Source organism: Streptomyces sp. NPDC002784 (genome assembly GCF_053592135.1).
Genome location: NZ_JBSFVD010000006.1, coordinates 161,400 through 275,366 on the forward strand (window position 1 = coordinate 161,400; position 113,967 = coordinate 275,366).

General features: G+C 71.4%; 97 protein-coding genes, 3 tRNA genes and 1 pseudogene (1 of these 101 cut by a window edge). 30 read left to right on the top strand and 71 right to left on the bottom strand.

Annotation, left to right across the window (positions count from 1 at the left end; translation table 11 throughout):
* Window positions 1-281: 281 nt before the first annotated feature.
* Together ACWD1Z_RS14775 and ACWD1Z_RS14780 are read right to left on the bottom strand one after the other, a co-directional pair.
* Window positions 282-1,577 carry an MFS transporter gene (locus tag ACWD1Z_RS14775; protein WP_451118703.1) on the bottom strand — a complete coding sequence of 432 codons (1,296 nt, stop codon included), beginning with the start codon at window positions 1,575-1,577 and terminating at the stop codon, window positions 282-284.
* Complete coding sequence (locus ACWD1Z_RS14780; protein ID WP_451118705.1) at window positions 1,574-2,248, bottom strand: GntR family transcriptional regulator; 675 nt, start codon at window positions 2,246-2,248, stop codon at window positions 1,574-1,576. The genes ACWD1Z_RS14775 and ACWD1Z_RS14780 overlap by 4 nt, the downstream gene beginning before the upstream one ends.
* 200 nt (window positions 2,249-2,448) lie before the next feature.
* Between ACWD1Z_RS14780 and ACWD1Z_RS14785 the strand changes: the two genes are divergently transcribed.
* Both ACWD1Z_RS14785 and ACWD1Z_RS14790 read left to right on the top strand, forming a co-directional pair.
* Window positions 2,449-3,348 carry a D-alanyl-D-alanine carboxypeptidase family protein gene (locus ACWD1Z_RS14785; protein ID WP_389416695.1) on the top strand — a complete coding sequence of 300 codons (900 nt, stop codon included), beginning with the start codon at window positions 2,449-2,451 and terminating at the stop codon, window positions 3,346-3,348.
* Between the two features lie 21 nt (window positions 3,349-3,369).
* Window positions 3,370-4,308, top strand: coding sequence for a D-alanyl-D-alanine carboxypeptidase family protein (locus ACWD1Z_RS14790; RefSeq protein ID WP_451118707.1), 939 nt, complete (start codon window positions 3,370-3,372; stop codon window positions 4,306-4,308).
* A gap of 62 nt (window positions 4,309-4,370) precedes the next feature.
* Here the strand turns inward: ACWD1Z_RS14790 and ACWD1Z_RS14795 are convergent, their stop codons facing one another.
* Genes ACWD1Z_RS14795 through pdhA (ACWD1Z_RS14805) form a run of 3 tightly spaced genes read right to left on the bottom strand, consistent with a single transcriptional unit; the run spans window position 4,371 to window position 7,903 of the window.
* Window positions 4,371-5,762 carry a dihydrolipoamide acetyltransferase family protein gene (locus tag ACWD1Z_RS14795; RefSeq protein WP_451118709.1) on the bottom strand — a complete coding sequence of 464 codons (1,392 nt, stop codon included), beginning with the start codon at window positions 5,760-5,762 and terminating at the stop codon, window positions 4,371-4,373.
* Window positions 5,763-5,772: 10 nt separating this feature from the next.
* A complete protein-coding gene (locus ACWD1Z_RS14800) occupies window positions 5,773-6,750 on the bottom strand; it encodes an alpha-ketoacid dehydrogenase subunit beta (protein ID WP_389416692.1) in 978 nt (325 codons plus the stop codon).
* Between the two features lies 1 nt (window position 6,751).
* On the bottom strand, window positions 6,752-7,903 hold the full coding sequence (gene pdhA, locus ACWD1Z_RS14805) for a pyruvate dehydrogenase (acetyl-transferring) E1 component subunit alpha (protein ID WP_451118712.1): 1,152 nt from the start codon (window positions 7,901-7,903) through the stop codon (window positions 6,752-6,754).
* Between the two features lie 551 nt (window positions 7,904-8,454).
* Here pdhA (ACWD1Z_RS14805) and ACWD1Z_RS14810 point away from each other — a divergent pair.
* Complete coding sequence (locus tag ACWD1Z_RS14810; protein ID WP_451118713.1) at window positions 8,455-9,450, top strand: phosphotransferase; 996 nt, start codon at window positions 8,455-8,457, stop codon at window positions 9,448-9,450.
* 19 nt (window positions 9,451-9,469) lie between these two features.
* Here ACWD1Z_RS14810 and ACWD1Z_RS14815 read toward each other — a convergent pair whose 3' ends face one another.
* On the bottom strand, window positions 9,470-11,053 hold the full coding sequence (locus tag ACWD1Z_RS14815; RefSeq protein WP_451118715.1) for a protein kinase domain-containing protein: 1,584 nt from the start codon (window positions 11,051-11,053) through the stop codon (window positions 9,470-9,472).
* 343 nt (window positions 11,054-11,396) lie between these two features.
* Between ACWD1Z_RS14815 and ACWD1Z_RS14820 the strand changes: the two genes are divergently transcribed.
* The gene (locus ACWD1Z_RS14820) at window positions 11,397-13,007 is read left to right on the top strand and encodes a protein kinase domain-containing protein (protein WP_451118717.1); all 1,611 of its coding nucleotides are present in this window, start codon (window positions 11,397-11,399) and stop codon (window positions 13,005-13,007) included.
* A gap of 43 nt (window positions 13,008-13,050) precedes the next feature.
* On the opposite strand, the gene ACWD1Z_RS14825 is transcribed toward ACWD1Z_RS14820, so the two are convergent.
* Complete coding sequence (locus tag ACWD1Z_RS14825; RefSeq protein WP_389416688.1) at window positions 13,051-13,590, bottom strand: bacterial proteasome activator family protein; 540 nt, start codon at window positions 13,588-13,590, stop codon at window positions 13,051-13,053.
* 143 nt (window positions 13,591-13,733) lie between these two features.
* On the opposite strand from ACWD1Z_RS14825, the gene ACWD1Z_RS14830 reads away from it, so the two are divergent.
* Window positions 13,734-14,123 carry a hypothetical protein gene (locus ACWD1Z_RS14830; RefSeq protein ID WP_451118720.1) on the top strand — a complete coding sequence of 130 codons (390 nt, stop codon included), beginning with the start codon at window positions 13,734-13,736 and terminating at the stop codon, window positions 14,121-14,123.
* Window positions 14,124-14,190: 67 nt separating this feature from the next.
* On the opposite strand, the gene ACWD1Z_RS14835 is transcribed toward ACWD1Z_RS14830, so the two are convergent.
* Window positions 14,191-15,171 (bottom strand): NAD(P)H-quinone oxidoreductase, encoded by a 981-nt coding sequence (locus ACWD1Z_RS14835; protein WP_451118722.1) that lies wholly within the window; start codon window positions 15,169-15,171, stop codon window positions 14,191-14,193.
* Window positions 15,172-15,321: 150 nt separating this feature from the next.
* On the opposite strand from ACWD1Z_RS14835, the gene ACWD1Z_RS14840 reads away from it, so the two are divergent.
* Together ACWD1Z_RS14840 and ACWD1Z_RS14845 are read left to right on the top strand one after the other, a co-directional pair.
* Window positions 15,322-16,320, top strand: a complete 999-nt coding sequence (locus ACWD1Z_RS14840) for an ATP-binding cassette domain-containing protein (protein WP_451118724.1) — start codon at window positions 15,322-15,324, stop codon at window positions 16,318-16,320.
* On the top strand, window positions 16,317-17,165 hold the full coding sequence (locus tag ACWD1Z_RS14845; RefSeq protein WP_451118726.1) for an ABC transporter permease: 849 nt from the start codon (window positions 16,317-16,319) through the stop codon (window positions 17,163-17,165). Before ACWD1Z_RS14840 ends, ACWD1Z_RS14845 begins: the two co-directional genes overlap by 4 nt.
* Before the next feature lie 11 nt (window positions 17,166-17,176).
* Here the strand turns inward: ACWD1Z_RS14845 and ACWD1Z_RS14850 are convergent, their stop codons facing one another.
* Genes ACWD1Z_RS14850 through pdhA (ACWD1Z_RS14875) form a run of 6 tightly spaced genes read right to left on the bottom strand, consistent with a single transcriptional unit; the run spans window position 17,177 to window position 24,120 of the window.
* The gene (locus tag ACWD1Z_RS14850; protein ID WP_451118728.1) at window positions 17,177-18,283 is read right to left on the bottom strand and encodes a potassium channel family protein; all 1,107 of its coding nucleotides are present in this window, start codon (window positions 18,281-18,283) and stop codon (window positions 17,177-17,179) included.
* Window positions 18,271-19,626, bottom strand: coding sequence for a molybdopterin molybdotransferase MoeA (locus ACWD1Z_RS14855; protein WP_451118729.1), 1,356 nt, complete (start codon window positions 19,624-19,626; stop codon window positions 18,271-18,273). Before ACWD1Z_RS14855 ends, ACWD1Z_RS14850 begins: the two co-directional genes overlap by 13 nt.
* Window positions 19,623-20,534, bottom strand: a complete 912-nt coding sequence (locus ACWD1Z_RS14860; RefSeq protein ID WP_451118731.1) for an NTP transferase domain-containing protein — start codon at window positions 20,532-20,534, stop codon at window positions 19,623-19,625. The genes ACWD1Z_RS14855 and ACWD1Z_RS14860 overlap by 4 nt, the downstream gene beginning before the upstream one ends.
* Before the next feature lie 54 nt (window positions 20,535-20,588).
* The gene (locus tag ACWD1Z_RS14865; RefSeq protein ID WP_451118732.1) at window positions 20,589-21,989 is read right to left on the bottom strand and encodes a dihydrolipoamide acetyltransferase family protein; all 1,401 of its coding nucleotides are present in this window, start codon (window positions 21,987-21,989) and stop codon (window positions 20,589-20,591) included.
* The gene (locus tag ACWD1Z_RS14870; protein ID WP_451118733.1) at window positions 21,989-22,993 is read right to left on the bottom strand and encodes an alpha-ketoacid dehydrogenase subunit beta; all 1,005 of its coding nucleotides are present in this window, start codon (window positions 22,991-22,993) and stop codon (window positions 21,989-21,991) included. The genes ACWD1Z_RS14865 and ACWD1Z_RS14870 overlap by 1 nt, the downstream gene beginning before the upstream one ends.
* Window positions 22,990-24,120, bottom strand: coding sequence for a pyruvate dehydrogenase (acetyl-transferring) E1 component subunit alpha (gene pdhA, locus ACWD1Z_RS14875; RefSeq protein ID WP_451118735.1), 1,131 nt, complete (start codon window positions 24,118-24,120; stop codon window positions 22,990-22,992). Before pdhA (ACWD1Z_RS14875) ends, ACWD1Z_RS14870 begins: the two co-directional genes overlap by 4 nt.
* Window positions 24,121-24,310: 190 nt before the next feature.
* Between pdhA (ACWD1Z_RS14875) and ACWD1Z_RS14880 the strand changes: the two genes are divergently transcribed.
* Window positions 24,311-24,793 carry an Lrp/AsnC family transcriptional regulator gene (locus ACWD1Z_RS14880; protein ID WP_451118931.1) on the top strand — a complete coding sequence of 161 codons (483 nt, stop codon included), beginning with the start codon at window positions 24,311-24,313 and terminating at the stop codon, window positions 24,791-24,793.
* 1 nt (window position 24,794) lies between these two features.
* Here ACWD1Z_RS14880 and ACWD1Z_RS14885 read toward each other — a convergent pair whose 3' ends face one another.
* Both ACWD1Z_RS14885 and ACWD1Z_RS14890 read right to left on the bottom strand, forming a co-directional pair.
* Window positions 24,795-25,385 (bottom strand): TetR/AcrR family transcriptional regulator, encoded by a 591-nt coding sequence (locus tag ACWD1Z_RS14885; protein ID WP_451118736.1) that lies wholly within the window; start codon window positions 25,383-25,385, stop codon window positions 24,795-24,797.
* The gene (locus ACWD1Z_RS14890; protein ID WP_451118738.1) at window positions 25,382-26,902 is read right to left on the bottom strand and encodes a 3-hydroxyacyl-CoA dehydrogenase; all 1,521 of its coding nucleotides are present in this window, start codon (window positions 26,900-26,902) and stop codon (window positions 25,382-25,384) included. The genes ACWD1Z_RS14885 and ACWD1Z_RS14890 overlap by 4 nt, the downstream gene beginning before the upstream one ends.
* 159 nt (window positions 26,903-27,061) lie before the next feature.
* On the opposite strand from ACWD1Z_RS14890, the gene paaN reads away from it, so the two are divergent.
* On the top strand, window positions 27,062-28,753 hold the full coding sequence (gene paaN / locus ACWD1Z_RS14895) for a phenylacetic acid degradation protein PaaN (RefSeq protein WP_451118740.1): 1,692 nt from the start codon (window positions 27,062-27,064) through the stop codon (window positions 28,751-28,753).
* 73 nt (window positions 28,754-28,826) lie between these two features.
* On the opposite strand, the gene ACWD1Z_RS14900 is transcribed toward paaN, so the two are convergent.
* From ACWD1Z_RS14900 to ACWD1Z_RS14910, 3 genes are read right to left on the bottom strand one after another with little or no spacing between them, the layout of a single operon-like run.
* A complete protein-coding gene (locus ACWD1Z_RS14900) occupies window positions 28,827-29,576 on the bottom strand; it encodes a TrmH family RNA methyltransferase (protein WP_451118741.1) in 750 nt (249 codons plus the stop codon).
* Window positions 29,573-30,862 (bottom strand): HTTM domain-containing protein, encoded by a 1,290-nt coding sequence (locus ACWD1Z_RS14905; protein ID WP_451118743.1) that lies wholly within the window; start codon window positions 30,860-30,862, stop codon window positions 29,573-29,575. The genes ACWD1Z_RS14900 and ACWD1Z_RS14905 overlap by 4 nt, the downstream gene beginning before the upstream one ends.
* Window positions 30,859-31,566: a DUF5819 family protein gene (locus tag ACWD1Z_RS14910; protein ID WP_451118745.1), complete on the bottom strand. Its 708-nt coding sequence runs from the start codon at window positions 31,564-31,566 to the stop codon at window positions 30,859-30,861. The genes ACWD1Z_RS14905 and ACWD1Z_RS14910 overlap by 4 nt, the downstream gene beginning before the upstream one ends.
* Before the next feature lie 205 nt (window positions 31,567-31,771).
* On the opposite strand from ACWD1Z_RS14910, the gene ACWD1Z_RS14915 reads away from it, so the two are divergent.
* Window positions 31,772-32,905, top strand: a complete 1,134-nt coding sequence (locus ACWD1Z_RS14915; RefSeq protein WP_451118746.1) for an acyl-CoA dehydrogenase family protein — start codon at window positions 31,772-31,774, stop codon at window positions 32,903-32,905.
* A gap of 33 nt (window positions 32,906-32,938) precedes the next feature.
* Here the strand turns inward: ACWD1Z_RS14915 and ACWD1Z_RS14920 are convergent, their stop codons facing one another.
* The 23 genes from ACWD1Z_RS14920 to ACWD1Z_RS15030 form a co-directional block, all read right to left on the bottom strand.
* A complete protein-coding gene (locus ACWD1Z_RS14920; protein WP_451118933.1) occupies window positions 32,939-33,268 on the bottom strand; it encodes a rhodanese-like domain-containing protein in 330 nt (109 codons plus the stop codon).
* 21 nt (window positions 33,269-33,289) lie between these two features.
* Complete coding sequence (locus ACWD1Z_RS14925) at window positions 33,290-34,129, bottom strand: hypothetical protein (protein WP_451118748.1); 840 nt, start codon at window positions 34,127-34,129, stop codon at window positions 33,290-33,292.
* Window positions 34,130-34,200: 71 nt separating this feature from the next.
* Window positions 34,201-35,625: a DUF2252 domain-containing protein gene (locus tag ACWD1Z_RS14930; RefSeq protein WP_451118750.1), complete on the bottom strand. Its 1,425-nt coding sequence runs from the start codon at window positions 35,623-35,625 to the stop codon at window positions 34,201-34,203.
* 157 nt (window positions 35,626-35,782) lie between these two features.
* Entirely contained in the window at window positions 35,783-36,058 is a 276-nt protein-coding gene (locus ACWD1Z_RS14935; protein WP_451118752.1) for a hypothetical protein, read from the bottom strand.
* 233 nt (window positions 36,059-36,291) lie between these two features.
* Window positions 36,292-37,734: a 3-carboxy-cis,cis-muconate cycloisomerase gene (pcaB, locus tag ACWD1Z_RS14940; protein WP_451118754.1), complete on the bottom strand. Its 1,443-nt coding sequence runs from the start codon at window positions 37,732-37,734 to the stop codon at window positions 36,292-36,294.
* 83 nt (window positions 37,735-37,817) lie between these two features.
* On the bottom strand, window positions 37,818-39,770 hold the full coding sequence (locus ACWD1Z_RS14945; RefSeq protein WP_451118756.1) for an FAD/NAD(P)-binding protein: 1,953 nt from the start codon (window positions 39,768-39,770) through the stop codon (window positions 37,818-37,820).
* The gene (locus ACWD1Z_RS14950) at window positions 39,767-40,543 is read right to left on the bottom strand and encodes a 4'-phosphopantetheinyl transferase family protein (RefSeq protein WP_451118758.1); all 777 of its coding nucleotides are present in this window, start codon (window positions 40,541-40,543) and stop codon (window positions 39,767-39,769) included. Before ACWD1Z_RS14950 ends, ACWD1Z_RS14945 begins: the two co-directional genes overlap by 4 nt.
* Window positions 40,540-42,747 (bottom strand): anthranilate synthase component I, encoded by a 2,208-nt coding sequence (locus tag ACWD1Z_RS14955; protein WP_451118760.1) that lies wholly within the window; start codon window positions 42,745-42,747, stop codon window positions 40,540-40,542. The genes ACWD1Z_RS14950 and ACWD1Z_RS14955 overlap by 4 nt, the downstream gene beginning before the upstream one ends.
* Before the next feature lie 167 nt (window positions 42,748-42,914).
* A complete protein-coding gene (locus ACWD1Z_RS14960; protein WP_451118762.1) occupies window positions 42,915-44,522 on the bottom strand; it encodes an FAD-dependent monooxygenase in 1,608 nt (535 codons plus the stop codon).
* A gap of 5 nt (window positions 44,523-44,527) precedes the next feature.
* Window positions 44,528-46,075 (bottom strand): class I adenylate-forming enzyme family protein, encoded by a 1,548-nt coding sequence (locus tag ACWD1Z_RS14965; protein ID WP_451118764.1) that lies wholly within the window; start codon window positions 46,073-46,075, stop codon window positions 44,528-44,530.
* Complete coding sequence (locus ACWD1Z_RS14970) at window positions 46,075-46,332, bottom strand: phosphopantetheine-binding protein (RefSeq protein ID WP_451118766.1); 258 nt, start codon at window positions 46,330-46,332, stop codon at window positions 46,075-46,077. Before ACWD1Z_RS14970 ends, ACWD1Z_RS14965 begins: the two co-directional genes overlap by 1 nt.
* Before the next feature lie 91 nt (window positions 46,333-46,423).
* Window positions 46,424-48,685: an MMPL family transporter gene (locus tag ACWD1Z_RS14975; protein ID WP_451118768.1), complete on the bottom strand. Its 2,262-nt coding sequence runs from the start codon at window positions 48,683-48,685 to the stop codon at window positions 46,424-46,426.
* A 65-nt stretch (window positions 48,686-48,750) separates the two neighbouring features.
* Complete coding sequence (locus ACWD1Z_RS14980; protein ID WP_451118770.1) at window positions 48,751-49,749, bottom strand: transglutaminase domain-containing protein; 999 nt, start codon at window positions 49,747-49,749, stop codon at window positions 48,751-48,753.
* Window positions 49,746-51,308 carry a class I adenylate-forming enzyme family protein gene (locus ACWD1Z_RS14985; RefSeq protein ID WP_451118772.1) on the bottom strand — a complete coding sequence of 521 codons (1,563 nt, stop codon included), beginning with the start codon at window positions 51,306-51,308 and terminating at the stop codon, window positions 49,746-49,748. Before ACWD1Z_RS14985 ends, ACWD1Z_RS14980 begins: the two co-directional genes overlap by 4 nt.
* Entirely contained in the window at window positions 51,308-51,589 is a 282-nt protein-coding gene (locus tag ACWD1Z_RS14990) for a phosphopantetheine-binding protein (protein ID WP_451118774.1), read from the bottom strand. The genes ACWD1Z_RS14985 and ACWD1Z_RS14990 overlap by 1 nt, the downstream gene beginning before the upstream one ends.
* Window positions 51,590-51,651: 62 nt before the next feature.
* On the bottom strand, window positions 51,652-52,797 hold the full coding sequence (locus ACWD1Z_RS14995) for an SDR family oxidoreductase (RefSeq protein WP_451118775.1): 1,146 nt from the start codon (window positions 52,795-52,797) through the stop codon (window positions 51,652-51,654).
* A 171-nt stretch (window positions 52,798-52,968) separates the two neighbouring features.
* Window positions 52,969-53,862, bottom strand: a complete 894-nt coding sequence (locus tag ACWD1Z_RS15000) for an alpha/beta fold hydrolase (RefSeq protein ID WP_451118777.1) — start codon at window positions 53,860-53,862, stop codon at window positions 52,969-52,971.
* Between the two features lie 200 nt (window positions 53,863-54,062).
* Entirely contained in the window at window positions 54,063-56,609 is a 2,547-nt protein-coding gene (locus ACWD1Z_RS15005; RefSeq protein WP_451118779.1) for a BTAD domain-containing putative transcriptional regulator, read from the bottom strand.
* Entirely contained in the window at window positions 56,606-56,812 is a 207-nt protein-coding gene (locus tag ACWD1Z_RS15010) for a hypothetical protein (RefSeq protein ID WP_451118781.1), read from the bottom strand. The genes ACWD1Z_RS15005 and ACWD1Z_RS15010 overlap by 4 nt, the downstream gene beginning before the upstream one ends.
* Window positions 56,809-57,816, bottom strand: coding sequence for a helix-turn-helix domain-containing protein (locus ACWD1Z_RS15015; protein ID WP_451118783.1), 1,008 nt, complete (start codon window positions 57,814-57,816; stop codon window positions 56,809-56,811). Before ACWD1Z_RS15015 ends, ACWD1Z_RS15010 begins: the two co-directional genes overlap by 4 nt.
* A gap of 175 nt (window positions 57,817-57,991) precedes the next feature.
* Window positions 57,992-59,380: a class II 3-deoxy-7-phosphoheptulonate synthase gene (locus tag ACWD1Z_RS15020; protein WP_451118784.1), complete on the bottom strand. Its 1,389-nt coding sequence runs from the start codon at window positions 59,378-59,380 to the stop codon at window positions 57,992-57,994.
* Between the two features lie 549 nt (window positions 59,381-59,929).
* On the bottom strand, window positions 59,930-60,256 hold the full coding sequence (locus ACWD1Z_RS15025; RefSeq protein ID WP_451118786.1) for a LysR family transcriptional regulator: 327 nt from the start codon (window positions 60,254-60,256) through the stop codon (window positions 59,930-59,932).
* A 48-nt stretch (window positions 60,257-60,304) separates the two neighbouring features.
* Window positions 60,305-60,970: a ScbR family autoregulator-binding transcription factor gene (locus tag ACWD1Z_RS15030; protein WP_451118788.1), complete on the bottom strand. Its 666-nt coding sequence runs from the start codon at window positions 60,968-60,970 to the stop codon at window positions 60,305-60,307.
* A gap of 160 nt (window positions 60,971-61,130) precedes the next feature.
* Here ACWD1Z_RS15030 and ACWD1Z_RS15035 point away from each other — a divergent pair, with 160 nt between their 5' ends.
* A complete protein-coding gene (locus ACWD1Z_RS15035) occupies window positions 61,131-62,132 on the top strand; it encodes a ScbA/BarX family gamma-butyrolactone biosynthesis protein (protein ID WP_451118789.1) in 1,002 nt (333 codons plus the stop codon).
* Between the two features lie 533 nt (window positions 62,133-62,665).
* Here the strand turns inward: ACWD1Z_RS15035 and ACWD1Z_RS15040 are convergent.
* Window positions 62,666-63,430 carry an SDR family NAD(P)-dependent oxidoreductase gene (locus ACWD1Z_RS15040; protein WP_451118791.1) on the bottom strand — a complete coding sequence of 255 codons (765 nt, stop codon included), beginning with the start codon at window positions 63,428-63,430 and terminating at the stop codon, window positions 62,666-62,668.
* 180 nt (window positions 63,431-63,610) lie between these two features.
* Between ACWD1Z_RS15040 and ACWD1Z_RS15045 the strand changes: the two genes are divergently transcribed.
* On the top strand, window positions 63,611-64,597 hold the full coding sequence (locus ACWD1Z_RS15045) for an NAD-dependent epimerase/dehydratase family protein (RefSeq protein WP_451118793.1): 987 nt from the start codon (window positions 63,611-63,613) through the stop codon (window positions 64,595-64,597).
* Between the two features lie 307 nt (window positions 64,598-64,904).
* Entirely contained in the window at window positions 64,905-66,125 is a 1,221-nt protein-coding gene (locus tag ACWD1Z_RS15050; RefSeq protein WP_451118795.1) for a beta-ketoacyl-[acyl-carrier-protein] synthase family protein, read from the top strand.
* A gap of 81 nt (window positions 66,126-66,206) precedes the next feature.
* On the opposite strand, the gene ACWD1Z_RS15055 is transcribed toward ACWD1Z_RS15050, so the two are convergent.
* Window positions 66,207-66,293 (bottom strand) — tRNA-Leu (locus tag ACWD1Z_RS15055).
* A gap of 446 nt (window positions 66,294-66,739) precedes the next feature.
* Here ACWD1Z_RS15055 and ACWD1Z_RS15060 point away from each other — a divergent pair.
* The 6 genes from ACWD1Z_RS15060 to pknB all read left to right on the top strand — a co-directional run bounded on the left by ACWD1Z_RS15060 (window position 66,740) and on the right by pknB (window position 74,933).
* A complete protein-coding gene (locus ACWD1Z_RS15060; RefSeq protein WP_451118797.1) occupies window positions 66,740-67,600 on the top strand; it encodes an FhaA domain-containing protein in 861 nt (286 codons plus the stop codon).
* A gap of 10 nt (window positions 67,601-67,610) precedes the next feature.
* On the top strand, window positions 67,611-68,126 hold the full coding sequence (locus ACWD1Z_RS15065) for an FHA domain-containing protein FhaB/FipA (protein ID WP_250073558.1): 516 nt from the start codon (window positions 67,611-67,613) through the stop codon (window positions 68,124-68,126).
* 128 nt (window positions 68,127-68,254) lie between these two features.
* Window positions 68,255-69,808 carry a Stp1/IreP family PP2C-type Ser/Thr phosphatase gene (locus ACWD1Z_RS15070; RefSeq protein ID WP_451118799.1) on the top strand — a complete coding sequence of 518 codons (1,554 nt, stop codon included), beginning with the start codon at window positions 68,255-68,257 and terminating at the stop codon, window positions 69,806-69,808.
* 27 nt (window positions 69,809-69,835) lie between these two features.
* Window positions 69,836-71,275 carry an FtsW/RodA/SpoVE family cell cycle protein gene (locus ACWD1Z_RS15075; RefSeq protein WP_451118801.1) on the top strand — a complete coding sequence of 480 codons (1,440 nt, stop codon included), beginning with the start codon at window positions 69,836-69,838 and terminating at the stop codon, window positions 71,273-71,275.
* Entirely contained in the window at window positions 71,272-72,747 is a 1,476-nt protein-coding gene (locus ACWD1Z_RS15080) for a peptidoglycan D,D-transpeptidase FtsI family protein (protein WP_451118803.1), read from the top strand. The genes ACWD1Z_RS15075 and ACWD1Z_RS15080 overlap by 4 nt, the downstream gene beginning before the upstream one ends.
* A 170-nt stretch (window positions 72,748-72,917) precedes the next feature.
* A complete protein-coding gene (pknB, locus tag ACWD1Z_RS15085) occupies window positions 72,918-74,933 on the top strand; it encodes a Stk1 family PASTA domain-containing Ser/Thr kinase (protein ID WP_451118804.1) in 2,016 nt (671 codons plus the stop codon).
* Window positions 74,934-75,010: 77 nt separating this feature from the next.
* Here pknB and ACWD1Z_RS15090 read toward each other — a convergent pair whose 3' ends face one another.
* The 7 genes from ACWD1Z_RS15090 to ACWD1Z_RS15120 all read right to left on the bottom strand — a co-directional run bounded on the left by ACWD1Z_RS15090 (window position 75,011) and on the right by ACWD1Z_RS15120 (window position 79,842).
* Window positions 75,011-75,430 (bottom strand): hypothetical protein, encoded by a 420-nt coding sequence (locus ACWD1Z_RS15090; RefSeq protein WP_451118806.1) that lies wholly within the window; start codon window positions 75,428-75,430, stop codon window positions 75,011-75,013.
* Between the two features lie 308 nt (window positions 75,431-75,738).
* On the bottom strand, window positions 75,739-76,479 hold the full coding sequence (locus ACWD1Z_RS15095; protein WP_451118807.1) for a class E sortase: 741 nt from the start codon (window positions 76,477-76,479) through the stop codon (window positions 75,739-75,741).
* A 13-nt stretch (window positions 76,480-76,492) separates the two neighbouring features.
* Entirely contained in the window at window positions 76,493-77,524 is a 1,032-nt protein-coding gene (locus ACWD1Z_RS15100) for a class E sortase (RefSeq protein ID WP_451118809.1), read from the bottom strand.
* The gene (locus ACWD1Z_RS15105) at window positions 77,521-78,159 is read right to left on the bottom strand and encodes an aminodeoxychorismate/anthranilate synthase component II (RefSeq protein WP_451118810.1); all 639 of its coding nucleotides are present in this window, start codon (window positions 78,157-78,159) and stop codon (window positions 77,521-77,523) included. Before ACWD1Z_RS15105 ends, ACWD1Z_RS15100 begins: the two co-directional genes overlap by 4 nt.
* Entirely contained in the window at window positions 78,156-78,353 is a 198-nt protein-coding gene (locus ACWD1Z_RS15110; RefSeq protein ID WP_389417017.1) for a hypothetical protein, read from the bottom strand. Before ACWD1Z_RS15110 ends, ACWD1Z_RS15105 begins: the two co-directional genes overlap by 4 nt.
* 18 nt (window positions 78,354-78,371) lie before the next feature.
* Entirely contained in the window at window positions 78,372-79,043 is a 672-nt protein-coding gene (locus ACWD1Z_RS15115; protein WP_451118812.1) for a class E sortase, read from the bottom strand.
* A 19-nt stretch (window positions 79,044-79,062) separates the two neighbouring features.
* Window positions 79,063-79,842, bottom strand: coding sequence for a DUF881 domain-containing protein (locus ACWD1Z_RS15120; RefSeq protein WP_451118814.1), 780 nt, complete (start codon window positions 79,840-79,842; stop codon window positions 79,063-79,065).
* Window positions 79,843-79,983: 141 nt separating this feature from the next.
* Here ACWD1Z_RS15120 and crgA point away from each other — a divergent pair, with 141 nt between their 5' ends.
* Window positions 79,984-80,238: a cell division protein CrgA gene (gene crgA / locus ACWD1Z_RS15125; protein WP_269660472.1), complete on the top strand. Its 255-nt coding sequence runs from the start codon at window positions 79,984-79,986 to the stop codon at window positions 80,236-80,238.
* Window positions 80,239-80,516: 278 nt separating this feature from the next.
* On the opposite strand, the gene ACWD1Z_RS15130 is transcribed toward crgA, so the two are convergent.
* Window positions 80,517-81,404, bottom strand: a complete 888-nt coding sequence (locus tag ACWD1Z_RS15130; protein ID WP_451118816.1) for a rhomboid family intramembrane serine protease — start codon at window positions 81,402-81,404, stop codon at window positions 80,517-80,519.
* 87 nt (window positions 81,405-81,491) lie between these two features.
* The gene (locus ACWD1Z_RS15135; RefSeq protein WP_451118817.1) at window positions 81,492-82,019 is read right to left on the bottom strand and encodes a peptidylprolyl isomerase; all 528 of its coding nucleotides are present in this window, start codon (window positions 82,017-82,019) and stop codon (window positions 81,492-81,494) included.
* A 278-nt stretch (window positions 82,020-82,297) separates the two neighbouring features.
* On the opposite strand from ACWD1Z_RS15135, the gene ACWD1Z_RS15140 reads away from it, so the two are divergent.
* On the top strand, window positions 82,298-82,996 hold the full coding sequence (locus tag ACWD1Z_RS15140; protein ID WP_451118819.1) for a DUF5324 family protein: 699 nt from the start codon (window positions 82,298-82,300) through the stop codon (window positions 82,994-82,996).
* Between the two features lie 209 nt (window positions 82,997-83,205).
* Here the strand turns inward: ACWD1Z_RS15140 and ACWD1Z_RS15145 are convergent, their stop codons facing one another.
* The 3 genes from ACWD1Z_RS15145 to ACWD1Z_RS15155 are packed head-to-tail and all read right to left on the bottom strand — an operon-like array spanning window position 83,206 to window position 85,601.
* Window positions 83,206-83,619 (bottom strand): DUF2000 family protein, encoded by a 414-nt coding sequence (locus ACWD1Z_RS15145; RefSeq protein ID WP_451118821.1) that lies wholly within the window; start codon window positions 83,617-83,619, stop codon window positions 83,206-83,208.
* Window positions 83,619-84,233 (bottom strand): hypothetical protein, encoded by a 615-nt coding sequence (locus ACWD1Z_RS15150; protein ID WP_451118823.1) that lies wholly within the window; start codon window positions 84,231-84,233, stop codon window positions 83,619-83,621. The genes ACWD1Z_RS15145 and ACWD1Z_RS15150 overlap by 1 nt, the downstream gene beginning before the upstream one ends.
* Before the next feature lie 39 nt (window positions 84,234-84,272).
* A complete protein-coding gene (locus tag ACWD1Z_RS15155) occupies window positions 84,273-85,601 on the bottom strand; it encodes an ATP-grasp domain-containing protein (protein WP_451118825.1) in 1,329 nt (442 codons plus the stop codon).
* A 109-nt stretch (window positions 85,602-85,710) separates the two neighbouring features.
* On the opposite strand from ACWD1Z_RS15155, the gene ACWD1Z_RS15160 reads away from it, so the two are divergent.
* Entirely contained in the window at window positions 85,711-86,937 is a 1,227-nt protein-coding gene (locus tag ACWD1Z_RS15160) for an MDR family MFS transporter (protein WP_451118827.1), read from the top strand.
* A gap of 96 nt (window positions 86,938-87,033) precedes the next feature.
* On the opposite strand, the gene hisC is transcribed toward ACWD1Z_RS15160, so the two are convergent.
* The gene (gene hisC / locus ACWD1Z_RS15165; protein WP_451118829.1) at window positions 87,034-88,131 is read right to left on the bottom strand and encodes a histidinol-phosphate transaminase; all 1,098 of its coding nucleotides are present in this window, start codon (window positions 88,129-88,131) and stop codon (window positions 87,034-87,036) included.
* 321 nt (window positions 88,132-88,452) lie between these two features.
* Window positions 88,453-88,525: transfer RNA gene (locus ACWD1Z_RS15170), tRNA-Ala, on the bottom strand.
* Window positions 88,526-88,709: 184 nt separating this feature from the next.
* Here ACWD1Z_RS15170 and ACWD1Z_RS15175 point away from each other — a divergent pair.
* Entirely contained in the window at window positions 88,710-89,261 is a 552-nt protein-coding gene (locus ACWD1Z_RS15175; RefSeq protein ID WP_389416628.1) for a helix-turn-helix domain-containing protein, read from the top strand.
* Window positions 89,262-89,413: 152 nt separating this feature from the next.
* Window positions 89,414-90,697 carry a protein kinase domain-containing protein gene (locus ACWD1Z_RS15180; protein WP_451118831.1) on the top strand — a complete coding sequence of 428 codons (1,284 nt, stop codon included), beginning with the start codon at window positions 89,414-89,416 and terminating at the stop codon, window positions 90,695-90,697.
* A 231-nt stretch (window positions 90,698-90,928) separates the two neighbouring features.
* Here ACWD1Z_RS15180 and ACWD1Z_RS15185 read toward each other — a convergent pair whose 3' ends face one another.
* On the bottom strand, window positions 90,929-92,191 hold the full coding sequence (locus ACWD1Z_RS15185; protein ID WP_451118833.1) for a hypothetical protein: 1,263 nt from the start codon (window positions 92,189-92,191) through the stop codon (window positions 90,929-90,931).
* 178 nt (window positions 92,192-92,369) lie between these two features.
* Window positions 92,370-92,498: a DLW-39 family protein gene (locus ACWD1Z_RS15190; RefSeq protein WP_351638128.1), complete on the bottom strand. Its 129-nt coding sequence runs from the start codon at window positions 92,496-92,498 to the stop codon at window positions 92,370-92,372.
* Window positions 92,499-92,827: 329 nt separating this feature from the next.
* Here ACWD1Z_RS15190 and ACWD1Z_RS15195 point away from each other — a divergent pair, with 329 nt between their 5' ends.
* Window positions 92,828-93,232 carry a DUF6344 domain-containing protein gene (locus ACWD1Z_RS15195; RefSeq protein ID WP_451118835.1) on the top strand — a complete coding sequence of 135 codons (405 nt, stop codon included), beginning with the start codon at window positions 92,828-92,830 and terminating at the stop codon, window positions 93,230-93,232.
* Window positions 93,233-93,357: 125 nt separating this feature from the next.
* Window positions 93,358-94,131: pseudogene (locus ACWD1Z_RS15200) on the top strand (glycosyltransferase family 2 protein); the annotation flags it as partial.
* On the opposite strand, the gene ACWD1Z_RS15205 reads toward ACWD1Z_RS15200, so the two are convergent.
* Both ACWD1Z_RS15205 and ACWD1Z_RS15210 read right to left on the bottom strand, forming a co-directional pair.
* Window positions 94,116-94,310, bottom strand: coding sequence for a ferredoxin (locus tag ACWD1Z_RS15205; RefSeq protein ID WP_451118837.1), 195 nt, complete (start codon window positions 94,308-94,310; stop codon window positions 94,116-94,118). The pseudogene ACWD1Z_RS15200 and the gene ACWD1Z_RS15205 sit on opposite strands and share 16 nt — an antisense overlap.
* A 50-nt stretch (window positions 94,311-94,360) precedes the next feature.
* Window positions 94,361-95,575: an amidohydrolase family protein gene (locus ACWD1Z_RS15210; protein ID WP_389416622.1), complete on the bottom strand. Its 1,215-nt coding sequence runs from the start codon at window positions 95,573-95,575 to the stop codon at window positions 94,361-94,363.
* 425 nt (window positions 95,576-96,000) lie between these two features.
* Between ACWD1Z_RS15210 and ACWD1Z_RS15215 the strand changes: the two genes are divergently transcribed.
* Window positions 96,001-99,924 (top strand): nSTAND1 domain-containing NTPase, encoded by a 3,924-nt coding sequence (locus ACWD1Z_RS15215; RefSeq protein WP_451118841.1) that lies wholly within the window; start codon window positions 96,001-96,003, stop codon window positions 99,922-99,924.
* Between the two features lie 200 nt (window positions 99,925-100,124).
* Here ACWD1Z_RS15215 and ACWD1Z_RS15220 read toward each other — a convergent pair.
* From ACWD1Z_RS15220 to dnaA, 9 genes are all read right to left on the bottom strand, one after another.
* A tRNA-Ile gene (locus ACWD1Z_RS15220) sits at window positions 100,125-100,198 on the bottom strand.
* Window positions 100,199-100,309: 111 nt separating this feature from the next.
* Window positions 100,310-101,035: a DUF3566 domain-containing protein gene (locus ACWD1Z_RS15225; RefSeq protein WP_451118843.1), complete on the bottom strand. Its 726-nt coding sequence runs from the start codon at window positions 101,033-101,035 to the stop codon at window positions 100,310-100,312.
* Between the two features lie 17 nt (window positions 101,036-101,052).
* Window positions 101,053-103,647: a DNA gyrase subunit A gene (gene gyrA / locus ACWD1Z_RS15230; RefSeq protein WP_451118845.1), complete on the bottom strand. Its 2,595-nt coding sequence runs from the start codon at window positions 103,645-103,647 to the stop codon at window positions 101,053-101,055.
* A gap of 42 nt (window positions 103,648-103,689) precedes the next feature.
* Window positions 103,690-105,759: a DNA topoisomerase (ATP-hydrolyzing) subunit B gene (gyrB, locus tag ACWD1Z_RS15235; RefSeq protein ID WP_451118847.1), complete on the bottom strand. Its 2,070-nt coding sequence runs from the start codon at window positions 105,757-105,759 to the stop codon at window positions 103,690-103,692.
* 363 nt (window positions 105,760-106,122) lie between these two features.
* Window positions 106,123-106,674, bottom strand: coding sequence for a DUF721 domain-containing protein (locus ACWD1Z_RS15240; RefSeq protein WP_451118934.1), 552 nt, complete (start codon window positions 106,672-106,674; stop codon window positions 106,123-106,125).
* Between the two features lie 32 nt (window positions 106,675-106,706).
* The gene (gene recF, locus ACWD1Z_RS15245) at window positions 106,707-107,828 is read right to left on the bottom strand and encodes a DNA replication/repair protein RecF (RefSeq protein ID WP_451118849.1); all 1,122 of its coding nucleotides are present in this window, start codon (window positions 107,826-107,828) and stop codon (window positions 106,707-106,709) included.
* A 39-nt stretch (window positions 107,829-107,867) separates the two neighbouring features.
* Window positions 107,868-108,746 (bottom strand): phosphogluconate dehydrogenase (NAD(+)-dependent, decarboxylating), encoded by an 879-nt coding sequence (gene gnd / locus ACWD1Z_RS15250; protein ID WP_389416615.1) that lies wholly within the window; start codon window positions 108,744-108,746, stop codon window positions 107,868-107,870.
* A 128-nt stretch (window positions 108,747-108,874) separates the two neighbouring features.
* Window positions 108,875-110,005 (bottom strand): DNA polymerase III subunit beta, encoded by a 1,131-nt coding sequence (gene dnaN, locus ACWD1Z_RS15255; protein ID WP_389416614.1) that lies wholly within the window; start codon window positions 110,003-110,005, stop codon window positions 108,875-108,877.
* A gap of 860 nt (window positions 110,006-110,865) precedes the next feature.
* A complete protein-coding gene (gene dnaA, locus ACWD1Z_RS15260) occupies window positions 110,866-112,830 on the bottom strand; it encodes a chromosomal replication initiator protein DnaA (RefSeq protein ID WP_451118851.1) in 1,965 nt (654 codons plus the stop codon).
* Between the two features lie 385 nt (window positions 112,831-113,215).
* Between dnaA and rpmH the strand changes: the two genes are divergently transcribed.
* The 3 genes in view from rpmH to yidD are tightly spaced (at most 21 nt apart) and all read left to right on the top strand, a layout consistent with a single transcriptional unit that may run on beyond the window.
* Entirely contained in the window at window positions 113,216-113,353 is a 138-nt protein-coding gene (gene rpmH / locus ACWD1Z_RS15265) for a 50S ribosomal protein L34 (protein WP_003975051.1), read from the top strand.
* Window positions 113,354-113,374: 21 nt separating this feature from the next.
* Complete coding sequence (gene rnpA, locus ACWD1Z_RS15270; protein ID WP_451118854.1) at window positions 113,375-113,743, top strand: ribonuclease P protein component; 369 nt, start codon at window positions 113,375-113,377, stop codon at window positions 113,741-113,743.
* On the top strand, window positions 113,743-113,967 hold the 5' portion of the coding sequence (gene yidD / locus ACWD1Z_RS15275; protein ID WP_389416611.1) for a membrane protein insertion efficiency factor YidD. It continues 129 nt past the right edge of the window; the window shows 225 of its 354 coding nt (coding positions 1-225); the start codon lies at window positions 113,743-113,745; its stop codon lies off the right edge, out of view. Before rnpA ends, yidD begins: the two co-directional genes overlap by 1 nt.

Consider the following 113,967-nt stretch of genomic DNA (forward strand, 5'->3'; position numbering starts at 1 on the left):
CGATCTGGTCCCGCTCGGTAGGGCCCCCGCCGCCGGACCCGGCCCGGCAGGGCCCCGCCCTCAGCCTGGTCCCGGCCCAGCAGGGACCCCGCCGCCGGTCCCAACCCAGTGGGGACCCCGCCCCCAGCCTGCTCCCGGCCCAGTAAGGACCCGCCGCCGGACTGGTCCGGGGACCAGCAGGGACCCCGCCGCCGGACCCGGCCCAGCCGGGACCGTGGCGCCGGTCCCGGCCCAACAGGGCCCCCGCCCCCCGCCTGGTCGCGGCCCGGCAAGGGCCCCGTTCACGCCGGGACGTGCACCGTCTCCACCCGGCTCGCCACCAGCCGTTCCCGTTCCCGGCGGGCCGCCCGCCCGCGCAGTCGCAGGATCTGGCTGACCCCGAGCGCCTGGAGCACGAACACGGCCGAGAAGGCGATCCGGTAGTCGTCGCCGGTCGCGTCGAGCAGGACACCGACCGCGAACAGGGTCGTCATGGAGGCGACGAAACCGCCCATGTTGGTGATTCCGGAGGCGGTGCCCTGACGCTCCGGCGGATTGGCGGGGCGGGCGAAGTCGAAGCCGAGCATGGAGGCGGGGCCGCAGGCGCCGAGCACCACGCACAGCACGATCAGCAGCCACATCGGGGCGCGGTCGGCGGGGTAGGCGAGGGTCGCCGCCCACATCAGCGCGGTCGCGCCGACCGTGCCGAGCGCCAGCGGCAGCCGCGCCCCGTGGTGCCGGGCGACGAGCTGGCCGTAGACCAGGCCGATCACCATGTTGGACAGGACGACCAGGGTGAGGAGTTCGCCCGCGGTGGCGCGGGACAGACCCTGGGCCTCGACCAGGAAGGGCAGGCCCCACAGCAGCAGGAACACCATCGCCGGGAACTGGGTGGTGAAGTGCACCCACAGGCCGAGCCGCGTGCCCGGCTCCCGCCAGGACGCGGCGATCTGGCGCCGGACGTAGGCCACGCCCTGGTGCGGGACGGGCTCCGGTGCCTGGCCCTCGGGGTGGTCCTTCAGGAACAGCAGCAGCAGGACGAGGACGACGACTCCGGCGAACGCGCTGCCCGCGAAGGCGGCGGTCCAGCCGACGCCGTGCAGCAGCCGGGCCAGGACCAGGGTGGAGACCAGGTTGCCCGCCATGCCGGCGAGCCCGGCGAGCTGGGCGATCATCGGTCCGCGCCGGGCCGGGAACCAGCGGGTGCCGAGCCGCAGCACGCTGATGAAGGTCATGGCGTCCCCGCAGCCGAGCAGCGCCCGCGAGGCGAGGGCCATGCCGTACGTGGGGGAGAACGCGAACCCCAGCTGTCCCGCCGTGAACAGCACGACGCCGATGGTCAGCACCTTCTTGGTGCCGAGCCGGTCGACCAGCAGGCCGACGGGTATCTGCATGCCCGCGTAGACGAGCAGCTGGAGGATCGAGAACGTCGACAGGGCCGAGGCGTTGACGTGGAATCGGTCGGCCGCGTCGAGTCCGGCGACCCCCAGGGACGTACGGAAGATGACGGCGACGAAGTAGACCGAGACGCCGATGCCCCACACGGCGAGGGCGCGCCGGCCGCCCGGGGGATCGCCCGGCAGGGCCGCAGCGCTCATCGGACCTCACCCCGGGCCAGGTGCGAGAACCAGCCGACGTGCCGGTGGACGACGCCCACCGCCCGTTCGGCGTCACCGGAGCGCAGCGCGTCGAGGATCTCCTCGTGCTCGGTGAGGGTCTTGGCGATCCGGTCGGGGTGGGAGTGCATGACGGCGACGCCCATGCGCAGCTGGCGGTCGCGGAGTTGGTCGTAGAGGCGGGAGAGGATGTCGTTGCCGCCGCTGCGGACGATCTCGGCGTGGAAGCAGCGGTCGGTGACGGCGGCGGCGGCCAGGTCGCCGGCGGCGGCCTCGGCCTTCTGGCGGGCGAGCAGGTGTTCGAGGCGCTCGATGAGGGCGGCGGGGGCGGGCACGGCCTTGCGCGCCGCGTGCTCCTCGACCAGCAGCCGGGTCTCCACGACGTCGGCGATCTCCTGTGCCGACACCGGCAGCACCAGGGCGCCCTTCTTCGGGTAGAGCTTGATCAGCCCTTCCACCTCCAGGCGCAGCAGCGCCTCGCGCACCGGGGTGCGGGAGACCCCGACGGCCTCGGCCAGCTCGCCCTCGGTGAGCAGGGTGCCGCCCTCGTAGCGGCGGTCCAGGACGGCTTGCTTGACGTGGACGTAGACACGGTCGGCGGCGGGCGGCTGCTTCAGGGGGGCGGGGATCGGGGCAGGCGGCGCTGACGGCATGAGCACATCTTAGATACAACACGTACGCATGAGGGAGCGCGTTTCATCATGCGGACCTTCGAGATGCGGACCTTCGATTCGTCCCAGCAGCCGCACAACCTTCTGTGCTAGTTACGTGTCACACACTTGCGGCCCCATCTCCATCCCCCTCCAACTCGGCCGCACACCAGGGGCATTCGACTGCATACGGGGTATTTGTGTTGAAAACCGCATATCAGGGCTTCCGCGTTCGCAGGGCCGCAGCCGTCGTGGTCACGACCGGCGCGATGTTCGTCACCGGAGCCCTCACCGCGGCACCGGCGCAGGCCGTGACGACGCCCAGCATCACCGCCAAGGGCGGGTACCTGATGAACAGCGCCACAGGCAAGACGCTCTACTACAAGTCCCCCAACACCAAGCGGCTGACCGCCTCCACCACGAAGATCATGACCGCCAAGGTCGTGCTCGCGCAGTCGAACCTGAACCTGGACGCCAAGGTCACCATCAAGAAGGCGTACAGCGACTACATCGTGTCCCGGGGCGCCTCGTCGGCCCGGCTGATCGTCGGCGACAAGGTCACCGTCCGTCAGCTGCTCTACGGGATGATGCTGCCGTCCGGCTGCGACGCGGCCATGGCCCTCGCCGACAAGTTCGGCACCGGCTCGACGGTCTCGGCCCGCACCAAGAACTTCATCGCCAAGATGAACAACAAGGCCAAGCAGCTCGGCATGACGAACACGCACTTCGACTCGTTCGACGGCATCAGCAATGGCTCGAACTACTCCACGCCGAAGGACCTGACGCTGCTCGCCCGCAGCGCGATGAAGCACTCCGCCTTCAAGTCCGTCGTCAAGACCACGTCGTACACGGCGAAGACGGTCACCAGCAGCGGTTCCATCCGCACCATGGCGGCCTGGAAGAACACCAACACGCTGCTCGGCTGGAACGGCACGCTCGGCGTCAAGACGGGCTCCGGCACCTCGTCCAAGTACTGCCTGGTGTTCGCCGCCACCAAGAACGGCGAGTCCGTGATGGGCGCCGTGCTCACCTCGTCCTCGGCGGCCAGCCGCACGACGGACGTGCAGAAGCTCATCAACTACGGCTACGCCAAAATCAGCTGACACCTACTCGGAGCGTTCATAGTGATAACCGGCATCAAGGGCGTACGCCTGCGCCGCACCGCCGCCGTCGTGGCCACCACCGGCGCGCTGGTCGCGGGCGGCGCCCTGGCTGCGCCCGCCCAGGCCGCGACCGCACCCACGGTCAGCGCCAAGGGCGCCTTCATGCTCGACAGCACGACCGGCTCCACGCTGTACAGCAAGTCCGCCGACACCAAGCGGCCCATGGCGAGCACCACCAAGATCATGGCGGCCCGCGTGGTGCTGGCCATCCCGGACGTGAACCTGGACACCAAGGTCACCATCAAGCAGGCCTACCGGGACTACGTCGCCGCCAAGCAGGCGAGCACCGCGGACCTGAAGACCGGCGACAAGGTCACCGTCCGCCAGCTGCTGCACGCGCTGATGCTGCCGTCCGGCTGCGACGCCGCGATGGCCCTCGCCGACAAGTTCGGCACCGGCACCACGGTCGCCGCCCGCACCAAGAACTTCATCGCCAAGATGAACAAGAAGGCCGACGCGCTCGGCCTGACGAACACGCACTTCGACTCGTTCGACGGCAACTCCACGCAGAACACCAACTACACGACGCCGCGCGACCTCGCGAAGCTCACCCGCAGCGCGATGAAGTTCTCGGCGTTCGCGGGCATCGTCAAGAAGACCAAGACGGTGCAGTACGCCACGTCGAGCGCCGGCGCCACCCGCACCTACACCTGGTACAACACCAACACGCTGCTCGGCTCCTACAGCGGCGCGCTCGGTGTGAAGACCGGCACCAACACCCCGTCCGGCCCGTGCCTGGTCTTCGCCGGCACCCGCAACGGCAAGACGGTGGTGGGCGTGCTCCTCAACGACCCCAACCGGTACACGGACGCGGCCAAGCTGATGGACTACGCCTTCGGTTCGACGACGGCGTCCACGATGCAGCTGCGGACGCTTCCGTCCGGCGCCCAGCGCGACTGATCCCCCGGGAACAGCCGGAAGGGGCCCACCACGAGCACGTGGTGGGCCCCTTCCCGTGGTTGCTACGCCCAGGTGATCAGCCGCTTGGGCTGCTCCAGGACCGCCGCCACGTCGGCCAGCACCTTCGAGCCCAGCTCGCCGTCGACCAGGCGGTGGTCGAAGGAGAGGGCCAGGGTGGTGACCTGGCGGGGCTTGACCTTGCCCTTGTGGACCCACGGCTGGAGCTTGATCGCGCCGACCGCGAGGATCGCGGACTCCCCGGGGTTGAGGATCGGGGTGCCGGTGTCGACGCCGAAGACGCCGACGTTGGTGATGGTCACCGTGCCGCCCTGCATCGCGGCGGGGGACGTCTTGCCGTCCCGCGCCGTGGCGACCAGCTCGCCCAGGGACTCGGCCAGCTGGGGCAGGGTCTTGTCGTGCGCGTCCTTGATGTTCGGCACGATCAGACCGCGCGGGGTGGCCGCGGCGATGCCCAGGTTGACGTAGTGCTTGACCACGATCTCCTGGTTCGCCTCGTCCCAGGAGGCGTTGATGTCCGGGTTGCGCTTGATGGCGACCAGCAGGGCCTTGGCGATCAGCAGGAGCGGGTTGACCCGCAGCCCCTGCATGTCCTTGTCCTGCTTCAGCTCCTCGACCAGCTTCATCGTGCGGGTCACGTCCACCGTCACGAACTCCGTGACGTGCGGGGCCGTGAACGCCGAGCCCACCATCGCCGCCGCGGTGGCCTTGCGGACCCCCTTGACCGGGATCCGGGTCTCCCGCGCGCCGTCGTACGCCGCCACGGGCGCCGTGGCGGCCGGGGCGGGGGCGGGGGCGGCCACCGCGGGCTCCGGGGCCTTCGGCGGGGCCACGGCCGCGTGGACGTCCTCGCGGGTGATGATGCCGTCCGGGCCGGACGGGACCACCGTGCTGAGGTCGACCCCGAGGTCCTTGGCGAGCTTGCGCACCGGCGGCTTGGCCAGCGGGCGCTCCTTCACCACCGCGGGACCGTGGCCGTTCAGCTCGGTCTGCACCGCCTGCACGGCCTGGACCGGGGCCTCCTGCACCGGGACCGCCGGGCCCTTGCGCGGGCGGCGCTTGGTGGAGGACTCGGCCACGCCGTAGCCGACCAGGACCGGCTTGCGGCCCTCGGGCTTCTTCTCCTGCACGGGCTCCTGAACGGGCTCCGGAGCGGCTTCGGGGGCCGCCGCACCGCCCGACACGTCCACCGCGATGATCGACGTGCCCACGTCCACCGTGGTGCCCTCGGGGAAGTGCAGCGCGCGGACCACACCGTCGTAGGGGATGGGCAGCTCGACGGCGGCCTTGGCCGTCTCGACCTCGCACACCACCTGGCCGTCGGTCACCGTGTCACCGGGCTGGACGTACCACTTGAGGATCTCCGCCTCGGTGAGGCCCTCACCGACATCCGGCATCTTGAATTCGCGTACGGACGCTTCCGTCATCGTCGTCACGACCCTCTCCTCAGTACGCCAGGGCACGGTCGACGGCGTCGAGCACCCGGTCCAGGCCCGGCAGGTACTCCTCCTCCAGGCGCGCCGGCGGGTACGGGGCGTGATAGCCGCCGACCCTGAGCACCGGAGCCTCCAGGTGGTAGAAGCAGCGCTCGGTGATCCGGGCGGCGATCTCCGCGCCGGAGCCGAAGAACACCGGCGCCTCGTGGACCACGACCAGGCGGCGGGTCTTCTCCACCGACGCCTGGATGGTGTCGAAGTCCAGCGGGGAGACCGAGCGCAGGTCCAGGACCTCCAGGGAGCGGCCCTCCTCGGCGGCCGCGTCGGCGACCTCCTGGCAGAGCTTCACCATCGGCCCGTAGGCGGCGAGGGTGACGTCGGTGCCGGCGCGGACGACCTGCGCCTTGTGCAGCGGTCCGGGGATCGCCTCGGTGTTGACCTCGGCCTTGTCCCAGTAGCGCCGCTTGGGCTCGAAGAAAATCACCGGGTCGTCGCTCTGGATGGCCTGCTGCATCATCCAGTACGCGTCGGAGGAGTTCGACGGGGACACGATTTTCAGGCCCGCCACATGCGCGAACAGCGCCTCGGGCGACTCCGAGTGGTGCTCGACCGCGCCGATGCCGCCGCCGTAGGGGATGCGCACGACGACCGGGAGCTTGACCTTGCCCAGGGAGCGGGCGTGCATCTTGGCGAGCTGGGTGACGATCTGGTCGTAGGCCGGGAAGACGAAGCCGTCGAACTGGATCTCCACCACCGGGCGGTAGCCGCGCAGCGCGAGGCCGATCGCGGTGCCGACGATGCCGGACTCGGCGAGCGGGGTGTCGATGACCCGCTCCTCGCCGAAGTCCTTCTGCAGCCCGTCGGTCACCCGGAAGACACCGCCGAGCTTGCCGACGTCCTCGCCCATGACGAGCACCTTGGGGTCGGCCTCCAGGGCCTTGCGCAGCGATTCGTTGATCGCCTTGGCGAGAGCCATCTTCTCGGCCATGTCACTTGCCCCCTTCAGCGTCCGCGAACGACGCCTGGTAGGCGGCGAACTGGGCTCGCTCCTCGTCGACGAGCGCATGCCCGTCCGCGTACACGTTCTCGAAGATGGCGAAGTGGTCCGGGTCCGGCATGGCACGGACCGCCTCGCGCACTCGCTTGCCCAACGCCTCGGACTCGGTCTCCAGTTCCGCGAAGAATCCCTCGTCCGTGTGGTGTGCGGACTCCAGGTACTGGCGAAGGCGCAGGATCGGGTCCTTGGCCTCCCAGGCCTGGCGCTCCTCGTCGCCCCGGTAGCGGGTCGGGTCGTCGGAGGTGGTGTGCGCGCCCATGCGGTAGGTGTACGCCTCGACCAGCGTCGGCCCCTCGCCGCTGCGGGCCCGCTCCAGGGCCCACTTGGTGACCGCGAGGCAGGCCAGGACGTCGTTGCCGTCCACCCGGACGCCCGGGAAGCCGTAGCCCTGCGCGCGCTGGTAGAGCGGGACGCGGGTCTGCTTCTCGGTCGGCTCGGAGATCGCCCACTGGTTGTTCTGGCAGAAGAACACCACCGGCGCGTTGTAGACGGCCGAGAAGGTGAACGACTCCGCGACATCGCCCTGGCTGGAGGCGCCGTCGCCGAAGTAGGCGATCACCGCGCTGTCCGCCCCGTCCTTGGCGATGCCCATCGCGTAACCGGTGGCGTGCAGGGTCTGCGAGCCGATGACGATCGTGTACAGCTGGAAGTTGTTGCTGTTCGGGTCCCAGCCGCCGTTGTTCACGCCGCGGAACATGCCGAGCAGATTGGTCGGGTCGACCCCGCGGCACCAGGCGACGCCGTGCTCGCGGTAGGTCGGGAAGACGTAGTCGTCCTCGCGGGTGGCCCGGCCCGAGCCGATCTGGGCGGCCTCCTGGCCGAGCAGGGAGGCCCACAGGCCCAGCTCGCCCTGGCGCTGCAGGGAGGTGGCCTCGGCGTCGAAACGGCGGGTGAGCACCATGTCGCGGTACAGACCGCGCAGGTCTTCGGGGGTGAGGTCGGCGACGTACTGGTCGTACTCGGCGTTCTTGACGCGCTTGCCCTCGGGCGTCAGCAGCTGTACCAGCTCGGGCTTGGGGCTCGGGGACTTCTTGGTCCCGGCGCTGCGTCGCGGCTTGCGCGCGGCAGTGCTCTCCACGGTCACGTGTGCTCCTCCGTCGGTCCGGTCCCCCGGGGTTGCCGGTGAAACCAGTGCGGCTCACCTGGTCCGACACCCGTGCACGGGGTGGGTGTCACTCGGCCGGAACAGGCGTGACAGGTGCCCCGGCGAGCGCCCTGCAACCATCACGTTACCCAGTGCTCCACATTTCTGTGAAACCCCGTTTGACCTGCGATTTTGCTTGGATTTCCAAGTAAATCGCGAGGGGCTCGAAGAGTACTGGTCACAGCCTTGCAGGAGGCCGGAGCAACGGCACGTTATCCCGCGCACCCAGCCCAGAGGAAGACTTTGTGCCGCTGACTTGCGGCGGGCGAAGATGGAGAAATCCGGGTATTCCTTCCGGGCGTCCGGGACGACCGCCGACGCGATCGTGCGCGATTCGGCAATTCGGCGGGCGCGACGGTATCGAAAGCCACTTCGGGAGCGTCTCGTGACCAAAAGCGACTGACGCTGGCTTTCTGTGACAACGCCCAGCTCACGGGGCCGGTGAGTGCCCTAGCATCTGCCGCGTGCCGCGCCCTTGTGTACCACCCCCCGTGCATCCCGCGCCCCCGCTGGGCGCCCTGCTCCGCCAGTACGCCGCCGGCGGCGCCGTCGCCTGCGTCCCCGTGGACCAGGGGCTGCTCAACCGCGGCTACCGGCTCCGCACGACCCGCGGCCGGTACTTCCTCAAGCACCACTTCGACCCCGAGACCGCCGACCCCGCCGCCATCGCCCGCCAGCACCGGGCCACCCGGCGCCTGGCCGACCTCGGCGTCCCGGTCGCGCCGCCGCTGCCGGGGCGGGACGGCCGTACCGTCGCGGTGATCGGCGGCCACGCCTACGCCCTGCACCCCTGGATCGACGGCCGGCACCGGCACGGCGGCCAGCTCGCCCCGGGGCAGTGCGCCCGGCTCGGGGCGCTGCTCGGGGCGGTGCACGCGGGCCTGGAGCGCGTGATGCCGCCGGAGGGGCGGGCACCCGCGGTGAGCGCGGACCCCGAGGAGACCTTCGTCCTCATCGAGGACCTGCTCGCCCGGGTGCGCCGGCACCGGCCCGCCGACTCCTTCGACACGCTGGCCCGCCACCGGCTGCTGGAACGGCGCGCGCTGCTGGCACGGCACGCCGGCCGGCGCCCGCCGTGCGGCGGCTCGGTGGGGTGGGTGCACGGGGACTTCCACCCGTTCAACCTGCTGTACCGGGGCGACGCCCCCGCCGCGATCGTCGACTGGGACCGGCTCGGGGTGCAGCCGCGCGCGGAGGAGGCGGTACGGGCCGCCGCGATCTTCTTCGTGCGGCCCGTCGGCACGCTTGACCTGCCGAAGGTACGGGCCTATACGCGCGCGTACCGGCGCACCGCGGGCGCCACGCCCTCCGAGCTGGCGGCGGCCGTGCACCGGGTGTGGTGGGAGCGCCTGAACGACTTCTGGATGCTGCGCTGGCACTACGAACGCGGCGACACCCGCGCGGACGCGCAGTTCCCGGCCGCCTCGGCGCTGGCGGTGTGGTGGACCCGGGAGTACGACCGGGTGTGCGACGCGTTCGTGGGATGAGGCCCGCGGACGCGACCCGTCAGTCCTCGCCGCCGACGCCGCCGTCGGTGCCGCCGCCGGTGGTGCCGCCGATGACCTCGTCGGTGGGTTCTTCCGTCGGTTCGTCCGTGGGCTCGCCGGTCGGCTCCTCGGTCGTCGGCTCGTCCGTCGGCTCCGTGGTGGTCGGCTCGTCCGTCGGCTCCGGCTCCGTCGGCGACGGGGTGACCGAAGGCTGCTCGGGAGGGGTCCAGCCCGAGCCGCCGCCGGTGCCCGAACTGTCGTCGGTGGCCGTGTCGGTGGGCTCCTCGGTCGCCTCGTCGGTCGGCTCCTCGCTGGCCGTCTCGTCGTCCTTGGACTGCGTGGCGGTCGGCGACTTGGTGGTGTCCGTGTCGGAGCTCTTGCCGTTGTCGCCGTTGAGCGCGAGGGCGACGCCCGCCGCGATGGCGATCACCGCGAGAACGGCGAGGATCCACAGCTTGCCCCGGCCGCTGCCCCGGTTGCCCTGCCCCTCGAAGCCGCCGTCGTCCCCGCCGCCGTACCGGCCGCCGGGCAGGATCGGCTGCGGGATCGCGGAGGTGCTGGAGGCGTCCGCGCCGGGGTGGCCCATCACCGCGGTCTGCGCGAAGCCCGCCGCGGGGGTGTGCCGGCCGTCGTGCAGGTGGACCGGCCCGGTGTTCCAGGTGCCGGTGTGGCCGCCCTGGTCGTAGAGCATCTGCAGGCCGTACTGGACCAGGCCGCGCATCTCCTCGGCGGTCTGGAAGCGGTCGTCCGGCTCCTTGGCGAGGGAGCGCATGACCAGGCCGTCCAGCTCCGGCGGGCAGGCGTCGGAGGCCTCGGACGGGGGCGTCGGGATGTCCTGGACGTGCTGGTAGACCACCGAGAGCGGGGTCTCGCCGGTGAACGGGGGCCGCAGCGCGAGGAGTTCGTAGAGGAGACAGCCCGTCGCGTACAGGTCGGAGCGGTGGTCGACCGCCTTGCCGAGCGCCTGCTCGGGGGAGAGGTACTGGGGCGTGCCCATGACCATGCCGGTCTGGGTCATCGTCGTGGACGCCCCGTGCAGGGCGCGGGCGATGCCGAAGTCCATGACCTTGACGGCGCCGTTGTTGGTGATGATGACGTTCGCCGGCTTGATGTCGCGGTGCACGATGCCGTGCTGGTGCGAGTAGGCGAGCGCCTCCAGCACACCGGAGACGATGATCAGCGCCTGCTCGGGGCCGGGCGCCTCGGCGTTGAGCAGGAGGTCGCGGATGGTGCGGCCCTCGACCAGCTCCATGACGATGTACGGCACGCTCTGGCCGCCCACGAAGTCCTCGCCGGAGTCGTACACGGCGACGATGGCGTGGTGGTTGAGGCCGGCCACCGACTGTGCCTCGCGGGTGAAGCGGGCCTTGGAGACCGGGTCCTCGGCGAGGTCGGCGCGCAGCAGCTTGACCGCGACGGTGCGTCCCAGCCGGACGTCCTCCGCCGCGAAGACCTCGGCCATGCCGCCCCGGCCGAGTCTGCGGGTGAGCCGGTACCGGCCGTCGCCGACCAGCCCGCCGTTCCCCCACAGCTCCGGCGCATCTGACATACCGCCGCCAGTCGCCTCGGGGTCGGACGGGCCCTGAGCGCGCTGCTGTGCCATCAGTCCTCGCCGTCGTTTCTGCCCGCGGTGCGCGCGGTGTTGTTACGGTCTCCGTCGGCCACGCTACAGCCTCCGCGCAAGCCGCCGGTCCGGGACGGACCAGCGGCCGGTCCGTGACAGACCGGCCATGAAACCCGCTAGCCGGTCCGTCGTGCAAATTCTGTGTACCGGCCGTACGGCCCCTGTAACGCTTGCGCGACGCTTCTTTCGCGTACGGTCACGGATCGGGCACCGAGCTTGACGTGTCAGTGCCCTGGGGCAGACTTGGCCGGGAATAGCACTGTCGATCAACGACAGATCGTCGACAAACGCCGGGCCAACGGGCTATGGGGGACGCGGAGACATGAGCCAGGACGGCGCACAGGGGCGGTATGCGGGACGGGCGCTGGCGGCCGGCCGCTATCAGCTGCGCGACTTGCTCGGCGAGGGCGGCATGGCCTCGGTGCACCTGGCCTACGACGCGGTGCTGGACCGTCAGGTCGCGGTCAAGACGCTGCACACCGAACTCGGCCGCGAGCAGGCCTTCCGCGAGCGCTTCCGCCGCGAGGCCCAGGCCGTGGCCAAGCTCACCCACACCAACATCGTCTCGGTCTTCGACACCGGCGAGGACGATGTCGACGGGATGACCACTCCGTACATCGTCATGGAGTACATCGAGGGCCGCCCGCTCGGCTCGGTGCTCGACGAGGACGTACGGCAGCACGGCGCGATGCCCGCCGACAAGGCGCTGAAGATCACCGCGGATGTGCTGGCGGCGCTGGAGATCAGCCATGAGATGGGGCTGGTCCACCGCGACATCAAGCCGGGCAACGTGATGATGACCAAGCGCGGCGTCGTCAAGGTCATGGACTTCGGCATCGCCCGCGCCATGCAGTCCGGTGTCACCTCGATGACCCAGACCGGCATGGTCGTCGGCACCCCGCAGTACCTCTCCCCCGAGCAGGCGCTCGGCCGCGGCGTGGACGCGCGCTCCGACCTCTACTCGGTCGGCATCATGCTCTTCCAACTGGTCACCGGGCGGCTGCCGTTCGACGCGGACTCGCCGCTGGCGATCGCGTACGCGCACGTGCAGGAGGAGCCGGTGGCTCCCTCCTCCGTCAACCGCTCGCTGCCGCCGGCCGTGGACGCGCTGGTGGCCCGCGCGCTGAAGAAGAACCCCAACGAGCGTTTCCCCAGCGCCGAGGCCATGCGCGACGAGTGCCTGCGGGTGGCGTCCTCCTTCCGGGCCGCCGCGCCGAACATCGTGCCGGGCTCGCCGGCCGCCAGCGGCTCGGGCGTCGGTTCGGCGGTGTTCCCGCCGGTCGACCAGTCGACGTCGGCGCCCACCGGCCCGGTCCACACGCCGTACCAGCCGGCCCCGAACCCGTACGGCACCCCGGCGCCCACCCCGGCTCCGTCCTACGGCTATCCGCAGCAGCCCGGCTACCAGACCCCGGCGTCCGCGGGCTACGGCGCGACTCCGCCGCCGTACAACATCACCCCGCAGCCGGCCGGGTCCGGTTCCGGGGGCGGGGGCCGGAACAACAAGCCGGTGATCATCGGTTCGATCGTGGTGTCCGTGCTCGCGGTGGGCGGGCTGGTCGCCGCGCTGACGCTGAGCGGCGGGGGCACGAAGGACGAGGGCGGCGCGAGCCCCAGCCCGTCGGCGACGACGGCGGAGGGCTACCGCGGCCCGGACCCGAGCCGGACGATCGACCCGGAGGAGTGCAGCGAGCCCCAGGAGTCGTACAACGACCCCAAGAAGGTGGAGATGCCCAACTTCGCCTTCAAGAACATCGACTCGGTGAAGAAGTGCCTGAAGGCCGCCGGCTGGTCGGCCGACACCCGGGACGTCGACGAGTCCACCTGGGGCGACGGCACGGTGATGAAGCAGTTCCCCGCCGCGGGCACGGACATCGACCCCGAGGACCCAGGCACCTTCCAGTTCGACGTCTCCACGGGCAACCCGGCGTGACCGGGCTGCCCGCTGCTCGTCGGCGGTAGGGGTCGGTCCCGGGCTACAGGTAGGGCCCGCCCGAGCGGCCGCCCGGGTGGTGCTGGTCCTCGCCCTCGTGGCCGACGCCCGGGGGCAGGGCCCGGCGCATCTGCTCCAGCTGGGCGCGGGCGGCCATCTGCTGGGCGAACAGCGTGGTCTGGATGCCGTGGAAGAGGCCCTCCAGCCAGCCGACCAACTGGGCCTGCGCGATGCGCAGTTCCGCGTCGGACGGGGTCGCCTCGTCGGTGAAGGGCAGGGACAGCCGCTCCAGTTCCTCGACCAGCTCCGGGGCCAGACCGTCCTCCAGCTCCTTCACCGAGCTGGCATGGATCTCCTTGAGCCGGACCCGGCTGGCCTCGTCGAGAGGGGCCACGCGGACCTCCTCCAGCAGCTGTTTGATCATGCTGCCGATCCGCATGACCTTCGCCGGCTGTTCGACCATCTCCGTCACGGGAACCTCACGGGAGTCCTCGTCGCCTCCGCCGCCGATGGACATCCCGTCCTGGCCCACGACCAGGATCTGCGGATTCTCCGGCGACCGTTCGTTCCTCGGCATCTCCATGCCGCCATTCTCTCGCACGCCTGCATCCCATCAGCGTGGTGCCCCCCACGGCAGGTGATCCACCGTTTACGTACGGGGACTTTCCGTCACCCGGTGGCGGAGTCCGGCATGCCCGACATGGCGGTCAGTGTGAGGCTTGTGCCGTGACTCGATGGCTGCGGACAGTACGGGCGACGGCGCTGGCCGTCGTCCTGGTGGCGGGCTGGGGGTGCCCGGTGGCGTACGGCGAGGAGGCCACGCCCTCGGCGTCCGGGTCGGCCTCCCCCTCGCCCTCCTGGGCCGGAAGCGTGGCCGGGCAGGGGCGGGAGCGGCCCGGCCGCCAGTGGGTGATCGTGCCCGAGGAGGAGACGCCCCCGGCCGAGCCCTCCCGGGCGGCTCCGGCGGAGGCGGTCGGCTCCCCCGTGCCGGCCGGGCAGGACGTCGTACGGGCCGAGCCCGTCATTCCGGTACTGCCGCTGGGCAGCGGCCTGGTGCTGATCGGGCTCGGTCTCGGGCTGGCCTTCCTGGGGCTGCGGCTCAGACGGACGGACTGAACGGACTGAGCCGCCCGCCCCTGATCCACCTGGCCCCTCCCGAGCAGCCCGCCCGCCCCTGATCCACCTAACCCGTCACGAGCAGCACCTTTCCGACGTGCCCGCTCTCCTCCACGATCCGGTGCGCGTCCGCCGCGTCCCGCATCGGGACCTCCCGGTCGACCACCGGACGCACGTGACCGCCGTCCAGCAGCGGCCACACATGCTCGCGTACGGCCGCCACGATCGCCGTCTTCTCGGTCAGCGGGCGGGCCCGCAGCGAGGTCGCGCTGATCGCGGCCCGCTTGCTCAGCAGGGTGGCGATGTTCAGCTCGCCCTTGATGCCGCCCTGCATGCCGATGATCGCGAGGCGGCCGTTGACCGCGAGGGCCCGGACATTGCGGTCCAGGTACTTGGCGCCCATGTTGTCGAGGATGACGTCGGCGCCCGCCCCGTCGGTGGCCTTCCTGACCTCCTCCACGAAGTCCTGCTCCCGGTAGTTGACCAGGATGTCCGCGCCCAGCTCGGCACACCGGTCCAGCTTCCGCGGGGTGCCGGCGGTGACCGCGACCTTCGCGCCGACGGCCTTGGCGAGCTGGATCGCCATCGTGCCGATGCCGCTGGAGCCGCCGTGCACCAGCAGCGTCTCGCCCGGCCGCAGGTGGGCGATCATGAAGACGTTCGACCAGACCGTGCAGACCACCTCGGGCAGCGCCGCCGCCCGCACCAGGCCCACGCCCCGGGGCACGGGCAGCAGCTGCCCGGCCGGGACGACGACCTTCTCGGCGTAACCGCCGCCCCCGAGCAGCCCGCACACCTCGTCGCCCACGGACCAGCCGGAGACCCCGGGGCCGATCTCGGCGATCCGGCCCGAGCACTCCAGGCCCGGGTAGGGGGACGTGCCGGGCGGCGGGTCGTAGAAGCCCTGCCGCTGGAGGATGTCGGCCCGGTTCACGGCGCTCGCCGCCACCTCGACCAGGACCTCGCCCTCTCCGGGCACCGGATCCGGTACCTCGGCCCAGACCAGCGCCTCGGGCCCACCGGGTTCGTCAATCGTGATCGCATGCATGAGGGCGACGCTACTCCTCGGTCCCTGGTCCCATCCCGGTTCGGTCCTTGGACCGGTTCCCCCGAAAAACCCTGTGCGCAACCGATGAGTTTGCGCGACGGTAAAGGTCTTTCCCTGCGTAAACCCGTGTACGCGGAAGGACATCCCACCATGAGCCAGCACACGTCAGCCCTGGCCATCGAGACGGCGGGCCTGGTGAAGACGTTCGGCGAGACCAGGGCCGTCGACGGCGTCGACCTGTCGGTCCCGGCCGGTACCGTCTACGGCGTCCTCGGCCCGAACGGCGCCGGAAAGACCACCACCGTGAAGATGCTCGCCACCCTGCTGCGCCCCGACGGGGGCGAGGCCCATGTCTTCGGCCACGACGTCGTGCGCGAGGCCGACGAGGTACGCGGCCGGGTCAGCCTGACCGGCCAGTACGCCTCCGTCGACGAGGACCTCACCGGCACCGAGAACCTGGTGCTGCTGGCCCGCCTCCTCGGCCACGCCAAGCAGGCCGCCCGGCACCGCAGCGAACAGCTCCTGGAGGCCTTCGGACTGACCGATGCGGCCGGCAAGCAGGTCAAGCACTACTCGGGAGGCATGCGGCGCCGTATCGACATCGCCGCGTCCATTCTCAACACGCCCGATCTGCTCTTCCTCGACGAGCCGACGACCGGGCTCGACCCGCGCAGCCGCAACCAGGTGTGGGACATCGTGCGGGCGGTGGTCTCCCAGGGCACCACCGTGCTGCTGACCACGCAGTACCTGGACGAGGCCGACCAGCTGGCCTCCCGGATCGCGGTCATCGACCACGGCAAGGTGATCGCCGAGGGCACCAAGGGCGAGCTGAAGGCGTCCGTGGGCGCCGGGTCCGTCCATCTGCGGCTGCGGGATCCCGAGCAGCGGCCGGAGGCGGAGCGGGTGCTGCGGCTCGCGCTGGACACGGACGTCCAGCTGGAGCCCGACCCGGTGGCGCTGACCGCCCGGCTCGGCGCCGCGACCGGCGACAGCGCGGCGGAGCAGGCCTCGCGGGCGCTCGCCGAGCTGTCCCGCAGCGGCATCACCGTCGACAACTTCTCGCTGGGCCAGCCCAGCCTGGACGAGGTCTTCCTCGCCCTCACCGGACACGACACCAGCCACGACACCAAGGACGAGGTGGCGGCATGAGCACCGCGACAACCCCAGAGGCCAAGGAACTCGCCCCGGTCAGCGCCGACTCGCTCGCCGCGCTGCTGGTGACCGGTGAGCGGCCGCCCCGGCCGAGCGCGCTGTCGGCCTCGCTGACCTTCGGCTGGCGGGCGATGCTGAAGATCAAGCATGTGCCGGAGCAGCTCTTCGACGTCACCGCGTTCCCGATCATGATGGTGCTGATGTACACCTACCTGTTCGGGGGCGCCCTGGCCGGGTCCCCGAAGGAGTACATCCAGTTCCTGCTGCCGGGCATCCTGGTGATGTCGGTCGTGATGATCACGATGTACACGGGTGTCTCGGTCAACACCGACATCGAGAAGGGCGTCTTCGACCGGTTCCGGTCGCTGCCGATCTGGCGGCCGTCGACGATGGTCGGCTATCTGCTGGGCGACGCCCTGCGCTACACCATCGCCTCCGTGGTGATGCTCGTCGTCGGCATGATCATCGGTTACCGCCCGGACGGCGGGGTCGCCGGCGTGGTCGCCGGGATCGCGCTGCTGGTGGTGTTCTCGTTCGCGTTCTCGTGGATCTGGACGATGTTCGGGCTGCTGCTGCGCACCGAGAAGTCGGTGATGGGCGTCAGCATGATGGTGATCTTCCCGCTGACCTTCCTGTCCAACGTCTTCGTCGACCCGAAGACCATGCCGGGCTGGCTGCAGGCGTTCGTCAACAACAGCCCCATCACCCACCTGTCCTCCGCGGTGCGGGAGCTGATGGCGGGTGACTGGCCGGCCGACGAGATCGCCTGGTCGCTGGGGTGGGCCGGGCTGTTCGTGCTGGTCTTCGGGCCGATCACGATGCGGCTGTACAACCGCAAGTAGTCAGAGAGCAGTCAGTCCTGGGGAATCGGGCGGACGTCGGGCGCGATCTGGACGCCCGGCGTGGCCCGGACGATGGTGATGACCCGGTCCGTCGCCTCCAGGGTGCCGACGGCCGGGTCGTCGTATCCGAGCACCCGGTGCCCGCGGACGACGCTCACCACCAGGTCGGACGTCTCCCGGGGCCCCTTGCCCACCTCGGCCTTTATGACCGGCCGTTCGACGATGTCGAGCCCGCTGCCCTGCTGGATCAGGTCCTCCATCACCATGCCGGCCGCCGGGCTGAGCACCGACAGGCCGAGCAGCCGTCCGGCCGCGCTGGCGCTGGTGATGACCGCGTCGGCGCCGGACTGCTTGAGCAGCGGGGCGTTCTCCTCCTCGCGGACCGCGGCCACGATCTTCGCCCCGCGGTTGAGCTGGCGGGCCGTCAGCGTCACCAGCACGGCGGTGTCGTCGCGCTGGGTGGCGATGATGATCTTCCGGGCCTTGTGCACCTCGGCCCGCATCAGCACATCGCTGCGGGTCGCGTCGCCCACGATCCCCGCGTAGCCCTCGGCGGTGGCGGCGTCGATCACCTTGGTGGAGGGGTCGACCACCACCACCTGCTCCTTCTTCAATCCCGTCGCGCAGACGGTCTGGATCGCCGAGCGTCCCTTGGTACCGAAGCCGACGACGACGGTGTGGTCGCGCAAGGCGGACCTCCAGCGGTTCAGACGCCATTCCTCCCGAGTGCGCTCGGTGAGGACTTCCAGCGTGGTGCCGACCAGGATGATCAGGAACAGCACCCGCATGGGCGTGATGACAAGGATGTTGGTGAGCCGGGCGGCGTCACTGACCGGGGTGATATCGCCGTATCCCGTGGTGGAGAGGCTGACGGTCGCGTAGTAGAAGGCGTCGAGCAGGTCGACGGAGTCATCGGAGCTGTCGCCGTAGCCGTCGCGGTCGGCGTAGACGAGGAGCGCCGTCGCCACCAGCAACGACAGCGCCATGATCACCCGCTTGGCGACCTGGCGGAACGGGTGCTCGACCACCTTCTTCGGCAGCTTCACCCGGTGGGTCACCAGGTGTTCGTCCGGCTGGCGGGCGATGACGTCGTAGCCCGGAAGTCTCACGTCAAACACACCCCGATCCCAGAGGACGCCCACGGCAGGTCCAGCAGTTCCGCCTCCGCACCGGCCGCGGTCCCGCCCGGCGGTACGACGGCCAGGGCGTCGGCGGCCGCGATGCCCCGCAGCATCGCCGGGCCGTTGTAGTGCAGCGGCACGGCATGGTCACCGCGCAGCACGACGGGCACCAGCCGGGTGTCGTACGGATGCCCGTGCGCCGCGTCCTGCAAGGGCAGGGTGTAGGGCTCGGGGGCGGGCCGGGCCGTGAGGGCGCACAGCAGGGGCTCGGCGAGCGTCAGCAGGCCGGAGACGGCCGCGAGGGGGTTGCCCGGCAGGCCGACCAGGTGCTGGTCCTCCTTGAGGCGGGCCAGCAGCATGGGGTGGCCCGGACGCACCTTGACGCCGTCGACCAGCAGCTCGGCGCCCAGGCGGCGCAGGGTGGGGTGGACATGGTCCACGGGGCCGGAGGCGGTGCCGCCGGTGGTGACGATCAGCTCGGCCTCGGAGTAGGCGAGGGCCTTGTGCAGCGCCTCGGCGTCGTCGCCCAGGCGGCGCACGGTGGTGACCTCGGCGCCGAGCGCGCGCAGCCAGGGCGGCAGCATCGGGCCGAGCGCGTCCCGGATCAGCCCGTCGTGCGGCAGCCCTTCGGTGAGCAACTCATCGCCCAGGACGAGCACTTCGACGCTCGGGCGGGGCAGGGCGGTGACGCTGTCGTAGCCCGCCGCGGCGGCCAGGCCCAGGACGGCCGGGGTCACCAGGGTGCCGACGGCGAGGAGTTGGTCGCCGGAGCGGCACTCCTGTCCGCGGGGGCGGATGTCCTGGCCGTGCTGGAGGTCGCGGGTGGCGTGCAGCTGGCCCTTGTCGTCGCTGCGGCCGTGTTCGCTGCGCAGGACGGCGGTGGTGTCCGGGGGGATGCGGGCGCCGGTGGCGATGCGGGCCGCCTCGCCGTCGGTGAGCGGGGCGGGCGCCGCGTGTCCGGCGAGGACGCCGCACTCCCGTACGGTCCAGGGTCCCGGTCCGGCGACCGCCCAGCCGTCCATCGCGGAGGTGTCGAAGGAGGGCAGGTCGGTGAGGGCGGTGAGGGGGGCGGCCAGGGTGAGGCCGAGGGCCCGGTCGAGGGGGACGGAGAGGGGGGTGCGGCGGGCGCCGGGGCGGCGTCCCGCGCGGGCCGCGAGGGCGCGGGCCTCGGGCCAGGGGGTGGCCCGGTGGTCCTCGGCCGGGTGCTGGGGGGCGCTCTCGGGCCGGGGCCGCGGGGCGGGGGTGTGCTCGCCGGTGGGGCGGTTCTCCTTCACGAGCGCCAGTACCTCCTCGACGTCGAGGTCCTCGGCGTCCTCGTCCCGGACGCCGCGGGCGGTCATCCGGCGTCCGGGGTGGAGTGCGGTTCCGCGTCCGCGGTGGCGGCCGGGGTCTGCTCCGACGCCCAGCGCGCGGCGAGGTCCGCGGCCTTGCGGGCGGCCTCGGCGACCGCCTGGGGGCCGCCCTGGGCCTGTGCCGCCGCGTAGCCGACGAGGAACGTGGTCAGCGGCGCCGCGGGGCGCGCCACGCCGTGGGCGGCGTCGCGGGCGAGGTCCAGCAGCAGCTTGGTGTCGACGTCGAGGTCGATGCCCAGCTCGTCCTTGACTGCGGAAATCCATTCATCCAACACGTGCCCATGCTCCCTGATCCGTGCCCTGGCGGTGGCGATGTCGTCCCAGGTGTCGCAGTCGAAGGACGCGACGGGGTCGGGGACGCGGCTGAGGCGGAGACCGGCGATGAGCCTCCGCAGGGGAAGACCGGTGAGGCCGCCGTGCTCCTCGGAGAGCGCGGCGAGCCCTTCGCGCAGCACCCGTGCCCGGTACGCGGCGACGAGGGGCTGGTCGCGGCCGTCGGCGTCGGTGAGCAGCACGCCGTCGTCGGTCCCGGCCCGCAGGGCGGCCGTCAGCCGCCGTACGGTGCCCTCTTCGAGGAAGGGCAGGTCGGCGGAGAGCACGACGACGAGGTCCGCGGTGGTGGGGCGCAGGCCCGCGGCGAGGGCGGCGAGCGGGCCGCCGCCGGGCGGATGCTCGCGGGCCCAGGTCACCGGGCGTGCGGTGGGTCGGGGGTCGGCGACGACGACGGTGCCGCGCGCGCCGGCGCAGGCGGTGAGCACCCGGTCGAGCAGCGGTCGCCCGCCGACGCTCAGGCCGGGCTTGTCGGCGCCGCCGAGCCGCCGGGCCGCACCCCCGGCGAGCACGACGGCGTCGTACGCCTCAAAACCCGGCTCCGCCGGGGGCTCGTACGCGGTCACCCCCTGAGTATGCGTGCCGCGGCGATCACAGGGAATGCGGGGGCGGCCGTGTGATCAAAGGGTCCGCAGCAGGACCGCCGGCTGTTCCACGCAGTCCGCCACATAGCGCAGGAAGCCGCCCGCGGTGCCGCCGTCGCAGACCCGGTGGTCGAAGGTGAGCGAGAGCTGCACGACCTGGCGCACCGCCAGCTCGCCCTCGTGCACCCACGGCTTGGGGATGATGCGGCCGACGCCGAGCATCGCGGCCTCGGGGTGGTTGATGATCGGGGTGGAGCCGTCGACGCCGAACACGCCGTAGTTGTTCAACGTGAAGGTGCCGCCGGTGAGTTCCCCAGGTGTCAGGGCGCCGGTGCGGGCCGACTCGGTGAGCCGGGCGAACTCGGCGGTCAGCGACTCGGCGTCCCGCGCGTGGGCGTCCCGGACGACCGGGACGACCAGGCCCCGCTCGGTCTGCGCGGCGAAGCCGAGGTGGACGTGGTCGAACCGGACGACCTCCCTGGCCTCCGTGTCCACACTGGAGTTGAGCTCGGGGAACCGGGCGAGGGCGGCGGTGCAGATCCGGGCGAGCAGGGCCAGCAGGGAGATCTTCGGTCCCCCTGCCGCGTTCATCGCGGCGCGGGCGCGCATCAGCTCGGTCGCGTCGGCGTCCACCCAGCAGGTGGCGTCGGGGATCTCGCGCCGGCTGCGGGAGAGCTTGTCGGCCACGGCACCGCGGACGCCCTTGAGGGGGGTGCGGGTCACTCCGGCGGCGACGGGGGTGTCGGGGGTGTCGGAGGGGGTGACAGGGGTGTCGGCGGGCGCCGGGGCCGGTGCCGGGGCTGTGCGGCCCCGGGCGGCCGCGGCGGCACGCAGGGCGTACTCCACGTCGGCGCGCAGGATCAGCCCGTCGGGCCCGGAGCCGGTGAGCTCCCGCAGGTCGAGGCCGTTCTCCCGGGCGAGGCGGCGGACCAGGGGGGAGATCACGGGGACGGGGCCGTCGGGGACCTCGGGGGCCGGTGCCGGGGCAGGGGCTGCGGGCCGTGCGGGGGCCGGTGCCGGAGCGGGGGCTGCGCTGCGCGCGGGACCCTGGCCGTTCGCCGCCGCGGCCGGCGCCGGGCCGGTGGACGCCGGCTGGGCCGGGCGCACCCGCCTGCGTCGCGCGGGGGCCTCGGAAGTGCCGTAGCCCACCAGGACGTTCCCGGAGCCCTCGGCCGGATCGCCGTCGGCGTCCGCCCCCACGGCGACCGTGATCAGCGGCGCCCCCACGGGAAGCTCCGTGCCCTCCTCGCCGAAGCGGGCGGTGACCACGCCGGCGTAGGGGCAGGGGACGTCGACCATCGCCTTGGCCGTCTCGACCTCGACGACCGGCTGGTCGACGGCGACGACATCGCCGACCTGGACCAGCCAGCGCACGATCTCCGCCTCGGTGAGCCCCTCACCGAGGTCGGGAAGCTTGAACTCCAACACCTGTGCCATCAGCTCTCGGCCTCCCATTGCAGACGCCCCACGGCGTCCAGGATCCGGTCCACGCCGGGCAGGTGGTGACGCTCCAGCATCGGCGGCGGGTAGGGGATGTCGAACCCGGCCACCCGGAGCACCGGCGCCTCCAGATGGTGGAAGCAGCGCTCCGTGACGCGGGCCGCGATCTCCCCTCCCGGGCCGCCGAACCCGCCCGACTCGTGCACGACGACCGCTCGTCCGGTCCGCCGCACCGAGGCGCAGACCGTCTCGTCGTCGAACGGCACCAGCGAGCGCAGGTCGACGACTTCGAGGTCCCACCCCTCCTCCCGGGCCGCCTCGGCGGCTTCGAGGCAGACGGGCACGGACGGACCGTACGTGATGAGCGTGGCGCTCCGGCCCGAGCGCCGCACCACCGCGCGGCCGATCGGTTCAACGCGCTGCGGCTCCTCGGGGTTCCAGGAGTCCTTCGACCAGTACAGGCGCTTGGGCTCCAGGAAGACGACCGGGTCGTCGGAGGCGATGGAGGCGCGCAGCAGGCCGTAGGCGTCGGCGACGGTGGCGGGGGTGACGACATGGAGCCCCGGGGTCGCCATGTAGTACGCCTCGGAGGAGTCGCTGTGGTGCTCGACGCCGCCGATGCCGCCGCCGTAGGGCACGCGGATGGTCAGGGGCAGCGGCATGGCGCCCCGGGTGCGGTTGCGCATCTTCGCGACATGGCTGATCAGCTGCTCGAACGCGGGGTAGGCGAACGCGTCGAACTGCATCTCCACGACCGGGCGCAGGCCGTACATGGCCATGCCGACCGCGGTGCCGAGGATGCCGGCCTCGGCGAGCGGGGTATCGGTGCAGCGGTCCTCGCCGAACTCCTTGGCGAGTCCGTCGGTGACCCGGAAGACACCGCCGAGGGTGCCGACGTCCTCGCCCATGACGTGCACGGACGGGTCGTCCGCCATGGCGTCGCGCATCGCGCGCGTGAGGGCCTGTGCCATGGTGGCGGGCTTCACCGCGACGGTGGTCATCGCTGGTCCCCCTCGGCGTCCAGCTCGGCCAGCAACTGGGCCTGCTGTTCGCGCAGTTGCGGTGTGGGCTCGGCGTACACATGGGCGAACAGGTCCCTGGGGTCGAGCCGCGGGTCCTGGTTCATGCGGTCGCGCAGGTCGGCGGCCATCGCCTCGGCGGCGTCCCGCGCGGCCTGCTTGCCGGCCTCGTCGAGCAGGCCGCGCTCGGTCAGCTCGTGCTCCAGCAGGGCGATCGGGTCGTGGCCGCGCCAGGTCTCGACCTCGGAGTCACCGCGGTAGCGGGTGGCGTCGTCGGCGTTGGTGTGGGCGTCGATCCGGTAGGTGACCGCCTCGATCAGGGTGGGGCCGCCGCCCGCCCGCGCCTGGCGCACCGCGTCGGACAGCACCTCGTGCACGGCGGCGGCGTCGTTGCCGTCCACCAGCCGGCCGGGGATGCCGTAGCCGACGGCCTTGTGGGCCAGCGACGGGGCCGCGGTCTGCTTGGCGAGCGGGACGGAGATCGCGAAGCCGTTGTTCTGCACCAGGAAGACGACCGGCGCCTGCCACACGGCGGCGAAGTTCAGCGCCTCGTGGAAGTCGCCCTCGCTGGTGCCGCCGTCGCCGACCAGGGCGAGCGCGACCACGTCGTCGCCCTTGAGGCGGGCGGCGTGCGCGAGGCCGACGGCGTGCGGGAGCTGGGTGGCGAGCGGCGTGCTCAGGGGGGCGACGCGGTGCTCGCGGGGGTCGTAGCCGGTGTGCCAGTCGCCGCGCAGCAGGGTGAGCGCCTGGACGGGGTCCACCCCGCGGGCGACGGCGGCGAGGGTGTCGCGGTAGCTCGGGAAGAGCCAGTCGCGCTCCTCCAGGGCAAGCGCGGCGGCGACCTCGCAGGCCTCCTGGCCGGTGCTGGACGGGTAGACGGCGAGCCTGCCCTGCTTGGTCAGGGCGGTGGCCTGGGTGTTGTACCGACGGCCGCGCACCAGTTCGGCGTACAGGCGGCGCAGCAGGCCGGGGTCGGCCTGGGCCGCCGCATCCGTGCCGAGGACGCGGTAGGGCTCCGCGTCGGGCAGCAGGGGCGCGGGGTCGGTACGGGGCTGCCAGGCGGGCGGCGGCGATGGCCGGTACGCGCCCCGCTGCTCCATGACCGTCATGACGGCACCTCCTCGTGGGAGCGGCTACGGGAGGCGCGTCGGCTGTGACCCGCCTCACCTACCGATTGTTCGGTCGTCGGCACATTTTGGCTACAGGCACCTCCAGGCTGTGGACAAACGGTTCTCCACAGCCTGCAATGAACGCAGGACGTCCACGACAGGGAGGCGGGGGGACATGGCACCTGAACAAATGGCCGAGGGTCCCGAGGGCCCCGGCCTGCCGCCCCCGCGCCCCCTCGACGCCATCGATCAGGACATCCTCCAGATGCTCCAGGCGGACGGCCGCGCCTCGATACGGTCCGTCGCCGAGCGGGTGCACGTCTCGCGGGCCAACGCCTACGCGCGGATCAACCGCCTCATCGAGGACGGTGTCATCCGGGGCTTCGGCGCCCGCGTCGACCATGAGCGCGCGGGGCACGGGACGTCGGCGTACATCACGCTGAAGATCGTGCAGAACAGCTGGCGCACGGTGCGCGAGCGGCTCCGGGAGCTGCCCGGGGCCTCGCACATCGCGCTGGTGGGGGGCGATTTCGACGTCCTGCTGCTGGTGCACACGCCCGACAACCGGGCGCTGCGCGAACTGGTGCTCACCCGGCTCCAGGCCATCCCCGAGGTGCTCAGCACCCGCACCCTGCTGGTGTTCGAGGAGGAGGACCTGGAGCCGCAGGGCTGACTCAGGCGGCCCGGCGCAGCCCGCCGAAGACCAGCTGCACGACGGCGTCGGCGACCTCGCGCTCGTTCATGCCCCGGCCGTCCGGGCGGTACCACTCGGCGATCGAGTTGATCATCCCGAAGACGAGCCGGGTGGCGAGCCGCACCTCCACGTCGCCGCGCACGTCCCCGTCGGCGGCCGCCGCCTTCAGCAGCTCGGCGACCTTGTGGTCGAAGTCGCGGCGCCGCTCCAGGGCCCACCGCTCGGTGTCGGTGTTGCCGCGCACCCGCAGCAGCAGCGTCACGTACGGCAGCTCGGCTATCAGCACCTCGACCATGCGCCGTACGACGTGCTCCAAACGGCCGGAGGCGGGCCCCCCGCGCGCGGGGGGCTCGTCGAGGATCCCGAAGAGGCCGTCGAGCGCCCGGCTCACGGCGCGGCGCAGCAGCTCCTCCTTGCCGGTGACGTGGTGGTAGATCGACGACTTGGAGATGCCGGCCGCGCGCGAGAGGTGCTCCATGGAGGTGCCGTCGTAGCCGCGCTCGTTGAAGACCCGCACGGCGACCGTCAGCAGCGTCTCGGGGGTGTACGTGTCGCGCTTGGCGGTGGTCATGAGCCGCTGCCCTCCCGCTTGTCCGTGGCGTACGCGTGCCGGTACAGCGCGAGGGAGGGCGCGTACCGCCCGGAGGGGTCGCGCAGATGGAGGTCGTCGAGCAGGGCGTAGGCCCAGTTGCGGCCGAGCCGGCGGCTCCACTCGAAGGGGCCGAGCGGGTAGTTCACGCCGAGGCGCATCGCGGTGTCGACATCCTCCTCGGTGGCCACGCCCTTGGCGACGGCGTCATGGGCGAGGTCGATGATCCGGGCGACCGTACGGGCGACGATCATGCCGGGCACGTCGCCGATGACGCTGACGTCCTTGCCGAGCGCCTGGAACAGGCCGGTGGCCTCGGCGAGGGTCTGGGGGGAGGTGTCCTGGGAGGCGGACAGGGCGATCCGGGTGGCCCGGCGGTAGTCGAGCGCGAGGTCGAAGTAGACGACGTCCCGGTACTCCACCGACGTCTGCCCGTCGGCGAGCGCCAGCTGGCCGCCGGACGGCAGCACCAGCCGGGTGCCGTGGTCCTCCTCTTCCTCGCGCACGGGGATGCCCGCCTCGCGCAGCAGGGTGAGCAGTTCGGCGGCCGGGCCCAGGTCGCCCTCGGCGACGACGTACGCGGGCGGGCGTTCCCGCTCGGCGGTGTGCGGTTCGGGGCGCTCGGCGGCCCCGGCGGAGTAGTCGTACCAGCCGTGTCCGCTCTTGCGGCCGAGGCGGCCGGACTCGACGAGGCGGCGCTGGGCGAGGGAGGGCGTGAAGCGGACGTCCTGGAAGAAGGACTGCCACACGGAGTGCGTGACGGACTCGTTGACGTCCTGGCCGATCAGGTCGGTCAGTTCGAAGGCGCCCATCCGGAAGCCGCCGCACTCGCGCAGGACGGCGTCGATGGTGGCCGGGTCGGCGCCCTGGGCCTCGTGAACGGCGAAGGCCTCGGCGTAGAAGGGCCGCGCGATGCGGTTGACGATGAAGCCGGGGCTGTCCGCGCAGGCGACCGGTGTCTTGCCCCAGGCGCGTGCCGTCTCGTACGCGCGCGTGGCCGAGGTGACGTCGGTGGCGAACCCGGAGACCACCTCGACCAGCGGCAGCAGCGGGGCGGGGTTGAAGAAGTGCAGGCCCACGAAGCGGCCGGGGTGGGCGAGGGCGCCGCCGATGGCGGTGACGGAGAGGGAGGAGGTGTTGGTGGCGAGCAGGCAGTCGTCGGCGACGACCTCCTCCAGCGCGCGGAAGAGGTCCTGCTTGACGTCGAGGCGCTCCAGGACGGCCTCGACGACCAGGGCGCAGTCGGCGAGGTCGGTGAGGTGCTCGGCGGCCGACAGCCGGGCGCGTGCCGCGTCCCGGTCGGTGCCGGTCAGGCGGTCCTTCTCGACGAGCCGGTCGAGGCGGGCGCCGATCGCGTCGGCCGCCTCCCGGGCCTTCCCGGGGACGGCGTCGTACAGCCGTACGGGGTGGCCGGCGACCAGCGCGACCTGGGCGATGCCCTGGCCCATGGTGCCGGTGCCGACGACGGCCACGGGGCTGCTGAGGTCGAGTGCTGTCATGTGCGCGATCCTCCCGCACGGGGTTTTCCACAGATGCGGCGGACCCCCTTGTACCGACCGATCGTTCGGTTACTCTAACTCTCGTTGGCTCTTCTTGCCCATGTTTCTGCCCGGTCATGAACTCGACGGAGAGTTCTTGAGACGAGGAGTTGGTCCCGCATGGCCACCGCCCTGACCCCCCACGAGCTGATCGCCAAGCACCGGCCCACCCTCGACCAGGCGCTCGAAGCCATCCGCACGCGCGCGTACTGGTCCCCGCACCCCGAACACCCCAAGGCCTACGGCGAGAACGGCAGCCTGGACATGGCGGCGGGCAAGGCCGCCTTCGACGCCCTCCTCGGCACCCGGCTCGACCTCGGCCAGCCCGGCACCGACGACTGGGTGGGCGGCGAGGTCTCCCCGTACGGTCTCGCGCTCGGCGTGGAGTACCCGCACGCCGACGTGGACGTGCTGCTGCCCGCCATGAAGGCCGGACAGCGGGCCTGGCGGGACGCGGGAGCGGAGACCCGCGCGGTGGTCTGCCTGGAGATCCTCAAGCGGATCAGCGACCGCACCCACGAGTTCGCGCACGCGGTCATGCACACCTCCGGACAGGCGTTCATGATGGCGTTCCAGGCGGGCGGCCCGCACGCGCAGGACCGCGGCCTGGAGGCGGTGGCGTACGCGTACGTGGAGCAGGTCCGCACGCCCGAGAACGCCGAGTGGACCAAGCCACAGGGCAAGAAGGACCCGCTCGCGCTGACCAAGGCGTTCACGCCGGTGCCGCGCGGGATCGCGCTGATGATCGGCTGCAACACCTTCCCGACCTGGAACGGCTACCCGGGCCTCTTCGCCTCGCTGGCCACCGGCAACGCCGTCCTGGTCAAGCCGCATCCGCGCGCGGTGCTGCCGCTCGCGCTGACCGTCCAGGTCGCGCGCGAGGTGCTGGCCGAGGCCGGGTTCGACCCGAACCTCGTGGCGCTCGCCGCGGAGCGGCCCGGCGAGGGGATCGCCAAGACGCTCGCCCTGCGCCCCGAGATCCGGATCATCGACTACACCGGCTCGACCTCCTTCGGCGACTGGCTGGAGACCAACGCCCGGCAGGCGCAGGTCTACACGGAGAAGGCCGGGGTCAACACGGTCCTCGTCCACTCCACCGACGACTACAAGGGCATGCTGTCCAACCTGGCGTTCTCGCTGTCGCTGTACAGCGGGCAGATGTGCACGACGCCGCAGAACCTGCTGATCCCCCGGGACGGCATCCACACGGAGGACGGTCCGCGGACCTTCGACGAGGTCGTCGCCGATCTCGCCCGCTCGATGGAGGGCCTCCTCGGTGACGACGCCCGCGCGAACGCGCTGCTCGGCGCGATCGTGAACCCGGACGTCAAGGCGCGCCTGGAAGCCGCGGCGGGCCTCGGCGAAGTCGCCCTCGCCTCCCGCGAGGTCCCCAACCCGGACTTCCCGGACGCGGTGGTGCGCACGCCGGTCATGGTCAAGCTGGACGGGGCCAAGCCGGACGACGAGGCCGCGTACATGAGCGAGTGCTTCGGCCCGGTCTCCTTCGCGGTGGCGGTGGACTCGGCCGGCCACGCGGTGGAGCTGCTGCGGCGGACGGTCCGGGAGAAGGGCGCGATGACCGTCGGCGCGTACACCGTCGACCCGGAGGTCGAGGAGGCCGTGCGGGAAGCCTGTCTGGAGGAGGCGGCGCAGTTGTCGCTGAACCTGACGGGCGGGGTGTACGTGAACCAGACGGCCGCGTTCTCCGACTTCCACGGGTCCGGCGGCAATCCTGCCGCCAACTCCGCTCTCACCGACGGTGCGTTCGTCGCCAATCGGTTCCGGGTCGTCGAGGTGCGGCGGGAAGCCTAGGAGGTCCGGGGGGTGGCGGTGGATCGCGCGGCTGCCTGTTCGGCGTGGCTTGTCGCGCAGTTCCCCGCGCCCCCTACGGGGCGCTCCTGGTGCCGTAGCTCCAGTGGTACAGGGTCATCCCTACGCTCGTCGCCAGGTTGTAGCTGGACACCTGGGGGCGCATCGGCAGGGACAGCAGGTGGTCCGCACGCGCGCGTACCTCCGGCGACAGGCCGCTGCGCTCCGAGCCGAAGGCCAGGACGGCGTCGTCCGGGAGCTTGACGTCCCGGATGTCGTCGCCCTCGGGGTCCAGGGCGAACAAGGGGCCCGCGGGGAGTTCGTCCGCCGTCAGGCGTTCCACCGCGGTCGCGAAGTGCAGGCCGGCGCCGCCGCGTACGACCGTGGGGTGCCAGGGGTCGAGCGTCCCGGTGGTGATCACTCCCGTCGCCCCGAAGCCCGCCGCGAGGCGGATCACCGCGCCCGCGTTGCCGAGGTTGCGCGGGTGGTCCAGGAGCACCACCGGGGCGGTGCGCGGGGTCCGGGCCAGCAGCTCCAGGTTGGCCGCGCGGGACGGCCGCAGCGCCAGTGCCGCCACCGCCGTCGGGTGCGGGCGGGGGACCAGGGAGCGGTACGTCTCCTCGGGGACCTCCGTGAGCAGGGCGGCCAGGGTGTCCGTCACGTCCGGGGCCAGTTCGTCGGCCAGGGCGAGGGCCGCCCGCCGGTCCACCGCCACCGCCACCGGGACCCGGGCCGCGAAGCGCACCGCGTGCTTGAGGGCGTGGAAGCCGTCGAGCAGTACGGCGGTGTCGGCGAGGCGGTGCCAGGTGGCGACGGGCGCGGTCATGACGGGGAGCCTACGTGGCGGGGCTCGGGGTTCTCCGGGCTGCGGGGTTCCGGGAGCGCCGTACCGCCGCCCTTGCGCCGCCGCGGCAGGCGGCCCGCCCGGGCCCCCAGGCGGCGCAGGAACGCCGTGGGCAGGAAGACCGCGTCCGCCGCGATCATCGCCAGGGAGAAGAACGGCAGGCCGAGGACGACCGCGATCACCGCGTGCTCGGTGATCATCGCGGCCAGCAGGACGTTCTTGACCCGCCGGTTGAACAGCGCGAACGGGAAGGCGACCTGGACCAGGACCGTCCCGTACGTCACCAGCATCACCAGGGTGCCGCTGGCCGAGAGGGCGTCGGCGAGGGCGGGCCAGGGGGAGAAGTAGTCCAGGTGCAGGGGGTAGTAGACGGCGGTGCCGTCCTGCCAGCGGGAGCCCTGGATCTTGTACCAGCCGGCGGTGGCGTAGATCAGACAGGCCTCGGCCATGATCACCAGCAGGGCGCCGTTGTGCACGATGTTCCCGACGACGTCGAGCAGGATCCGCGGCTGGTCGGTCCGCGCCCGGCGTCCGACCAGCCACCACACGGCCTGGGCCGCCCACATGCCCCACAGGATCGCCGGTATCAGCCCCTGCCCGCCGACCCACGTCTCGAGGAAGGCCACCGCGACCGTGACCGCCCGCGACGGCCCGGACCCGGCCTCGTCGGAGGGCCAGTCGTCGCCGAGCTTCCCGGCCAGCGTCGCCCCGGCCAGCACCAGCCCGAGCACGCCCCACAGCAGGGGGCCCACCCGGTCCGTCACCCGCTCCCCCCGCGCGCGTGCCGCCCGTTCCCGGCCGGCCCTGCGCGCGTCCAGCGACCACACCTGGCCGCAGCGGGTGAAGACCAGGTAGATGCACATCAGGTGCAGGACGTTGTCGCCGCCGTCGCCCATGAAGACGGAACGGTTCTGGAGCGAGAGCACGCCGACCATGAACAGCACGGACGCCGTGCGGGTCCGCCAGCCCAGCAGCAGCAGGACGCAGGCGAGGACGGCGAGCGCGTAGACCGCCTCGAACCACAGCCGGCTGTCGGACCACATCAGCACCGTGAAGGCGCCGTTCATGTCGATCAGCCGCTCGGCGAGCCCGAAGCTCCAGGGGCCGTCGGGGCCGTACAGCTCGTGGCGGTGGGGCAGCTCGCGCAGCAGGAAGAGCAGCCAGGTGACGGCGAAGCCGATCCGGACCACGGCCGTCTGGTACGGGCCGAGGGCGGACTCCGTGACCCGGGCGATGCCGGCCGAGAGCGCGAGGGCGTAACGGTTCACGCCGGGTCCCCCTCGGCCTCGTCCGCGGGGACCTCCCACCAGGGCAGCTCCCGGTGGACCGGCTCGTCCGACACCTGCTCCCGGCTCCACTCGGGCGGGCGGACGTGGGTGGTGCGCGAGCGGAGCTGGACGCGCTCGACGACTCCGCCCGGTCCGGCCGCGTCCTCGCGGTCCAGGCGCAGGACCACGATCCGGCGCAGATACGACTCGGCCAGCTCGCCGCGCTCGCCGACCGGGCGGTTGTCGCTGCCGTGGGTGGCGAGCAGGAAGTCCCAGGCCCGGCGCAGTTCGTTCTGCTGGGTGTGGCTCGGCAGCGGGTTGCCGTCGATGTCCCGGCCGTCGCGGGCGGACAGGTCGTACCAGCCGGTGGTGCGCATCTCACCGTCCGGCTCGCGGATCTCGGCGCGGACCTGGACGGCGATGTTCTGCTGGAGCGGGTTCGGCGCGAACAGCTTCCAGTTCTGCTCGAACTCCGGGTAGATCCAGTCCTCGATGGCCGAGCCGTGCTGCTTGCTGACCGTGTTCGAGGGCGCGACGTGCAGGAAGACCATGCCGATGTGGACACAGACGGCCACCGCCACGACCGCGAGGGCGAGGGCGGCGGCGATCTGGTAGCGGAGCCTGAGGGCGGCCACACCGGTCCGGGGCCCGGGCGCGGGCGGCGGCCCGTGGCGGGCGTCGCCCGCTGCGTCGTACGCGTCCATTGCGCCCCGTCTCCCGATGCCGGTCCCCGGCAGGGCCTGCCCCGGACGGCCCTGCTCGGGGTGACACCTTACGGCGCCCGGCTCACGACGGGGTCACGTCCGCCGAGCGGTCGGTAGGTGCCCTGTCCGTACCGTTCCCTTCTGCTGGAACCTGTTCTATCTTGACGCTCCGTCAGATCTCCGTGGGCGCGGGAGGGCAGGGACCGTGGACTTTTCCTTCACCGAGGAGCAGCAGGCGGCGGCCGAGGCGGCGCGGGGGGTGTTCGCCGGGGTCGCGCCGGACGCCGTGCCGAGTCCCGCGCTCACCGCGGGCGCCGTGGCGGAGGACTTCGACCGCGCGCTGTGGGCCCGGCTCGCCGACGCCGACCTGCTGAGCCTGCTGCTCGCCGAGGAGGACGGCGGGGCGGGACTCGACGCCGTCGCGCTGTGTCTGGTGCTGCGGGAGGCGGCGGGGGTGCTGGCGCGGGTGCCGCTGCTGGAGCACAGCGCGGCGCTCGCGGTCCTCCAGGCGTACGGCGGTCAGGAGCTGCGGTCCGGGCTGCTCGCGCGGGCCGGGCGGGGGGAGGCCGTGCTGACCGTCGCCGCGCACGGGCGTACCGGGCACGACCCGGCGCAGCTCGCGGTGACCGCGCGACGGGACGGGGCGGAGTGGGTGCTGGACGGTGCGCAGACGGCCGTGCCCTGGGCCTACGACGTGGATCTCGTCGTCGTACCGGCGTCCGCGGACGGGGACCGGACCGTGCTCGCGGTGGTGCCGCCCGGGCAGGACGGGGTGCGGCTCGCCGAGCAGTACTCCACCAGCGGGGAGCGGCTCGGGGAGGTGCGGCTGGACGCCGTGCGGGTTGCGGAGCGGGACGTGGTGGAGGCGGCGGGCGCCTGGGAGCGGCTGCGGGAGCTGCTGACGGTCGGGACGTGCGCGCTGGCGCTCGGCCTCGGTACCCGGGTCCTGCGGATGACCAGCGAGTACACGGGCAAGCGGGAGCAGTTCGGCCACCCGCTCGCCACCTTCCAGGCGGTCGCCGTGCAGGCCGCCGACCGGTACATCGACCTGCGGGCGATGGAGGCCACGCTGTGGCAGGCCGCGTGGCGGATCGCCGCGCAGGCGCCGGGGGCGCTGCCCGTCGCCGGGGATGTCGCCGTGGCGAAGATCTGGGCCTCGGAGGGGGTACGGCGGATCGTGCAGACCGCGCAGCATCTGCACGGCGGGTTCGGGGCCGACGTCGACTACCCGCTGCACCGGTACCACGCCTGGGCCAAGCAGCTGGAGCTGGGGCTCGGCCCGGCGGCGGCGCACGAGGAAGCGCTGGGGGATCTGCTGGCGGCACATCCCCTGAGCTGAGAGGTGCAGGAAGACGGGCTGCGGGACGCGGGGTTACAGGACGAAGCCCGGCTTGCCGTCGTCCGTCACGACCGGTCGGCCCGTCGCTGCCCAGACCTGCATGCCGCCGTCGACGTTCACCGCGTCGACGCCCTGCTGGACGAGGTACATCGCGACCTGGGCGGAACGGCCGCCGGAACGGCAGATCACGTTGACCCGGCCGTCCTGCGGGGCGGCCTCGGTCAGCTCGCCGTACCGGGCGACGAACTCGCTGATGGGAATGTGCAGGGCCCCTTCGGCGTGGCCCGCCTGCCACTCGTCGTCCTCGCGGACGTCCAGGAGGAAGTCGCCGTCCTTGAGGTCCGTGACCTCGACCGTGGGCACGCCTGATCCGAAATGCATGACTCAGACGCTACCGGAGGGCGGGGCGAGCAGGTCCGCCAGTTCCGCCTCGCGTGCGGAGACGTCCGACAGCAGCTGCTCGGCGATCTCCTCCAGCAGCGTGTCCGGGTCGTCCGGGGCCAGCCGCAGCATGGAGCCGATCGCGCTCTCCTCCAGCTCGCGGACGACGACCGTGAGCAGTTCCTTGCGCTGGGAGAGCCACTCCAGGCGGGCGTACAGCTCCTCGGCGGGGCTCTGCCGGTGCTCCTCGGGGACCGGGCCGGCCGCCCACTCCTCGGCCAGTTCCCGCAGCAGGGCCTCGTCGCCCCGGGCGTACGCGGCGTTCACCCGGGTGATGAACTCCTCCCGGCGGGCCCGCTCCGCGTCCTCCTGGGCCAGGTCGGGGTGGGCCTTGCGGGCCAGCTCGCGGTAGAGCTTGCGGGCCTCCTCGCTGGGGCGCACCCGCTGCGGGGGCCGCACCGGCTGGTCCGTGAGCATCGCGGACGCCTCCGGGAACAGGCCCTCGCCGTCCATCCAGCCGTGGAACAGCTCCTCGACGCCCGGCATCGGCATGACCCGGGCCCGGGCCTCCTCCGCCTTGCGCACGTCCTCGGGGTCGCCGGAGCGCGCCGCCCTGGCCTCGGCGATCCGGGCTTCCAGCTCGTCGAGGCGGGCGTACATCGGGCCCAGCTTCTGGTGGTGCAGCCGCGAGAAGTTCTCGATCTCGACGCGGAAGGTCTCCACGGCGATCTCGTACTCGATCAGGGCCTGCTCGGCAGCCCGAACGGCCCGCTCCAGCCGCTCCTCGGGCCGGGGCGCGGCCTCCTCGTCGGGCTGGGACTGCTCGGCTTCCGGGGTCGTCACCCGACCAGACTAGGCCACCGGTCGAGGAGGCCGGGCGGCTCGCCGGTCCGCCCGGCGCCGGCCGACGGGTCTCATATCCCCGTCTCCGCCGCGATCCTCCCCGCCCGCACCGCCGTCACCAGCTCCGCGTGGTCCGCCTCGGTGCGGTCGGCGTAGGTGACCGCGAAGGTCGCGATCGCCTCGTCCAGTTCCTCGTTCTTGCCGCAGTAGCCGGCGATCAGGCGGGGGTCGGCGCAGTGGCTGTGGGCGCGGGCGAGCAGCGCGCCGGTCATGCGGCCGTAGTCGTCCAGCTGGTCGGAGGAGAGGGCCGTCGGGTCCACGCTGCCCTTGCGGTTGCGGAACTGGCGTACCTGGAAGGGGTGGCCGTCGACGGTCGTCCAGCCCAGGAGGATGTCGCTGACCACCTGCATGCGCTTCTGGCCCAGGACCACCCGGCGGCCCTCGTGGTCCGCCGTCGGGGTGTCGAAGCCGGCCGTGGCCAGGTGCGGGACGAGGGCGGAGGGGCGGGCCTCCTTGACCTGGAGGACCAGGGCCTCGCCCCGGTGGTCGAGGAGGAGGACCACGTAGGAGCGGGTGCCCACGCTGCCGGTGCCCACCACCCGGAACGCCACGTCGTGCACCGCGTGCCGGGCCAGCAGCGGGAGGCGGTCCTCCGAGACGGTCTCGGCGTACTGCTCCAGGGACGCGGCCACCGCCGCGGCCTCCTCGTCCGGGACCCGGCTCAGTACCGGCGGGGCGGCCACGAAGCGGCGGCCGCCGTCCGGTGTCGGCTCCGTCGACTTCGCCGCGAACCGGCCGCTGGTGTTGGAGCGGGCCTTCTCGGCCACCCGCTCCAGGGTGCCGAGCAGGTCATGGGCGTCGGTGTGGGAGACCAGTTCCTCGTCGGCGATGGCGTTCCACGCGTCCAGCACCGGGAGCTTGGCGAGCAGCCGCATCGTGCGCCGGTACGCGCCCACCGCGTCGTGCGCGGCCTGGCGGCAGGTGTCCTCGGACGCGCCCCCCTCCCGGCCGGCCAGCACCAGCGAGGCCGCGAGCCGCTTCACGTCCCACTCCCAGGGGCCGAGCACCGTCTCGTCGAAGTCGTTCAGGTCGATGACCAGGCCGCCGCGCGCGTCGCCGTACAGACCGAAGTTCGCCGCGTGGGCGTCGCCGCAGATCTGGGCGACGACCCGGGTCATGGGGGTGCGGGCCAGGTCGTGGGCCATCAGGCCCGCGGAGCCGCGCAGGAAGGCGAACGGGGTCGCCGCCATCCGGCCCACCCGCATCGGCGCGAGCTCCGGGATCCGGCCGCGGTTGGACTCCTCCACCGCCGCCGTCGCGTCGGGGCGGGACAGGTCCAGTTCCAGGAGGGCGTGCGACGCGCGCGGGACGCGGTCCCGCAGCGCCTTGCCCTCCTGCTTGGCCGTGCTGTTCCCCGGCCACTCGGCGAATCCGCGCACCCGGGGCAGCCGCCGCTCGCCCGACTCCGTCGTCTCCTGACCATCGGCGTCGCTCACACCGACCGCCTCCCCCCGTACCGGGGCCGTCCCCCGGCCCGCACGAACATCAACTCGTGCCGACGGTACAGCGGGGGGAGGCAAACGCGTCAGTCCCTGTGGACAACCAGGGTCCGGGCTTGTGGACAAGGCCAGGTCTGTGGAAAACCCCGTACCCCTATCGGGGTCCGGCCGTGTCTCCCCGCACGCTCAGGAACGCCGTGAACGCCTCGATCACCAGCCGCAGCGACGCCTCCACGGCCGCGTCGCCCTCCGGTGTGGCCGCCGGGCGGGTGATCACGGCACCCGGCTCCCGGCCCCGGCCGGTCTCCAGGTAGGCGAGGACGTCCTCGGCCCGCAGCGGTGCCCCGTCGGCGGGGCGGGGCAGAGCGTCGAGCAGACCTTGCAGGGTGTCGAGCAACTGCCGCCGTTCCGCGGCGGGTTCGCCATTCATACCCCCAGGCTGGTGAAGAGTGGTCAAGGACCGTTCAAGGCGCCGCCAACGTCTCGGGGGCGCGGCTGGTCGGCGGTGGTGGCGAGGATGAACCGGGCACCGCCGACCACTCCCGATGCCGTGCAGCGGCAGAAGGCGAGCACCGGTGCCATATCGACGGTGGGCGAGGCCGGCAGGCGGGGCGGGCCCCCGTCCCGGCTCCCGGCCCCGGTCCGCCGACCCCCCGGTGCTGGTCATGCCGCCGTCCGGGCGGGGCTTGGCAGCGGCACGGTGTCGGGGGTCCCGGCGGCCTCCGTCGCGCGGTCCACCAGGTAGGGGGCCGCTCCGAGGTACTGGGTCGGGTCCAGGAGCGCGGTGAGCTCCGCCGGGGTCAGGTGGCGGAGGATCTCGGGGGCCGTCGCCAGGACCTGGGCCAGGTCCGTTCCCTGGTCCGCCGCCTCGTGCGAGGCACGGGTCAGCAGGGCCCGGGCCTCCGACTTGCCGAGCAGCGGGGTGAGGACGGCGGCGACGCGTTCGGAGACGATCTGTCCCCCCGTCAGGTCGAGGTTTCGGCGCATGCGTTCCGCGTCGACCGTGAGGCCCTCCAGCAGTTCCGCCGCCGTGTGCGCCGAACCGCCCGCCAGCCGCAGGCACTCCCGCAGGGGCGCCCACTCCGCGTGCCAGGCGCCGCCCGAGCGCTCGTCCTCCGCGAGCATGGTGCCGTACAACACCGCGGCCAGCTGCGGCACCTGGAGCGCGGCCGAGCGCATCAGCGTGGCCAGCACCGGGTTCCGCTTGTGCGGCATCGCCGAGGAGGCGCCCCGCCCGGCCACCGCCGGTTCGGTGACCTCGCCGACCTCGGTGCGGGCCATCGACTGGACGTCGACGGCGATCTTGCCCAGCGCGGACGTGAGGTAGGCACACACCGCGCCCGTGTCGGCAATCGGCGTCCGCAGCACGTGCCAGGGCAACGCGGCCGGGGCCAGGCCGGTCTCCCGCGCGTACTCCTCGACCAGGCGGCCGGCGTAGTCGTCGCCGACGGGACCGGCGTGCTCCAGGTAGCCGGCCAGGGTTCCCGCGGCGCCGCCCAGCTCGACGGGGAGGGAGGCGGCCAGTTCGTCCAGGCGGCGGCGGGCGTCGGTCACCAGCTGGAGCCAGCCCGCCGCCTTCAGGCCGAAGGTCGTGGGCACGGCGTGCAGGGTGAGCGTGCGGCCCGCCATCGGGGTGGCCCGGTGGGTGCGGGCCAGGCGCTCCAGGGCCGCGGCACAGCGGTCCAGGTCGGCGCGGACCAGGGCGGCGGCCCGCCGGACCACCAGCATCGTGGCGGTGTCCAGGATGTCCTGGCTGGTGGAGCCCCGGTGCACGTACTCGGCGGCGGCCGGGTCCTGCGCCGCGACCACGGCGGTCAGCGCCTTCACGAACCCGACGACGGGGTTGGCCGTCTCCCGGGCCGCACGGGCCAGCGCGACCAGGTCCAGGCGCTCGGGGTCGGCCGCGTCCACGATCGCCCGGGCCGCCGACCGGGGCACCGTGCCGAGGCGGGCCTGCGCCCGTACCAGCGCGGTCTCGGCCTCGACCATGGCCGCCAGCCAGGCCGCGTCGGACACCGCCGCCTCCACGGGCGTACCCGCCCGCACCGGGGACAGCAGCCCGGAGTCCAGCGGGGAGGAGGGCTCCGGGGAGAGTGGGATGGTCATGAGGTGGTCCTCTTCCGGTGATGGTCAGGGGGGTCCCGGAGCACCCGCGGCCCGCGCCGCCGGGCGCGGGCCGCGGGCCGGGGTCACGCCGCCGTCCGCTCCAGACGGTCCCGCCGCTCCAGCACCGCCGAGAGCGCCGCCTGGGCGATGGCGTCGGAGTCGGTGAGGGTCACCGAGTTGACGCCGGGGCGGATGCCCGCGGCCGTCACCCAGTGGACCGACTCTGTGGGCACGCCGAAGGCGAACCGGCGCGGGTGCGGGCGCCGGGCGGCGTCCAGCAGCTGGAAGGGGCGCGGGGTGACCGCGAGCCCTTCGGTGTAGATCCAGGTGCCGTTGCGGGTGGCGATCCGGTGCGTGGCGCACTGGCCGGTGTCCAGCAGGTGCCGCAGCAGCGGATCCTCGGTGCGGCTGAGCGTGATGTCGGGCAGCCGCGCCTCGATCAGCACCTCGGTACTGATCCGGGAGCCCGGCACCAGCGGCGAATGGGCGTGGAAACCGTGCCGGTCGACGTCGACGCGCAGACCGGGGCCGACGATGTGCAGCACCCCGGCCTCGATCAGCGCCGCCGCCTCCTCGATCCGGGACGCGGGCGGCCCGATGGAGAGGAAGGCGTTCAGCGGCGTGTACCAGCGGTCCAGGTGCTCGCGGTGCGAGTCGCCGTGCAGCCCGCCGTGGTCGACGACGAGCCGGATCTCGTTGCGCAGGTCGCGCAGCACGTCCAGGGCGGCCTTCAGCGGACCGCTGACATTGCCGCTCCGCGCCTGCGCGACGTCCTCGCGCAGATGGTCCAGCAGCCAGGCGGTGAAGTCCTCGGGGCCGCCGAACTCCTGGTCCCGGTACGGCTGGGAGAGCCGGTCCCAGTCCCACCGGTCCTTCTCGCCGATCTCGTACGCGTCGAGCACCGTCTCCTCCGCGGACGTGCCCGGCAGCGCGCTGAGAAAGGCCCGCTGGAAGGCCTCGGCGCGGTCCCCACGACCGCGCGAGGCCAGCAGCGTGCGGTAGTAGACGGTCTCGACCTCCTTGGCGACCAGCGGCCACACGTCCCGCAGGAAGTCGGCGCCGCCGGAGCCGCGCGCCGCCCGCATCCGGGCGATCCGGGCCGGGGTGAGCAGCAGCGGCGCGTGCCGGCCGTGCGGGCCCTTCTCGTTCTCGCCGCGCGCCTGGTACGGCACCCCGCGCCGGGAACCGGCGTACAGCCGGGGCTCGCGGCCGGACGGCAGGTAGACGAGACGGCCGGAGACGCGGGTGAAGCTGCCGCCGCGGCCGGTGGTGAGCAGGGCCATGTAGTCGAAGAAGTTCAGCCCGAGGCCGCGCAGCAGGACCGGCTGACCGGGGCGGATGCCCTCCAGGTCGGTGTCGGCCGGGTTGGCGGGGGCGAGGTGGGTGAGGCCGTACTCGCGGGCCAGGTCGGCGAACTGCTCCTCCACGGCCGTCGGCCGGGCCGGCAGATGGCCCTGGGCCAGGACGACGGCGTCCAGGTGCTCCAGAACCGTGCCGCTCTCCAGGGTGACCCGCTGGCGTGGTGGGTGCCCGGTCGCCAGGGCCGCGGCCTCGTCGTCCAGGGCGACCGCGCGGGACCGGTGCCAGGTGACGGTCACGCACCGCGGGGCGGCCGCGACCGTGCGCTCGAACGCCCAGCGCAGGTAGTGGCCGTAGAACGCCCGGGTCGGGTAGGTGTCGGGGCCCAGCGCGCGGGCCTCGGCGAGCACCGGGGCGGGGTGGTGCCCGGGGATGTCACCGGCGGCCAGCGACTGGGCCCAGGCGTGCAGGCTGGGGCCGGGTTCCAGCGGTCCGGTCAGCTCGACGCTGGCATCGGTGAACACCGAGATCTGTCCGGCCACCGTGTTCATCAGCAGGTGCGCGGACTGGCTGGTGCGCCAGACCTGGCCGGCGCCCGGCGCGTGCGGGTCGACGACGTGGATGCCGATGGCGGTGTCGGGGGCGGCGGCACGGGCGGCGGCGCAGAGCCGCTCGATCACGGAGAGACCCCGCGGGCCGGCGCCGATCACGCACACGGTGTGCTGTCTGGTGGTCATGTCTGCTGTCCGTCCTGCTGGATACGGGACTCGGTACGGGAAGTGGGGGAACCGGACGGCCACGGCAGGGCGACCGCCGCGATCATGCGGCTGCCGACGACGGCGCAGCGGCCCGTGGTGCCGGGCGCGGGACCGCGTACGACGGTGAACGGGACCGGTACGGCCGGGTCCTGGCCGGCCGGCGGCTCCTGCCACTCCAGCTCCACGGACTGGAAGGAGACGCCGTCCTGGGTGTCGGGCGGCAGCGCCTTGTAGAGGGCCTCCTTGACGCAGAACAGCCGCAGTACGGCACGGGCCGGGTCGGGGCTGTCGCGCAGCCGGTCGCGCTCCTCGGGGGTGCACACGTAGTGCACGGCGGAGAGCAACTCCTCGCCGGTGTCCAGGGGTTCGATGTCGACGCCGAGCCCGACGCCGTGATCGGGCCCGGTCACGCACAGGGCGACCCGGTTGGTGTGACTGAGCGAGCCGGCCACGCCGTACGGCCAGCTGGGCGCCCCCCGGCCGTCGGCGCCCAGCCAGCGGGGCATGCCGGTCAGCGCGGCGGTGGCCCGCGCCGCGGCCAGCCTGCCCGCGGTGAAGGTCTCGCGGCGCAGCGGCGCGGTGTAGCCGCGCAGCAGCTCCCGGACCGGCGCGGGCAGCCGGCCGAAGTCCAGTTCGCCGGTGTGCGCCTGCGCCGCGATCACGGGCGGCTCGAACAGGGCCGCCACGGCCGCCAGGTCGACGGGCTCAAGGTCACCGCTCACCGGCGCCGGGGCCGGGAGCAGGGCGCTCACCGCAGGGCTCCGATCGGGGTACGGGCCAGACCGGCGACCGCGTTGTGCACCACGAGCCGGCCGGTGCGCCCGGCGTAGGTCATGATCGACTCGGGGTGGAACTGGACCGCGGCGAGCCGGCGTCCGGGTGCCTCCACGGCCATCGCGACCCGTCCGTCCTCGGTGGCCGCCGTGACCCGCAGGGAGTCGGGCAGGTGGGCCGGGTCGGCGTACAGGGAGTGGTAGCGGCCGACGGTGAAGCTCTTGGGCAGGCCGTCCAGGAGCATCGAGTCGGCCTCGGTGCGCCGGACCCTGGAGGGCTTGCCGTGCACCGGCTCGGGCAGCACGTTCAGGGTGCCGCCGAGGTACTCGACGATGCCCTGGAGGCCGAGGCAGACACCGAACACCGGGATGCCGAGCCGTTCGGCCTCGGCGAGCGTGGCGCCGACGCCGAAGTCGGACGGGGTGCCCGGCCCCGGTGAGAGGACCACCAGGTCGGGCCGTTGCTCGGCGAGCAGCGGGAGGTGTCCGCCGCTGCGGTAGGTGCCGACCTCGGCGCCGGTCTCGCGCAGATAGCCCGCGAGGCAGTGCACGAAGGAGTCGCGGTGGTCGACGAGCAGGATCCGCCGGCCGGTGCCGGGACCCTCCGTCACGGTCGGCCGGGGCACGGCCGCCGTGGGCTCGTCCAGGACGCCGAGCAGCGCCTTCGCCTTCAGCTCGGTCTCCAGCTCCTCGTCCTCGGGGGTGGAGTCGTGCAGCAGGGTCGCGCCGGCCCGCACCGTGGCGACGCCGTCGTGCAGATGGATGGTGCGCAGGGTCAGGACGGTGTCCAGGCCGCCGTCGAACCCGATCCGGCCCACCGCTCCCCCGTACCAGCGGCGCGGGGAGCGCTCGTGCCGTTCGATGAACTCGACCGCGGACAGCTTGGGCGCGCCGGTGACGGTGACCGCCCACAGGTGGGCGAGGAAGGCGTCCAGGGCGTCCCGGTCGGGCCGCAGCACGCCCTCGACCCGGTCGACGGTGTGGATGAGGGTGGAGTACATCTCGATGCGGCGGCGGGCGGTGACCTGGACGGTGCCGGGCAGGCAGACCCGGGACTTGTCGTTGCGGTCGACGTCCGTGCACATCGTCAGCTCGTGCTCGTCCTTGGACGAGTTGAGCAGGGTACGGATGCGTTCGGCGTCCTCCAGGGCGTCCCGGCCGCGGGCGATGGTGCCGCTGATCGGGGAGGTCTCGACGAGGGCGCCGGCCGCGTCGCGCGGGGTGACCCGGACGAACATCTCCGGTGAGGCGCCGACCAGGTACTCGTCCTGGGCGAGGTTCATCAGCAGGCTGTGCGGGGCGGGGTTGCGCTCGCGCAGGGTGCGGAACAGGCGGGACGGCGGGCGCCGCACGACGCGGTGGAAGGACTGGCTCGGTACGACCTCGAACAGGTCGCCGGAGCGGAAGAGCGGGCCGGCCTTCTCGACCACGCGGGCGTACTCGCCGGGGGCGTGGTCGCGGGGCGGGGCCTCGGTGGCCGGGACGAAGCGGCGGGCCGGGGTGGAGCGGTCCAGGCCGTCGGTGCGGGAGGCGCCGACGCGGAACTCGTAGTCGTGGCGGGTCGCCTCGTCGGCCTTGAGGTCGAGTTCGTAGAGGGTGTCGGGCAGGTGCAGCACCATGTCGCGGTCCTCGGCGGCGCGGTGCTGGGTGAGGTTGACCGGGTCGACCTGGAAGATCAGGTCGTAGCCGAAGGCGCCGTACAGGCCGAGCAGCGGGTCGTCGCCGATCGCCAGCCCTTCGACGACGGCCCGGACCACGGCGAACACGCCGACCTGCCGGGTGCGGTCCTCCTCGGCGAAGGTCCCGTCGGGGACGCCGCCGCGCACGCGCAGGGTGTCACCGTCGGCCTCCACGCGACCGCCGGGTCCGACGGCGTCGGAGAACAGCGCCAGCAGGGCGGGGAGCAGGACTCGGCCGCGCTGGTTGAGCGCGGTGGCCCGTATCTCCGGGCCGGTCGCGGTGATCTCCACGGGTGGGTCGGAGTAGCCGATGATCCGGTCCGGCCCGCGGAACAGGAGCATTCCGCGGCGTTCGTCGAGGGTGTCCTCGAGGTCGGTGCGGAGGGCGGCGGCGGAGCCGAGGAGTTCGGTGGTGCGGACGACCTCGACTCCGACGGGTGTCGTCCACCGCCCGGACGGGGCTGCCCGGCCGGTGCGCGGCCGGGAGGTTTCCAGCAGGGGCATCCCCCAAATTCCTTTCGTGAACCCGGTGATGTCCGGGGCTGGCAAGTGGGCTGGCAAGAGGTCGACCCGCGACGGGGACGCGGGAGCGGGTGGTCTGGCGGGTGCGGGTGGGTTGTGGCTGGTCGCGCAGTTCCCCGCGCCCCTGGGGAGTTGAAGGCCCGGAGTGGTCAGGTGGGGGTTGTCCATACCTCCGTGGCTCGGGCGGCTTGGACGTGGGTCCAGCCCTGGCTGAGTTCGTTCGGGCGGCAGACGTACGCCGTGGGGGTGCCGGTCGCCGTCAGGCGTTCGGCGAGGGCCGAGCGGGCCGTGCGGTCGGCGCCGGGGAGTCCCGCGCCGGGGGCCACGGCCACGATGTCGAGGGGTACGGCGGCGGCGAGCGCGGCGACCGAGTCGACGAGCCCGGACACCGGCTCCTCCGCCGGCGCCGGCGCCTCGACCAGCAACCCGAGCACCGCGTCCGGAAGTTCGGCCCGCAGCGCCCTCAACTGTTCCCCGGCCTGCTCACCGGCGGTGACCAGCAGGGGCCCGGCATGGCCCGCGGGCGGCCGCTCCCCGGGTGCGAGGAGCAGCGCGTCGCCCGCAGCGGCGGAACCGCCGGCCGGCACCAGCGACGGCACCGGGCCCTCCGGCAGCGCCGTCACCCCGTCACCGATCTTCGCGAGCTGGGGATCGAGCCGCAGCAGCACGTCCGCGGGGGACTGGCCGGTGCGGGTGAGCAGCCGCAGCATCAGCGTGGCCGGGTCCAGGGCGCGGTGCTCCTCGGGGTGCGACCACATCCGCAGGCTCGCCCAGGCGGCCTGCTGCACGGACTCCACGATCGGCCGCCGGGTGGCCTCGTAGGCGGCCAGCGCCGCGTCCACGTCGTCGCTGTGCTCGGTGAGCCGGCGCGCCAGCTCCACCGCGTCCTCCAGCGCCAGCGTGGTGCCCGAGCCGACGGAGAAGTGCGCGGTGTGCACGGCGTCACCGAGCCCCACCAGGCGCCCGGTGGACCAGCGGGCACCGGAGATGTGCGGGAAGGTCAGCCAGCGCGAGCCGTTGCCGAGCAGCTTCGCCCCGCGCAGGTGCTCCGCGAACACCTCGGCGCAGAACGCCATGGCCTGCTCGTCGTTCCAGCCCGGGGGCTTGGTGGCGCCCTCGGTGAATCCGGCCCGCTCCCAGGTCCGCTCGCCCAGCTCGACCAGGAACGTCGACCGGTCCGGGCCGTAGGGGTACACATGGGCGCCGACCGGCCCGTACGCGCTGTCCGCGAACAGGAACGTCATCGCGTCGAAGGCCCGGTCCACCCCGAACCAGGCGTACCGCCCCCGCCCGGGGACGACCTCGGCCCCGAACTCCCGGGCGAACGCGGTCCTGGTGCGGCTGCCGGAGCCGTCGGCGGCGACCACGACGTCGTACCGCCCGAGCAGTTCGCCGGCGTCGGCCTCGGTGCCGAAGTGCAGGCGGGCGCCCGCCTCCTCGGCCAGTTCGGTCAGCGCGGTGAGCAGGCCGCGCCGCTCCACCGCGGCGAAGCCGTGGCCGGAGGAGCGGACCCGCTCGCCGTCCCGGCGGACCTCCACGTCGTCCCAGCGGGCGCCGCGGTCCAGCAGGGCGGCGACCACGTCGGGGGCGGCGCGGCGCAGCCGGGCCAGGCTGAGGCGGGAGAAGACCACGCCGAAGCCGTACGTGGCACCGGCCGGGCTGCGTTCGTAGACGTCGACCTCGTGGCCGCCGAGGCGGCGCAGCAGCAGGGCCAGCATGAGCCCGCCGGGGCCCGCGCCTATGCAGGCGACGCGCATGCCGCTCACGCTCCTTGGTCCACGGGCGGCACCGGGGCGGCGCCCGGCATGCCGTCGGCGAACCGCTCCCGCAGCTTGCGGCGCAGGATCTTGCCGGCCGCGCTGCGCGGGATCTCGTCGACGAACTCGATCCGCACCGGCCGCTTGTAGCTGGCGAGTTCGCTGGCGCACGCCTTCAGCAGCCCGGCCGCCGAGAGCTCCTCGCCCTCGGCCACCACGAACGCCACCGGGACCTCGCCCCACTCCTCCGAGGGGGCGCCCACCACGGCCGTGTCGGCGACGCCACGCTGGGCGCCGAGGACCCGCTCGATCTCGGCCGGGTAGACGTTCTGCCCGCCGCGGATGAGGACGTCGTTGATCCGGTCGACCAGGTAGAGGTAGCCGTCGGCGTCGGAGTAGCCGAGGTCACCGGTGCGCAGCCAGCCGTCGCGCAGGGTGGACTCGGTGGCCGTGGGGTTGCGCCAGTAGCCGCGCATCAGACCGTCGCCGCGGACGCAGACCTCGCCGATCTCGCCGGGCGGCAGCGCCTTGCCCTCCTTGTCCTGCACCTCGATGTGGCAGCCGGGCAGCATCCGGCCGGCCGAGCGCAGCCGCAGTTCCCGGGCGGCGGCGTCGGCGCCGTGGTCCTCGGCCCCGCCGAAGACGACGGTGGCGATCGGGCCGCCGCCCTCGGTGATGCCGTAGATCCCGCGGAACGGGCAGGGGAAGCGCTCCAGGGACTCGCGCAGCAGCTCCTCCGGCATCGGGGCGCCGCCGAACATCACGTCGACGAGGGTGGACAGGTCGGTGGAGTCGAACGCCTTGGTGCGCAGCGCGAAGCGGACCATGGACGGCACCAGGAAGGCGCGGGTCGCGCCGCGCTGCTCGGCCTCGGCGAGGAAGCGCTGCGGGGCGAACTCCCGCTGCAGGACCAGGGTTCCGCCGGCCGCGAGCAGGGCCAGGCCGATCACCATCGAGCCGTGGAACAGCGGGCACGGGTTGAGCATCACGTCGTCGGCGGTGAACCGGGCCTCGGCGGCGAGCGCCGTGTAGCAGGCCGACACCGAGCGGTGGGTGACGGCGACGCCCTTGGCCCGGCCGGTGGTGGCCGAGGTGTGCAGGATCGCGACCAGGTCGTCCATGTGCGGCAGCGGCAGCGTCCGGCGCGGGGTGGCGAGCAGTTCCTCGTAGGCGGGGCTGTCCAGGGCGAGCCGCCAGCTGTCGCCGAACGCGTCGCCGAGCCGGTCCAGGACGCCCTGCTCGGCGATCACGCCGCGCGGCGCGGAGTTGGAGACGATGTGCTCGACCTCGGGGGCCGGGAAGGAGTGGTTGACGGGGCAGACGATCGCCCCGGCCTTGCCGGCCGCGATGTACAGCTCCAGCACCTCGACCCGGTTGGGCGAGCTGACCACCAGGCGCTCACCGGGGCCGATGCCCCGGTCCAGCAGGGCGGCCGCCAGCGCGTCGGTCCGTTCGTCGAGTTCGCGCCAGGTGAGCGAGAGCCGCTCGTCGGCGAGGGCCAGGGCGTCGGGGCGCTGTCCGGCGTGCCGCCGGACGAAGTGGGCCAGCCACATCAGCGGACCTCGCTCACGGAGGCGGAGCGCGCGGTCAGCACCTGGTCGATGCCGGCGACGGTGTGCAGCGCGGTCAGTTCGTCGTCGTCGAGCGGGCTGCCGGTCTGCTCCTCGATGGCGAGGGCGAGCCGGATCAGGTCGCCGGAGTTGAGGCCGGCCGTCGTCAGGTCGTCGTCACGGCCGATGCCGTCGAGAAGTTCGGGCAGGTCGACGAACTCCAGCAGGAGCGCGTGGCCCGGGGTGAGCTGGTCGGACATGGGAGTTCCCCTCGGATGTTCGGATGGGAAGTGAGGCCCGGCGGGGCCCGGGTGGCCGTGGGCCCCGCCGGGGGTCTGCGCGCCGGCCGGGTCAGCGACCGACGTCTGCGGGCGTGCGCCCGGGGTCCACCGACTTGTCGGCGCCGGCGGGCGCGGGGACCGGCTCGTCCTCCCCTTCGCTCAGGCCGAACCGCTCGTAGACCCGGGTCAGCGGGCGCGGGGCCCACCAGTTGTAGCGGCCGGCCAGCCGCATGAAGGCCGGGACCAGGACACCCCGGACGAGGGTGGCGTCCATCAGCACGGCCAGGGCGAGACCGAGGCCGAGCAGCTTCATGTACGTGATGCCGGAGACCAGGAAGGAGGCGAAGACCAGGGCGATCAGCGCGGCGGCCGCGGTGACCAGGCCACCGGTGCGCTGCAGGCCCAGGGCGACGGCACGGGTGTTGTCGCCGTTCCGGTCGTACTCCTCCTTGATGCGGGAGAGCAGGAAGACCTCGTAGTCCATGGAGAGGCCGAAGGCCACGCAGAACATCATGATCGGGGTGGTGGCCACGATGCCGCCGGTGACGGTGAAGTCGCCGGTCAGCCACATCAGATTGCCGTCCTGGAAGACCCAGACCATGGCGCCGAAGGTGGCGGTGAGGCTGAGCAGGTTGAGCACGAAGGCCTTCACCGGCATCAGCACGCTGCCCGTCATCAGGAACAGCAGCACGAACGTGGAGACGGCGATCAGCAGCAGCGCCCACGGCATGCGGTCGGTCAGCGAGGTCATCGTGTCCTTGAAGGAGGCGGCGGTACCGGCGACCTTCACCTCCTCGAACGGCGCCTTCGCGTCCCGCACGTCACCGACCAGCTCCTGGCCCTCGTCGGTGTAGGAGCCGACCTCCGGGATCACCGACAGCCAGGTGCCCTCGCCCTTTTCGTAGCGCTCGCTGATCGCGCCGGCCGGGGCGATCTGCTTGCCGTCGGCGTAGGAGCCGGTCAGGGCATCGACGCGGGCGACGTTGTCCAGCTGCGACAGGGTCTCGGCGTAGGCCGCGACCTTGGTCTCCCGCTCGGCCGGGGTGCCGGCGTTCTCGGCGACGACCATCAGCGGTTCCATCTCACGGGCCGAGTAGTCCTCGATCAGGACCGTGCCCACCTGGTGGGCCTCGGCGTCCGCGGGCAGGGTGCGTTCGTCGGCGAGGTTGAGCTTGATGCCGAGGAACGGCGAGCCGAGGAAGAGCAGGATCACGATGACACCGGTGGCCAGCGGCAGCGGGCGGCGCATCACCAGGGTGGCGAGGCGGTGCCAGAAGCCGTTCTCCACGGCCTGCTCGGGCTTCTTGCGGTTCCAGGACCACTTGTTGATCCGGGTGCCGATGACCGCGAGCAGCGCCGGCAGCAGCACCAGGGCGGCGACCACCGCGAAGGCGACGACCGCGATACCGGCGTAGGCGAAGGAGCGCAGGAAGTACATCGGGAACAGCAGCAGCGCGGAGAGCGAGAGCGCCACGGTGATCGCCGAGTACAGGACGGTACGGCCCGCGGTGCGCAGGCTGATGGCGATGGCGTCGTTGACTGCGGCGCCCTTCTTCAGTTCCTCCCGGTACCTGCTGACCACGAACAGGCTGTAGTCGATGCCGAGTCCGAGCCCGAGTCCGGTGGTGAGGTTCATCGCGAACACCGACACGTCGGTCAGCTCCACCAGCACGCGCAGCACACCGAGCGCGCCGATGATGGCGACGATGCCGACGGCCAGCGGCAGCAGGGCGGCGATGACCCCGCGGAAGATGAAGACCAGCAGGATCAGGGTGAGCGGCAGCACCAGGGTCTCGGCGAGCGCGAGGTCCTTCTGGGTCTGCTCGTTCATCTCCGCGTACGCCTCGGCCCGGCCGCCGAACTGGATCTGCAGACCCTCGAAGCCGTCCTCGTAGTGCGGGCGCAGCTCGGCCAGGTAGTCGTCGACCTCGTCCTCGTTGCCCTCCAGGTGGGCGAGGACCAGCGCGGAGTCGGACTTCTCGGCCCTCAGCGAGGGCGCCTTGTCCAGGGTCCAGTAGGAGGCCGCCTCCTGGACGCCGTCCTCGGCGGCGAGCTTCTCGGTCAGCTCGGCGCCCTTGGCGGCGGTGTCCGGGTCGTCGACCCCGTTCGGGGTCTTCACGAGCAGCACGAGGTTGGGCTCACCGGTGCCGAACTTCTCGCTGAGGATCTCGTTCGCCTGCGTCGACGGGGCGTCGGGCACCTCGTAACCACCGGAGGACAGCTTGCTGTTGACGGCGCCGCCGAGTCCTCCGGCCACGACACAGAACAGCAGTCCCAGCCAGAGAACCAGCTTCCGGCGGCCGGTCGCCAAGGCGGCCAGCTTGTTGAACATGGGTATTCCTCCAGGAATGACGGGGCGGGGCAACGCCCCGATGGGGGGATGTGTCGCCCGTACGCTCAGGCGGGGGTACGGGCGGCGGGGAGTTGACGGCAGTCGACGCGGACGTGTCCGCCGGCCACGCAGTCGTGCACGGCCAGCGACTCGTCGACGGTCCGGTCCCAGGCGAGGAGCCGGTTGTGCACCGAACCTCGGGTGAAGTCGGCGAACTCGGGGTGGGTGGTCCGGTGCCGGGAGCCGAGGTACGCCAGCACCGGGTCCAGGAGCAGCCAGCGGCCCTCCTCGAACACCTCGGTCCAGGCGTGCTCGACGCCGACCAGACCGAGCAGGAAGCCGCGCCGGGTGCGGGCGCGGACGCCCGCCTCCTCGGCCCACCGCTGCATCTGCCAGGCGGCGACGACACAGTCCACGGTGCGGTGCTCGATCGCGGCGGCGGGGCGGGCCCGCAGCGCCTCGGGCACCCAGCCGTACTGGTACTCGCCGGAGACCAGCCGGCCGAGCAGGTCGTCGTGGATCCGGCGGACGGTGTCGGTGCGCGGGGCGTCCCGGTGGCCGCGGGTGGTGACCGTGGCCACCATCGAGCCGCCCTCCTCCTTCGCCCACTCGGTCAGCCGGCCCTCGTACAGCTTGGGGGCGGGTTCGGCGGGGACCGGGGTGGTGACGCAGCTGGTGCAGCCGGCGGCCGAGCAGGTGGCGGTGAGCCGGATCCGGGTGACGCGCTCGGTCAGCCACTGCTCGGGCTGCCCGGCCGCCATCCGCATGCACTGGCGTTCGCCCAGCTCGGCCAGGGAGCGGCCGAGGCCGGACCGGAGCCCGAGGTTGCGTACGTCGTGGTGGTCGTAGCGCAGCCCGTCCGGGGTGTCCTCGGCGGGGAAGCCGGCGCCGACCAGGTTCTCCAGGACGGCCTCGTCGACGGCGAGTTCGCGGGCCGCCTCCTCGTGGGTCAGCCGGGCGTCGCGGTACTCCTCGGGCACCGCGACGAGGCGCTCCACCGCCGGGAGCCAGTGGTGCCAGAGTTCCGCCGCCGTGGTGGTCCGGCGCGGCGCGGCGGTCGTCATCGTTCCTCCCCTGCCGTGGCCAGGACCGGCAGGTCGCCCGCGGCCAGCCGGCGCGCCACCTCCAGTCGCTTGACCTTCCAGGTCGCGGTGTGCGGGATGTCGTCCCAGCGGCACTGCACCGGCGGGGCGAGTTCGGGCAGCGCGGCGACGGCGCGGCGCCAGGCGGCGAGGTCCAGCGGGGCGTCGCCGCGGGTGACCACGAGCGGGACCGCGGGGCCGTCGGACATCGGGATGATCACGGCCTCGGTGAGCTGCGGCAGGGCTTCGAGGATGTCGTCCTCGGCCGCCAGCAGGCTCGCCACGCCGCTGCCCCGGTCCACGATCCGGTCGAACAGGTGCAGACAGCCGCGGTCGCTGACCAGGCCGTAGTCGCCCATCGCCCACCAGCCGTCGACCCGCTGGTCGGGGGAGCCGAGGTAGCTGGGGGTGACGCCGGAGGAACGGGCGAAGATCTGGCCGGGGGTGCCCTTGGGGGCCTTGTCGCCCTCGTCGTCGAGGACGCGGATCTTGGTGTGGCCGAGGACGGCCCGGCCGACGCACCGGCCGTCGTCGCAGCGGCTCTTGAGCTTGTGGGACTTGACGGTGACCGGTCCGGTCTCGGTCTGGCCGTACGCCTGCATGTAGCGGGCGCCAGGCTTCGCGGCGCCGAGCAGGGTGCGGATGGTGCGCGGGTGGGCGGCGTCGAAGGAGCTGACGAACAGCCGGGTCTGCGCGAACAGTTCGGGCTGCCGCTCGGCCACCTCCTCCCAGCGGATGAAGGCGTTCGGGACGGTCTCCACCACGCCCGGCCGGACCGCGGCGAGCAGCTCGGCCGCGTTCTCGGGGGCGGTGTCGGTGAGGAAGCCCAGCGGCAGGCCGAGGGCGAGGATGGCGAGCATCCCGGACATGCAGCGGGCGTGCACCGGGGAGAGGCACATCAGGTACGGGTCGCGCACCCGCAGCACCTTGCCGATGGTGATCTGCGGACGGGCGTGCCCGGCGAAGCTGTGCACGGAGTGCAGCACCAGCTTGGGCACCCCCGTCGTGCCCGAGCTGTGGGTGACCAGCTGCGGGGTGTCCTCGCGGGGCACGGCGGCGGGCGGGACGGTGCCGCGCTCCGCGTCCAGCAGGGACAGCCCGTGCTCGCCGCGCTCCCCGGCGTACCAGCGGGGCAGCGCGGGGTCGACGGAGTCCAGCACGCCGGCCGCCTCGGTGGTGGCGTCGGTGATGATGGCCGCCGGGGCGGCGCGTTCCGTCATGACGCCGAGCGCCTGGAAGCCGACGGCCGAGTGCACCAGCACCGGCACGGCGCCGATCCGGGCGCAGGCGAAGGCCAGCAGGGGTATGTCGAAGTTGGGCTGCTTGACGACGAGGATGCGCTGTCCCTCGGTGACACCGGCCCCGGCGAGCAGGGCGGCGGCCTCCTCGACCAGGCCGGCGAAAGCGGCGTAGTCGAAGCTGCGGCCGGCCTGCGGGAACAGGTCGAGCGGCCGGTCGAGGCGGATCGGTACGGCGCCGTGGCGGCGGGCGGCCTCGGCGGGGGCGGTGGCCAGCGCGAGCCGGCGGTTCACGCGGGCCATCACGCACCCCCCGCCTTGGCCGTACGGCGCTCCAGGTGCCCGGTGACGTGGGCGAGCAGCGCGTCGTAGGACGAGAACGCCTCGGTCGGCTGGTCCAGGTCCCACTCGATGCCGAAGGCGTCCTCGACGTCGGCGAGCAGGCGCATGAAGCCCGCCGACGTGAGCCCCAGGTTCCACAGCGACGCCGTCCGGGCCGCCGGGTCGTCCAGCGGCAGCGGAGCGCCGACCGCGTTCTCCAGCAGGCCGCGCAGGTGCTCCGCGACCGTCGTGCTGTCGTACATGTCTCCTCCAGTGACGGCCCGCGGGGTCGCGCAGGCTCGGGGTTTCGTCGTCGACGGACGGGTCAGGCCGCTACGGGGTGGACGATGCGGTCGTTGCCGCTGTTCTCCTCGAAGCCGCGCAGGGTGCGCAGGTAGTAGAGGAGGTACTCGGCCAGCTCCTGCTCGCCGGTGGGCGCGTAGGAGGCGTCGGGGCCGCAGACGGCGGCGGTGTTGGTGAGATCGAAGCGCTTGTTGTAGCGCAGGTAGGAGCGGTAGAAGTTCATGCCGCCGTCGAGGGCCTCGTCGATCGCGGTGAAGCCGTCGCGGTCGTCCACCCAATGCGGTTCGCGCAGGCCGAGCAGCTCGAAGATCTGGGTGACCATGTCGCGGACCTTGGGACCCTCGGAGTTGCCGAGGTGGAAGTACGTCTCCGGCGAGTCCGACAGGGAGATGGCCACGGCGTTGCGGGCGACGATGTCGACCGGGACGAGGTTGACCACGGTCTCGGGGTCGGCGAGCAGCCGGACCCGGGCGTGCGAGAGGAAGGTGCCGAGCTTGCGGGAGGCGGTCTTCTTGAAGACCAGCACCTGACGGGCGAAGCCGTACAGGCCCGACCAGTTCAGCCCGTGCCGGGTGACGCTGTGGCCGATGACGACGGTGGGCCGCAGGATGCGGATCCGCAGGTCGCCGGCGGCCTCCTCGACGAGGGCCTCGGCCCGCATCTTGGTCTGCTCGTAGCAGTTGTTGGCCACCGACGGGTCGGTCACCGGGCCCTCGGTGATCAGGTCGGTGCGCGAGCCCGCCACGTAGGCGGTGGAGACGTAGTTGAAGGTGCGCGCGCCGACCTTGCGGGCGAGTTCCAGGACGTTGGCGGTGCCCTGGACGTTCTGCGCCTCGATCTCGGCGCGGTACTCCTCCTCGTAGCGCAGCGAGGCGGCGCAGTGCCAGACCTCGTCGACCGGCGGCACCGCGGTCAGGTCGGCTCCGCAGCCGTCCACGGTCATGTCGCCGTGCACGGCGACGGTCCGGCGCAGGATCTCCGGGTGCAGGTCGGAGCGGCCGTAGCCGTCCGCCATCGCGGAGAGGGTGTCGTGCAGGCGCTGCGTCGCCTCGGCGTCGTCCTTGCCGCGGACCAGTGCGATGACGGGGTCGTCGGTCTTGTCGAGGAGTTCGAGGACCACGGCTCCGCCGACGAAGCCGGTGGCCCCGGTCAACAGACGTGTTGTCATGAGTGCTTGTCTCCAGCGTCGGGACGTGGTGTGCGTCGTTGTGGTGCTGCGGTGGTGCAGCGGATCGGGGTTCGGGGGGCGGGGTTCGGGGGGTGCGGGCGGGCGGCGCGGAGGGGGGCCGGCGGGTCCGGGATCACCGGGCCCCGGCCGTCCCCCGGGTCGCCCGTCCGGCTACGCGCCGGTGGCCGCGGTGGCGGTCTCGGACGCGTGGCGCGCCTCCAGCTCGTGTACGAACTCGGAGACGGCCGTCTGGAAGCCCTGCGGGTCGTCGAAGAACGGGACGTGGCCCGCGTGCTTGAGGGTGACGGCGCGGCTGTCCGGGATGCGGTTGAGCGCGTCCTCGATGACAGAAGCGCTCCAGGCGAAGTCGCCGTCGCCGTTGATGATCAGCGTCGGGGCGGCGAGGCGGGCCAGTTCCTCGGGGTCGTCCTCGATGTCCAGGGAGGCGAGCAGGTTTTCGCGGATGGAGCCGACGGAGAGCAGGGACAGGAAGTTGTCCTTGAGCGCCAGGTAGGCCGCGGTGCCGCCCTCGTGGATCATCTGGTCCGGGAAGACCAGCGGGTAGAGGTGGCCGAAGAGCTGCTGGGTGCCGCCGGACTCCAGGCTCGCCAGCCAGGAGCGGCTGACCAGCTTGCGGCGCAGGGTGCCGTTGGGGGAGAACGCCGGGCCCACCAGGACCAGGCCGGCCACGCGCTCGGGGTACTTGAGCGCGAACTCCCGGGCGATGAGGGTGGATATGGACGTGCCGACCAGGTAGGTCTTCTCGATGCCGAGGTGGTCCAGCAGGCGGCGCACGTCCTCCACGTGGTCCATGAACGTGACCGGCTCCGGGCCCGGGTTGGAGGCGCCCTGGTTGCGCAGGTCGTAGTGGACGAGCCGGAAGTCGTTCGCCAGCTCGGTGGTGAAGTTCCGCCAGATCGGGCTGACGATGTAGAAGTTGTTCAGCAGGGTCACCGCCGGGCCCTCGCCGCTGTCCTCGTAGTACAGCTCCCCGCCGCCGGGCAGGGCGAGCGCGGAGTGGTTGAGGTAGCGGACGTCGAGCTGGCCGAACTGCTGGTCCGTCATGGGGTCTCCTTGGATGGTTCGTTCGGACGTGCGACGGGGAGCGATCCGGACGGGCGACCGTCGCCGGGGATCAGACTCCGGTGGCCCGTTCAACACCCGCCCAAGGCGTGTCCAAGAGCGGGAAAACGTGCTGGTCAGGGCCGTTTTTCGGGGGTTGTGCGGGGCGCTGGTGCGGGCGTTCGGGACAGGCTGGAAATGAGTTATGTGGCGGGGGTCACCGGACGCCGCCGCGGCGGCCCGGGGACCGGCCCGTGCGACCGCGCCGCAAGCGGCCCACGACGAACGGCCCCGCCGCCGTGGGGCCGATCGATGTCGGGCCCGCCGCCGTAGGGCCGATCGATGTCGGGCCCGCCGCCGTAGGGCCGATCGACGTCGGGCCCGACGGGGTCGGTACGGCGGGCCTCGGACCAGGCGGGGTCGGTACGGCGGGTCTCGGACCGGGCGGGGTCGGTACGGCCAGCGTCGTTCCGGGGAGAGTCGGCGCGCCCGGCGTCGGACCAGGCGGGGTTGGTGCGCCCAGCGTCATTCCGAGAAGAGCCAGTACGGCCGACGTCGGACCGGGCGGGCTCGGCGCGGCCGACGTCGGAGCAGATGGGGTTGATGCGCCCAGCGTCATTCCGGGAAGAGCCGGTACGGCCGACGTCGGACCGGGGAGAGTCGGCGCGGCCGACCTCGGACCAGAGGGAGTTGATGCGCCCGGCGTCGTTCCGGGGAGACTCAGCGCCCCCAGCATCGGACCGGACGGGGTCAGTGCTCCCGACGTCGGACCGGGCGAAGTCCCTCTGTCCGACGTCGGACCAGGCGGAGTCCCCCTGTCCGGCGTCGGACCAGGCGGAGCCGCTCCCCCCGACGTCGGACCAGGCGGAACCGCTCCCCCCGGCGTCGGACCAAGCCGAGTCCTCCCGCCCACCCACCCCGCCGGCCGCGTGCGCCAGGACACCGAACCGGACGATCTCCGGCACCCGGAAGGTCGCCGAGGCGCCCGGCCGGTCGTCGGCGAGGACCAGGACGTGCCGGTCCAGCAGCCGCCCCACCACCGACTGGGCACTCCAGGTGTCGAGTTCGAGCACCGCCTTGACCTGCTCGGTGCCGAAGGGCCCCGGCCCCGCCGCGGCGAGCAGGAACACCGACCTGCGCAGCCAGGGCGCGAGCCGGGCCAGGGCGCTGTCCGCGCGGGCGAGCGCCGCGCACGCCTCGTCCTGGAGCTCGGCGACGAGGCGGTCGTCGTCGAGGAGTCCCGCGGCCAGGTCGCTGAGCGTCCACATGGGCCGCGCCGCGTACAGCTCGCCCACGGCACGCAGCATCAGCGGATGCCTGCCCATCCGGGTGACCATGTGCCGCAGCGCCGCCTGGTGCCCGGTGATGCGCTCCTCGCCGACCAGCCGCTCGAAGAACGCGGCCGCGTCCTCGGCGCCGAGCGGCCCGAGCGTCAGGCGCCGGGCGCCGGGCAGTCCGGACAGCCGGACCCGGGAGGTCACCAGGGTCAGGCAGGAGTCGCCGCCGGGCAGCAGCGCGAGCACCTGATCGGTGGCCGCGGCGTCGTCGAGCAGCACGAGCAGCGACCGTTCCCGGGCGGCGGCCCGGAAGAGCGCGGCGAGCCCTTCGGTGTCCTCGGGCTGCCGCGGCCGGCCGATGCCGAGCCCGTCCAGCAGGGACCGCAGGACGGCCTCGGGGGAGCGCGGCCGGTCGGCGGCGTCGTGCAGGGAGGCGTACAGCAGCCCGTCGGGGAACCGTTCGGCCATCGCGCGGGCGGCCCGTACGGCGAGCGCGGTCTTGCCCACGCCGGCCGGGCCGAGCAGGGTGATCACCTTGGGTCCCGGAGCGGTGAACGGCTCACCGATCTGGGCCAGTTCCCGCTCGCGCCCCACGAAGTCCGGTGTATCCAGCGGCAGTTGGTCCACCGCCGGAGTGACGCGGGCCGGGGCCGCGGGACGCCGTACGACCGCCCTCTCGGGCTTGGCGGCGGGCGGCAGGACCTCGCGCAGTATGTCCTGCTGGAGCTGGCGCACCCGCTCGGAGGGCTCGATGCCCAGGTCGTCGACGAGCCGGTGGCGCAGCCGCAGATAGGCGTCGAGGGCGGTGCTGCGCTGCCCGGACCGGTGGGCGGCGATCATCAGCTGGGCGGTGAACCGCTCGTCCAGCGGGTGGTCCACGGTGAGCCGGCGCAACTCCGCCACCAGCGCCTGGTGGCGGCCGAGCTGGAGGTCGGCCTCGATCCGCAGTTCCAGGGCGCTCAGCCGGGCCTCGCCGATCTGCGCGATCCGCGCGGTGAGCAGCGGACCGGCCTCCAGGCCCGCGAACGGCTCACCGCGCCACAGCGCGAGCCCCTCGCGCAGCAGCCGGGCGGCGTCCTCGGCCGCTCCGGAGGCGAGCGCGGCGCGGGCCCGGCCGGCCCGCTGCTCGAACTCCCACAGGTCCAGCTCCCCCGGCCGCGCCGTCAGCCGGTAGCCGCCCGGCCCGGTCTCCAGGCGCTCCCCGGCGGCGTCGGTGCTGCCCTTGAGGGCCTGGCGGAGCTGGTAGATGTACGTCTGCACGGTCTTGCGGGCCAGCCGCGGCGGCTCCTCGTCCCACAGCTCCTCGACGAGGGCCTGCGTGGAGACCAGATGGTTGGCGTCCAGCAGCAGGACGGCCATGGCCCGCCGTGCCATCGGCGCGGTGAGGGTGCGGCGCTCGCCGCCCACGTGGATCTCCAGCGGGCCGAGCACCTTGATGCGCAGCTCGGGCAGGCCGGTGACGGTGGCGGTCATGGCGTCCTCCTCCGGCCCTTGGCGTTGCCCCGGTCCCGTGCGGCCGGGTGCGGTGCCGTGTTCTGGGGGGTCACCGTGCGGGCCGAGACCAGGCGGCCGGGGCAGGACGACTCCGGTTCGAGGCCGCCGGGCAGCAGCAGGCCGAGGAAGTGCTCGACGGTTCCGTAGCGCGCCGTCGGGGCGGCGCCGGTGGGCGCGCTCATCGCCGGGCTCCGGAGTTCGCGGCGGCGTCGGTGTCCACGGCGTCGGCGTCCAGCCGGTGGGCCAGGGCGCGGCGCTCCTTGCGGAACTCGCTGGGCGTGACCCCGTAGCGGCCGCGGAACAGCCGGCTGAAGTGGGACGCCCCGTACAGACCGGCCCGCTCGCCGATCAGCGCGACGGGCAGGTGGTCGAGGGCGGGGTCGGCCAGTTCCGACCGGCAGCGGGCGAGCCGCTCGTCGCGGATCCAGCGGGCCGGGCTGACGCCGAACTCCTGGAAGATCTTCTGCAGGTAGCGCAGCGAGATGTTGTGCCGGCGGGCGACCTCGACGGGGCTCAGGCTCGGCTCCGCGAGGTGCTCGCGGACATGGGCCTGGATCCTGAGCATCAGCGCCTGGCGGGCGATCTCGCTGTCGGGAGCGAGTTCGCGCATCCGCTCGGCGAACAGGACCGCGGTGAGCCCGGCGACGCTGCCGCCGAGCAGGTCGACGGCCGTCTCGACCTCCTCGCCGTGCCGGTCCAGGCCCTCCAGCAGGCTGCTCAGCAGGGCGGCGGCACCCTGGTCGCCGCTCCAGGCGCGGGCGGTGAGCCGCTGGGTGTCGGCGGCGGTGAGCCCGACCAGGGAGTGGGTCACCATCACGTCGACCATCCGGAACTGGTCCGGCATGATCACCTTGAACGGGCGCCCGGTGTCGAAGGAGATCAGCTGCGGCGGCCGTACGACGCCGTGGCGGCCGTCCTGGAACACCCAGACCTCGCCGTGCAGCGGCCGGCACATCCGCAGCCGCGACCGCTCACCGGCACCGATCAGCCGGGCGGGCCGGACCAGCTCGCGGGGGCCGCCCTGGACGAGCGAGACGGTCACCTCGCCGAAACGGTGGCGGGCCGTGGTCCCTTCGAGGATCTCCTCGTGGCTCTTGACGATCTGCAGGCCCCCGCGTTCCGCGGGCGGCGGATCGGCCGTGCACCTGCGCAGCTGGCGGGGCTTCACCTCACTGACACGTTGCATCGCGTACCCCCTGTTCCGATGTCGGAGCTCTCGATGAAGCACCCCAAGAAAAACATACCCGCATGCGGGTTTTCTACTTCGATCGAGAGTTTCGATGATTCGGACAGGGCACGCCGGTGCGGCCGGCCGTCTCCGGTCCGGCCGCACGGTCCGGTATTCGGTTCGAAGGTGCTGGTCAGGCCGCCTGCGCGATCCGCGGGCGGGCGGCGGCCGGGACGGCGCGGTCGGCGTACAACTCGGCCACCTGGAAGGCGAGATCGAGCGCCTGGTAGCGGTTGAGGCGGGGGTCGCAGGCGGTCTGGTAGCGCCGGTGCAGATCCGTCAGGCCGATCGGGTGGCCGCCCCCCACGCACTCGGTGACGTCGTCGCCGGTGAGCTCGATGTGGATGCCGCCGGGGTGGGTGCCCAGCTCGCGGTGCGCCTCGAAGAAGCCGGCCACCTCGTCCAGGACGTCGTCGAAGCGGCGGGTCTTGTGACCGCTGGCCGCCGAGAAGGTGTTGCCGTGCATCGGGTCGCAGATCCAGGCGATCGGCGCCTCGGCCTCGGCGGCCGCCTCGACGAGCGAGGGCAGCACGTCCCGGACCTTGTCGCGGCCCATCCGCGCGATGAACGACAGCCGACCCGGCTCCCGTTCGGGGTCGAGCCGGTCGATGAGCGCGAGCACCTCGTCCCGCGAGGCCGACGGACCGAGCTTCACGGCGACGGGGTTGCGGACGGCGGCGGCGAACGCCACGTGCGCGTGGTCGAGCTGGCGGGTGCGCTCGCCGATCCAGACCATGTGCCCGGAGACGTCGTAGGCGTGCCCGGTGCGCGAGTCGGTACGGGTCAGGGCGGCCTCGTAGTCGAGCAGCAGCGCCTCGTGGCTGGAGTAGAACTCCGCGAGGTGGAACTCGCCGGGGTCGGCACCGCAGGCGGCGAGGAAGGTCAGGGCGCGGTCGATGTCCCGGGCGAGGGCCTCGTAACGGGCGCCGATGGGGGAGTTGTTGACGAAGTCGCGGTTCCACTCGTGGACCTGGCGCAGGTCGCCGTAGCCGCCGGTGACGAAGGCGCGGATGAGGTTCAGGGTGGAGGCGGAGGCGTGGTACATGCGCTTGAGGCGCTCCGGGTCGGGCCGGCGGGCCTCCTCGGTGAACTCCTGGCCGTTGACGGCGTCACCGCGGTAGACGGGCAGCGTGAGATCGCCGCGGACCTCGACCGGCCGGGAGCGCGGCTTGGAGTACTGGCCGGCGATCCTGCCGATCTTCACCACGGGCACGGAGGTGGCGTAGGTGAGGACGGCGGCCATCTGCAGCAGCGTCTTGACCTTGTCCCGGACCTGGTCGGCGGTGACCCCGTCGAAGGTCTCGGCGCAGTCGCCGCCCTGGAGCAGGAAGGCCTCGCCCCGGGCCACCCGGGCGATGCGCTCGCGCAGTTGGTCGCACTCCCCGGCGAACACCAGCGGCGGGTAGGACGTCAGCTCTTCGAGTACGCCCTTGAGGGCGTCCGGGTCGGGCCAGTCGGGCTGCTGGGCGGCAGGAAGCAGGCGCCAGGAATCCACATCCGTGATGCGCTGATCAGCGTTCATGTCGGGCTGAGCCTCACTCTTGTCCGGGGACGGGTGTCGGTTCGGGAGTCCGGTTCGGGAGTCCGGGGAAGGGCCGGTGCGGTGCCCTGCGGGCGCGGGTCCTCGGGTACGGAGCGGCCCTCCCACCGCCGGGACACTCCTCGCCGGGGGAGGTACGAGGAGGGCACCGGTCGGCGGGAGGGCCGCGACTCGGGGGGCGAGCGACATCCGGCCCGCCTACGGCCCCGGACTCACCGCGATGCCCCGACTCTACGAACGCCCCCGCCCCCGTGGTTGCCACCCCGCGCACCGTCCCTTGCCGAAACACGCGTGAGCGGACGCGGAGGCCGGAATTTCATATTCCGTGGGAGCCGGAACAGATCATTCCGAGCGAGGGGATCAAGAAAGGGGAATCCGAGGGACTTCTTTCGGCCAAGCATGAATGCGGAAGCGGAAATTCGGAATTACTTCTTCCGGAAGCCGGGAAGACCAAAGGGCGGCCCCGGACCACCAGAGCCGCCGCACCTGCCCACTGCCTCGCGCCTGCCGCGCCACCGGCGCAAGCCCTTGCTATCGAACCCGCGCACCGCTCCTGGCACGTTGGCGCACACCCGCCCGGCGCACCGGGGCCGTGCACACCGCGTCCGTGGCCACCGCCCGCCGCCCCTCCTCCGCCGCTTCGAGGATGGTCCGGGCGTACGGCAGCAGCCGCAGACCCGCCTCGGTCAGCGCCAGTTGGCGATGGCTCCGGTCGAACAGCGCCGCCCCGACGGACTCCTCCAGGTTCTGGATCTGCGCCGTCACCGTGGACTGCGCGTAGTTGAGGTTGCGCGCCGCCCGGGTCACGCTCAACTCGGCCGCCACCTCATGAAATGCCCGTAGCTGCTGGATCTGCACGTGCCGCTCCCCTCCGGCGGCCCTCCACAGGGCCGCCCAGAACCACTCTCAGACGGAGCTGTGGACCGCGGCCCCGCGGGTCAGCCGCTTGCCGCGCTCGGCGGTGATGTCGAGCCGGGCGTACACCTCGGGCCGGGCCAGCGAGCGGGCCATCAGGTCGTAGAGGACGGCGATCCGCTCCTCCACGTCGGCCCGGTTCGTCATGATCTCCGACAGCAGCTGCACGCCGGTGAAGGCGCCCACCGCCGCGTCGGACACCGCCCCCACATCGATGCCCGGCACCAGCTCCCCCAGCTGCTGGGCCTGCCCGAGCAGCCGGGTGCTGACCTCGATCCAGGCCCGGTAGGGCACCTTCCGGTCGATCACGTCGTGCCCCTGGTCGACCGCGAGGCGAATGCTGCCCTGGAGCATCCGGTCGAAGGTGAGCCGGTGCGCCACGAGCAGCGTCACGTCCACCCACTCCTGGAGCTTCGGCGCCCCGGGCTCCTGCGGCGGCGCGAAGTACCGGAACTGCTCCGCCACCTGCTCGTCCAGGACCGCCTGCGCCAGCTCCGCCTTGGAGGTGAAGTGGAAGTAGAAGGCCCCCTTCGTCACACCGCACCGCTGGTAGACGTCCGAGATCCTCGCGGCGGAGTAACCGCACTCCGCGAAGACCTCGCCCGCCGCTTCCAGAATCGCCTGGCGTGTCCTGATGGCTCGATCCTGCTGCGCCACTGGGCCCCCTTCCCTCGTCGTTGTTGATGATGAACACACGCGGGACTCGTATGCGGAACCACCGGCTCTCATTGAAAAACATACCCGCATGCGCGTATCTTACCGGCGGGGTTGGAACCAGTCACCCGTCATGCACCTTCTCGTTCCAGAAGGAAGAGCAATGACCACCAACATTGGTATTCACAGGGGCCGACACCGCCATGGGGGGATAAGGAAGACGGTGTTTCCGGCCAGGCCGGCCGCACCGCTCAGGCCGTGCATCCCGCCGTCCGCGGCGTCGGTCGACACCAGGCTCGTGCATCGCACGTACCGGAAGGACGTACTGCCGACCGGCATCACCAAGCACGACGACCGTCACTACACCGTCTTCACACAGTGGCCCGCGGACCACCGCCGTTTCACGGACCAGGAGGGCAACTTCCTGCCGTCACTGGTCATCGAGAGCGTCCGCCAGGCCGTGATCCTGGTCGCTCACGACGGCCTCGGCGTACCGCTCGGGCACCAGTTCCTGGTGTCGTCCGCGCACCACCGCGTGGACCCGGGCCGGCTGCTCGCACCCGGCGCGCCGGCCCGGCTCGAGCTGGACGTCTCCATCCACGACCTCAAGCACCGCCGGGGCGTGCCGTCCTCGCTCCAGGCCCGGGTGGTCATCCGGGTGGACGGCGAGATCATCGGCACCGGCGGCGGCGACTGCTCCGTCATGACCGCCGAGGTCTACCGCCGGCTGCGCCGCGGCCGTACCGACACCGCCTGGACCGCGGCGCTCGCCGTCCCGCTGCCCGCACCCGTGCCCGCCCGCTCCGTGGGACGCACCCACGACTGCGACGTGGCCCTGGCCCCCGGGGACACCCCCGGCCACTGGCTGCTGCGGGCCGATGTGACCAACGAGTTGATGTTCGACCACCCGAACGACCATATGCCCGCCATGGTCCTCCTCGACGCCGCCCAGCAGGCCGCGCACGCCGTCTTCGGCGAGCGCCCCTTCCGGCCGTCGTCCTGCGAGGTCCTCTGCTCCCGCTACGTCGAGTTCGACTCCCCCTGCTCCGTCCGCGCCGACCTCCGGGACGACGGCGCCGGCGGATACGTCCTGTCCGTGACCGGACATCAGGACGGCGAGCAGGTCTTCGAGATCCTGTTCCGGCAACTGCCCTCCGCGCGCTAGGCGTTCACCGCCCGCTCCCGCCCGTCCGCGGGATCCCGTACGCGCAGAGCCGGCACCTCCTCCCGGACCCCGCCGGATGCTCACCGGCCGCACGGCCCACCCTCGGGCACCGCCCTTGCGACGCTCCGCTACCGACGCCCAGGCGCTCCCGCCGCCCCAGCCGCACATCCGTACCCCGGCATGTGTGGCCCCCGCGGCCCTCGCGCGCCGGGTCCTCCTCGGCGTGACCTCGCCGGCATCCGCCCATCCACCGCACCGCCCTTCGACCTTCGTCCCTCAGTCAGCTGACCCGGCCCGCCCACGGGCCGTCGCTCGCCCGCCCGGACCCGTGAACCGCCGTTGTGCGCGGCGGCCCGGGTGGGCGGGGCCCCGGCCCCGGCCGGGCACCGCACCTCGTTCCGCCTCAGTTCAGGAGCCCGTCTCCCATGACCCGCACCGCCGGAGCCCGCACGGCACGACCTGCCCCCGCGGTCCCTCCGCCCCTCCCCCCGCACCCCTCGCCCGCCGGCCACCGCCGCCCGGCACCACCCTCCTCACCGCACCGTCCAGCCGCCGTCCACCGGCACCGTCGCGCCGACCACGAACGAGGCCCGGTCGCTGCTCAGCCAGGCCGCCGCCTCGGCGATCTCCTCCGGCCCCGCGATCCGCGGCAGCAGCGCCGCCCGCGCGAGTTCGTCCGCCACACCGGGAACCTTCGCCATCCACGCGTCCGTCATTTCGCTGTGGGTCGCCCCGGGCACAATGGCGTTGATCCGAATTCCACTCGCCGAATATTCAGCGGCGGCCGCCTTCGTCAATCCGATGACCGCATGCTTGGCGGCGATATAGGGCGCGGCCACCGGAGTCGCCACCAGCCCCGCCGTACTACTGGTGTTCACAATGGCGCCACCTCGGCCGAGCATCGCTGTGATTTCATGACGGAGGCAGTTCCACATGCCACGGACATTGGTGTCCATGAGGGTGTCGTAGACCTCGTCGCTCATCAGGTGCATGGGCGTGCCCTCGGCCGCGACCCCGGCGTTGTTGAACGCCACGTCGAGCTTCCCGAATCTCTCCAGAGCCTCCGCCACACCGGCCGCCACCTGGTCGTTCCTCGCTACGTCGACGACGACGCAGTGAGCCTCGTACCCCTCGGCACACAGCTCGTCGACGAGCGCGGCGAGCCGTTCGCGCCGGCGGGCGGCCAGGGTGACCGACGCACCCTCCCGGCAGAAGACCCGGGCCGCCGCCGCCCCGATGCCACTGCTGGCGCCCGTGATGAACGCGTGCTTTCCGTCAAGAAGTCCGCCGTTCGGCATGGCCTCACCTCACCCGTCTGCTGAGTCCCCGATTCGCGCCGTACTCGATTCCGGCTCGAATTCCCGCACGCTTTCTTTTACGCACCGACGGCAACCCCACGCGCCGCTTTCTTCCCCCCTCCGTGCCGCACTGCCTGCCCTGATCCCTTTTCCCGAAACGAGATCGGAAAGACATTTCACATGGCACCCACGCGACGGATACTGATCACCGGTGGCACCGGCTTCGTGGGCTCCCACGTCACCGGCCTGCTCGCCACCGGCCCTGCCGCGCTGGACTCCCCGCAGCTGCGCCTACTCGTCCACAACCGCCCCCCAGCCCTCGACGACACGGGCCGGGTGGAGGTGCGCCCCGGCTCGCTGCGCGACCCGCGCTCGCTGCGCGGTGTCTGCGACGGCGTGGACACCGTGCTCCATCTGGCCTCGCTGATCGGCGGCAGCCCCGCGGACTGCGCGGCCGTCAACGACGCGGGCACCGAGGCCCTGCTGGCGGAGGCCGCCCGCGCGGGGGTCGAGCGGATCGTCCAGCTGGGCACCACGGCCGTCTACCGGGACGAGCCGCACACCGGGGCCAGGGAGGGCGAGCCGGAGCTCGGCCCGTCCTCGCCGACCAGCGTCAGCAGGCTGGCCGGGGAACAGCGGGTCCTCGCGGCCGGCGGCCTGGTCCTGCGCCCGCATCTGGTCCACGGACCCGGAGACGTCTGGGTGGTCCCGGCGCTGGTGGACTTCCTCACCGCCTTCCCCCACTGGATCGACGGCGGACGTGCCCGCACGTCCGTGATCGGTGTGCACGATCTGGCCCGGGTCGTGGCCGCGCTGGCCCTGCGGCCCGAGCTGCCGCGCGGTGCGGTCCTGCACGCGGCCCGGCCGGAGCCGGTCCTGGTGCGGGACCTGATCGAGACGGTCTGCCGCGAGCTGCGGCTGCCGCCGCCCGAGGGCGAGGTGTCCTACGCCCGGGCGGCCGCGCTGACCGGCGCCGACCGGGACAGCCTGGTCCGGCGGCGTCTGTCGTTGCTCGCGGTCGACCACTGGTACGACAGCTCCCGTCTGTGGCAGTTGCTCGACATGGCGCCCACGAGTGACTTCGCCCGTGACTTCGCCGTCGGTGCCACCTGGTACCGGTCGCTCCTGGCCCGCCGTACGGACGGCGAGCTGTTCTCCACGAGGTGACGACCGGAACCGTGACACGGCCGCGAACCCCACCGGACTGTCCCCGGTCCGGTGGGGGCGCCGCTGCACCGAGGACACGCTAGGCCGCCGCGCCGCGGTCTTCTCGCCCGGCCGCGCACGCGCAGTGGCACATCCGCGCACGCCGGCAGGGGTGCCGGAACGGCGGGTCGACGTGCCCGTACCCGGTGCCACGTTCACGCAGGATCTCTGGCCCGTTCGCGTCCGGCGGGCCCGTCCGGCGGTCCGCCGGGCGATGGTGTCAGGACGTATCGACGAATTGGCCCCGCCGGATCCGAGGAGAGTTCAGATGGCCCCGCACGGTGACGACGTACTGGTGACAGGTGTCGGTGCGCTGACACCGCTCGGCGCGAACGCCGCCGCGTCCTGGGACGGCCTGCTGGCCGGGCGTTCCGGCATCCGCGACCTCGGCCCCGACTGGCCCGGGGAGCTGCCCGTGCGCATCGCCGGCACCGTGCAGGGCGATCTCACCGAGGCGATCGGCCGGGCGCAGGCCCGCAAGCTGGACCGGGGCGAGCAACTGGCCGTGCTCGCCGCCCGCGAGGCATGGCAGGACGCGGGGGTGCCGCGGGTCGAGCCGGAGCGCCTCGCGGTCGTCGTCGGCACCGGCATCGGCGGCATCCTCAGCTCGCTGGGCCAGGACGACCTCTACGAGAGCTCGGGCATGCGGCGGCTGTCGCCGTTCGCGGTGCCGATGCTGATGCCCAACGGCCCGGCCGCCTGGGTCTCCATGGAACTCGGCGCCCGGGCCGGCGCCCGCGCCCCCGTCAGCGCCTGCGCCTCCGGCGCGGAGTCCCTCGCGCTGGGCCTGGACCTGATCCGGGCGGGCCGCGCCGATGTCGTCGTCGCGGGCGGCACCGAGGCCACCCTGCACCCGTTCATGATCGCGGCCTTCGCCCAGATGAAGGCGCTGTCCGTGCGGGGCGGCGACCCGGCGGCGGTGTCCCGCCCGTTCGACGCGGCCCGCTCCGGGTTCGTGATCGCCGAGGGCGCCGCCCTGGTCGTCCTGGAGCGCGCGGAGTTCGCCCGGGCCCGCGGGGCCCGGGTCTACGGCGCGCTCGCGGGCGCGGCCGTGCAGTCCAGCGCCCAGCACATCACCGCCTCCGACGCGGAGGGCCAGATCCAGGCGATGCGCACGGCGCTGGCCGACGCGGGCGTCGAGGCGCGGGACATCGGGCACGTCCACGCGCACGCCACCTCCACCCCGAGCGGGGACCTCGCGGAGGCCGAGGCGCTGCACAAGGTGATCGGCGACGGGGCCGCGGTCACCGCCACCAAGTCCATGACGGGCCACATGCTGGGCGCCTCCGGTGCGTTCGGCGCCCTGTCCACGCTGCTGTCCCTGCACCACGGGGTGGTCCCGGCGGTCCGCAACCTCGACGAGCAGGACCCCGAGATCCGGCTCGACGTGGTCCACGGCGAGAACCGCACCGGCTCCTGGGACGCCGCCCTCGCCAACTCCTTCGGCTTCGGCGGCCACAACGTCAGCCTGGTCATGAAGCGCGCCTGAGAGCTTCCTCACAGGCGGCACGCCTGCGACCGTCACCGGACAACAAGAAAGAGCGGCATCTGATCGATGCCGCTCTTCCGGTGGTGCGCGAGGGGGGAGTTGAACCCCCACGCCCTTGCGGGCACTGGAACCTGAATCCAGCGCGTCTGCCTATTCCGCCACCCGCGCATTGGGTGTGTCCTCAGGCCCTGTCCCTTGCGGTTCCGCGCCTTCCGACATCGAGAACATTAGCACGCTGGACCGGGTGGGTTCACATCCCTTCTGCGGGGCAGCAGCCCCCCTGCGCGGCCCCGCACGCGTCTCAGGCCGTCTCCGTTCACGTATCAACCTCGTACCGGTCCGGCCCGTCTGCCCCACAGCCGGTCCGGGTCCACAGCCAGGTGCGGGACACTGGTCTGCGGCCGCCTCTACGATCCTTGGCAGGAGTACGCCCGAGAAGAGTTCGAAGGCGAGCTCCACAGGGAACTTCGTCAGGCGTCGACACCCGTCGACCGGGCCGACAGGGGGAACCAGCCGATTCACCGGCGCGTGGATACGATCAGTAAGCAGTACCAGGTAAGGCAGTACCCGCAGGGCGGGACGCGGGACACGAGCAGCTACGGAGGAGGTGCCCCATGGGAGTCCTGAAGAAGTTCGAGCAGCGTCTCGAAGGTCTGGTCAACGGCACGTTCGCCAAGGTGTTCAAGTCCGAGGTCCAGCCCGTGGAGATCGCGGGAGCCCTGCAGCGCGAGTGCGACAACAACGCGACCATCTGGAACCGCGACCGCACGGTCGTCCCCAATGACTTCATCGTGGAGCTCAGCGCACCGGACTTCGAGCGCCTGAGCCCCTACTCCGGGCAGCTCGGCGACGAGCTCGCCGGCATGGTCCGCGACTACGCCAAGCAGCAGCGCTACAGCTTCATGGGCCCCATCAAGGTCCACCTGGAGAAGGCCGAGGACCTCGACACCGGCCTGTACCGCGTGCGCAGCCGCACCCTGGCCGGCTCCACCGACCAGCAGGGCGGCCAGCCCGCCGCCGCCCCGGCCGGACGCCCCGGCGGCTACGGCTACCCGCCCGCCGCCGCTCCGGCCGCGCCCGCGGGAGCCCCGCCGATGCCGAGCGCGCCGCCCCCCGGCGGCGCCCGCCCCGGCGGCTACGGCTACCCCCAGCCCGCAGGCGGCCCGCGTCCCGCGGCGCCCGCGGCCGCCGGCCGCACCCGCTACTGGATCGAGATCAACGGCACCCGCCATCAGATCTCCCGCGCGACGCTCGTGCTGGGCCGCAGCACCGAGGCCGACGTGCGGATCGACGACCCCGGCGTCTCCCGCCGGCACTGTGAGATCCGGACCGGAACGCCCTCGACGATCCAGGATCTCGGGTCCACCAACGGCATCGTGGTGGACGGACAGCACACCACCCGCGCTACGCTCCGCGACGGCTCGCGGATCGTCGTGGGCAACACCACCATTCTCTATAGGCAAGCCGAAGGGTGAAGCGGGGGCAATGTCAGAGCTGACCCTCACGGTCATGCGGCTGGGTTTCCTGGCCGTCCTGTGGCTGTTCGTGATCGTGGCCGTGCAGGTCATCCGCAGCGACCTGTTCGGTACGCGCGTCACCCAGCGCGGGTCGCGCCGGGAGGCCGGACGCCAGCAGCAGCAGGCGCGCCAGGCGGCGCCACCGCAGCAGCGCCAGCAGACGGGCGGCGGCGGCCGTCAGCGCCGTAACGCCCCCACCAAACTCGTGGTCTCCGAGGGCACCCTCACCGGCACCACGGTCGCGCTCCAGGGCCAGACCATCACGCTGGGCCGGGCGCACGACAGCACGATCGTGCTGGACGACGACTACGCCTCGAGCCGGCATGCCAGGATCTACCCGGACCGCGACGGCAACTGGATCGTCGAGGACCTGGGCTCCACCAATGGCACGTACCTCGACCGATCGCGGCTGACGACCCCGACCCCGATTCCGCTGGGCGCGCCGATCCGCATCGGCAAGACCGTCATCGAGCTGCGGAAGTAGTGCTGCATCATGAATAGGCGCGAGCGGAGCGAGCACGCAGCGGAGGCCCCCACGACGGGCCCCGGCGCGCTCCCGACCGGAGGGTGGGCACCGTGCGGATGTACCCGGAGCCGACGGGCGAGGTGCGCATGAGTCTGTCACTGCGCTTCGCCGCCGGATCGCACAAAGGCATGATCCGGGAGGGCAACGAGGACTCCGGATACGCCGGTCCCCGGCTGCTCGCCATCGCCGACGGCATGGGCGGCGCGGCGGCCGGCGAGGTCGCCTCCTCCGAGGCCATCTCCACCATCGTCGCCCTCGACGACGACGTGCCCGGCTCCGACATCCTCACCTCGCTCGGCACCGCAGTGCAGCGCGCCAACGACCAGCTGCGCTCGATGGTCGAGGACGACCCTCAGCTGGAGGGCATGGGCACCACGCTCACCGCCCTGCTGTGGACCGGGCAGCGCCTGGGCCTGGTGCACGTCGGCGACTCGCGCGCGTATCTGCTGCGCGACGGTGTGCTCACCCAGATCACACAGGACCACACCTGGGTGCAGCGGCTCGTCGACGAGGGCCGGATCACCGAGGAGGAAGCCACCACCCACCCCCAACGCTCCCTGCTGATGCGGGCGTTGGGCAGCGGCGACCATGTCGAGCCGGATCTGTCGATCCGCGAGGTCCGGGCCGGCGACCGCTATCTGATCTGCTCCGACGGCCTCTCCGGCGTGGTGTCCCACCAGACCCTGGAGGACACCCTCGCCAGCTACCAGGGCCCCCAGGAGACCGTGCAGGAGCTCATCCAGCTCGCGCTGCGCGGCGGCGGCCCCGACAACATCACCGTGATCGTCGCGGACGTCCTCGACCTGGACACCGGGGACACCCTCGCCGGGCAGATCTCCGACCAGCCCGTCGTGGTCGGCGCCGTCGCCGAGAACCAGCACCAGCTGCACGACAACGGCATCATGCAGACCCCCGCGGGCCGTGCCTCCGGGCTCGGCCGCCAGGTGCCCGGACAGGGCGGCGGGGGCGGCGAGTTCGGTCCGCCCGGCTCCGGCGACACCACCGGCTACATCTCCACGGCCGGCTTCGGCGACTACGGCGACGACGACTTCGTCAAGCCCCGCAAGGGCCGCAAGTGGCTGAAGAGATCCTTCTACTCGGTGCTCGCGCTGGCCGTCGTCGGCGGCGGTCTGTACGGCGGCTGGCGCTGGACGCAGACCCAGTACTACGTCGGCGCCAACGGCGAGCACGTCGCCCTGTACCGGGGCATCAGCCAGGACCTCGCCTGGGTCTCGCTGTCGGAGGTGGAGAAGGACCACCCCGAGATCGAACTCAAGTACCTCCCGCCGTACCAGCAGGAGCTCGTCGAGGCGACGATCCCCGAGGGCGGGCTCGGCGACGCCCAGAAGAAGATCGACGAGCTGGCCCTGCAGGCCTCCGCGTGCAAGAAGCAGTCCGAGCGGCAGGCGGCCGAGCGCGAGCGGAACTCCCGGACCGGCGAGGGCGAGGCCGGCGGCACCACGGGAACCACGCGTACCTCCCTCACGTCCAAGGCGTCACCGACACCCACGCCGTCGGACAAGCCCTCGGGTTCCCCGTCGAACTCCCCGTCCCCGTCCACGACCGCCCCTACTCCCACTCCCGGCCCCACCCTCTCGGAGGAAGAGCAGAAGGTCGTCTCGAAGTGCGGTACGCAGTAGGCAAGCCGTGAGAGGCCCCGTCACACGATGAGCAGTACGCCCAACACCTCGACGCATCACACGTCCACGATCGGCTCCATCGGCGCACCGAGCCGACGCAACACCGAGCTCGCGCTGCTGGTGTTCGCCGTCGTCATTCCGGTTTTCGCCTATGCCAACGTGGGGCTCGCGATCGACGAAACGGTCCCGGCCGGTCTGCTGTCGTACGGCCTCGGCCTCGGCCTGCTGGCCGGCATCGGGCATGTCGTCGTGCGGAAGTTCGCCCCGTACGCCGATCCGCTGCTGCTGCCCCTGGCGACGCTGCTGAACGGACTCGGGCTCGTCGCCATCTGGCGGCTCGACCAGTCCGAGCTGCTCCAGTCGATCGGCCAGGCCGGGTCGGCCGCGCCGCGGCAGCTGCTGTACACGGCGATGGGCATCGCGCTGTTCGTCGTCGTCCTGATCTTCCTCAAGGACCACCGCGTCCTGCAGCGTTACACCTACATCTCCATGGTCGGCGCGCTGTTCCTGCTGCTGCTTCCGCTGGTGCCCGGGCTCGGCAAGGACCTCTACGGCGCCAAGATCTGGATCTCGATCGCCGGATTCTCCATCCAGCCCGGTGAGTTCGCGAAGATCGTCCTGGCGGTCTTCTTCGCCGGCTACCTGATGGTCAAGCGGGACGCACTGGCCCTCGCCAGCCGCCGCTTCATGGGGCTGTACCTGCCGCGCGGACGCGACCTCGGTCCGATCATCGTCGTCTGGGCGATCTCGATCCTCATCCTGGTCTTCGAGACCGACCTCGGTACGTCCCTGCTGTTCTTCGGGATGTTCGTCATCATGCTGTACGTCGCCACCGAGCGGACCAGCTGGATCGTCTTCGGTCTGCTGATGTCCGCGGTGGGCGCCGTCGGCGTGGCCTCCTTCGAGCCGCACATCCAGCAGCGCGTCGACGCCTGGCTCGACCCGATGCGCGAGTACACGCTCTCCCGCCAGGGCGTCAGCGGCCACTCCGAGCAGGCCATGCAGGCGCTGTGGGCGTTCGGCTCCGGCGGCACGCTCGGCACCGGCTGGGGCCAGGGCCACTCCGAGCTGATCCGCTTCGCCGCCAACTCCGACTTCATCCTCGCCACCTTCGGCGAGGAGCTCGGCCTGGCCGGTGTGATGGCGATCCTGCTGATCTACGCCCTGATCGTGGAACGGGGTGTGCGCACCGCGCTCGCCGCCCGCGACCCGTTCGGCAAGCTGCTCGCCATCGGCCTGTCCGGCGCCTTCGCGCTGCAGGTGTTCGTCGTGGCCGGCGGCGTCATGGGCCTGATCCCGCTGACCGGCATGACGATGCCGTTCCTGGCGTCCGGAGGCTCCTCCGTCATCGCCAACTGGGCTTTGATCGGCATCCTGTTGCGGATCAGCGACACCGCGCGCCGCCCGGCGCCCGCCCCCGCCCCCAACCCCGACGCCGAGATGACCCAGGTGGTGCGCCCGTCATGAACAAGCCCCTGCGCCGGATCGCGATCTTCTGCGGACTGCTGATCCTCACCTTGCTCATCCGCAACAACTACCTGCAGTACGTCAAGGCCGACGACCTGGCGGACGACCCCGAGAACCGCCGGGTCAACATCGAGCGCTACGCCACGCCGCGTGGCAACATGATCGTCGACGGCAAGGCCATCACCGGCTCGGTGGAGTCAAAGAGCGGCGACTACAAGTACAAGCGCACCTGGACCGACGGGGCCATGTGGGCGCCGGTCACCGGCTACTCCTCGCAGGCGTTCGGCGCCAACCAGCTGGAGAAGCTGGAGGACGGCATCCTCACCGGCACCGACGACCGGCTCTTCTTCCGCAACACCCTGGACATGCTGACGGGCAAGCAGCGGGAGGGCGGCAGCGTCGAGCTCACCCTCAACGCCGCCGCGCAGAAGGCCGCCTACGAAGGGCTCGGCTCCAAGAAGGGCGCCGTCGCCGCGATCGACCCGGCCACCGGCAAGATACTGGCGCTGGTCTCCACCCCGTCGTACGACCCCTCGAAGTTCGCCGGGAACTCCGACAAGGACGCCGAGGCCTGGAACGCCGTACAGAAGAAGAACAACCCCGACGACCCGATGCTGAACCGGGCGCTGCGCGAGGTCTACCCGCCGGGGTCCACCTTCAAGGTGGTCACCGCGGCCGCGGCCCTGGAGAACGGCGAGGTCTCCGGGATCGACGAGGCCACCAAGACGCCGGACCCGTACCAGCTGCCGCAGACCACCGGGGACCCGCTCACCAACCAGCACGGTGAGTGCAAGAACGCCACCCTGAAGTACGCGCTCATGGTGTCCTGCAACACCGTCTTCGCGAAGATGGCCGACAACGTCGGCAACGAGAAGATGATCGAGCAGGCGGAGAAGTTCGGCTTCAACGACCCGGAGCTGGACACCCCGGTCCGTGCCGCGGAGAGCATCTACCCCGAGGACAACCCGCCGCAGAACGCCATGGACGGCATCGGCCAGGCCTCCAACCGGGCCACCCCGCTCCAGATGGCCATGGTCGCCTCGGCCGTCGCCAACGACGGCAAGCTGATGAAGCCGTACATGGTCGACCAGCTCAAGGCCGCGAACCTCGACACCATCGCGACCAACGAGCCGGAGGAGCTGTCCCAGGCCGTCTCCGCCGACACCGCGCAGAAGCTCCAGGAAATGATGGAGGCCGTGGTCAACGACCCGCAGGGCACCGGCTCCAGCGCGCGGATCGACGGCGCCACGGTCGGCGGCAAGACCGGTACCGCCCAGCACGGCCTGAACAACAGCGAGAAGCCGTACGCCTGGTTCATCTCCTACGCCAAGCTGTCCGACGGCAGCTCCCCGGTGGCGGTCGCCGTGGTCGTGGAGGACGGTGCCGCCAACCGTGACGACATCAGCGGCGGCGGTCTGGCCGGCCCGATCGCAAGGGACGTGATGAAGGCAGTCATCGACAGCAAGAAGTGACCCCGCTCACGTTGCCTTCACATCGGTGCACGTTGCGATACCGGTCCTGTATCGGGTGACGGGCTTGGCCAGGTCACACAGAGCGAGCCGGGTACGGTAGGCCCGGACGGCAGCCTCCGACCGTACAAGCATGCCGGTCGGGACCGACGGAGAGGGCTGGTAGGTAGCTTATGGAAGAGCCGCGTCGCCTCGGCGGCCGGTACGAGCTGGGCCAAGTGCTCGGCCGTGGTGGCATGGCCGAGGTCTACCTCGCGCATGACCAGCGCCTCGGCCGCACCGTGGCAGTGAAGACGCTGCGCGCGGATCTCGCGCGAGACCCTTCCTTCCAGGCCCGCTTCCGCCGGGAGGCCCAGTCGGCCGCCTCGCTCAACCACCCCGCGATCGTGGCGGTCTACGACACGGGCGAGGACTACATCGACAACGTGTCGATCCCGTACATCGTCATGGAGTACGTCGACGGCTCCACCCTGCGTGAGCTTCTGCACAGTGGCCGCAAGCTGCTGCCGGAGCGCTCGATGGAGATGACCATCGGCATCCTCCAGGCGCTGGAGTACTCGCACCGCAACGGCATCGTCCATCGCGACATCAAGCCGGCCAACGTCATGCTGACGCGCAACGGCCAGGTCAAGGTCATGGACTTCGGTATCGCCCGCGCGATGGGCGACTCCGGGATGACGATGACGCAGACGTCGGCCGTCATCGGCACCGCCCAGTACCTCTCGCCGGAGCAGGCGAAGGGCGAGCAGGTCGACAACCGGTCCGACCTGTACTCCACGGGCTGTCTGCTGTACGAGCTGCTGACGGTACGGCCGCCCTTCGTGGGCGACTCCCCGGTGGCCGTGGCCTACCAGCACGTCCGCGAGGAGGCCCAGCCGCCGTCGGTCTTCGATCCCGAGATCACGCCCGAGATGGACGCCATCGTCCTGAAGGCGCTGGTCAAGGACCCGAACTACCGCTACCAGTCCGCCGACGAGATGCGGCTCGACATCGAGGCCGCCCTCGACGGCCAGCCGGTCGCCGCCACGGCGGCGATGGGTTCGGTCGGCTACGGCGGCTACCCCGACGACCAGCCGACGACGGCCCTGCGCTCCTCGGACGCCGGCGCCACGTCGATGCTGCCGCCGATGCACCCGGACGACGGCGGCTTCGGCTACGACGACCGCCCGGACCGGCGCCGCCAGAAGAAGAACAACACCTCCACGATCCTGCTGGTCGTGGCCGCGGTGCTGGTCCTGGTGGGCGCCATCCTGATCGGCAAGTGGATCTTCGACGGTGAGGGAGTGTCCAACAACACCACGAAGGCGCCGGACTTCGTGGGCCTCACTCTCGAAAAGGCCGAGCAGCGGGCCAAGAACGCCGAACTCACGCTGAACCCCACCGAGAAGCCCTGCGAGGACCAGACCAAGGGCAAGATCTGCACGCAGTCGCCGACCGGGGGCGCGACCGTCGACAAGAACTCGACCATCGACGTCGTGGTGTCGACCGGTGCGCCGAAGGTGGCGGTGCCGAGTGTGCTCGGGGACTCCTTCGAGGACGCCAAGGCGCGGCTGGAAGACGACAAGTACGAGTTCGTCGTCAAGAAGAAGGAGGAGGTGTCGTCGGAGCCGGAAGGCACCGTCACGGCACAGGACCCCGAACTCGGCGCCGAGGTCGAGAAGGGCTCCACGATCACCCTCACCGTGGCCAAGGCCGAGGAGAAGGCGACCGTTCCCGATGTCGTCGGCAAGTCCTGCGACGAGGCGAAGACCCAGATGACGGCCAGCGAGCTGGTCGGCGAGTGCACCGAGGTCGAGACCCAGGACCCGAACCAGGTGGGCAAGGTCATCAAGACCACCCCCGCGGCGGGCCAGACGGCAGACCCCGGTTCCAAGGTCAACATCGAGGTCGGCAAGCAGCCCGCGAACACCCAGGTCCAGGTCCCGCAGATCCAGGGCCAGAAGCTCAAGGACGCCAAGAAGATGCTGACGGACGCGGGCCTGGCGGTCGGCAACATCGGCGGATCGCAGGATGACAACGCCACCGTCTTGAGCTCCAACCCGGCCCCGGGCACCGCCGTCAACAAGGGCCAGACCGTCGACATCATCGCCGTCGACGGCGGCGGTGGCGGCGAGGACGGCGGCAACGGCAATGGCAACGGAGGAATCTTCGGCGGAGTGAACGGCGTGACACTCCGCACGGAGAACTGAGTTCCCGCCTGACGAGAAAGTCCCGAAACCTTCCAGGTTTCGGGACTTTCTCGTCTGTCAGCCTGTCCGACCGCTCGTCAGGTCCAGTCGGTGCAGGAGTTGAGCTTGGTGTCGCCTTCGAATCGCGCCACCTCGACTCCGGTTGCATAAATGCCGTACGAGCTCTGGGCAGTGGTGCTGACCGTGTAAGTGTTGCCCGAGCCGGAGTAGAGCGCGTGCCACTTCCACGTAAGGACTTGCTGACTTCCCACCGGCTTGGTCAGAAGGCGAACCCGTACATGGTGCCCGTCCGCGGATGTGTCCGTGACAGACAGCGCGATCTTGAACTCCTCGTACGGCCACTGGTCGCCCGAGGGATAAGTTGCCCCCATGCTGCCCCGTGCCCCGGTCGTCGAGCAGCTGGCGGTCTCGGTTGCTGCGGACGCCTGGCCGGTGAACGCGAATGTGATTCCGACGGCCGCGGCGCAGGCGGTGGCTATGCGCGTGCGAGTTCTCATAGTGGTTCTGCCTCTTGAGTTGCCGGTGGCCCCGGTCCCCCTCGGACGGTTGCCCCCCGGTGATCAGCACTGATGATCACCTCGGCACTTACGCAACTACAAGTCCCTTGTCCCACAGTTGACCGATAATCGTCGATGCCGTGTATCCCCGGTGAACAGCTCGAGAACCTAGCAATAGGACGCACCGTTCCAGGCGGCCGACTACATCGGCAACCCACTGGGAGTGTCGGCTCGGCAGTGCTCCGATACCCAGCACCGGCGCCCTTGGTGACCAGAAATGTTCTACCCGAGCCCCGTAGGGAGTTCAGTCAGCGCAGTTCCTCCGGCAGCGTCCGCTGTTCGTCGACCTTTTCCACGCGGTCCAGTTCGCCCCACACGACGAAGCGGTAGCGGCTCGTGTAGACCGGGGTGCAGGTCGTCAGGGTGATGTAGTGGCCCGCCTTGGTGCGGCCCGATTCCTCGGGGACCGCGCCGAGGACCTTGACGTTGTACTTCGAGGTTTCCGGGAGGGCGGCGTAGACCTTGTAGACGTACCACTTGTCCTTCGTCTCGAAGACGATCGGGTCGCCCTTCTCCAGCTTGTCGATGTTGTGGAACTTCGCGCCGTGGCCGTCGCGGTGGGCGGCGAGGGAGAAGTTGCCCTTCTTGCCGGAGGTCGGCAGGGTCGCCTTGACCGGGTCGGTGTAGTAGCCGGCGACGCCGTCGTTGAGGATCTTCGCCGTCGTGCCCTTCTCGACCAGGATCTCGCCCTTGGTCATGTCCGGGACATGCAGGAAGCCGACGCCGTTCTTGGAGTCGTAGGCCACCGGGCCGTCACCGGCGTCCTGGGCCCAGCCGTCGCGGACCTTGTCACCCTGCTGGTCCGCCTTGCGGTCCGCGATGACGTTCGTCCACCACAGGGAGTAGACGACGAACAGACCCAGCACCAGGCCCGACGTGATGAGGAGTTCACCGAAGACGCTGATCGCCACCGCGACCCGGCCGGGACCCCGGCGCCGGGGGGAGGTGGGGGTGCCCGTCAGCTCTTGCTGCTCGGTGGTCGCTGCCACTGTTCATCTGCCCTTACTGGACGAGCGCATCCGGCTTGCCCTTGCTGCGCGGCCGTTCCTCGACCATCTTGCCCCAGACGATCAGCCGGTACTTGCTGGTGAACTCCGGCGTGCACGTGGTGAGCGTGATGTAGCGGCCGGGCCCGGTGAACCCCGAGTCCTTCGGCACGGGATCCAGCACGCTCACGTTGCTCGGCGCCGTCACCGGCAGCATCGAGGCCATCTTGTAGACGAAGTAGTCGTCCTGCGTCTCCACGACGATCGGGTCGCCCGGCTCCAGCCGGTTGATGTAGCGGAACGGTTCCCCGTGGGTGTTGCGGTGCCCCGCGAGACCGAAGTTCCCCGTCTTGGCCTCCGGCATCGCCGTCTTCAGCGCGCCCTCCGCGTAGTGCCCGACCATCCCCCGGTCCAGCACCTTCTTGCTGCTGATGCCCTCGGCGATGGGGACCACCACGTCCAGCTTCGGGATGTGCAGGATGGCGAAGCCCTGCCCCGGCTCGAAGGTCCCGGGGTTGCGTCTGCCGCTCTCCCAGTCCTCCTGGAGGCTGTTCTTCTCCTTGTCGGCCTGCGCGTGCGCCCGCACGTTCGTCCACCACAGCTGGTAGCTGACGAACAGCAGCATCAGCACACCGGTGGTGATGAACACCTCGCCGATCGCCCGGCTGACCAGCACGCCCGGACTCGGCTTGCGGGCCCGCGCCTGCCGGCGCGCCTCCACCCGCGACAGCGGCCGGTCCGGCGCCGACTCCGCGGCGGACGCCCGAGCCGCGCCCCCATGACGCCCATGACGCCGCTTGGCGGCCTTTCTGCGGGCCGCACGCCCCCCGCCCGGGGTTCCGGAAGCGGCGGCACCGGACCCGCCCGCAGACGGGGATATCGGCCCGGGCGGTTCCGGAACCCGCAGCGCCACCGTCTCGTCGTCGGCCGGCGCCCAGGGCTCCGCCGGCCCCGCGCTGTCGTACCACCCCCCGAGCGCACCGGAGTCCCCGTACGGCTGCTCTCCGTACGAGGCACCGGACTCGCGCTCGGGGCGCAGTTGGGTCACGCCGTGGCCCTGCCCACCACCGGGGCGAGCCCCGTCGACCTCGCCACGGCACCCTGGTCGCCGCACTCCGCCAGCCAGTTCGCCAGCATCCGGTGACCGTGCTCGGTCAGCACCGACTCGGGATGGAACTGCACGCCCTCGACCGGGAGTTCGCGATGGCGCAGACCCATGATGATGCCGTCGTGGGTGCGCGCGGTGACCTCCAGCGCGGCCGGCACGGTCGCCGGCTCGGCGGCCAGGGAGTGGTACCGGGTTGCCGTGAAGGGGGAGGGCAGGCTGGCGAAGACGCCCTTGCCCTCGTGCTCGACGGGCGAGGTCTTCCCGTGCAGCAGCTCCGGCGCCCGGTCCACCACACCGCCGTAGGCCACCTGCATCGACTGCATGCCCAGGCAGACGCCGAAGACGGGGACGCCGGTGGCCGCGCAGTGGCGGACCATCTCGACGCAGACGCCCGCCTCCTCGGGGGTGCCGGGTCCGGGCGACAGCAGCACGCCGTCGAAGCCGTCCTGGGCGTGCGCCGTGGACACCTCGTCGTTGCGCAGGACCTCGCACTCGGCGCCCAGCTGGTAGAGGTACTGGACCAGGTTGAAGACGAAGCTGTCGTAGTTGTCGACGACGAGAATGCGCGCGCTCACTGGTTGTCCACCGTCACATCACCGAAGGGAAGAAGGGGCTCGGCCCACGGAAAGACGTACTGGAAGAGGACGTACACCGCGGCCACGACCAGCACGAGTGAGAGCAGGGCCTTCACCCACGCGTTTCCCGGCAGATGCCGCCAGATCCAGCCGTACATGCCGTCCCTTCCGTAGCGCCACGGCACCAGACTCACGCCGTACCGCCCACCAGACTAACGGCGCAGGGCCGCTGGTTTCCCGGCCTCCACAGGCTGTGTGGCGTCCAGGTGCGCCCAGACGATCAGCCGGTGGCTGTGGCCCCACTCCGGTTCGCACGTGGTGAGCGTGAGATAGCGCCCCGCGCGCGTGTACCCCGATTTACGTGGCACAGGGTCGATCACCTCAATGTCCGTGGGCACGGTGGTGTAGGGACCCTTGTCGATGCGGTACGTGAACCAGGTCGTGCCGTCCGTCAGCACGACCGCGTCGCCCCGGCGCAGCCTGGGGAAGTCCTTGAAGGGGTCGCCGTACGTCCGCCGATGGCCCGCGACCGAGAAGTTGCCCCGCTGCCCGAGCCGCGCGGTGTGCGCGTAGTGGCCGAGGCCCTTCTTGAGGGTGCCGGTCGTCGTGCCCTCCAGCACCGGCTTGTTCCACGTGAAACCGAGCCGGGGGATGTACATGATCGCGAACGGCCTGCCGCTCCGGTACGCCGCCGGCTCCGGCGGGCTGCTCGGCGTGGGCCGCACGCTGTCGCGCGCCCACTGCTCCTGGAGCTGGTCGATCTGGTCGTCCATCACATGGTCGGCCTTGACGCCGGTCCAGAACAGCACATAGGCGACGAACAGGACGATCACGGTGCCGACGGTGATGCACAGCTCGCTGACGGTCCTGACGACAAGGCGCACCGGCGGCTCCCGGTCGGTCTCACTCCACGGGCTGGGCGTACTGCAGATCCACTGTGCCCGAGTAGCCGGGAAGAGTCACCGCCCCGTCCTCGGTCACTTTCCAGCCCAGGCCGTAGACATTGACGTAGACCATGTAGTTCTGGATCGCCGGACTCTCCGCGAGCGCCTTCTGCAGCTTCTCCGGCTCCCCGACCGCCGTGATCTTGTACGGCGGTGAGTAGACGCGGCCCTGGAGGATCAGGGTGTTGCCGACGCAGCGCACGGCGCTGGTGGAGATCAGCCGCTGGTCCATGACCTTGATGCCCTTGGCGCCGCCCTGCCAGAGCGCGTTCACCACGGCCTGGAGGTCCTGCTGGTGGATGACCAGGTAGTCGGGCTGCGGCTCGGGATAGCCGGGGAGCTTCGCGGTGGCGTCCGGCGGGGCGTCGTTCAGCGTGACCGTGATCGCCTCGCCGGTCACCTTCTGGGTGCCCGCGCTCTTCTCCAGGCCCGCGAGCTTCTCGTCCTCGGCCTTGGTGCTGCCGTCGTCCCGCTCCGCGAGGCTCTCCACGTCCTCGCGCAGGGCGGCGTTGGACTCGTCCAGCTCGCCGTTCTTCAGGCTGCGCTCGTGGATCAGGTCCGACAGCTTCAGCAAGGAGGCGTCCGTGCGGATGTTGGTGCCCTTGGCCGTGTTGAAGCTGGTGAAGAAGATGAGGCCCGCGAGAGCGAAGACGGCGGCGGTGAGCACCCGCACGGGCCGGAAGCGGCGCCCGCGGGCAGGACTGGATCCCGGTGGGGTGAAGTCGGCAGAATTGCTCAACGTACCCTTATCTCCTTCGGCGCCACGGAAGCACTACGCTAACGGACGCCCGGGGGAGCACTCAGTGTCCCCTTGTACGCTGCCCCGAGCCAGCCACCGTTCCCTGCGCGGCCACGCAGCGCATCGACAGGAGAGACCCTCGTGCCGAAGTCACGTATCCGCAAGAAGGCCGACTACACGCCGCCGCCGGCGAAGCAGGCGACGGCCATCAAGCTGACCAACCGCAGCTGGGTGGCGCCCGTCATGCTGGCCATGTTCGTCATCGGGCTGGCCTGGATCGTCGTGTTCTACGTGACCGACGGTTCGCTGCCCATCGACGCGTTGGGCAACTGGAACATCGTGGTGGGCTTCGGGTTCATCGCCGCCGGATTCGGCGTCTCCACGCAGTGGAAGTGACGGCCACCACCCGGTGAACCCAGCTCTGCCCAGGGCTATCCCCTGAGTTATCCACAGCGGTTTTCCACAGTGGGGAAAAGAAAGACGATCTGTGGATAACCCCTGGGGCGTTGACGCCGGTGTGACCGAAGTACCGGCATTCGAAAACGCGTTCGCCACCTGTCTGACCTGCGGAAACATGGGTCGGTGACAGGGGGCACAGCTGTTCCCCCACTGTATGCACAAGATCCGGCACATGCTGTGGACAACGGTCTCGCTCAGCTGTGGATACGCCCAGCTCAGGTGAGCTGTGCGGTCCTCAGCAGGATGAGCCCGACCATCACCGCCAGCACCAGCGCACAGGTGCCGTACTGGATGAGGGCCCGCCGCTCGCGCGGGGCGTGGACCATGCCGTAGCCGATCACCACGCCCGCCACCAGGCCGCCGATGTGGGCCTGCCAGGAGATGTTGAAGCCGGGGTTGAAGGTGAAGAGCAGGTTGATCGCCAGCAGGGCGAGGATGGGCCGCATGTCGTAGTTCATGCGGCGCATCAGGACCGCGGTGGCGCCGAAGAGCCCGAAGACGGCACCGGAGGCGCCGAGGGTGGACGTGGTGGGGGAGGCCGCGAGATAGGCGAGGGTGCTGCCCGCCAGGCCCGACACCAGGTACAGGGCCAGATACCGGCTCCGGCCGAGGGCGGCTTCCAGGGGGCCGCCGAGCCACCACAGGCTGAGCATGTTGAAGCCGATGTGCCAGATCTGCTCGTGCGTGAACACCGAGGTGACCAGGCGGTACCACTCCCCGCCCGCGACGCCCTGGGTGGGCGTGAAGGGCTCGGGCGGCCAGGCGCCGAGCAGCACCAGGTCGGTCAGCAGGGACGGCCGGGCCTGTACGGCGATGAACACCGCGAGGTTGATGCCGAGGAGGATCTTGGTGATCAGCCGGGGGTCCGCGGTGAGCGTGCCGCCCGCGATCGTGCGCGGCAGGACCGCGGTGGGCGGGTGTCCGGTGCCGGAGCCGGTGCGGACGCAGTCGGGGCACTGGAAGCCGACGGAGGCGCTGACCATGCACTCGGGGCAGATGGGGCGCTCGCACCGGGTGCAGCGCACGCCGGTCTCGCGGTCCGGGTGCCGGTAGCAGCCGGGCAGGCCCTGGGCCTGGTGCGCGCTGTCTGGCGCCTGGTCCATGAGATCCCCTAAGTCGTCGTCCCGGCGTGCACCCGCCCCGCCCATCTTTACGGTTGAGCGGGGCGATTGGTTCCCTTCGAGCAGGGCCTAGCGGATCTCGACGACGACGGACTCGATGACGATGTCGGTGACCGGGCGCGTGGTGCGCGGGTTGATCTGGGTGGTGGCGATGGCGTCCACGACCTTCTGGCTGGCCGGGTCGACGACCTCGCCGAAGATGGTGTGCTTGCGGTTGAGGTGCACGGCCGGGGCGACGGTGATGAAGAACTGCGAGCCGTTGGTGCCCGGGCCGGCGTTGGCCATGGCCATCAGGTACGGCCGGTCGAAGCGCAGATCGGGGTGGAACTCGTCCTCGAACTCGTAGCCGGGGCCGCCGATGCCGGTGCCCAGCGGGTCGCCGCCCTGGATCATGAAGCCGCTGAGCACCCGGTGGAAGACCGTGCCGTCGTACAGGGGGGTGCTCGACCGCTCCCCGGTGGCGGGATTGGTCCACTCACGCTCGCCCTTGGCGAGTTCGACGAAGTTGCGCACCGTCTTGGGCGCGTGGTTCGGCAGAAGCCGTACGTCGATGTCGCCTTGGCTGGTCTTCAGGGTGGCGTGGAGCTGCTCGGCCACGATGTGCCTTCCTTTGTCTTCCGGTGACCCTCCGATCCTTGCAGAAATCCGGTCGAGTGACGCCGGGCCGGGGGCGCGGGGCGGCGATCCGTGGCATTGTCGACGACAAGCTCCCGTTGCCCGGTATTCATCTGTGTGACCTTGATGCCACTGTGTGAACCTGATGGCTCTGCGTGACCCGGATGCCAGCCCTTCACATGCCTCCACGCTCATTCACAGGCATGATCCCTAAAAGGGTGGAAAGTCGAAATACGTAACGCCACCGAGGAGGAGGAACCGTGACCCGCAAAGACAGCGTGCGCGCCGCAGCCGGCTCGGCGAAGGACAGCGTGCGGCACGCCGCGGAAGTGGTGGCGCCCTACGCCGGCACAGCCAAGGACTCGGCCGTGCAATACGCACAGGAGGCACGCGTACGGCTTGCGCCGAAGGTGTCCCAGGCCGCCGAGCAGGCCCGCGTGCAGTACGACGCCCTGGTCGCCCCGCGACTGGAACAGGCCCTCACCCATGTGCCGCCGAAGGTCGACCACGCCGCCCAGGAAGCCGCGCTCCGCACCCGTATCGCTGCCCGCCAGGCGGCCGAGTACTCCCGGCCGAGGCTGGAGCAGGCGGTTGCGGTGGCCGTGCCCATGAAGGACGAGGCCGCGGCGCGCAGCGCCGCCGCGCTGGCCGCGCTGCGCGGTCAGGTCTCGCCCCAGGAGATCCACAAGCTGGTCCGCAAGCACGAGCGCCGGGCGCGGGCCGGCCGGCTCGCGAAGGCCCTGCTGGTCGCCGGCGCCCTGTCGGGTGCCGCGTTCGCCGCGTGGAAGTGGTGGGACAAGCAGGCCAACCCGGACTGGCTGGTCGAACCCCCCGCCGCCACCGAGGTCCCGGAGTCGGGCCCCCTCGCCTCCGTGGACGGCAGCGCCCCCTCGGTCCTCGACCCCGAGGTCCAGGAGAAGGAGGCCGAGGAGGCCGCGAACCGCGAGGAACGCCCGTGATCTGACGCGTTCCGAGCCCAGCGCCCCGTGGGGCGGGAGACCTGTCGGGGGTTTCCCGCCCCGCGGTGCTGTTTCACGTGAAACAGCGCCCGGAGACCGACAGACGCCCGCAAAACGCCAGCCGTTGGCAAGATCACGGAGGAAGCTGTTCCTCCACCACGGCGTCACCAACCGTGGCCAGGGAGGTGATCGATCCGTTCGACGAAGCGTCAGCCGCGGTAGACACTGAAGCGCTTGGTCAGGGTGCGTACCAGCTCATGCTCCCCCACCACGCCGACCGCGCAGACGCCCAGTTCGCCCGGCGCGGCTCGGGTGATCAAGTCCTGGTAGGCATCGAAGGAGTTGCTGAGCGACTGGCCCTGGGCGGTGAACAGCACGGTGGGCAGTCCCTCGGCCCGGGCGGCCTGGGCAAGAGCGGTCAGATGACTGCTCCGGCCGGAGAGCACCAAGGTGTTGAAACGGATGCCGGCGTGCAGCGCGCCCTCGGCGTCACGCACGTCGTCCGCGTAGATCCGGTCGTCGAGGCGGGCCAGCTGGCCCATGACAATCGCGGAGGCGTTGGCGACCGCTCCCGCGTCCAGCGACTTGTCGACGGCGATGGCCGTGCGGAGGAGATCGGACACTACTGCTGGTTCCTTCGCTCGAACACGACGAAGCTCATCGGCGTACCGGCCGAGAGCACCTCGATGGTCTTGAGACCATAGTGGTCGGCGCAGGTCTGGTTGGTGATGGCAGCCGCTCTACGGGGGTTCTCCAGGGCGCCACGGCAGGCCGCGCTGTTGGACGTGGCCTGGACCGCGTCGTCCGCGCGGCCCGCGACACCGGCTTCGAACAGGACTCTGGTCGCCGGGTGGTAGTGGACGGTGTCGAAGCGGTGGAGGGCTGCATGTTCCTCAGGGGCGGCGAGGACCATGTCGGGCAGCGTGCTGACGAACGCCTCGACCGCGAGCAGTTGCGGGTCGAAGAAGAAGGAGCGAATCTCCGGGTAGGCGCCGGCGACGAGCAGCGCGTCGTGCCGACCGTCCTTCACCGACGTGGCGGCGAGTTCGAATGACGGATAGCCGAACAGCTGGCCCGCTCGTCCGTGTGCCGCCGCCCACCGCATTCCCACGGTGACGCTGCAGGTCAGACCTGCGGGATCGTCCGCGAGTGTGGCGGCGGAGTGATAGCGCATGGTCGGGGTGATTTCCGTGGCAAATGCCGCCGCCTGCTGATAGCCATCGATCTGTGCAGTCATGGTCAGCTCCCTCTTACATAAGAGAAGAAGCGAGAATAATCACTGCTCGATTTCATAGAAACCCACCCCGTCGAGATATCGAATCGTCCCCATGTCACGGTGGACGATTTCTTCCACTTCATGCATCAGATTGACGATCACGGGATACGTGGTGTCGTCCACGGTCGGCACGATCCGGTCACCCGCCCGTACGAGCTCCCACGCTTCCCGGAAGCTCTCCATCGACTTGATCCGGTCTAGCTCGGGATATCCCGCGAGTCTTCCTGCGACCGGAGAAATGAGCGCCACCCAGGCGAAGTACCGGTCGATCTCGTAGGGCTCGCCCCGGCGGGCGAGGAAGCGCCTGGGCCGGACATAGGCGTCAACGGCCCAGTCCAGCTGGGACTCTCCGGTGGCCAGCTGGGCGTAGTACGGCAGGTCGCCACCGGACAGCCGGGCACCCGCCTCGATGAGACAGGGGCCCTGCGAGGTCATCTTGAGCTCCACATGCGCCGGGCCGTGCCGGATGTCGAGCGCGTCCAGTACGGCGAAGGCGTACTGGACCAGCGCGTCCTGGACCTCGCCCCGGCGCGGCACGATGTAGCACGCGCCGGACAGGTCCGTGATCCCGTTGACGGAGTACCGGGAGCTGCGCCAGATCTCGGCGGCGTGGTGGCGGCCGTCGAGACTCGCCGTATTGACGATGTACTCCGTACCCACCAGGTATTCCTGGGCGAGGACCGCCGTATTGGTCGCGGAGAAGATGTCGTCGGACCCGATGAGCCGGCGGAATGCCTCGGCCGACTCCTGCGGAGTGTCGCAGAACGAGACGCCGTCCCCGCCCGCGCTGCGCAGCGGCTTGACGACGATCCGACCGCCGGTCTCCCGGTGCCAGTCCACCAGTTCGGCCTCGGTCTCGGCCCGCAGCTGCCGTGCGGTGAGCAGGCCCGCAGCGCGTACGGCCTCGGTCATCGTGGCCTTGTCCCTGCGGGCCTCGCTGAGTCGGGTGCCGTTGGACGGCAGTCCGAGAGCCTCGCTCAGGACGTCGGCGAAGGCCACTCCGTACTCGCCGCCGGCCATGACGGCGACCGGCCGGTACGGGGTGAGTTCCTTCAGGGTCCGGTCGAGATCACCGTCGTGCACGATGTTCGCCGCATAGTTCTCCAGCGCCGGGTGCGACGACCGGTACACGGCGGGCGGCTCGGGGGAACTCTGGACCCGTACGCACGGAAATCCGGCCCGAATAAACGCCGGCGCTATATGGCGAGCGGTCTGTGGAACACCGTGCGATGCCGTTTCATAAATGTCCACGAGAATGACATGTGGCTTCCCTGCCGTACGAGCGTTAATTCTCACTACTTCCCCCGTGCTCGTCGAAACCATATGCATCCTTCACTGCCCCCATGCGGTCCGTCAACCTCCTATCTCACCATCCGGAATGCCGCTCGGAGCAGCCGACGTCGACAGCCGAGCCACTATCGTGCAAGGATTTCCACCTATGTGGACCAAGCGAAATCCCGCCACGGTCGGGCGATTTTCAGCCATAACCCAGGCCAGATTCGGCGGCCTGCCCCGACCTTTCTGGATTCTCTGGTCAGGCACCCTGATCAACCGACTCGGCACGATGGTCATCCCCTTTCTCTCCTTTTATCTGAGTCGCGAGCGGGGATTGGCCGCCACGGAGGTCGGTGCCGTTCTCGCGGTGCTGGGGATCGGCGGGGTGCTCTCCCAGCCGATCGGTGGAGTGATCGCGGACCGCTGGGGACGTCGTGTCGCGTTGACGGGCGGCATGCTGGCCACGGGCGCGCTCATGCTGGTCCTCGGCTACGCCGAAAGCACCCCCGTCATCGTCATGGTGGTGTTCCTCCTCGGCATCGCCCTGGACCTGTTCCGGCCCGCGTCCCAGGCGATCGTCGCCGACCTGTTCCCGCCCGAGGGACGCCCCAGGGCCTTCGGGATGCTGCTCTGGGCGGTGAACCTGGGCTTCGCCCTGTCCATGGCGCTCGGCGGGGTACTGGCCAGGGACGGGTTCCTCACACTGTTCTGGATCGACGCGCTGAGCTGCGCCGTCTTCGGCCTGCTCGTCTGGCGGGGCGTACCGGAAGGGCCCACCCGGCAGACCGGGGTCGGCCAGGGGCACGCCACCGACGTCCTGCGGGATCACGTGATGGTCATCTTCGTTCTCCTGACCCTTCTGTGCGCCTTCGTCTTCATGCAGGCCCTCACCACCCTGCCCCTGGCCATGGAACGGCAGGGGCTGCCCACGTCCTCGTACGGCCTGGTCATGGCCCTCAACGGGCTGACCATCGTGGTGCTCCAACCACTGTTGGGGCACCGGCTCGGGCAGTTCGACCGCACCCACGGGCTGGTCCTCGGCATGGTGCTGATGGGCGCCGGCAACGCCGCCACGGCCTGGGTGTCCACCACCCCCGGGTACGCCGCCGCGGTCGCCGTCTGGACGGTCGGCGAGGTCCTGCTGACCTCGATCGGTTCCGCCCTGGTCGCCGACCTGGCACCGGTGCACCTGCGCGGCCGGTACAACGGCCTTTACGGACTGGCCTGGGGGGTCGGGTCGTTCACCGCGCCGCTCGGCGGCACCCGTCTGCTGGAGACGGGAGCCCCCGTGCTCTGGTACACGTGCGCCGCGCTGTGCGGTGTGGCGGCCGCCGGGCAGTGGGCCCTCCGCGGCGCGGTCCGACGCCGGATCGTGGCGACCGAGGGCTGACCGAACGGCGGCCCGGTCGTACTCACCCGGGACACCGCGCTGTCCCGCCTCCCGCGGAGCGGCCCGGTCCAGCCTTCCCGAAGCGGCCGCGCAGGTTCACCTGCCGGTTGTCTCCTTGTGGAAACGCTTCGCCGCGACGAGGACGCGGTCGTTCGCGGTGCGCTCCCCGAGGGTGATCCGCACGCCCTCGCCGTCGAACGAGCGCACCAGAATTCCCTCGTCCTCACAGGCCTGTGTGAAGGCAGCCGTGCGCTCGTGGGTGGCGAGCCACACGAAGTTGGCATGCGACGGAGGCACGGCCCATCCCTGCTCGGTCAGTGCCGAAGTCACCCGGTCCCGCTCGGCCACGAGCGCGGCCACTCGTTCCCGCATCAGGCCGTCGGCCTGCAGTGAGGCGATGGCCGCGTCCTGCGCGAACCGGGTCACCCCGAACGGCACGGCCGTCCTGCGCAGCGCCACTGCGACGGGTTCGTGCGCCACGGCGAAGCCCACTCGCAGTCCGGCGAGCCCGAACGCCTTGGAGAAGGTGCGCAGGACACAGACATTGGGACGGTTCCGGTACACCTCGATCCCGTCGGGAAAGTCGTCGTCTCGGACGAACTCGATGTACGCCTCGTCGAGAACCACCAGCACGTCCGAGGGAACTAAGTCGAGGAAGCGTTCCAGCTCCGCTCGGCGCACGATGGTTCCGGTGGGATTGTTGGGGTTGCAGACAAAGACGAGTCTGGTGCGCTCGGTGATCGCGGAGGCCATCGCGGCGAGGTCGTGCGCCGCCCCAGTGGTGTTCGGGACCCGCACGGAGTCCGCCCCCACGATCTGCGTGAGTACCGGATACGCTTCGAACGACCGCCAGGCATAGAGGACTTCGTCCCCCGGACCGACGGTTGCCTGAAGCAGCTGCTGTGTGACGCCCACGGATCCCGTGCCCGTCGCGATGTGGGACTCCGGCACGTCGAGGTACCTGGAGAGCTCACGGACGAGTTCTCCGCAGGCCAGATCGGGATAGCGGTTAACGCTGGTCGTACCGGCGAGCGCCCGTTTCAGCACGCCGGGGAGCGGCGGAAAGGGGTTCTCGTTGGAGGACAGCTTGTACACGGAGCCGGCCTGCGCGCCGGAAGACGACACGGAGCGCCCCGGCCGGTAGCCGGGTATCGACTCGAGGACCGGCCTCAGTCTGGGTGCCTGCTCGCCCACTCGCTCTGCCTCCTCAGCTCACGACAACATGAGCGGCTATGGTCCTTTAAGCCTTTCGGCCCGTTCAAGGGCATCCCATCCACTGGGCGTTGACCGGCTTCCGTCGGGTGAGGCGACCGCGCTCCAGCGCGTGACCTCCGGCGGCGCACCGGCCGCCCGCAGGCCGCGTACAGCGGGCGTGGAAGAAGGACGAGGACGACAAGTCCGTACTGGACCGTATGGTGTGGCGCCCGGCCATTTCACGCACGCCATGCTCAGCACCGTAAACCAGGAGAGCCCCTCTGACCTGCATTTACGCAGGTCAGAGGGGCTCTCGGGCCGTGGAGCCTAGGGGAGTCGAACCCCTGACATCTGCCATGCAAAGACAGCGCTCTACCAACTGAGCTAAGGCCCCTCAACAGGGGACGTCCGGCCGGAACGGTCACGCATCCGGTGGGCGCCGCGAACCAGAGTACCGGGTCGCCCGGGGTATCTCGCAAAAAGATTGGGGGTCCCGGTGGCCGACCACTCTCCGTAAGATGCTCCCGCGTGGTTCGCTGGAGCGAACCGCGGTTCTGGGGAAGCGATGGGGAGACGCAATGGACGCCGCACAGCAGGAAGCGACAGCGAGAGCGCGGGAACTGCAGCGGAACTGGTACGGGGAGCCGCTGGGGGCGCTCTTCCGTAAGCTGATAGACGATCTTGGTCTGAACCAGGCTCGTCTGGCGGGGGTACTGGGCCTGTCCGCACCGATGCTGTCGCAGCTGATGAGCGGTCAGCGGGCGAAGATCGGCAATCCTGCCGTGGTGCAGCGGGTGCAGCTGCTCCAGGACCTGGCGGGGCAGGTCGCGGACGGCAGTGTGAGCGCGGCCGAGGCCACCGAGCGCATGGACGAGATCAAGAAGTCGCAGGGGGGCTCGGTGCTCAGCAACAACACCACACAGTCGACGACCCATTCGGGAGCGCCCACGGTCAAGCGCGTGGTCCGCGAGATCCAGTCGCTGCTGCGCTCGGTCGCCGCCGCCGGTGACATCATCGAGGCCGCCGACACCCTCGCCCCGACCCACCCGGAGCTGGCGGAGTTCCTGCGGGTCTACGGGGCGGGCCGCACCTCCGACGCGGTCGCGCACTACCAGTCCCACCAGAGCTGACCCCGCGCCCCGGTCGCCGGAGGGGGTTCGGCGGGCCGGGGGACGGAGGAGAGATGCGAGGGGGTCGCATCTCACGGCGCGAGGGGGAGTCGTATCGCTCGTCGTGGGGGAAGCAAGGGGGGTAAGCGGAGGGGGAGGAGCGGCGCACAGCCATGGGTGAGGTCTTCGCCGGGCGGTACGAACTCGTCGACCCGATCGGACGTGGAGGGGTGGGCGCGGTATGGCGCGCCTGGGATCACCGCCGCCGCCGGTACGTGGCCGCCAAGGTGCTCCAGCAGAGCGACGCGCACTCCCTGCTGCGCTTCGTGCGCGAGCAGGCCCTGAGGATCGATCATCCGCATGTGCTCGCCCCCGCGAGCTGGGCCGCCGACGACGACAAGGTCCTGTTCACCATGGACCTGGTCGCCGGCGGTTCGCTGGTCCATCTGGTCGGCGACTACGGCCCCCTGCCCCCGTTCTTCGTCTGCACCCTGCTCGACCAGCTCCTCGCGGGGCTCGCCGCGGTGCACGCCGAGGATGTGGTGCACCGGGACATCAAGCCCGCCAATGTGCTGCTGGAGGCCACCGGCACGGGCCGGCCGCGGCTGCGGCTGTCCGACTTCGGCATCGCGATGCGGCTGGGCGAGCCACGGCTGACCGAGACCAACCTCGTGGTGGGAACGCCCGGTTACCTCGCGCCGGAGCAACTGCTGGGCGCGGAACCGGACTTCCCGGCCGATCTGTTCGCCGTAGGGCTGGTGGCGCTGTATCTGCTGGAGGGGGCCAAGCCGGATGCCAAGGCGCTGATCGAGTATTTCGCGGCGCAGGGCACACCGGGGGCGCCCAAGGGGATTCCCGAGCCGTTGTGGCAGGTCGTGGCGACGCTGTTGCAGCCGGATCCGCAGGCGCGGTTCCGCACGGCGACCGGGGCCCGCAAGGCGCTCGCCTCGGCGGCCGAGCTGCTGCCCGAGCCGAGGCCCGACGACGAGATCATCGAGATCTTCGACCAACTCGGGCCGCTGCCCGAGGGGTTCGGTCCCGAGGGACCGCTGAAGAGGGCGCCCGGCGTGGATCCCACCCCGGCGAAACCCAGGCCCCGCATGTCGGACACCGGCAGCTTCCCTCTGCCACCACCTCACGCACAGCCCCAGGAACAGCAGCAGCCTCCGCACAGTCCCACCCATGTCCTGTCCACCCCCCGTCCTCACGTCCCGCAGTACCCCGCGCAGCCGCCCACTCCGGTGCCGCACCGGCGTTCCGACACCGCCTCTACTGCTTCGTACACCGCTCAGGCCCCGGAGGTTCCCCCTCCGACCACAGGCCACCGCACGGCCCGCCGCCGAGCCGCCCGTCAGGCCGCCCGCCGCCCCGGCCCGCCCTTGAAGATCGCGCTCCCCCTGCTGCTGCTCGCCCTGGCCCTCTACGCCACGGGTTTCTGGGCCCTGGCCCGCAGCTGAAGACGGACACCGACACGGGAGGCGACACCGACCCCGGAGGCGACACCGACACCAGAGGCTGCCCCAACCCCGGAGGCGACACCGACACCAGAGGCTGCCCCAACCCCGGGGTCGGGCCCCGACCCCGCAGGCGACCCCGCCCCAGCACCGGCAGCCCCACAACACCCAAGCCCGCCCGCCCCGCGACCCCGCGACCCCGCCCCCGCGCACGCGCGCCCCCACGCCCCCGCCTCACAAAACCCTGCGTCGCCCCGCCGTCGTCCACACCGCCAGCACCGCCACGATCACCGTCCCGCCCCCGATGCCGCTCACCGCGAGGACCGTCATCAAGGCGTCGTCGTCACCCGCACTCCCGCCCCCGGAAGGCACCCCGCCCAGTTCCCCCGCGCCCCCGGGCGGCGCGAACACCCCCTGCGGCAGGAACCGGCCGTCATAGGCCGGACCGCTCCGCGCCGGGCCCTCCACCCGCACCCGCAGCGTCAGGGCGAACGGCCCGTCCCCGAACCGCTCGGCCACCTGTGCGCTCAGATGCACGACGAGGTAGTAGGACCCCCCGAACCGCATCCCCCTGATCCGGTCGCTGTTCCCGTACCGGTTCTCGTACACCGCCGGCGGCAGCGGATCCAGCGAGGCGGAACGCCGGCTGCCGTTGTAGTTGAGGCTCGCGTCGTCCAGCGGCGCCCGCACCGGGTTGTGGACGGACAGCTCCAGCGCCCCCACGACCAGCCGGGAGCCCTCCCCCGAACCGGCCAGCTCGGCGGTGGCGTACAGCCGCTCCCCCCAGTCGACCGGCACCTTGTAGAACACGGTCCGCCCGGGTGGCAGGTCCGAGCGCCACACGCCCTGCCCGAGCGGGACGGCCGAGGCGAACCCCGCGCCCCCGTCCCGTCGTACCGCCTCGTCCGTCAGGGGCGCCGGTGTGCCGGAGTCCCAGGAACCGGGGGCGGTGGTCGGGGCGGCCCGGTCCAGCGGGGGCTCCGAGAAGGCGGCGAGTTCCAGGTCCCAGGCGACATCGCCGAGGGCCGGCGTACCCACCCGCTCGACGACCACGTAGTAGGTGCCCGCCTCCGCGCACCGCCCGCGGTCCCCGGACCGCTCCCGCATCGCCACGGCCGTGAGCGGACGCGCGCTGCTGCCGCCGCCGAAGGTCTCCGTCTCGAAGGAGCAGGAGCCGCCGTCGGCGTCCCGCACCGACACCCGGATCCCGTCGGAGGCGGAGACGGCCGCGTCGGCCGGCGGGACCGCGGTGGCGGAGACGTACGCGGTGGAGGTGCCGTCCAGGTCGAGGCGGTAGTAGACGTCGGTGCTCACCGGCAGCGAGCTGCGGTACGCCCGTCCGGGTTCCAGCCGGGCGGCGTCCGCCGTGCTGCCGACGCCCGGGACGGTGGTGGCGTCGGGGGAGAAGCCATAAGGGGTCGGCGCGGGGGCCGCAACCGCGGAGGGCGGCAGGGCACCGGCCCCGGTTGCGCACAGCACCGCCGTCACCACGGCCACGCGGCACACCGCTCGCCACCACGCCGTACGCCGCCCCATCACGCGCCACCCCTTGTCGTCGCCGGACCGGGAACGTGCCCCATCCTGCCCACCCGGGCCGCGAGCCACCCGCGGAAAACACAAAACCCCGACCGCAACCACGGCCGGGGTCTGTTCTCAGCTCAGCTTGTCGGAATTCTCACGAACCCGTGGGCACGGAGTCGGTCGCCTCCGTCCACAGGTCCTGCTCGGCGCGATCCGCCTGGATCTGGCGGTACACAAGGAGCCCGCCGATGGCGGCCAGTGTGACCAGGAGAAGCTTCTTCACCGCGCGACCTCGTCCTTCGTTGACGTAGGGGGACCTCTGGCGCCCGACTATACACACCGCCCGATATCGATCGGTGACCTGTGCGAGCCCTCCAACTCACCCCGGCCGGACCGCAGTAGCGGCGGTGGCCGAGACCCCGATCCGAGGGTGATCACCCCCTCACGCACGGTGATTTTGTGATCTCTTCTCCGCATTTCCGGCCACTTGCACCCATCCGAGTGGTGTTCATCTGAACATCGACGCGCCACGGGCGTAGGTCCACCACTTCGCGGCCTCCATACACATCATGAGGAAAGTACGCAAATCGCCCAACCTGAAAGTGAGGGGCCATGGCCCGGAACAAGGTCATGAAGCTGTGGACCGCCATCGTCACCGCCTTCCTCGCGCTGTGCACGGCGCTCGGACTCGTCACCACGGCCGCCGCCGCGGCCGTACCCCCCGTCGAGTCGGCCCGCACCAGCGGCAGCGACAGCACCGCGCAGTCCCCGGTGCCGGCGATGTCCCTCTGGACCTGGTCCTACGCCAGGTCACTGCCCCCCACGATGAAGCAGCGCATCCGCGCCGAGGCGCACGGCAAGACACCGAGCTGCCGCCACCACGGGCCCGCGGACACGGAAGCGGATCCGGCCACGCTCGACTGCGACTCCACCGGTGCCGAGGCGGAGACCAAGGCGGAGGCCGAGGCGCCCGCCGGAGCGACCACCGGGACCAGGGACATCCCCCTCCAGCGCTGACCGCGCACCGCCCGCGCACCTGATCCTCCTCCCCCATCCGTCCTGGCGAACTTGCGTACAGCTCCGCCCTGTTCCGAGGCCCGGCCGCGCGCAGACGTGGCCGGGCCTCGTCGTAGCCTGGCCCCATGTCTCGCACACCCGCGGTGCGCCGGCGGGTCGTCATCGTCACCGCTGTGCACGGCCCCTCCGCCCGCTTCCTGCCGGAGGCGTACGCCTCGTTATGCGCGCAGGAGCTGCCCCCCGGCTGGGAATGGCACTGGCTCGTGCAGGAGGACGGGACGAGCGACACCGTCGCCCCCCATGTCCCCGACGACCCCCGTGTCACCTTCCGCCAGGGCCGGTCCGGCGGCCCCGGAGTGGCCCGTACCATCGCGCTCGCGCACGCCGACGGGCCCTATGTGAAGGTGCTGGACGCCGACGACCGGCTCACCCCGGGAGCGCTCGCCCGCGATCTCACGGTCCTGGAGCGCGACGCGGGGATCGGGTGGGTGACCTCACGGGTGCTGGATCTGCTGCCCGACGGTTCCACCGCCGCATTCCCCCACGACCCCGACGACGGCCCGGTCGAGCGGGGCGCGGTACTGGACTTCTGGCGGGCCAACGACTTCCGCGCCCAGGTCCACCCGGCCTCCCTCTGCGTACGCCGGGAGCTGCTGCTCGCCCTCGGCGGCTGGATGGCGCTGCCCGCGTCCGAGGACACCGGGCTGCTGCTCGCCCTGAACGCCGTGAGCCGCGGCTGGTTCTCGGCCGAGACCGGGCTGCTGTACCGGAAGTGGGAGGGGCAGGCCACGGGCCAGGCATCGCACGTCGATCCGGCGGAGCGGGCGGCGCGGATGGCGGTGGCGGAGGCACGCGCGCGTGCGCTCGCCGCCAGCCGGTGGACCTACGACTCGCCGAGCACGATGGCCTGGGACGGGCACAGTTCCGCCGCCTCCCGCACCTCCGACTCGCCGCCGCTGTCCTCACGCCCGGCCCTGACGGCCCCGAAGCCGTCCTGCACGGTGAAGACGGACGGCACGCGGTAGACGCACTCGCCGGATCCGTAACACAGCTCGGGGTCCACGGAGACCTTCGTCATCTGCACTCCCGTCTCTCCCCGGGTGACTGCCCCCTCCGGGTGGCCGTCAATCAGCGGTCGAAGGGCAGATCGAGCATCCGGATGGCGTTGCCGCGCAGCAGCTTGTACGTCACCTCGTCCGACAGGCCCGCCATGTGCTCGGCCGCGACCTGCTTGGTGTGCGGCCAGGTCGAGTCGACGTGCGGATAGTCCGTCTCGAAGGTGGCGTTGTCCACCCCGACCGTCTCGATGGCCTCGATGCCGTGCCGGTCCCGGAAGAAGCAGCAGAAGATCTGCCGGTAGTAGTACGTCGACGGGGGCTCCGGGATCAGGTCCTTCACCCCGCCCCAGGCCCGGTGCTCCTCCCAGACGTCGTCCGCGCGCTCCAGGGCGTACGGGATCCAGCCCATCTGCCCCTCGCTGTAGGCGAGCTTCAGCCGCGGGAACTTCACCAGGACCCCGGAGAAGAGGAAGTCCATCATCGACGCCATGGCGTTGTTGAAGCTCAGCGAGGCCTGCACGGCGGGCGGCGCGTCCGGGGAGGCGGCCGGCATCTGGGAGGAGGACCCGATGTGCATGTTCACCACCGTGCCGGTCTCCTCGCAGGCCGCGAAGAAGGGGTCCCAGTAACCGGAGTGGATCGAGGGCAGTCCGAGATAGGTGGGGATCTCGCTGAAGGTCACCGCCCGGACGCCGCGAGCGGCGTTGCGGTGGATCTCAGCGACCGCCAGGTCGATGTCCCACAGCGGGATCAGACAGAGCGGGATGAGCCGGCCGCCGCTGTCGCCGCACCACTCCTCGACCATCCAGTCGTTGTAGGCGCGCACACAGGCGAGCCCGACCTCCTTGTCCTTGGCCTCCGCGAAGGTCTGGCCGCAGAAGCGGGGGAAGGTGGGGAAGCAGAGCGAGGCCTCGACATGGTTCATCTCCATGTCCGCCACGCGGGCCTTGGGATCCCAGCAGCCCCGCCGCATCTGCTCGCGGGTGATCCCGTCCAGCGTCATCTCGTCCCGGGAGAACCCGACGGCCGCGATGATCCGCTTGTACGGGAAGAACTCGCCCTCGTACTCCCACCAGTCGGTGATCTGGCCGTCCGGGTCGGTGGTGAACCGGTACTTTCCGCCCACGTACTCCAGCTCACCGATCCCGGCGGTGAAGGGTTTGGGGCCTTTGTCCCGGTACTTGGCCGGAAGCCAGGTCTCGAAGAGGTGCGCGGGCTCGATCACGTGATCGTCCACGCTGATGACCTTGGGCAGTTCCCTGGTGCCGTTCACGACCTCGACCACGCCGGCTACCTCCCGCCTCGCATCTGACGGTTCGTCAGAAATGAAGGTAAGCCCACGGGGTGAAAGCGGCAAGCATCAGGGGCAGGCGACGGGAGCGGATGCCGCGTCGTTCGGCACCGGTCCCTCCCCTCGCGGGGACCGGTGCCAAACGACGCGCTGGTGTCGGTCCCCGCCGGAGCGGGACCGAGGACTCGGGAGGTTCTCAGGGTGCGCGGACGGGAAATCGTTCTTCCGTCACTGCGGCAAAGGCGGCAGAGGCCGGCAGCCTCTCCGGACGACGCGCGGTTGACTCGCTACGCGGTGTGATCCTGCCAGTTGGGACCCTTTCCGAGGAGGTTCCGGTTTTCCGCTCAGGGCTTTGGCCCAGGTCAGCCGTATAAAGTGAGTTTTCCGGTCCGGACGTCCAGGTGCGGGGAAAGTAAGGGGTGGAGGCCTTGAGTTCCGACTCAGGGGCACGCACAGCCTTCGCGGAACGCCTTGCGCTGCTGTACCGGGAGGCTGGGAACCCGCCCCTCAAGCGGGTGTCCGAGGCGGTCGTCCAGCTCCAGCGGGTGGATGAACGAGGGCGTCCGGTACGGGTTTCCGCGCAGCGCATCAGCGACTGGCGGCGCGCGAAGAACGTACCGGCGCAGTTCGCCGCCCTGGCCGCCGTACTCCAGGTGCTGATCCCGCAGGCGCGGCGCGCCCGTCCGGCGCCGGTCTCCCCCGGGCTGTACGACCTGCCGCAGTGGCAGTTGCTGTGGGAGCGGGCGGTGGCCGACCCCGTCTCCGAGGAAGCCGCCGAGGAGCCGCCCCCCGCGGTGAGCGTCTGCCCCTACCGGGGTCTTGCCTCCTACCGCCAGGAGGACGCCCGTTGGTTCTTCGGCCGGGAGCGCAGTACCGCGGCCCTGGTCGAGCAGCTGCGGGCGGCGGAGCGCGGCGGCGGGCTGCTGATGCTGGTCGGCGCCTCGGGCGCGGGGAAGTCCTCGCTGCTCAACGCGGGTCTGGTGCCCGCCGTACAGGGCGAGCGGGACGTGCTGCAGCTCGTCCCCGGCGCCGATCCGCTGGCCGAGCTGATCCGGCGGATCCCCGAACTGGCCGCGGTGGGCGGGCGGGAAAGCCCGGGGTTCGGGGACGCGGTGCGGGACGCCGTCGCGGCGTGGGCCGGGCGGGCTCCCGGGGCCCGGCCGGTCGTCATCGTCGACCAGTTCGAGGAGGCGTTCACCCTCTGCGCCGACGAGACGGACCGCCGCACCTTCATCCAGTTACTGCACGCCGTCGCCTCACCCGCCGCCGACGGCGCCCCGGCCCCCGCACTCGTCGTCCTCGGCATACGCGCCGACTTCTACGAGCAGTGCCTCGGCTACCCCGAACTCGCCGACGCCCTCCAGCACCGGCACATGGTGCTCGGCCCGCTGACCAGCGCCGAGCTGCGCGATGCGGTGACCGGACCGGCCAAGGCCGTCGGCCTGGAACTCGAACCCGGCCTCGCCGAACTGATCGTCCGCGAGGTCAGCGCGGACGGCCCGCGCGGCGCCCACGACGCCGGGGTGCTGCCGCTGCTCTCGCACGCCCTGCTGGCCACCTGGCAGCGCCGCAAGTCCGGGCGGCTGACGCTGGCCGGCTATCGCGCCGCCGGCGGAATCCAGGGCGCCGTCGCGGCGACCGCCGAGCGGGCCTGGTCCGGCCTCGACCCGGCGGCCCGTACGGCGGCCCGGCTGCTCCTGCTGCGGCTGGTCCGGCTCGGCGAGGACACCCAGGCCACCCGCAGACGCGGCACCCGGCGGCAGCTGGCGGCGGAGTCGAGCGACCCCGACAAGACGGAGGAGTCACTCGAAGCGCTGGTCCAGGCCCGGCTGGTGACCCTCGACGCGGAGACCGTGGAGATCACCCACGAGGCGCTGCTGCACGCCTGGCCGAGGCTGCGCGAGTGGATCGACGAGGACCGCGGCGGCAACCTCCTGCGCCAGCGCCTGGAGGAGGACGGCCGCTCCTGGGAGGACTCCCACCGCGACTCCTCCCTGCTCTACCGGGGCTCCCGGCTGGAGCAGGCGCACAGCTGGGCGAGGTCGGCGGGGGACACCTTCCTGACCCGCAGCGCGGTGGAGTTCCTGGCGGCCTCGGTACGGCTGCGCCGGCGCACCCTGTGGGTCCGGCGCGGTGCGGTGGCGACGCTGGTGGTGCTGGCGCTGGTGGCCGTGGGCTCCGCGGTGGTGGCGTGGCAGCAGCGCAACGACGCCGTGTTCGAGCAGGTGGTGGCCGAGGCGGACCGCGTGCAGTACACCGACCCGTCGCTGTCGGCCCAGCTCGACCTGGTGGCGCACCGGCTGCGCCCCGGCGACGAGGGCACCAACAACCGGCTGGTGTCCATCGTGAACGCCCCGCTGGCCACCCCGCTCCTCGGCCACACCGGCGCCGTCTACCTCACCTCCTTCAGCCCCGACGGGGGGCTCCTGGCCACCGCCAGCTACGACCGCACGGTCCGGCTCTGGGACGTGCGCGATCCCCGCCGCCCCAAGCCCCTGGGCAAGCCGCTCGTCGGCCACACCAGCTGGGTGAGCAGCGCGGTCTTCAGCCCGGACGGCCGCACCCTCGCCAGCGCGGCGGACGACGGCACGATCCGGCTGTGGGACGTACGCGATCCCCGCCGCCCCAAGCCGCTGCGCACCCCCCTGACCGGCCACCAGGGCACGATCTACCTGCTCGCGTTCAGCCCCGACGGCCGCACCCTGGCCTCCGCCGGCGAGGACCGCACGGTCCGCCTGTGGGACGTGGCGGGCCCGGACCGCCCGAAGGCCGTCAGCACGCTCACCGGCGCCCGCGCCGCCGTGCGCTCGGTGGCGTTCAGCCCGGACGGCGACACCCTCGCCGCGGGCGGCGACGACGACACGATCCGGCTGTGGAACACCGCCGACCCGCGCCGCCCGAAGCCGTACGGCACCCCGCTGACCGGGCACACGGACCTGGTGCACTCCGTCGCGTTCAGCCCCGACGGCAAGACCCTGGCCAGTGGCGCCGCCGACGACGCCGTACGCCTGTGGGACGTGACGGACCCCGGCCGCGCCACCGCGCTGGGCTCACCCCTGACCGGCCACACCGGGCCCATCTGGTCGGTGGCCTTCAGCCCCGACGGCTCCACGCTCGCCGCGGCCAGCGCGGACAGCACCGCCACCCTGTGGAACGTCAGCGATCCGGCCTATCCCGCCCAGGTCGGCGAGCCGCTCGCGGGCAGCAGCGGGGAGATGTACGCGCTGGGCTTCAGCCCGGACGGCAGGACCCTGGCCACCGGAAGCGGCGACAGCAAGGTGCGGCTGTGGTCGATCCCGACCTCCGACATGTTCGGCCGCAGCGGCGCCTTCCGCCCCGACGGACGGGTCCTCGCGACGGCCGCCCGCGACGGCAGCGTCCGGCTGTGGAACGTACGGAACCCGGACCGCCCGGCGACCCTGAACAAGCCGTTCATGCCCGACGACGGCGGCCAGCGCTCCCTGCTCTTCTCACCCGACGGCCGCACCCTCGCGGTGCTGACGGGCGCCCGCGCGGTCTTCCTGTGGGACGTCTCCGACCCCACCCGCCCGGTCTCCCACGGCCCGCCCCTGACCCTGCGCACCCGCTTCATGGGCCCCGACGCACTGGCGTTCAGCCCCGACGGCCGTACCCTCGCCACGGCCTACGACGACCGCACCCTGCGGCTGTGGAACATCTCCGACCCGCACCGGCCGACCCCCTACGGCTCCCCGCTCACCGGCCACCGCGGTTACGTCAACACCCTCGCCTTCTCCGCCGACGGCCGCACCCTCGCCAGCGGCAGCGCGGACGGCACGATCCGGCTGTGGAACACCGCCGACCCCCGGCACACCACCCCGGTCGGCTCCCCGCTCACCGCCCACGAGGGCCCCGTCAACGTCCTCGTCCACAGCCCCGACGGCCGCACCCTCGCCAGCGGCAGCGACGACGACACGGTCCGCCTGTGGGACGTCACGGACCCGGCCGGGACGCGCGAGCCCGCGGCCACGCTGACCGGTCACACGGAGGCGGTCGTCTCCCTGACGTTCAGCCAGGACGGCCGCACCCTCGCCAGCGGCGGCAACGACAACACGGTCCGCCTGTGGAAGGCCGCCACCCCCTCCGAGGCCGCCCCCATCGGCGAGTCGATGAGCCCCAACGCCAAGACCGGCAACTTCCTGTCCTTCAGCCCCCGCAGCAACATGCTCGGCGTCTCCAGCGGCACCGACACGGTCCGCCTGTGGAATCTCGACGTCGACCGCGCCGTGACCCGCATCTGCGCCACCACACGCGGCGTCCTGACCCAGGAGAAATGGGACGAATACCTCCCCCGGCTCTCCTACGACCCCCCGTGCGACCCGTGACGACCACGTGATCCCGCTCACAACCCCCACCCGGTCCCGAACGGCCGCCTCCCGCCGCTCCACCAGCCTTGTTACTGTGGTTCACAGCCCGATCGCTGGTGCATCCCCCGTCGCCAGCGATCGGGTCTTTTCACGCCGTGACAACGCCCCCCGAACAGAAGAAAACCCCGGTCCTGCTGGACCGGGGGTTTCTCGAACTGTGGGGCTAACAGGATTTGAACCTGTGGCCTCATCCTTATCAGGGATGCGCTCTAACCAACTGAGCTATAGCCCCGCCGCGCTCTGCGGTGTGTGTCCCGCGCGCTGACTCCTGAAGATTAGCGCACGACGTGCGCAGTCCCAAAATCGGTTGTCGGGGAGGCGTCAGGAGAGGTGGGAGCGGTGTTCACTCGTCCTCGGCCAGCGTCAGCTCCACGCCGCCGACGAAGCCGGCGGAGAGGTTGTAGATGAAGGCGCCGAGGGTGGCGAGGGCCGTGGCGAGGACGACGTCGATGACCGCGATGATCGACGTGAACATCAGGACGTTCGGCAGCGACAGGAACGACTGGAGGTCGAAGCCGTTGGACTCGTTCGAGCCCGTCGCCTCCGAGATGGTGCCGCCGACCGTCGAGAACACGCCCATCGCGTCCATGACCATCCACAGCACCGCCGCCGCGACGATGGTGCAGATGCCGAGCGCGATGGAGAGCAGGAAGCTGACCTTCATCACCGACCACGGGTCCGCCTTGGCCACCCGCAGACGCGCCTTGCGGGTGCGCGGCACGGTCCTGGCACCCGTGCGGGGCCTGCGGACCGCGTTCGCCGGGGCGGCGGCCGCCGGGTAGGCCTGCGGCGGGTGGTAGGGCCCGGAGGCGGGCTGGGGCTGCCGCTCGCCGGGCAGCGGCGAGGGCGCCGGCGCGGGCTGCGCCGGCTGCTGCTGAGCCGCCGGGGCCTGGCCGGCCGCGTACTGCTGGGCCTGCGGGCCTCGGGTGTCCGTCACAGTTCCCCCCTGGGATCCATGCGTATCGGGCGAGGGCGAGTCCGCGGTCTGCGCGGCGGAGCCACGGCCGCCGCCGTCCGTCTCCGTACCCGTAGAGGTACCGGCCGATCCGGCGCCCGTGGCTCCGCTCACGTGACTCACTCCTCGTGCTACTCGGCCGAGGGCGCCTCACCCTCGTCCGTGCCGGCGGCCTGGGCCGTCTCGGCGGTGTCGTCCACGGCGTCCACGCCGTCGACTTCCTCCGCCTCGCGCCCCGCCTCGGCGTTACGTGCGATACCGACCACGGCATCGCGCTTGCCCAGGTTGATCAGTTGGACGCCCATGGTGTCACGGCCCGTCTCCCTGACCTCGTTGACTCGCGTACGAATCACACCGCCGCCCAGCGTGATGGCGAGGATCTCGTCGGTCTCCTCGACCACCAGCGCGCCGACGAGCGATCCACGGTCCTCGACGATCTTGGCGGCCTTGATGCCGAGACCGCCACGTCCCTGGACGCGGTACTCGTCGACGGGGGTGCGCTTCGCGTACCCGCCGTCGGTTGCAGTGAACACGAACGTACCGGGTCGAACAACATTCATCGAGAGCAGCTCGTCGCCCTCGCGGAAACTCATGCCCTTGACACCCGAGGTGGCACGGCCCATCGGGCGCAGCGCGTCGTCCGTTGCGGTGAACCTGATCGACTGGGCCTTCCTGCTGATCAGCAGCAGATCGTCCTCGGACGAAACGAGCTCGGCTCCGATCAGTTCGTCGTCGGAACCGTCCTGCTGCTCCCGAAGATTGATCGCGATGACGCCTCCGGAGCGCGGCGAATCGTAATCCTTCAGAGAGGTCTTCTTCACCAGACCGGCCTTCGTGGCGAGCACCAGGTACGGCGCCGCGTCGTAGTCCCGGATGGCGAGGATCTCGGCGATCGCCTCGTCCGGCTGGAAGGCGAGCAGGTTCGCCACGTGCTGGCCGCGCGCGTCCCGGCCGGCGTCCGGCAACTCGTAGGCCTTGGCGCGGTAGACGCGTCCCTTGTTGGTGAAGAACAGCAGCCAGTGGTGCGTGGTCGAGACGAAGAAGTGGTCGACGATGTCGTCTTCCTTCAGCTTCGCGCCGCGCACGCCCTTGCCGCCGCGCTTCTGCGAGCGGTAGTCGTCCGTCTTGGTCCGCTTGACGTAGCCGCCGCGCGTGATGGTGACGACGATGTCCTCTTCGGCGATGAGGTCTTCCATCGACATGTCGCCGTCGTAGGGCACCAGCGTGGTCTTGCGGTCGTCGCCGTACTTCTCGACGATCGCGGCCAGTTCCTCGCTGACGATGCCGCGCTGGCGGACCGGCGAGGCCAGGATCGCGTTGTACTCGGTGATCTTCGCCTGGAGCTCGTCGTGCTCCTGGACGATCTTCTGGCGCTCCAGGGCGGCCAGTCGGCGCAGCTGCATCTCGAGGATGGCGTTGGCCTGGATCTCGTCGATCTCCAGGAGTTCCATCAGGCCCGTGCGCGCCACGTCGACGGTGTCGCTGCGCCGGATCAGCGCGATGACCTCGTCGATGGCGTCCAGGGCCTTGAGCAGACCGCGCAGGATGTGCGCCCGCTCCTCGGCCTTGCGCAGCCGGAACTTCGTACGGCGGACGATGACCTCGATCTGGTGCGTCACCCAGTGGCGGATGAACGCGTCCAGGGAGAGGGTGCGCGGGACGCCGTCGACGAGCGCCAGCATGTTGGCGCTGAAGTTCGACTGAAGGTCGGTGTGCTTGTAGAGGTTGTTCAGCACCACCTTGGCGACCGCGTCCCGCTTCAGCACGATGACCAGGCGCTGACCGGTGCGCGAGGAGGTCTCGTCGCGGACGTCCGCGATGCCGCCGATCTTGCCGTCCTTCACCAGGTCGGCGATCTTCTGCGCGAGGTTGTCGGGGTTGGTCTGGTACGGCAGTTCCGTGACGACCAGGCACTGGCGGTTCTGGATCTCCTCGACCTCGACGACCGCCCGCATGGTGATCGAGCCGCGGCCCGTGCGGTACGCCTCCTCGATGCCCTTGCGGCCGACCACCAGGGCGCCGGTCGGGAAGTCGGGGCCCTTGATGCGCCCCATGAGGGCGTCCAGGAGCTCCTCGTGAGAGGCCTCCGGGTTCTCCAGGTACCACTGGGCACCGGCCGCGACCTCGCGCAGGTTGTGCGGCGGGATGTTGGTCGCCATGCCGACCGCGATACCGGCCGAGCCGTTGATCAACAGGTTCGGGAAGCGCGCGGGCAGGACGGTCGGCTCCTGGGAGCGGCCGTCGTAGTTGTCCGTGAAGTCGACGGTCTCCTCGTCGATGTCGCGGACCATCTCCATCGACAGCGGCGCCATCTTGCACTCGGTGTAGCGCATGGCCGCCGCCGGGTCGTTGCCCGGCGAGCCGAAGTTGCCGTTGGAGTCCACCAGCGGCATCCGCATCGACCACGGCTGGGCGAGGCGCACCAGGGCGTCGTAGATCGAGGAGTCGCCGTGCGGGTGGTAGTTGCCCATGACGTCGCCGACCACGCGCGCGCACTTGTAGAAGCCGCGCTCGGGCCGGTAGCCGCCGTCGTACATGGCGTACAGGACGCGGCGGTGGACGGGCTTGAGGCCGTCCCGGACGTCCGGCAGCGCGCGGGACACGATGACGGACATCGCGTAGTCCAGGTACGAACGCTGCATCTCCGTCTCGAGCCCGACGGGCTCGACACGCTGGGCGATGATGCCGCCCTCTTCAGAGGTGACGGGGGTGTTCTCGTCGGCCATTGCTGGTGAAGATCCTTCCTGGTGCGGTCAGCTGAGACCGACTCAGATGTCGAGGAAGCGGACGTCCTTGGCGTTGCGCTGGATGAAGGCGCGGCGCGCCTCGACGTCCTCGCCCATGAGGACCGAGAACAGGTCGTCGGCCTGGGCGGCGTCGTCGAGGGTGACCTGGCCGAGGACGCGGTGCTCCTGGTCCATCGTCGTGATGCGCAGCTCCTCGGCGTTCATCTCGCCGAGACCCTTGAAGCGCTGGATGGAGTCCTCGCGCACGCGCTTGCCGCGCTGGCGGCCCATCTCGATCAGCGCGTCACGCTCGCGGTCCGAGTAGGCGTACTCCACGTCGTCCCGGCCCCACTTGATCTTGTACAGCGGGGGACGGGAGAGGTACACGTGCCCGGCCTCGACCAGCGGCCGCATGAAGCGGAACAGGAAGGTCAGCAGCAGGGTGCTGATGTGCTGGCCGTCGACGTCGGCGTCCGCCATCAGGATGATCTTGTGATAGCGGAGCTTCTCGATGTCGAAGTCCTCGTGCACACCCGTGCCGAAGGCGGAGATCAGTGCCTGGATCTCCTGGTTCTGCAGGATCTTGTCGATCCGCGCCTTCTCGACGTTGAGGATCTTGCCCCGGATCGGGAGGATCGCCTGGTACTGCGGGTTGCGGCCGGACTTGGCCGAGCCGCCGGCGGAGTCACCCTCGACGATGAAGATCTCGCACTTGGTGGGGTCGTTCGACTGGCAGTCCGAGAGCTTGCCCGGCAGCGACGCCGACTCCAGCAGGCCCTTGCGGCGGGTCAGGTCGCGCGCCTTGCGGGCCGCCACGCGCGCGGTGGCCGCCTGGATGCCCTTGCGGATGATGTCCGCGGCCTCCACCGGGTTGCGGTCCAGCCAGTCGTTGAGGTGCTCGTAGACCGCCTTCTGGACGAAGGTCTTGGCCTCGGTGTTGCCCAGCTTGGTCTTGGTCTGGCCCTCGAACTGCGGCTCGCTCAGCTTCACCGAGATGATCGCGGTGAGACCCTCGCGGATGTCGTCGCCGGTGAGGTTGTCGTCCTTCTCGCGGAGCAGCTTCTTGTCGCGCGCGTACTTGTTGATCAGGTTGGTCAGCGCCGCGCGGAAGCCCTCTTCGTGGGTGCCGCCCTCGTGCGTGTGGATGATGTTGGCGAAGGAGTACACGCCCTCGCTGTAACCGCTGTTCCACTGCATGGCGATCTCGAGGGAGAGGGCCTTGTCCTTGTCCTCCGCCTCGAGGTCGATCACCGAGGGGTGCACCACGTCTCCCTTGCGGGAGTTGAGGTACTTCACGAAGTCGACGATGCCGCCCTCGTAGTGGTACGTGACCGTCTTGACCTCGGCGGTCTCGTCCGCACCGGCCTCGTCCGCCCCGGAGGTGGCCTTCGCCGAGTCGCGCTCATCAGTGAGTTTGATCGTCAAACCCTTGTTGAGGAACGCCATCTCCTGGAAGCGCCGCGAGAGCGTCTCGAAGGAGTAGTCCGTGGTCTCGAAGATGTCGCTGTCGGCCCAGAAGGTGACCGAGGTGCCGGTCTCCTCGGTGGCCTCGTGCTTGGCGAGCGGCGCCGTGGGGACGCCCATCTTGTAGTCCTGCGTCCAGCGGTGGCCGTCGGTGCGGACCTCGACGGCCACCTTCGACGACAGCGCGTTCACCACGGAGACGCCCACGCCGTGCAGACCACCGGAGACCGCGTAGCCGCCGCCGCCGAACTTGCCGCCCGCGTGCAGCACGGTCAGCACGACCTCCAGGGCCGGCTTGCCCTCGGAGGCGACGATGCCCACCGGGATGCCACGGCCGTTGTCCACGACCCGCACGCCGCCGTCGGGGAGGATCGTCACCTCGATGGTGTCCGCGTGACCGGCCAGCGCCTCGTCGACGGAGTTGTCGACCACCTCGTACACGAGGTGGTGCAGGCCGCGCTCGCCGGTCGAGCCGATGTACATACCGGGTCGCTTGCGGACCGCGTCCAGACCCTCGAGGACGGTGATGGCATTCGCGTCGTACGCCGTGGCATGGGCCTCGGGTACGCCTGCCACGGCGTCGGTGGACGGGATGTTCTCGTTGGGGTTGCCGGAATCGGCCACGAAGCGCCCTTTCTGGCACAGCACTAGCCAGGCTCGTCGGCAGGTTGCCGGAGCGGCTGCGGCATGTTGCGTTGGTAAGCCTTGATCAGCGTTGCTCAGCGTTTCCCGGGCGGTCCCCACGTGTGGGGCGGGATTGGCTTTCAGTCTACCGTTAGCGCCGACAGTGATGGGGGTTTGCCGGTACCTGAGTCCGCATGTGCCGCCCTGAACCGGTCTCTCCCGACTCCCCATATGCGGAGCGGGGCTCCAAGAGGCTCACAGCGGCACTCAGCGCTTCGAGGTGTCAACCCTTTGCTACTTGGGAGTCAGGTCGCCCGCACGAGGGGATCCGCGACCGCGTGCAGTGCTACGACGGAGCCGTCCCGGACAGCCGGTACGTGAGGTACGTCACCCGTAGGTGTCGCCGGGTCCGGTGCTGCCCGGGGCCCTGAGGGGGCCGTAGCGGCGTTCGGGGCCGCCGGGGCCCAGGACCTTGATCACCCGCACCGTGCCGTGCCCGAGGTCCTCGTTCAGCCGGGCCACCAACTGCGGGGCGAGCAGCCGCAGATTCGTCGCCCAGGCCGTCGAGTCGCACCGCACGACCAGCACCCGCTCGTCCTCGTCGTAGGTCTGCGGCTCGCAGTGGTTGGCCAGGTCCGGCCCCACGATCTGCGGCCAGCGGCCCATCACCCCGCCCACCGCGGCCGGCGCCTCCCAGCCGCGCTCGGTGATCAGCCGGTTGATGGCGGCGCCCAGCGCCATCGGGTCGCGGCCGTCGGCGCGCGCGCCGGAACGCAGGCCGCCGCCGCGCCGCGCCTGCCTCTTCTGCTGCGCCGCGTCCCCCCGCGCGCGCGCCTGTTCCTTCGCCGCGCGCAACGCCACGCGCGCGAGGTCGACACCGGACGGCTCGGGGGCCTTCTTCACCGGCTCCTCGGCCTTCTGGGGGCCCGCGGCTTTCATGGGGCCCGCGGCCTTCTGGGGATCGTCGGCGGTCATACGCGCTCCACCGTCCCCTCGGCCACGGCGTACCGCGCCCCCGCCAGCACGTGCGGCACGTCGTCGTCGACCGCCGCCGTCACCAGCACCTGCTCCCCGGGGGCGACCAGCTCGGCCAGCCGCTCGCGGCGCCGGGTGTCCAGCTCCGCGAAGACGTCGTCGAGCACGAGCACCGGCTCATTGCCCTCGGCCCGCAGCAGGTCGTACGAGGCCAGCCGCAGCGCCAGCGCGTACGACCAGGACTCGCCGTGCGAGGCGTACCCCTTGGCGGGCAACTGCCCCAGCTTGAGCAGCAGATCGTCGCGATGCGGCCCCACCAGGGTGACGCCCCGCTCGATCTCCTGCTTACGGGCGTCCGCGAGCGCGGACATCACCTGCTCGTACAGGGCCTCACGCGTGTGCGCCTCGCCGGGCGCGGACGGCTTGTACTCCAGCGCCAGCGGGCCGCCGCCGGGCGCCAGTTGCTCGTACGCCTTGTCCGCCAGCGGCTGGATCGCGGCGATCAGGTCCATGCGCTGAGCGAGCAGTTCGGCGCCCGCGCGCGCGAGGTGCTGGTCCCACACGTCGAGGGTGGACAGATCCATCGAGCGGCCGCCGTGCCGGCGGGCGAGTGCGGCCGACTTCAGCAGGGTGTTGCGCTGCTTGAGCACCCGGTCGTAGTCGGAGCGCACTCCCGCCATGCGCGGGGAGCGGGCGGTGATCAGCTCGTCGAGGAAGCGGCGGCGCTCACCGGGGTCGCCCTTCACCAGCGCCAGATCCTCCGGCGCGAACAGCACCGTACGCACGATCCCGAGGATGTCCCGCGGCCTGACCTGCGACGATCTGTTGATCCGGGCGCGGTTGGACCGGCCGGGGTTCAGCTCCAGCTCCACCAGCTGCTGCCGCTCGCCCTGCCGGATCTGCGCCCGGATGATCGCGCGGTCGGCGCCCATGCGTACCAGGGGCGCGTCGGAGGCGACGCGGTGACTGCCGAGGGTGGCGAGATAGCCGACGGCTTCGACGAGGTTCGTCTTGCCCTGGCCGTTGGGGCCCACGAAGGCGGTGACGCCCGGGTCGAGCGGAACCTCGACCCGGGCGTACGAGCGGAAGTCGGCGAGCGACAGATGCGTGACGTGCATGGTGGTGCGCCGACCTCCCCCGGTGCTGGTTCTCGCTGGTTACTGCTTCTTCTCGACCGCGTGGCCGCCGAACTGGTTGCGCAGCGCCGCGATCATCTTCATCTGCGGGGAGTCCTCCTGGCGGGAGGCGAACCGCGCGAACAGGGACGCCGTGATCGCGGGCAGCGGCACGGCGTTGTCGATGGCGGCCTCCACGGTCCAGCGGCCCTCGCCGGAGTCCTGTGCGAAACCGCGCAGCCGGTCCAGGTGCTCGTCCTCGTCGAGGGCGTTGACCGCGAGGTCCAGCAGCCAGGAGCGGATGACCGTGCCCTCCTGCCAGGAGCGGAAGACCTCGCGCACGTCGGTGACGGAGTCGACCTTCTCCAGCAGCTCCCAGCCCTCGGCGTAGGCCTGCATCATCGCGTACTCGATGCCGTTGTGGACCATCTTCGCGAAGTGCCCGGCGCCCACCTTGCCGGCGTGCACCGATCCGAAGTCGCCCTCGGGCTTGAGCGCGTCGAAGACCGGCTGCACCTTGGCGACGTTCTCCGCGTCGCCGCCGTACATCAGGGCATAGCCGTTCTCCAGGCCCCAGACGCCGCCGGAGACCCCGCAGTCGACGAAGCCGATGCCCTTGGCGGCCAGCTCCTCGGCGTGCTTCTCGTCGTCCGTCCAGCGGGAGTTCCCGCCGTCCACGACGACGTCCCCGGGCTCCAGGAGCTCGGCGAGCTCGTCGATGGTCGACTGGGTGGCGGCACCGGCCGGGACCATCACCCACACGACGCGCGGGCCCTTGAGCTTGCCCACAAGCTCTTCCAGGCTGTGGACATCCGCGAGGTCCGGGTTGCGGTCGTATCCGACGACGGTGTGGCCCGCGCGGCGGATCCGCTCGCGCATGTTGCCGCCCATCTTGCCGAGGCCGACGAGACCGAGCTCCATCAGTTGTTCCTTAGGTTGCTGTGGCGTGACTGGCACCTTCGTACCCATGTCCGAGCCTAAACCCGGACCGTCACGCACACCTGTGGGCATACGCGCTCAAACGTATGCCCCGACCTGCGGTGTTGCCGTCAGCCGCTGAGGCGGACCGGCATGATCAGGTACTTGTACGCCTCGTCCGCCTCGGCGTCCACCGCGGGCTTGCCGCTCAGCAGCGCCGGCTTCGTGGAGGTCGTGAACGACAGCTGGGCCACCGGGGAGTCGATCGCGCTCAGGCCGTCCAGCAGGAACGTCGGGTTGAAGGCGATCGAGATGTCGTCGCCCTCCAGCTGCGCGTCCACCCTTTCCACAGCCTGTGCGTCGTCGCTGGAACCGGCCTCCAGGATCAGCACGCCCTGCTCGAAGCTGAGCCGCACCGGGGTGTTCCGCTCGGCCACCAGCGCCACACGCTTCACGGCCTCCACGAACGGCGCCGTCTCGATCACCGCGACGGAGTTGAACTCGGTCGGGAACAGCGTGCGGTACTTCGGCAGGTCGCCCTCCAGCAGCCGGGTCGTCGTCCGCCGTCCCGCGCCCTCGAAACCGATCAGGCCCTCACCGGCACCGGAGCCGGACAGCGCCAGCGTCACGCTGTCGCCGCTGGTCAGCGCCTTGGCGGTGTCCAGCAGCGTCTTCGCGGGCACCAGCGCGACCGCGGACGCGTCGGGGTTCTCCGGCTTCCACAGGAACTCACGGACCGCGAACCGGTAGCGGTCGGTGGAGGCCAGCGTGACCCGGTCGCCCTCGATCTCGATGCGCACACCGGTCAGCACCGGCAGCGTGTCGTCGCGGCCGGCGGCGATGGCGACCTGGGAGGCCGCGGAGGCGAAGACCTCACCGGGGACGGTCCCGGTCGCGGTCGGCATCTGCGGCAGCGCCGGGTACTCCTCCACAGGCAGGGTGTGGAGGGTGAACCGCGAGGAGCCGCAGACCACGCTCGCCCGTACACCGTCTGTGGAAATCTCCACCGGCCGGTTCGGCAGCGCGCGGCAGATGTCGGCGAGCAGCCGGCCGGAGACGAGGACCGTGCCCTCCTCCTCGACCTCGGCGTCCACCGACACGCGTGCGGAGACCTCGTAGTCGAAGCCGGACAGGCTCAGCTGGCCGTCCTCGGCCTTCAGCAGCAGGCCGGCGAGGACAGGGGCCGGCGGGCGGGCCGGGAGGCTGCGCGCCGCCCAGGCCACGGCCTCCGCGAGTACGTCGCGTTCCACCCGGATCTTCACTGTTGCCGCCTCCTGCTGTTGCCGGCGCTTCTCGGCCTGCCTGGCTTCGTCGTCTGTCGCGGTGTCCTCGGTCCCTGTGTGGGGGAGGGACACCGGGGAACAGTCTGACGCACGGCACTGACAGTAGGTGCCCCTCGGGGTCAAGTCGTGACGAGGGGCAGCCGGGAGCCGGAGGGCGAGTTGTGCACAGGACCCACTTCGAAACGGTTTCCCAGCTCTCTCTAGTCGTCAGTAGTAGTAGGGCCTGTGGAAACCGTGGATAACTCCGTTTGCCCAGCTCAGGGCGCAAATTTTGTCCACCGGTCCTGTGGGTGGAGGCAGTGGACAACCGGGCGTATCTGTGGAGAACAGAAAGTTCTGCACACCCCGTGCACAGGTTGAGGCGAGTTCTCCCCAGCACCGTCCCCAGGTTTACCCGGCTTTCCCACAGCCCAACCCGGCACCTTCGTGTGACGCCTTTCACTCGCGTCGGTGAGAAGGCGCGTCGCGTTGCCGAACAGTGGACAACCATGTGGAGAAACCGGCGATCGCTGGGGACAACCCGCCCCAGCCTGTGGGTTGCCGGTGGACAACTCCGTGCACACCCTGTGGACCGACGCGTTGTCCACAGTCTGTGGAGATCCTTCGTCCACGAATCCACAACCGGCTGAGCTGGGCTGATGGTCTTTCAACAGCACAGCCTGTGGACACGATCTGGACAACTCCGCAGTCCCCAGGATGTGGACGGAAGAAAGTCACCGAATCTGTGGAGAGTGGCCGTAACCTCGCAGGTAATCGAACACCGGGTGACACCGGCACAACGAGGAACGCCCCCCGGATCTCCTCCGGAGGGCGCCCTGGATGCCGTGCCGGCGTGGCTGTCAGCCGTTCTTGATGCGGTTGGTGAGCTCGGTGACCTGGTTGTAGATGGAGCGCCGCTCGGCCATCAGATTGCGGATCTTGCGGTCCGCGTGCATCACCGTCGTGTGGTCGCGGCCGCCGAAGAGGGCGCCGATCTTGGGCAGCGAGAGGTCCGTCAGCTCACGGCAGAGATACATGGCGATCTGGCGGGCCGTCACCAGCGCGCGGCCGCGCGAGGTACCGCACAGGTCCTCGACCGTGAGGCCGAAGTAGTCCGCGGTGGCGCCCATGATGGCCGTCGAGGTGATCTCGGGGGCCGAGTCCTCGCCGCCCGGGATCAGGTCCTTGAGGACGATCTCCGTCAGGCCCAGGTCCACCGGCTGCCGGTTGAGCGAGGCGAACGCCGTCACCCGGATCAGCGCGCCCTCCAGCTCGCGGATGTTGCGCGAGATCCGCGAGGCGATGAACTCCAGGACCTCCGGCGGGGCGTTGAGCTGCTCCTGGACCGCCTTCTTGCGCAGGATCGCGATCCGGGTCTCCAGCTCGGGCGGCTGGACGTCGGTGATCAGGCCCCACTCGAAACGGTTCCGCAGCCGGTCCTCCAGCGTCACCAGCTGCTTGGGCGGCCGGTCGCTGGAGAGCACGATCTGCTTGTTGGCGTTGTGGAGCGTGTTGAAGGTGTGGAAGAACTCCTCCTGCGTCGACTCCTTGTCCGCGAGGAACTGGATGTCGTCGACGAGCAGGATGTCCATCTCGCGGTAGCGCTTGCGGAAGCTGTCGCCCTTGCCGTCGCGGATGGAGTTGATGAACTCGTTGGTGAACTCCTCCGAGCTCACGTAACGCACGCGCGTGCCGGGGTAGAGGCTCCGCGCGTAGTGCCCGATCGCGTGCAGCAGGTGGGTCTTGCCGAGTCCGGACTCCCCATAGATGAAGAGGGGGTTGTACGCCTTCGCGGGCGCCTCGGCGACGGCGACCGCCGCCGCGTGGGCGAAACGGTTCGACGCTCCGATGACGAAGGTGTCGAAGAGGTACTTGGGGTTCAGGCGCGCGGTCGGCTCGCCCGGTCCGGTGGCCGGTGCCGGCTTCGCGCCCAGCGGGCCGGGGGCACCGCTGGAGGAGGGCAGCGAGGACCCGGCCGGTCCGCCGCGGTGCCCGTGACCCGGGCCGGGACCCGTGCCGCCGGACGGCTCGTGGAGCTCACGGCGGGAGTCGCGCTGGTCGTAGTCGGAGCGGCCCTGGCCGTAGTCGCCGCGCGGCTTGTCGTAATCAGGGCGCGGCTTGTTGTAGTCGGAGCGCTGGCCGTCGTAGTCGGAACGCTGACCTTCGTACTCGGAGCGCTGGCCGTCGTAGGGCGGGCGGTCCATCGACTGCGGGCGGTAGTCCTGCTGCTGGCCGTAGCCGTCCTGGCCGTAGCTGTCCTGGGACGGCGACGCGTAGGGGTCGCGCTCGGGGAAGCCGAGGCGCTGCTGCTGCCAGCTGTACTCGTCCTGCTGCGGGCGCGGCCAGGCGCCGGGCTCGGGGCGCTGGTACTCGGACGGGTAGGCGGGGCGGGCCGTCGGGAGCTGGTCGCCCTGGTCGGACCGGGCCGGGTAGGCGTCGCCGTCGGCGCCGCGGTGGCGGCCGTAGCCCCCCTCGTACTGGCCGGAGGGGAGCTCGGGCTCCTCGTAGCGCGGCTGGGAGCGGGGTGCCGGAGAGGGCGAGGGCTCGCCGGCGGAGTCGTCCACGGTGATCGCGATGCGGATCGGGCGCCCGCATTCGCGGCTCAGGGTCTCGCTGACGACCGGCGCGAGACGGCCCTCCAGTACGCCCTTCGCAAATTCGTTCGGTACGGCGAGCAGGGCGGTGTCCGCGACCAGTGCGAGGGGCTGACAGCGGCGGATCCAGTGCTCGTCCTTCGCCTCGACCCCCTGGCCCCGGCCCTCACCGAGGAGCTGCTCGAGTACTCGTGGCCACACTGCGGCAAGATCGGCAGGTACGTCAGCCACAGGGCACGCTCTCTCACGGGTCCCACGAACGTGTGATGTGGGACGAATCGGGATTCAAATCGGGTGGGACGGGCGAATCGGAGTTCAGCCACGGTAGTCAGGGCGACGGGTGCGGTTCAAGTTGTTGTCCCCAGCCTGTGGACAGTGTCTCCCGGCTGCCCCTGGTTTGACCGGATGGCGTAGCCCCGCGTACCGTAACCAGGTCGAGTTGTCGATGGCTGCTGCCGCCTGCCTCCGATGGGCACAAGATCACGTCCCCGCCAGTGCGGGGGTGAACCGGTGATCGGGAAGCGGTGCACTCGGGCGTAACGCGAGCTACTCGTGGGCGCACGGTGACAGCCAGGACGGCACCCGCAACCACCGATTTGATTACTGGAGCCCCCGAGTGAGCAAGCGCACTTTCCAGCCGAACAACCGTCGTCGCGCCAAGACCCACGGCTTCCGGCTGCGTATGCGTACCCGTGCCGGCCGCGCGATTCTCGCGACTCGCCGTAGCAAGGGTCGCGCCCGACTGTCCGCCTGATCCCGGTCAGGTCATGCCGTCGTGCTGCCCACCGAGAACCGGCTGAGGCGGCGCGAGGACTTCGCGACCGCGGTACGACGAGGCCGCCGGGCCGGCCGCCCGACCCTCGTCGTCCACCTTCGTAGCGGTGCCACGGACCCGCACGCGCCTGGGGAGAGCGCTCCCCCGACGCGTGCGGGTTTCGTCGTGAGCAAAGCCGTCGGCGGTGCGGTCGTGCGCAACAAGGTGAAGCGCAGGCTTCGCCATCTGGTGCGCGATCGGGTCGACGTCTTCCCCCCCGGTAGCCTGGTAGTCGTACGAGCGCTGCCCGGAGCGGGTGACGCCGACCATGCACAGCTGGCCCAAGACCTGGACGCCGCTCTGCAGCGGCTGCTGGGAGGGGGCGCGTGATGAAGTACCCGCTACTGGCCCTGATCAAGATCTACCAGTGGACGATCAGTCCGCTGCTGGGACCGGTCTGCAAGTACTACCCGTCGTGCTCTCACTACGGCTACACAGCCATCGACCGGCACGGCGCGGTCAAGGGCACGGCGCTCACGGCCTGGCGCATCCTGCGCTGCAACCCGTGGTCGCTGGGCGGTGTGGACCATGTCCCGCCGCGCAAGCGCCCGCGA

Bases quoted from the DNA above. Each gene is read 5' to 3' on its own strand.
- ACWD1Z_RS14775 (WP_451118703.1), bottom strand. From the start codon at position 1,577: ATGAGCGCTGCGGCCCTGCCGGGCGATCCCCCGGGCGGCCGGCGCGCC.
- ACWD1Z_RS14780 (WP_451118705.1), bottom strand. From the start codon at position 2,248: ATGCCGTCAGCGCCGCCTGCCCCGATCCCCGCCCCCCTGAAGCAGCCG.
- ACWD1Z_RS14800 (WP_389416692.1), bottom strand. From the start codon at position 6,750: ATGGCCGAGAAGATGGCTCTCGCCAAGGCGATCAACGAATCGCTGCGC.
- ACWD1Z_RS14815 (WP_451118715.1), bottom strand. From the start codon at position 11,053: ATGGCACAGCAGCGCGCTCAGGGCCCGTCCGACCCCGAGGCGACTGGC.
- ACWD1Z_RS14820 (WP_451118717.1), top strand. From the start codon at position 11,397: ATGAGCCAGGACGGCGCACAGGGGCGGTATGCGGGACGGGCGCTGGCG.
- ACWD1Z_RS14825 (WP_389416688.1), bottom strand. From the start codon at position 13,590: ATGGAGATGCCGAGGAACGAACGGTCGCCGGAGAATCCGCAGATCCTG.
- ACWD1Z_RS14835 (WP_451118722.1), bottom strand. From the start codon at position 15,171: ATGCATGCGATCACGATTGACGAACCCGGTGGGCCCGAGGCGCTGGTC.
- ACWD1Z_RS14840 (WP_451118724.1), top strand. From the start codon at position 15,322: ATGAGCCAGCACACGTCAGCCCTGGCCATCGAGACGGCGGGCCTGGTG.
- ACWD1Z_RS14845 (WP_451118726.1), top strand. From the start codon at position 16,317: ATGAGCACCGCGACAACCCCAGAGGCCAAGGAACTCGCCCCGGTCAGC.
- ACWD1Z_RS14855 (WP_451118729.1), bottom strand. From the start codon at position 19,626: ATGACCGCCCGCGGCGTCCGGGACGAGGACGCCGAGGACCTCGACGTC.
- ACWD1Z_RS14865 (WP_451118732.1), bottom strand. From the start codon at position 21,989: ATGGCACAGGTGTTGGAGTTCAAGCTTCCCGACCTCGGTGAGGGGCTC.
- ACWD1Z_RS14870 (WP_451118733.1), bottom strand. From the start codon at position 22,993: ATGACCACCGTCGCGGTGAAGCCCGCCACCATGGCACAGGCCCTCACG.
- pdhA (WP_451118735.1), bottom strand. From the start codon at position 24,120: ATGACGGTCATGGAGCAGCGGGGCGCGTACCGGCCATCGCCGCCGCCC.
- ACWD1Z_RS14880 (WP_451118931.1), top strand. From the start codon at position 24,311: ATGGCCGAGGGTCCCGAGGGCCCCGGCCTGCCGCCCCCGCGCCCCCTC.
- ACWD1Z_RS14885 (WP_451118736.1), bottom strand. From the start codon at position 25,385: ATGACCACCGCCAAGCGCGACACGTACACCCCCGAGACGCTGCTGACG.
- ACWD1Z_RS14890 (WP_451118738.1), bottom strand. From the start codon at position 26,902: ATGACAGCACTCGACCTCAGCAGCCCCGTGGCCGTCGTCGGCACCGGC.
- paaN (WP_451118740.1), top strand. From the start codon at position 27,062: ATGGCCACCGCCCTGACCCCCCACGAGCTGATCGCCAAGCACCGGCCC.
- ACWD1Z_RS14900 (WP_451118741.1), bottom strand. From the start codon at position 29,576: ATGACCGCGCCCGTCGCCACCTGGCACCGCCTCGCCGACACCGCCGTA.
- ACWD1Z_RS14910 (WP_451118745.1), bottom strand. From the start codon at position 31,566: ATGGACGCGTACGACGCAGCGGGCGACGCCCGCCACGGGCCGCCGCCC.
- ACWD1Z_RS14935 (WP_451118752.1), bottom strand. From the start codon at position 36,058: ATGAATGGCGAACCCGCCGCGGAACGGCGGCAGTTGCTCGACACCCTG.
- pcaB (WP_451118754.1), bottom strand. From the start codon at position 37,734: ATGACCATCCCACTCTCCCCGGAGCCCTCCTCCCCGCTGGACTCCGGG.
- ACWD1Z_RS14945 (WP_451118756.1), bottom strand. From the start codon at position 39,770: ATGACCACCAGACAGCACACCGTGTGCGTGATCGGCGCCGGCCCGCGG.
- ACWD1Z_RS14955 (WP_451118760.1), bottom strand. From the start codon at position 42,747: ATGCCCCTGCTGGAAACCTCCCGGCCGCGCACCGGCCGGGCAGCCCCG.
- ACWD1Z_RS14960 (WP_451118762.1), bottom strand. From the start codon at position 44,522: ATGCGCGTCGCCTGCATAGGCGCGGGCCCCGGCGGGCTCATGCTGGCC.
- ACWD1Z_RS14965 (WP_451118764.1), bottom strand. From the start codon at position 46,075: ATGTGGCTGGCCCACTTCGTCCGGCGGCACGCCGGACAGCGCCCCGAC.
- ACWD1Z_RS14970 (WP_451118766.1), bottom strand. From the start codon at position 46,332: ATGTCCGACCAGCTCACCCCGGGCCACGCGCTCCTGCTGGAGTTCGTC.
- ACWD1Z_RS14975 (WP_451118768.1), bottom strand. From the start codon at position 48,685: ATGTTCAACAAGCTGGCCGCCTTGGCGACCGGCCGCCGGAAGCTGGTT.
- ACWD1Z_RS14980 (WP_451118770.1), bottom strand. From the start codon at position 49,749: ATGACGACCGCCGCGCCGCGCCGGACCACCACGGCGGCGGAACTCTGG.
- ACWD1Z_RS14985 (WP_451118772.1), bottom strand. From the start codon at position 51,308: ATGGCCCGCGTGAACCGCCGGCTCGCGCTGGCCACCGCCCCCGCCGAG.
- ACWD1Z_RS14990 (WP_451118774.1), bottom strand. From the start codon at position 51,589: ATGTACGACAGCACGACGGTCGCGGAGCACCTGCGCGGCCTGCTGGAG.
- ACWD1Z_RS14995 (WP_451118775.1), bottom strand. From the start codon at position 52,797: ATGACAACACGTCTGTTGACCGGGGCCACCGGCTTCGTCGGCGGAGCC.
- ACWD1Z_RS15000 (WP_451118777.1), bottom strand. From the start codon at position 53,862: ATGACGGACCAGCAGTTCGGCCAGCTCGACGTCCGCTACCTCAACCAC.
- ACWD1Z_RS15005 (WP_451118779.1), bottom strand. From the start codon at position 56,609: ATGACCGCCACCGTCACCGGCCTGCCCGAGCTGCGCATCAAGGTGCTC.
- ACWD1Z_RS15010 (WP_451118781.1), bottom strand. From the start codon at position 56,812: ATGAGCGCGCCCACCGGCGCCGCCCCGACGGCGCGCTACGGAACCGTC.
- ACWD1Z_RS15015 (WP_451118783.1), bottom strand. From the start codon at position 57,816: ATGCAACGTGTCAGTGAGGTGAAGCCCCGCCAGCTGCGCAGGTGCACG.
- ACWD1Z_RS15020 (WP_451118784.1), bottom strand. From the start codon at position 59,380: ATGAACGCTGATCAGCGCATCACGGATGTGGATTCCTGGCGCCTGCTT.
- ACWD1Z_RS15035 (WP_451118789.1), top strand. From the start codon at position 61,131: ATGACCACCAACATTGGTATTCACAGGGGCCGACACCGCCATGGGGGG.
- ACWD1Z_RS15040 (WP_451118791.1), bottom strand. From the start codon at position 63,430: ATGCCGAACGGCGGACTTCTTGACGGAAAGCACGCGTTCATCACGGGC.
- ACWD1Z_RS15045 (WP_451118793.1), top strand. From the start codon at position 63,611: ATGGCACCCACGCGACGGATACTGATCACCGGTGGCACCGGCTTCGTG.
- ACWD1Z_RS15050 (WP_451118795.1), top strand. From the start codon at position 64,905: ATGGCCCCGCACGGTGACGACGTACTGGTGACAGGTGTCGGTGCGCTG.
- ACWD1Z_RS15060 (WP_451118797.1), top strand. From the start codon at position 66,740: ATGGGAGTCCTGAAGAAGTTCGAGCAGCGTCTCGAAGGTCTGGTCAAC.
- ACWD1Z_RS15065 (WP_250073558.1), top strand. From the start codon at position 67,611: ATGTCAGAGCTGACCCTCACGGTCATGCGGCTGGGTTTCCTGGCCGTC.
- ACWD1Z_RS15070 (WP_451118799.1), top strand. From the start codon at position 68,255: ATGAGTCTGTCACTGCGCTTCGCCGCCGGATCGCACAAAGGCATGATC.
- ACWD1Z_RS15075 (WP_451118801.1), top strand. From the start codon at position 69,836: ATGAGCAGTACGCCCAACACCTCGACGCATCACACGTCCACGATCGGC.
- ACWD1Z_RS15080 (WP_451118803.1), top strand. From the start codon at position 71,272: ATGAACAAGCCCCTGCGCCGGATCGCGATCTTCTGCGGACTGCTGATC.
- pknB (WP_451118804.1), top strand. From the start codon at position 72,918: ATGGAAGAGCCGCGTCGCCTCGGCGGCCGGTACGAGCTGGGCCAAGTG.
- ACWD1Z_RS15090 (WP_451118806.1), bottom strand. From the start codon at position 75,430: ATGAGAACTCGCACGCGCATAGCCACCGCCTGCGCCGCGGCCGTCGGA.
- ACWD1Z_RS15130 (WP_451118816.1), bottom strand. From the start codon at position 81,404: ATGGACCAGGCGCCAGACAGCGCGCACCAGGCCCAGGGCCTGCCCGGC.
- ACWD1Z_RS15150 (WP_451118823.1), bottom strand. From the start codon at position 84,233: ATGACTGCACAGATCGATGGCTATCAGCAGGCGGCGGCATTTGCCACG.
- ACWD1Z_RS15155 (WP_451118825.1), bottom strand. From the start codon at position 85,601: ATGCATATGGTTTCGACGAGCACGGGGGAAGTAGTGAGAATTAACGCT.
- ACWD1Z_RS15160 (WP_451118827.1), top strand. From the start codon at position 85,711: ATGTGGACCAAGCGAAATCCCGCCACGGTCGGGCGATTTTCAGCCATA.
- ACWD1Z_RS15175 (WP_389416628.1), top strand. From the start codon at position 88,710: ATGGACGCCGCACAGCAGGAAGCGACAGCGAGAGCGCGGGAACTGCAG.
- ACWD1Z_RS15180 (WP_451118831.1), top strand. From the start codon at position 89,414: ATGGGTGAGGTCTTCGCCGGGCGGTACGAACTCGTCGACCCGATCGGA.
- ACWD1Z_RS15195 (WP_451118835.1), top strand. From the start codon at position 92,828: ATGGCCCGGAACAAGGTCATGAAGCTGTGGACCGCCATCGTCACCGCC.
- ACWD1Z_RS15205 (WP_451118837.1), bottom strand. From the start codon at position 94,310: ATGACGAAGGTCTCCGTGGACCCCGAGCTGTGTTACGGATCCGGCGAG.
- gyrA (WP_451118845.1), bottom strand. From the start codon at position 103,647: ATGGCCGACGAGAACACCCCCGTCACCTCTGAAGAGGGCGGCATCATC.
- ACWD1Z_RS15240 (WP_451118934.1), bottom strand. From the start codon at position 106,674: ATGAAAGCCGCGGGCCCCCAGAAGGCCGAGGAGCCGGTGAAGAAGGCC.
- recF (WP_451118849.1), bottom strand. From the start codon at position 107,828: ATGCACGTCACGCATCTGTCGCTCGCCGACTTCCGCTCGTACGCCCGG.
- gnd (WP_389416615.1), bottom strand. From the start codon at position 108,746: ATGGAGCTCGGTCTCGTCGGCCTCGGCAAGATGGGCGGCAACATGCGC.